Genomic DNA, 114848 nt, shown 5'->3' with positions numbered 1-114848 from the left:
CCGTCCGCCGTACGGCACTCCACGTACGCCGCGGCCTGCACATTGCTGCCCTGGCCGATCGCGTGCTCGCTATAATCGACGATGTCCATCAGCGGGCCGCCGCTCTCGGCGAGCGCGGCGATGACGCTGCTCATCAGGCCGTTGCCGCGGCCGCTGACGCTGCGTTCGGCGCCGTCGATGGTCAGCTTGCCGGCGAAGATGCGGTCGGCGCCGCTGTGTGTTTCGGACCAGTCGACGAGCTGGAAGCGTTTGCCTTCGGTGGCGAGATAGGCGCGTTCGAACGCCTGCCAGATGTCGTCGGCGGCGAGTTCGCGGCTCGTTTCGTCGGCGAGCGCCTGGACGACGTGGCTGAAGCTGGCCTGCATCTTTTTGGGCAGTTTCAGCCCCTTGTCCTGTTCGAGCACCCAGGCGACGCCGCCCTTGCCCGACTGGCTGTTGACGCGGATCACCGCTTCGTAGCTGCGCCCCAGGTCGGCGGGGTCGATGGGCAGATAGGGCACCTCCCACGCTTCGTCATTCTGGCGTTCGCGCGCGGCGAAGCCCTTCTTGATCGCGTCCTGATGGCTGCCCGAAAAGGCGGTGTAGACCAGATCGCCGCCATAGGGGTGGCGCGGGTGGACGGGGATATTGTTGCAATATTCGACCGTCTGGATGACCTGATCGATGTCCGAGAAATCGAGTTCGGGATCGACGCCCTGCGTATACATGTTGAGCGCGATGGTGACGAGGCAGGTGTTGCCGGTGCGCTCGCCATTGCCGAACAGGCAGCCTTCGACGCGGTCGGCGCCGGCGAGCAGGCCGAGCTCGGCCGCGGCGACGCCGGTGCCGCGGTCGTTGTGCGTGTGCAGGCTGATCAGCGCGGCGTCGCGGTTCGGCAGATGCTTGCCGAAATATTCGATCTGGTCGGCGTAGATATTGGGGGTCGCCGCCTCGACCGTCGCGGGCAGGTTGAGGATGATCGGCTTGTCGGCGGTGGGCTGGAGAATGTCCATCACCGCGGCGCAGACCTCGATCGAGAAATCGATCTCGGTCGTCGAGAAACATTCGGGGCTATATTCGAAGCGCCAGTCGGTATCGGGCAGGCGCGCCGCATTGTCGCGCAGCTGCTTCGCACCCTCGACCGCTATCGCCTTGATATCGGCCTTGTCCATGCCGAAGACGATCTTGCGCCACGCGGGCGCGACGGCGTTGTAGACGTGGACGATCGCGGTTTTCGCGCCCGCCAGGCTGTCGAAGCTGGTGCGGATGAGGTCGGCGCGGCTCTGCGTCAGCACCTGCGGCGTGACGTCATCGGGGATGCGGCCCGAGCGGACGAGGTTCTGGATATAGTCGAAATCGGTCGCGCCCGATGCGGGGAAGCCGACCTCTATCTCCTTCAGCCCGCAGCGCACGAGCAGGTCGAAGAAGCGCGTCTTTTTCTCGGCATCCATCGGATCGATCAGCGACTGGTTGCCGTCGCGCAGATCGGTCGACAGCCAGATCGGCGCGCGCGTGATCGTGCGCGACGGCCATTGGCGATCGGTCAGCGGAATCTGCGGAAAGGGGCGATATTTGACCGAAGGGTCGCGGAGCATGGTCATGGGAGGGAACTTCTTCTGCTGGGATTGGCTGGCTGTGTCGATCGGACCCTTGAGCGGGTGGCCGCGACTAGCGCGCAGCCAGTGTCACGCCCAAGGGCGTGTAAGTCGCAGAAGAAGAAGAGCGTTGCCGCGCATGGCGCCCCCATGATGCATAATGTCGCGCTTGGCAAGGGGAACGTGCGAAAATGTCGCCGAACCGCCATCCGGGAGGATGGGCGGCGGCCCGGCGCAGGGTGGGGTTAGGGGTGGGGGAGGGCGTTGCCCCCCTCAGGCGTCTTCGTTGTCGCGCACGTGGCCTTCGGCGGGATCGCGGGCGTCGTCGTCGTCGTCGTCGTCGAAATCATCGTCGAATTCGAAGACTTCCTCCTCGACCATATTGTCGGCGGCGTAGATGCGCACGCCGATGAGCCAGTCGGCGAGCGGGCCTTCCCAGCCCGCCTCGACCGGGGCGAGGGCGTCGGCGGCGCTGCCCGCCGGGCGATCGCCGACAAGGTCGAAGTCCTGCACCCCGTCGTCGGGCGGGGTGATGTAGACATGGGGTTCGAGCCGGACATGCGTCCATCCGGCGGTGGGGGCGAGGCCGTCGGCCTCGACAATCAGCAGCGGATCGTCCGCATCGCCGCCGACCATGGCGGCCACCTCGACTATTTCGCGTACCAGTTCGCTCATCGTGCCGACTCCTGCGAAAAGGGCGGGGCCCCAACCGGACCCCGCCCCCTGGCTAGCGGCACTGTGTGACAGATTGACGCGTCACTGTTTTTCGAAGGCGGCGTGGATGTCGAGCTTCACCTCGTCGCTGACGAAGGGGATGCCGTAGAGGACGCCGAAGTCGCTGCGCTTGATCGTCGTTTCGGCTTCGAAGCCGACGGTTTCCTTTTTGCTCATCCCCATGCCCGCGCCGTGAAATTCGACGTCGAGGGTGACGGGGCGGGTAACGCCATTGAGCGTAAGGTTGCCGGTGACCTTTGCCTCGGTCCCGTTGTCGTCGAGGACGACCGCGGTCGAGACGAAGCGGGCGTCGGCAGGGGCGGGGCCGAAGAAGTCGGGCTTGCCGCCGTCCTTGCCCGCGCGCAGCAGATGCCCGGTCAAGCCGGCGCTGGCGGTGGTGACCTTCGACACCGGGATGGTGACGTCGACCTTTGCGGCGGCGGGGTTGGCGGGATCGAGCAAGAGGGTGCCGGTCACGTCGCCGAAGATGCCGGTATAGTTGCTGAAGCCGAGGTGATCGACGCGCCACACGACCATCGTGTGCGCCGGATCGGCGGCGTAGGTGCCGGCGGTAACGCGGCTCTTGTCCGGCGCGCCGGGGGCGCTGGGCGCCTGCGCGACGACGACGGGAACGGCAACGACGGCGAGAGCGAAAAGCGTGGTGAGCGATGCGATACGGCGCATGAGCGGGAGCCTCCTGTTGGGGAGGCGTGATGCTAGGCGAGGGCGCGCGGCGCCGTCAATCGCGCTGCCCGGAAACGCAGCGTTTCGTCCGCTCAGTCGATCCCGTCGCCGATCAGCGAGAAGGGCGCCCACGCACTGGGGTGCGACCAGCTTTTGAGGAAATCGTCGGCGCGCGGATCGTTGCGGATATCGCGCATTGCGCGCTGCAACGCCTCGGCGCGCGAGAGGCCGGGATTCTTTTGCATCAGTTCGAACAAGCGCACGGTGAGCACCGAGGCGACGTCGTCGCGTACCGGCCAGTGCGAGGCGAGCAGGCTTTCGGCGCCGGCGAAGAAAAAGGCGCGCGCCAGTCCCGACAGCCCCGGCGCCCCTTCGCTGCCGTCGCCCGAGGCGGTGTTGCACGCCGACAGCACGACCCAGCGCGCGCCGAGGTGCAGCCCCGCGACTTCGGAGGCGGTGAGCAGCCCGTCGTCGAGCGGGGTCGCGGTGGCGGGCGGGGTGAAGACGAGCCCGGGTTCGGCAAGCCCCTTCACCTCGCCCGCGATCAGCCCGTGGGTGGCGAGGAACAGCACCGAGAGATGGTCTAGATCGCTGCGCTTGAGATTGGTTTCGGTCGCGGTGCCGGCGAGATAGAGGCGCGCGGCATCGGCGCCGAGCAGCGCCTGCATCGCCTTCAATTCGGCCTCGGTCCCCGGCAGCCGGGCGAGGCGGCGCAGCGCCGCGGGATCGGCGAGCGGCGGCGCATCGCCGATCGCGGGTTGCAGCCCGGCGGTGACGGGCAGTCCGCTGCTCCGCGTGCCGCGCGCGCGGGCGCCGGCGATGCCGCGCGCGGCCGCCTGACCCTCGAGCACCGGATCGCCGAAGCCGACCATGCGCGTGCCCGCCTGGCCATCGCCGCGCGCCGCGACCGCGCGCAGCAATTGCAGCGACTGGAGCGAAGGAAGCTGAAGCAGCGCGGGGCCGTCGGCGAGCCATTTGGTCGCGCGCAGTACCGCAGGATCGCCATCGGCGCCGGTAGGCTTTTCGGTGACGAGAATGCCGAGCGGCAGCGAGGAAAGCGACCCCGTGGCGGCGGTGAAAAGATGGCGCTTGCCCGCAAGATCGGCGGCGAAGGGCGCGAGCAGCCGGTCGTAGAGCAGCCAGGCGGTGCCACGATCGAAGGGAAAATCGCCTTCGCCCTCGGCCGACCATTTCGCATCCTCTTCGGGCGTCACGTCGATGCTGGCGCCGACGTCCCACAGCAGGCGGCGAACATGCGCGTTGACCTCTGACGCGGGCATGTCGGCGCGGTTCCAGCGCAGCTTGTCATGGGTGACGAGCAGGACATGGGTGCCAAATTCGGACGGCACGAGCATGACGAAGGCTTCGTCGGGCGCGAGCAGCGCCTGCGCCTCTGCCATGCCGAGCGGACGCGGCCGGATCAGCGCGAAATAGTCGGGGGTCGCCGCGGCGATCGCGGCATCGACCTGCGCCCGGCGATCGTCCTTGCGCGCGATTTCGGATTGCAGCGCCGAAAATTGACGCTGGCGTTCGGCCGGGTCGTCGGGGAGCGTTTCGAGCTTCGTGTTGAGCGCCGCGATCTCCGTGTCGATCTGGCGCCGTTCTTCGACGAGCGGCGAAACCGAGGCGCGGGCCGCGGCGCGTTCGGCGGCGGCGCGCGCGACGGCGCGGCTGGTCGTGCCCGCCATCGCATCCTGCAGCGCCGCAAATGCCTGTTCGGCGGCGGCGCCGTCGTGCGCGCCCTTTGCCCACAGAGCGTCGGCATAAAGCAGGAAATAGTCGGCGTAGCGCCGTTCGCCGAGCCATGCCCAAGGATCGGCGGTCACCCAGTCGAGCTTCATTTCGTCGAAACGGTCGAAGCCGAGCGCGTCGCGGAAACTGGTCATGCCCAGCGCGGCATGGCGCGCGGCGGCGAGCGCCAGCGCCGGGTCGCCGCCGGCGCGCAGCAGCAGTTCGGAAAGATCGGCCTTGAGCGCGTTGAGCGTGTCGTCGGGATCGCCGAAGCTGCCGCGCCGCGCCGAGCGCCGGTCGGGGTCGAGATAGAGGGCGACATGGTCGTTGGCGGGATCGCCCAGCACATCGGCCAGCACGGCGATCGCGGCGGCGCTGCGGTCGCGCTTCTTGAGGAAGGTGGTCAGATTGTCGAGCGCGTGAAGGGTACGGAAGTCGCCCGCGCCGAACGCCTTGCGCTCGACGGCCAGCGCCTCGCGGTAAACGGCTTCGGCTTCGGCGTCATTGGCGGGCAGGTCGTCGAGATCCCAGGCCAGATCGCGCAGCGCCTTGGCATATTCGTCGCTGTCCTTGCCATAATGACCGGCGAACAGCGCCACCTTGCGGCGGCTGTTGGCGATGCGTTCGGCCTCGTCGCCATAGCTCGACAGGGTGCGCCTCTCGGCCTCGATCGCCTTTTGCTCGGCGTCGAAATCGACCCCGGCGAGCTGGGTGCCGACGAGCGCGCCGAAACCGTAGCGGGCGAGCTGGTCGCGCGCGCGGTCGGCCTTGCCCGCGGCGACCGCCGCCTTGGCATAGGCTTCGGCGATGCCGGTCACATCATTGACCATATCCTTGTCGAAATATTCGCCGCTGCCCGCCTTGCCCTTCGTATAATGCGGGCTGGCGACCAGGATCGCGAGGATGCGTTCGTCGAGGGCGAGTGCGTCGTCGGGGCGGTGCGCGCCCGCAAGCGCGGCGCGATAGTCGTAATAGCGGCGCACGAGGCGGAAATCGGGGCCTTCGCAATCGTCGCCGGCACAGGCCTCGATCGCGGCGAGGCTGTCGTCGAAAAGCCGTTTGCGCAGCGCCCCGGCGTCGTCGGCGCGGCCGACGAGGGCAAGCAGCGCCGCATAGCTCGACAGCATGTCGGCGCGCTTGTCGCGCGCCTGGTCGCAGCGCGTGCCCCACGCCGGGCTCTCACACCCCGCCCAGCGCGGTTCGAAGCGCGCGATGACGGCATCGAATGCGGTGACGGCTTCGCTGGCGCGCCCGAAGTCATTGAGCATCTGTCCATATTCGAGCAGCGTATCGCCGAGGTCGGTATCGTCGCGCGCGCAGCCCATCACCATGCCGGGGACGCGGCGGCCGCAGCCATAGGCTTCCTCGGTCAGCGCATGGACATAATGGGAGAAGGGCTCGATCGCCTCTTCGCGGTAGCCGTTGATGCGCAGCGCGAGCGCATATTGGCGTTCGACGTCGGCTGTCGCATAGGTGCCCGCTCCGTACAGCGCGGTGGCGATTTCGACCGCGCGCACGAGCGCCTGCCGCGATTCGGGTGCCCGGTGCGCCCAGCTGAGATTGTTCGCGTGGACGAGCAGCTTGGCGAGATAGGGGGCGCTGTTTTCGCCGCGGTCAGCGGCGATCAGCTTGAGCGTGCGTTCGGAGATGGCGGCGCGGTCGGTGAGATCGGCCGCCAGTTCCTTGCGGTCGTTTTCGGCGACCTTTTCGGCGGTCGCGGGTGACAGGTCGGGGGCGATCTGCGCCGCGGTCGGAAGCGCGGCGACGAGCCAGAACGCCGCCCATATCCCCGCCAGCATCGCCCGCATCCGCCGCATATTCCGCCCCCCGCGAACGGCCGCGCCGGCAAGGCGGCGAAGCCGGAAGCCAAGGGGTTAGGCAAAATCGCGGCGCGGCGCAAATCGGGAGTCGGGCGCTATTGCCCCGCGGCGCGGCGCTCCGCAAACCATTGGCGCAGCATCGCCGCGGTGCAGCCGGTAAAGCCGTAGGAGCCGATGACCGAGCAACTGTCGGGGCGCGTCAGGCGGGCGATATTGTCATAATCCTCGACGCGGGCGCCCCACGCGCTGCCGCCGACCGACGTGTCGTCATCCTTTCCGCGCAACTCCTTCGGCACGCGGTAGCGGTCCGATTCGGGGCGCTGGGCGCAGACGACGATCTCCTCACCCTCGGCGACCGGACAATGGTCGTCGCCATAGGTGACGAGAAAGGAGATGCGTTCAGGCGGTTCGCTGTGCTGTACGAGGCTATCGTCCTGCGCGGCGGCGGGTAGCGGGGCCAGCAGCATGGCGGCGGCGAACAACAGCGACGGGGCGGCGGTTGAAATCGACATGGCGTTCCCTCTGACCATCCCCGTATCCGCAATAGGCGCGCGAAGATGAACGCCAGCCGAACCGGGCTCAGGCGATGTCGAGCGACGCGGCGATGGCGGCCCATATTTCAGCGAGTTCGTCGGCGCCGGTGCAATAGGGCGGCATGACATAGACGCTGTTGCCGAGCGGGCGCAGCAGCACGCCGCGATCGCGGTAGAAGGCGGTGAGGCGGGGAGCGAGCGCCGAAAGATAGCCCGCATCGGCAACCACGAGATCGAGCGCGGCGATGGTGCCGAGGCGGCGCGGATTGGCGATGCGCGGATCGGTGGCCAGCATCGCGAGATGCGCGGCCTGGGCATCGGCGAGCGCGTCGATGCGCTGCTGCACCGGTTCGTCGCGCCAGATAGCGAGATTGGCGTTGGCGGCGGCGCAGGCGATGGGGTTCGCCGTGTAGCTCGACGAATGATAGAAGGTCTTCGCGCGATCGGGCGAATAATGCGCCTGGAATATCGCTTCGCTGCACAGCGTCACCGCGAGCGGCATCGCACCGCCGGTGAGGCCTTTCGACAGGCAGACGATGTCGGGGATCACCCCCGCCTGGTCGCAGGCGAAGCGCGTGCCGGTGCGGCCCCAGCCGGTCATCACCTCGTCGGCGATGAAGAGCACGCCGTGCGCGGCGCAGATGGCGCGCATCTCGGCGAGCACCCATGCGGGATAGATCAGCATGCCGCCGGCGCCGAGGATCAGCGGTTCGACGATGAAGGCGGCGGGTTTTTGCAGGCAAGCGGCTTCGAGTGCGTCGAGCGTGACCTGCTCCTTGCCGTCATGGGGGAAGGGGATGGAGTCGACGTCGAACAGCAAAGGTTGCCACGCGCGGTTGTAGACGCCGCGCTCGCCGACCGACATCGTGCCGATGGTGTCGCCATGATAGCTGTGGTCGAGGACGAGAACGCGGCTGCGCGCCTCGCCGATGTTGAACCAGTAGCCGAGCGCCATCTTGAGCGCGACCTCGACGCTGGTCGACCCCGAGTCCGAAAAGAAGACGCGGGTGAGCGGGGCGGGGGTGATGCGGATCAGTTCGGCGGCGAGGCTTTCGGCGGGCTCGTGCGTCCAGCCCGCGAAGATGAGCTGGTCGAGCTTTTCGGTCTGGGCCCGGATCGCAGCCATGATTTGCGGGTGCGCATGGCCGTGCGTCGTCACCCACCAGCTCGAGATCGCGTCGATCCAGCTGTTGCCGTCGCTGTCATAGAGGCGCGCGCCGCGGGCGCGGTCGATCAGCGGGATCGGCTCGCCGAGGCCGTGCTGGGTGAAGGGGTGCCAGACGGGGGATCGATGGTCGAGGTTCATGGGGCCGCCCTACAGTATATCGTCATCCCGGCGAAGGCCGGGATCTCGTCGGTGCGTCACAATTCGAAGTCGGGATCCCGGCCTTCGCCGGGATGACGAATGTCTATTGGAAGTCCGTCAGGTCGAAATTGGCCGCGAATGCGGCTGCGAGCGCCTCGGGGGTCAGAGGGTCGAGGTGGGGGAGGCGGCCAAGGCGCTTTGCGCCCGATAGGGCCGCGATGATCGCTTCGCTGTCGGGGGCGGCCTCGCCGACGAAGGCGATGCCGTGGATGGGGACGTGGCGGGCCTTGAGGGCTTCGATCGTCAGCAGGCTGTGGTTGATCGTGCCGAGCGCGGTGCGCGCGCAGACGATCACCGGAATCTGCCAGCGCGCGAACAGGTCGGCGTAGAGCAACGTGCGGGTGACGGGGACGAGCGCGCCGCCCGCGCCTTCGATCAACAGGTCGCCGGGCGGCGGGACGAGCGCGTCGGCGTCGATGGTCACGCCGTCGATTTCGGCGGCAAGGTGCGGCGAGGCGGGGGTGACGAGACGCCAGGTTTCGGGATGGACGCGAACGCCGGCGAGGCGCGCGATGGCTTCGCTGTCGGTTTCCTCTTCAAGCCCCGACTGGATCGGCTTCCAGTAGGGCAGGCCGAGCGCGCCCGCGAGCGCCGCCGAAAAGACGGTCTTGCCGATGCCGGTATCGGTGCCGGTGACGACGAAGCGGGTCATGCCGCCGCCATCGCCGCCGACAGCGCATCGACCATCGCGTCGATGTCGCGGGTCGAGACGTTGAGGGTGATCGCGATGCGCAGCCGTGCGGTGCCTTGCGGCACCGTCGGCGGGCGGATGCCGCGGATGTCGAAACCCTCGGCCTGCAGCATGGCGGCGATCCGCATCGTGCGGGCGTTGTCGCCGATGACGACGGGGATGATCTGGCTCCCGCTCGGCGCGATGCTGAGCGCCGCGAGCCGCTTTTCGGCATGGCGGACGAGCCCCGCCAGCCGCGCCGCGCGCTCGGGCTGTTCGGCGACGATTTCGAGCGCCTGGCGGACGAGCCACGCCATGAGCGGCGAGGGCGCGGTCGAGAAGATGAAGGGGCGGCCGCGGTTGATAAGGAAATCGCGGACGATCGCGGGGCCGCAGAGCAGCGCGCCTTCGCAGCCCAGCGCCTTGCCGCAGGTGTGGAGCGTGATCAGATTGGCGCGCGGCGCGAGCGCGTGGGCAAGCCCCTGTCCTGCCGGGCCATAGACGCCCGTCGCATGCGCCTCGTCGACGATCAGCACCGCATCGTGACGGTCGGCGATAGCGGCGAGGTCGGCGAGCGGAGCCCTGTCGCCGTCCATCGAATAGAGGCTTTCGACCGCGATCCATGGCGTGCCGGTGCCGCCGCCTGCGCGCCAGCGGAGGATAGCGTCTTCAAAGGCTTGCGGGTCGTTATGCGCAGCCGCTGTGCGGTCGGCGCGGCCAAGTTTCATCCCGTCGTGCGCGCTCGCATGGATCAGCGCGTCGTGGACGATCAGGTCGCTGCGCTGCGGCAGTGTCGCGAACAGCGCGGCGTTGGCGGCGAAGCCGGTGGGGAAGAAGAGCGCCGCCTCGGTGCCATAGTGGCGCGCCGCATGCGCCTCGAGCGCTTCATGCTCGGCATGGTTGCCGCGCAGCAGCCGCGAGCCGCCCGAACCGGCCGGAATGCCGCGCGCGGCGCCCTGCGCCAGCGCTTCGGCGAGCGCGTAGGAACCCGCAAGCGCGAGATAGTCGTTCGAGGCGAAATCGATCCCGGCGCGCGGCGCGAGCGCGCGTCGGCGGCCGTCGGCGGCGAGCACGGCGAGATCGGCGCGGTGGGCGGCGAAAATTGGGCTATCCAATTCCGTTTGTCCTGAGGAGCCGCTGAGCTTGTCGAAGGGGCGTCTCGAAGGACCGGAAGCGTGCGGTGCTTCGAGACAGGCCTTCGCCGGTGCTCAGTCCCTCCTCAGCACGAACGGCATGAGGAGGGAGCAAGGTGCCTTAATTCTTTGCCTTGTCGACCAGCTTGTTCTTGGCGATCCACGGCATCATCGCGCGCAGCTGGGCGCCGGTCTGTTCGATCGGGTGCGCTGCAGCGGCCTTGCGGCTGGCCTTGAGTTCGGGCTGGCCGGCCTGGTTGTCGAGGACGAAATCCTTGACGAAGCGGCCCGAGGTGATGTCGGCGAGGACGCGCTTCATTTCGGCCTTGGTCTCTTCGGTGATGATACGCGGACCCGTCTTGATGTCGCCATATTCGGCGGTGTTCGAGATCGAATAGCGCATGTTCGCGATGCCGCCTTCATAGAGAAGATCGACGATCAGCTTGGTTTCGTGGAGACATTCGAAATAAGCCATTTCGGGGGCGTAGCCCGCCTCGACCAGCGTTTCAAAACCCGCCTGGATCAGATGGGTGATGCCGCCGCAGAGCACCGCCTGTTCGCCGAAAAGATCGGTTTCGCACTCTTCCTTGAAGGTCGTTTCGATGATGCCGCTGCGGCCGCCGCCGACGGCGGAGGCGTAGCTGAGGGCGAGCGCCTTGGCGTGGCCGTTACCGCTGTTGCCCGATGCTTCCTGTGCAACCGCGATCAGGCAGGGAACGCCGCCGCCCTTCTGATATTCGCTGCGCACCGTGTGGCCGGGGCCCTTGGGCGCTACCATGAAGACGTCGATGTCGGCGCGCGGTTCGATAAGGCCGAAATGGACGTTGAGGCCGTGCGCGAAGGCGAGCGCGGCACCGGGCTTCAGATTGTCGGCGAGATCGTCGTAATAAATCCTTGCCTGATGCTCGTCGGGCGCCGCGATCATGATGACGTCGGCCCAGGCGGCGGCTTCCTTGTTCGACAGGACGCGGAAGCCGGCGCCTTCGGCCTTCTTCGCGGTCGCCGAGCCGGGGCGCAGCGCGATCGCAACCTCCTTGACGCCGCTGTCGCGCAGGTTCTGCGCATGGGCGTGGCCCTGGCTGCCGTAGCCCAGGATGGCGACCTTCTTGTTCTTGATCAGATCTTGGTCGGCGTCGCGATCGTAGTAAACCTGCATTTTCTTCTTCCCTTATTTTCGTTCGTCATGCCGGACTTGATCCGGCATCCATTCGGCGCTCCGTTTCCGGCGAAGTTCTGAATGGACCCCGGATCAGGTCCGGGGTGACGATAGTTGAAACCCAACGCTTGAACTCTAGAGCGCCTCCGGCCCGCGGGCGATGGCGACGATGCCGGTGCGGCCGACCTCGACCAGACCGCATTCGCGCATCAGCGCGATGAAGCGGTCGACCTTGTCGCTGTTGCCGGTGATTTCGAAGATGAAGCTCGACAGCGTCGTATCGACGACCTTGGCGCGGAAGACGTCGGCAAGGCGCAGCGCCTCGATGCGCTTTTCGCCGGTGCCGGCGACCTTCACCAGCGCGATCTCGCGTTCGACATGCGCGCCCTGATCGGTGAGGTCGGTGACCTGATGCACCGGCACCAGCCGGTCGAGCTGCGCGATGATCTGGTCGATCACCGCGGGCGGGCCCGAGGTGACGATGGTGATCCGCGACAGCGCATGATCGGCGCTGATGTCGGCGACGGTCAGGCTTTCGATATTATAGCCGCGCGCCGAGAACAGCCCGGTGATCTTGGCCAGGATGCCCGCCTCGTTATCGACGGTGACGGCGAGGACATGGCGCTCGCCCGTTTCGGTTTTGATTTTCATCGTTATTCCTTCCCCTCCCGCTTGCGGGAGGGGATCGAGGGGTGGGTGCGAGCGCAGCGAGCAGGCGGCGTGGCTGTGCCCACCCCGCTGCGGCTAGCGAACAAGTTCGCAAGCCTCGCTGCCCCTCCCGCAGGCGGGAGGGGATGAAGAGTGTCTGCCATCATCACACCAGCGCTTTCGCTTCGTCGTCCATTTTGCCGGTGACGTCGCTCGGCTGGAGTATCATGTCGGTGTGCGCCGCGCCCGACGGGATCATCGGGAAGCAGTTGGCGAGCTTGGCGACGCGGCAGTCGACGATCACCGGACCCGGCGTTTCGATCATCTGCCGGATGCCGTCCTCAAGCTCGCCGAGCGTGTCGATCCTGAGGCCGGTCCAGCCATAGGCTGCGGCCAGTTTCACGAAATCGGGCAGGCTGTCCGAATAGCTGTTCGAATAACGGCTTTCGTAGGTCAGTTCCTGCCACTGGCGGACCATCCCCATCCATTCATTGTTGAGGATGAAGATTTTCACCGGCAGGCGGTACTGGCTGACCGTACCCATTTCCTGAATGTTCATCTGGAGCGAGGCTTCGCCCGCTATGCAGACGACCAAGCGGTTCGGGTGCGCGATTTGTGCGCCGACGGCGGCGGGGAATCCGTAGCCCATCGTGCCGAGCCCGCCCGAGGTGAGCCAGCGGTTGGGCGCGGCAAAGCCGAAATGCTGCGCCGCCCACATCTGGTGCTGGCCGACTTCGGTGGTGATGATCGGATCGCGGCCGCGGGTCGCGTCGAACAGCGCCTTGACCGCACGCTGCGGCATGATTTCGGCGCCCGCGTCCTTCTTTTCGGGAAAGTCGAGGCAGCGCGTCGCGCGCCACCCGTCAATGCGGCGCCACCATTCGCCAAGATCGCGCGCCTTGTGGCCCTTGTCGGCCCAAGCGGCGATGAGCGCATCGAGCGCGCGGCCGGCATCGCCGACGACCGCGATGTCGACCGGGACGATCTTGTTGATCGAGCTGCGGTCGATGTCGATGTGGATCTTCTTCGCCTCGGGCGCGAAGGCGTCGAGGCGGCCGGTGACGCGGTCGTCGAAGCGCGCGCCGACCGCGATGATGAGGTCGGCGCGGTTCATCGCCATGTTCGATTCATAGGTGCCGTGCATGCCGAGCATGCCGAGCCATTTGGGATCGTCCGACGGGAAGGCGCCGAGCCCCATCAGCGTCGAGGTGATCGGCGCGCCGGTCAGGCTGACGAGCTGGCGCAGCGCCGCGCTGGCGTCGGGGCCGGCGTTGATGACGCCGCCGCCGGTATAGAAGATCGGGCGTTCGGCCGCGGCGATCATGTCGATCGCCTGCGCGATGGCGCCGGCATCGGGTTCGACCTGCGGACGATAGCTTTGATGCTCAATCTTTTCGGGCACGCTGTAGCTGCCCGTTGCGACCTGAACATTCTTCGGAATGTCGATGACGACGGGGCCGGGGCGGCCGTGCGTCGCGATGTAGAAAGCCTCGTGAATCACGGCGCCCAGCCGGTCGGGGTCCATGACCAGATAATTATGCTTGGTGCAGTGGCGCGTGATGCCCACCGTGTCGCATTCCTGAAAGGCGTCGGTGCCGATCAGCGTCGTCGGCACCTGACCCGTCAGCACGACCATCGGGATCGAATCGAGCAGCGCGTCGGTGATGCCGGTGACGGCGTTGGTCGCGCCCGGCCCCGAGGTGACGAGCACGACGCCGGGCTTGCCGGTCGAGCGCGCATAGCCCTCTGCCGCGTGGGTCGCGGCCTGTTCGTGGCGAACGAGGACATGCTTGATCGAGGGATGATTGAAGAGGGCGTCGTAGATCGGAAGCACCGCGCCGCCCGGATAGCCGAACACCGTATCGACCCCGAGGTCGACCAGCGCCTGAACCACCATGTCGGCACCACTCATTTCCTTCACGACACGCGCTCCTTTCTTCGTGCGGCCCGATGCTGGGCGCAGCCTGCCCGCGGCCTTGTTGCGCCGCAGCAGGCAGCGGGCAATAGGTATATGATTCTATCCTGTCAACAGTCTATCACGTAATAATATTGCGATTTGATTGATTGAATCGACGGATAATGACTCTTCGTGGCGTGGCCATCCGGCGGGGGGCTGGTGGCGGAACCAGGTATATTGCCGCTTCGCATATTGGCGGGTCGCCGCCTGTGCCGCCGCAAGCGCCTCTGCGCGGCTCGTTTCGCCGCGGACATGCGCCGCGACCTGCGGCACGCCGATCGCGCGCATGACGGGGAGATCGGGGTCGAGCCGGCGCGCGAGCAGCGCGCTCACCTCTTCGATCGCGCCGCCGTCGAACATGCGCACAAGGCGGGTGTCGCAGCGCTCGCGCAGCCAGTCGCGCGGCGGCAACAGGATGAGCGGCACCAGCGTGATGTCCTCGGCGATGCCGCCGCTGCGGTCCTGTTGCCACGCGGCGAGCGTCCGGCCGGTCGCGCGCACCACCTCGAGCGCGCGCGCGATGCGGGTCGTGTCGGCCGGATTGAGCCGGGCGGCAGCGGCGGGATCGGCTTCGGCGAGCGCGGCATAAGCGTCGGCGACGGGCAGCGCGCGCACCGCTTCACGAATCTCCGGGTCGATTTCGGGCACCGGGGCGATGCCGTCGAGCAGCGTGCGCAGATAGAGGCCGGTGCCGCCGACGAGGATGGGAACCTTCCCCGCGGCGTGCGCGTGGGACAGGGTGCGGCGCGCTTCTTCGGCCCAACGCGCCGCATTGTGGGCGGACCCGCCATCGACATGACCGAAGAGGCGATGCGGGATGCCGGCCATCTCCGCCGCGTCCGGCCGTGCCGAGAGGAGGGGGATGTCCGCATAAACCTGACTCGCGTCGGCGTTGACGACCTCTGCGTCGCCGAGCGCCTGGGCGAGGGCGACCGCCAATGCGCTCTTGCCGCTGGCGGTGGGGCCAGCGATAAGCGCCACCGGTGGACGGTGCGTGAAGGAAGAAGAAGGAGATGCCATGTTCGTTGCAACGCTGATAGCAGCCGGGAAGCTGACGGGCGAGGTGGTGCGCGAAGCGATCGACCGCCTCGATGCGACAGGACATGAGGTGGGCGCGCCGCACTGGATCGATCAGGGCGACGCCGCCGACATCTTCTTTCAGGGCAGTCTGGTCAGCGCGCGCGCCGAACTGGCGAAAATGGACCATGGCGCGCTCGACGTCGTCGTCCAGCCGCTTGGCGACCGGACGAAGAAGCTGATCATCGCCGACATGGATTCGACGATGATCACCGTCGAATGCATCGACGAGCTGGCGGACTATGCCGGGATCAAGCCGCAGATCGCCGCGATCACCGAACGCGCGATGCGCGGCGAGCTCGATTTTCGCGCCGCGCTAATCGAGCGCGTCGGGCTGCTCGGCGGCATGGCCGAGGCGACGATCGCCGAATGCCGGGCGGAGCGGGTCAGACTGACCCGCGGCGCGCGCACGCTGGTCCAGACGATGAAGGCGCATGGCGCCTGGTCGGTGCTGGTGTCGGGCGGTTTCCTGCCCTTTGCCGCGCCGGTCGCCGAAGCGATCGGTTTCGACAAGGTGGTTGCGAACGAGTTGGAGATCGCCGGCGGCAAGCTGACCTGCAAGGTTGCCGAGCCGATCGTCGACAGCTCGGCCAAGCTCGAAACGCTGCGCGCCGAGGCCGCGGCGCGCGGGCTGGCGCTCGCCGATACGCTGGCGGTCGGCGACGGCGCGAACGATATTCCGATGATCACCTCGGCCGGGCTCGGGATCGGTTATCACCCGCATCCCGCCGCCGCCGCCGCCGCCGACGCGGCGATCCGCCACCACGACCTGACCGCGCTTTTGTGGGCGCAGGGCTATGCGCGGCGCCAGTGGGTGATGGGATAGGCGATGCTGCGCGCGGCGGGGGCGGGGCTTGCCATGCTGGCGCTGTCCGCCTGCGCGGGCGGCCAATATCGCCCGGTGGCCGATACGCCGGTGCGGATCGGCAAACCCTATGCGGTGCGCGGAACGACCTATGTCCCCGCCGCCGCGCCCGCCTATGACGCCGTCGGCTATGCGAGCTGGTACGGCAGCGAATCGGGAAACCGCACCGCGAATGGCGAGAAATTCCGTCCCGGCTGGATCACCGCCGCGCATACCACGCTGCCGCTGCCGACCTATGTCGAGGTGACGGCGCTCGACAGCGGGCGGCGGATCGTCGTGCGCGTCAACGACCGCGGGCCGTTCGCCGGCGGCGGGCGCATCATCGACCTGTCGAAAGGGGCCGCCGAAGCGCTCGGCGCGCATCGCCAGGGCGTGGTGCCGGTGCGCGTGCGGCGCGTCGAACCGTCCGACAAGGATCGCGCCCGGCTGCGCAAGGGCAAGCCCGCGGCTGCGCTCGCCCCCTTGCCACCGCGCGAGCTTGCGGCGCTGCGCACGCGGCTGGCGGCGGGGGAACGCTGAGGCGGAAGAGGACGGCGGGTGGCGGCCGTCAGTCGCAGGCGCGGTGGAGCTTGACCGCCAGCCACGCCGAGATCAGGCACATGACCGCGCTCATCAACAGCTGATCGACGACGCCGACGCCCGCGAAGCCGAGCCCGATGGCAAGCAGCGAGCCCGCGACCATCGCGCCCGAATTGACGATATTGTTCGCCGCGACGGTGCGTGCGGTCTGGTCCTTGGGCACGGTGGTGGTGAGGAAGGCATAGAGCGGCACGACGAACATGCCGCCGCTGATCGCGATGCCCATCAGGCTGGCGAGCAGCGGGATGACGTCGGCGTGATTCAGAAAGCCGCCGATGCCATAGAGCGTGCCCGCGGGATCCTGTTCCCAGTTGCGGCAGACGAAATAGAAGGCGACGACGAACGCGCCCATCACGACGACGCTCGCCGGGCTGTAGCGCGCCGACACCTCGCCCTTGAGCAACCGGTTGACCGCGACCGAGCCGATCGCGATGCCGATCGAGAAGACCGCGAGGAACAGGCTCGCGACGCTCTTGTCGGCGTGGAGGATATTCTTCACCAGCGGCGGGAACTGGATGAACAGCACCGCGCCGATCGTCCAGAAGAAGCTGATCGACAGGATCGCGAGATAGAGCCGCTTGATGTGCATCGTGCCGCGCACCAGCGCGATCGACGAGCGGACGATGTGCCAGTCGATCCCCGTCTCCTCGTGCTGCGGCGGCGCGGGCGGCACCTTGCGCCCGGTCCAATAGCCGACGAAGGCGACGAGCACGACGCCGAGCGCCGCCCATTCGACGTCGATGATGCCGGCGAGGATCGTCCCCGCAAGGATCGCGATATAGGTGCCGGCTTCGACCAGCCCGGTGCCGCCCAGCACCTCGTCGCTTTCCAGATGCTGCGGCAGGATCGCATATTTGATCGGGCCGAAGAAGGTCGAGTGGATGCCCATCGAAAACAGCGCCAGCATCATCAGCGGGATGGCGACCAGATGCACCGCCCAGCCCATCCATGCGAGGACCAGCCCGGCGCCGCCGACGGCCATGATGAGGATTTCGCAGAATTTGACGATGCGGATGATCATCGCCTTGTCGCGCGTGTCGGCAAGCTGCCCGGCGAGCGCCGACAGGAGGAAGAAAGGCAGGATGAACAGCCCCGTTGCGACCGCGCTGAACAGCGTTTCGGACGCTTCGTCGTTGAAGACGCCGTAGACGACGAACAGCACCATCGCATTCTTGAACAGATTGTCGTTGAACGCGCCGAGCAATTGCGTGACGAACAGGGGAAGGAACCGGCGTTGCTTCAAAAGCGCAAAGGATCCGGTCATTGAAATTCCATCATTGCAGTCCGACATAGCGACCCGGCCGCGCCAAAGGGGCAATTCGGTTGTCGCACGGGGGGCTTATCGGTTAGGGCTTGGTCGGTCAAAGCCCATTTTGGAACTTTCGCGCGATCAGGGGTCATGCTCAGCCTACCGAACATCTTGACGCTTTCGCGCATCCTGACGGTTCCGATCCTGCTGGCGCTGCTGTGGCCGGGCGCGCGCGAGGGGACGCACCAGCCGGCGCCGCTCTATTATGCGCTGGCCTTCGTCCTCTATTGCCTGATGGGCATCACCGATTATTTCGACGGCTATGTCGCGCGCGCGCGCGGCACCGTGTCGCGGCTCGGCGCCTTCCTCGATCCCATTGCCGACAAGATCATGATCGCGGCGGTGATCCTGCTGCTTGTCTTCACGCGCGACATCACCGGCGTTCACGTCATCGCCGCGCTCGTCATCCTGCTGCGCGAGATCATCGTGTCGGGGCTCCGCGAATTCCTCGCGACCTTGCAGGTGTCGATGCCGGTCACGCGGCTCGCCAAATGGAAGACGACCTTTCAGCTTGTCTCGTTCGGCGCGCTGATCCTGGCGGGCGCGCTGCCCGCGATGGAATGGGTCCGCAGCGTCGGCCTGGCGACCCTGTGGGGCGCGGCGGTGCTGACGATGATCACCGGCTGGGATTATCTGCGCGTCGGCCTGAAGCATATCGATTGACGCCGGTGGCGCTGCAGCTCGCCTATTTCGCCTGGGTTCGCGAACGCATGGGATGCGGCGAGGAGCAGGTCGAACCGCCCGCCGATGTCGCGACCGCGTCTGACCTGATCGCATGGCTCGCCGCGCGCGACGACCGCGGCGCCCGGGCCTTTGCCGAACCGGCGCGGATTCGCGTTGCGATCGACGGCCAGATGATGGGCAATGACGCGGCGCTCGCCGGCGCCCGCGACGTCGCGCTGTTCCCGCCGGTGACGGGCGGATGATCAGCGTCGTCGTCCAGGACGCGGCGATCGACTTTGCGACCGAGACCGACCGCCACGACGCGGGCGGGCACGGCGCGACCGCAAGCTTCGTCGGGCGGGTGCGCGGCGACGACGGCGTGACCCAATTGTTCCTCGAACATCACCCGCAAATGACCGAGCGCGGCCTCGCCGACCTGGCGCACGCCGCCGCCGACCGCTGGCGGCTGCCGGCGCTGACGCTGATCCACCGCGTCGGCGCGATGGCGCCGGGCGAGACGATCGTGCTCGTCCTCGCCAGCAGCCCGCACCGCGCCGAAGCGCTCGCCGCCTGCACCTTTCTGATCGACCGGCTGAAGACCGACGTCATGATGTGGAAGCGCGAGACGCTGAGCGACGGCACCGTCCGCTGGGTCGAACCGCGCGCGGCCGATCAAGAGCGCGCGGAGGGGTGGGATTAGGGAGCGGGCGGAAGGGCCGGTTTGGGGTGGGAAGGGGACGTTGTTCTAGCCTGACGTTTCCACTGATTCTGGCTTATCGGAAACTTTCTTGCTGCGAAGCCACCGAACGGGCTTTGCGACGACGGCGATTCCCATCCCCATGCCTATCGGAGCCCATAGCGGTGAAGAATAAAGTAGCCATTTCACCGAGAAATCAATCGAATGGCCCAAAGCTGTTCCGATAAAAACGATAGGCAGCATCATCACCGATCCGACGAACAGTAACCCAATCGAGCAGGAAATGAGCATTGCTGCCCCAACCGCCCACAAGATGCGAATGTCCTTCAGTTCTTTCATTTCTTGCTTATGCGGTGCAGCGGGAATGTCTGCAATCGGTCGTTTCCGGTCATTTCGATCCAGATCTGGCGAAGGTCGTGGTCCAGCTCTTTACACCGCCAACGGCGGCGTTCGAGGCTCTGGGGCCAAGCCTTCGCCGGGGAGCGCATTATCGACGCCGGACTGCAGCTCGTGCGTCATCCCGGCCCCCTCGATAAGCTCAGGGTAAGCGGTTGAGAAAGGCGGCAACGCGCGCTTCCCACCTCAAAACCGTCTTTCGCTTCCCGGCTATTGCCTATCCTCCGGCGCAGGCGCGTCAGGATACAGGCGGGGGCGCGACCCGAAAAGCTCGGCGCAAACCGGAACCCCGCCTGTGACCGAACCTTTGGTTCAGCCGCCGTCCCCCGCCGGTTTGCGATAGGGGACGAATTCGCCAAAAACGCATGTCGGACCGCGAATGCCGCTGCTGCGGTCGACGAGATAGAAGAAGTCGCCTTCGCAGGTCGACGATCCGAACTGGCGCACGACCATGATATCGCTGTCGCGCGCGAGGCCGGGGCAACTGCCTTTCAGCGTGTTGCGGTAAACCAGATTGCGCCCCGACCGATAGAGCAGGATGTCGTCCGACACGCGAATGCTGTCCATCGAACGGTAATTGGGCAGGCATCTGACCGGGGTGCCGGGCGTCTTGCCCGCGAGTTGCTTGTCGAGCGTCGCCGCCTGCTTGGGCGTCAGCGCTGCGGCGCCGGGGGCGCCGCTTCCCGACGGCGCACAGCCGGCAAGCGAGGCGGCGGCGCCGATCAGTACGGTGCAAAGAGCAAAACGGGGCATGGTCATCATAGGGATCCTGACGGGCGTTGTTTGGCGGACGGACGCTGAACGAGGGCTGAAGCAGCCCATGTCAGGCCGCATCCTTCAGCGCGCGGATGCGGCCGAGTTCCGCTGCGCTGGGCGCGCGCAGAAAGGGATTGGTCGCGCGCTCGTCGCCGATCGTCGTCGGCACCGTGGCTATGCCTTGCGCGCGCGCCGTTTCGACCGCGCTCAGGCGCTCGGCCAGCGCGCGGTTGTCGGGATCGACCGTCACCGCGAAGCGCGCGTTCGACAGTGTATATTCGTGCGCGCAATAGACGCGCGTCGTATCGTCGAGGGTGGCGAGGCGCTGCATGTTCGCGAACATCTGGTCGGCGGTGCCTTCGAACAGGCGCCCGCATCCCATCGCGAACAACGTGTCGCCGACGAAGATCACGCCGTCCTCGGCAAAATGATAGGCGATATGCCCGGCGGTGTGCGCGGGGACCGCCCAGACATCGGCGACATGCGCGCCGAGCATGACCCGGTCGCCATCGGCGACGAGGCGGTCGGCAGTCGGTATGCGCTCGCGCTCGGCCGCCGGCGCGATGATCTCGCACCCGGTCTTTGCCTTGATGTCGGCGTTGCCGCCCGTATGGTCGGGGTGCCAGTGGGTGTTCCAGATCGCGGTGATCGGCCAGCCGCGCGCGTCCGCCTCGGCCAGCACCGGCTCCGCCACGGCGGGGTCGACGACCATCGTTTCGAAGCTTGCTGGATCGTGGACCAGCCAGACATAATTGTCGCTGAGGACGGGGATGCGGACGATTTCCAGCGCGCTCACGCTCTTCTCCTATGTCTCGCCGGCCTCATGCCTTCCAAGACGGACACGCGCGCGCGCCGCCTTGGTTGCACGATCTACCAGCTTCCCGTGTTGGGCATGGAGGCCCAGGGTTCGGCAGGCTCCAGATGGCCGTCCTGCAACAGCTCGACCGAAATGCCGTCGGGTGATCGCACGAAGGCCATATGGCCGTCGCGCGGCGGGCGGTTGATCGTCACGCCGGCGTCCATCAGGCGCTGGCAGGTTTCGTAGATATTGTCGACGCGATAGGCGAGATGCCCGAAGTTGCGCCCGCCCGAATAGCTTTCGGGGGCGCTGCCATCCTCGGGCGGCCAATTATAGGTCAGTTCGACCTCGGCAACGCCGGCCTGTCCCGGCGGGGCCAGAAAGATCAGCGTGAACCGGCCCGCCTCGCTGTCGAAGCGGCGGACTTCCTCAAGGCCGATCAGCTTGAAGAAATCGATGGTGGCGTCCGGATCCGAAACGCGGATCATCGTGTGGAGATATTTGGTCATGCCCCCATATTAGGCACGAAGCGCGCGACCTTCAAACGCTTCGAACAGATTTACGAATTCATCGGGGACCGGGCTCGGCGCGCCTTGCGCTTCGGCGACATGGACGTTGACCAGAACACCCGTCGCGCGCAGATCGTCCGCGCCCCCGCCGTGCAGTTCGAAGTGAAAAACCATCGAACTGCGCCCGACCCGCGCCGCGCGCACGCAGATGTCGATTTCCTCGTCTAGGAGGATGGGCGCGCGATAGTCGATCTCGGCGCGCGCAACGTGGAATTCGGGGCTGTCATGGCCCGGCCAGCGGTCATACACCCCCGCCGCACGCCAATATTCAGTGATGCCGATGTCGAAATATTCGAGGTAGCGGCTGTTGAACACCACCCGCTGCGCGTCGATCTCGGCATAGCGGACGCGCTTGCGCACATGGAATTTATAGTCGCTGCGGGCCATGATTGTCCTTCAGATGGGTCGCGAGGCGCGCGACGGTATCGATCAACAGGGCGATGTCGCCATCGCGCGACAGGCGGTGGTCGCCGCCCTTGACCAGCGTCACCTGCACATCGTCGCTGGCAAGCGCCGCGGCAACGCGCAGGCTGATGTCGGGCGGCACGTCGCCATCCTCCTGGCCGTGGAGCAGTCGCACCGGACAGGCGAGGGGGATTTCACCGTCGAGCAGCAGATTCGCCTCTCCCGACTGGAAGAAGCCGCGCGTGGTCACATAGGGCTGATCGCCATAGGGCGTTTCTTCGATCAGCGCGCCTTCGGCGAGGATGATCGCCTTTTCCTCCGGCGTGAAGCCCCAGCGGGTGAAGTCGGGCGCCGCGGCGATGCCGACCAGTCCCGCGACCCGCGTCGGCCCGTCGCGCGCGACCAGCTCGCGCGCCGCAAGCAGCATCAGCCAGCCGCCCATCGACGATCCGACAAGGATCACGGGCCCCTCGATCTTTGCGTCGATCAGGTCGAGCACGTCGCCGCGCCAGTCGAGCAGCGTCTGGTCGGCAAACAGTCCGTCGGACAGGCCGCAGCCCGCATAATCGAGCAGCAGGCAGGCCTGCCCCTCGGCCGCCGCCCAGTCGAACAGCGCGGTCGCCTTGCCCCCGGTCATGTCGGACATATAACCGGGCAGGAATATGATCGTCGGCCCTGCGCCACTCGCATGGCGGTAGGCAAGCCGCGGGCGACCGGGACGGTCGAGGAAATCGGGTGTCGCCGTTTCGGTCACGCGAACGCGCTCAGATCACCCAATCGACCGTGTTCATCTGCGCCACGGCCTGGCCCTTGGCGCGGCGCTGTTCGACCATGATCTTGTTGAGCCGCTGGATGGTGTCGCTGCCGGTGGTGATGCACCAGCCGGGCACGACCGCGTGGACCAGCGCGCACAGACCGCCCCAGATCATCGTAAAGCCGAAGCGCGAGGCGACCCCGAAATGCTCGACGTAATTTTCGTCTACGCTTTTCGGATGATCGACAAACAGGCGCTTGAACATTTTGGCGGCTCCTTTCGGGTTGCCGCTGCTCTAGCGAGCGGCCGGGGCGCAGGCAAGGGCGGTATCCGGATCCTACCCGCGGGGGAACACTTACTTGCTCCCGCCAGATATATGCCGACCTTGTCCTGAGCCCCCACCAGGCAGCCGAAGTCCGCTGCCGCCTCCCCATGCCGGCAGCACAGGGTGGATCGCCTTAATTCGCCAGGAATTCGTCGACCGCCGCGGCAAAAGCCTCGGGTTGATCGAGCATGATGAAATGGCGGCTGTCGTCGATACGCTTCAGCGTCACGGTCTTGGCCGTTGTAAAGGCGCCCTTGTAGAGTCCATCGACCATCGCTTCGGGCATCGCGCTGGCATCGAGCGGATAGAGCATCGTGAACGGCGCAGCGATCGCGCTCAGCTCGGGTCGAAGATCGGTGGTCATGTCATCATACATCAACTGCGCCGCGACCTTCGCGTTCGCCGCCTGCGTCCACGCTTTGACCTGCGCGCGGCCGGCATCGGTCGCCGACATCATCTGCAGCGTCCGGTCGTCGGCTTCGGCGCTTTCCCGTGCGGCGAGCATCGTCTGCATCGCGGCGGCCTGCGGCTCGACGTCGGCGACGGTCGCGGTCGGACCGAACAGCATCCCGAAAAAGGGCAGGCTGTCGACGACCATCAGCCGGCCGACTTCCTGGGGGGCACGGGCGGCGATCATCATGGCGGTCAGCCCGCCGAGCGAATGGCCGATGACCGCCGGAGCGGGGCGGCCTTGGTCGACGATGCAATCGTCGATGTAGTCCGCAATCTCGCGCATCATCGGCTCGAGTATCGGGCCGTCGGCATTCAGGCCCGGCGCATCGCCGCCGAATCCGCGCACCTCGACAAGGTGCAGGCGATGCGTCGCTTTCAGCCGTTCGGCAGTGGGCGCCCAGACCGCGCGCGGCGAGGACAGGCCGGGGATCAGCACGACGTCGGGACCGTCGCCTTCGACCTCGACCGTGATCCGCTTGCCTTCGAGCAGGCCGGTGCCGCATCCGGCGGCGCCTTCCGCGGCATCGGCGCGCGGTGCGATGGTGGCGATCAGGAGGACGAACAGCGCGGCGATGGAAAGTCGTTTCATGGGTTCAGTCTTTCAGGAATATGGCTTCGATCGGCAGGCCGAACAGGTCGGAAATGCGGAAGGCGAGCGGCAGCGACGGATCATATTTTCCCGTCTCGATCGCGTTGACCGACTGGCGCGACACCTCGAGCCGGTCGGCGAGGTCCTGCTGGCTCCAGTCACGCTCGGCGCGCAGAACCCTCAGACGGTTCTTCACAGGCCGCGAACCTTGCCGATGACATGTCCCAGCCCCAGGCCAAGACACCACACCGGGACGGCGGTCCACATCGGCACCGCCGGCGCAACGCCGAAGGTCGTCAGGAAACCCCAGAAAGTCGCCACCGCAAGCAGCAGGCCAGTGGCGATCAGCGCCGCGTTCACCGTCCGCGCGCGCAAATACTCATCGCTCTCCTCGATAACATAGCGTGCCATCGCCCAGATCATTCCGAACACGGGGAGAGTCGGCAGCAGCGCGAGCAGCGCGGCGAACGGCTTGGCTGCCTCCTGCTGTCGAAACAGAAGCAGCGCGCCGCCCAGTCCGATCACATACGCGAAGGAAGCGACCAGCATCCGGCGATTGTAGCGCGTGGCAACGACCGATGCGCAGCCGGTTTCGCGCTGCATGCGCTCGGTCGCGCGCACCATCGGGATCAGCAGCAGCATCGGGAGAATCATGATCGCCAGCCCCCAGGGTGCCGCGATGACCTTGCTCGTTTTCAGCAGCCATGCGGTGCCGAACATGCCGATCAGAAAGGCGATCGCCCAAAATCCTGCGGCACGCCGGGCGGAGGTTTCGGTTGCGCTTGCCATGGTTCAGGCCGCCGTCCGCTTGGCGCAGGCGCGGCCGTCGCGCGGCGTCGTTGCGATCATGATCGCGGGCAGCACGATGATCAGCATCGTCGCGATATTCTCGGGAATGATGTCGAGGATCTGCGCAACGGCGACGCACATGATGGCGAGGGCCCAGCAAAGAGCACGGAAAATCGGCGGCATCGGTCAAGCTCCCTTGTTAAACAGTAAAGGGACATTGACACGGAGATTTGCGCTTGTCAAGCAACATTGACACAATGACAAGCGAGCCAATCGCGCTGGGGGCGTCAGCCTTTCGCGTGCCGCAATCGCCAGTTGACGATGTGTGCGCTGGCGAGGGCGAGCGCGCCGAGGGTGGTGAACAGACGGTCGCCGGTTTCGGGGGCGAGGCCGCCGATCCAGCCTTCGTGCGCGGCGAGTCCGGCGGCGAGGAGGGCAAGGCCGACCAGCGCCGCGGCGACGGGATAGCGATGGCCGTGGTGCCGCCGGCCGTCGGCCAGCGCCAGCGCCGCCGCGGGCGCGGCAAGCAGCAGGATCACCGCATGAAAGCTCTCGGGCAGCGAGAGCCAGGCGCTCAGCGCGGGCGCCGCGAGCAGGAGCAGCGGCAGTGCGAGGCAATGGACGAGGCAGGCGAGCGACAGCCCGACTCCGATAAGGTCGGCGGCGCGCGAACGCAGCGAGGGGCGGGCGGGGAGGCACATGGTTCGGGCTTTCGGCAGAGGGGGCGGCGGGCGTGACATAATGATACATTGTATCATTGCAAGCCCTCGCGGTGAAAACGGCCCTTGCCGCTGCTTTCGCGCGCTGGCAAAGGGGCGCAGTTTATTCCGCCAGAAAGGCCCGATTTCCAATGTCCGAGATGATCCGCGTCACCCTTCCCGACGGCTCTGCCCGAGAAGTCGCACGCGGCACTACTCCGGCGCAGATCGCGGCAGACATCGGCCCCGGCCTCGCCAAGGCGGCACTTGCCGCAAAGATCGACGGCGAACTGCGCGACATCATGCAGCCGCTGGAGGAAGACACCAACCTTGCGCTGGTCACGAGCCGCGACGAGGCCGATGCGCTCGAACTCGTGCGCCACGACTATGCGCATGTGCTGGCGGAGGCAGTGCAGAATCTGTTTCCCGGCACGCAGATCACCTTCGGTCCCTCGACGAACGACGGTTTCTATTATGATTTCGCGCCGACCGCCGACCGCGGCCCGTTTCGCGACGACGAACTGCCGCTGATCGAGGAGGAGATGCGCCGTATCATCGCCGCCGACCTTCCGCTGACGCGCGAGGTGTGGGAACGCGACAAGCTGATCGCCAAATGGCAGGCCGAGGGTGAGACGTTCAAGGCCGAATGGGCCGCCGAACTGCCCGAGGGCGAGGAACTGACCGTCTACCGCTCGGGAGACGGCTGGATGGACATGTGCCGCGGGCCGCATTTGGCTTCGACGGGCAAGCTTGACCCGGCGGCCTTCAAGCTGACGCGCGTCTCGGGCGCCTATTGGCGCGGCGACCAGAAAAATGCCCAGCTTTCGCGCATCTACGGCACCGGCTGGCTCAACAAGAAGCAGCTCGCCGAGCATCTCGTCCGGCTGGAGGAAGCCGCGAAACGCGACCATCGCAAGATCGGCCGCGAGATGGACCTCTTCCACCTCCAGGAAGAAGCGCACGGCAGCGTCTTCTGGCACCCCAAGGGCTATCGCATCTACCGCGAGCTTGAGGCCTATATGCGCCGGGCGATCGACGGCTCGGGCTACCAGGAGGTCAAGACGCCGCAGGTGATGGACGCGCGCCAGTGGGAACAGTCGGGCCACTGGGGCAAGTATCGCGAGAATATGTTCGTCATCCCCGACGAGGTGCCGAATATCGAGGACGACGGCCCGCTCGTCTCCGACGATGCCGAGTGGATGGCGCTCAAGCCGATGAACTGCCCCGCGCACGTGCTGATCTTCCGCCAGGGGATCAAGTCGTACCGCGACCTGCCGCTGCGCATGGCCGAAATGGGCTGCTGCCACCGCAACGAACCGCATGGTGCGCTGCACGGCATCATGCGCGTGCGCCAGTTCACGCAGGACGACGGCCATATTTTCTGCCGCGAGGATCAGATCGTCGAGGAAGTGCGCGCCTTCTGCGAACTGCTCGACCGCGTCTACAAGCAGCTCGGCTTCGAGAAATATGCCGTGAAGCTCGCGCTGCGGCCCGAGATGCGCTTCGGCACCGACGCGATGTGGGACAAGGCCGAGCAGGAACTGCGTGAGGCGGTCGCGCGCGCGGGCATGGCGAACGACGATTATGGCTGGGAAGAATTGCCGGGCGAGGGCGCCTTCTATGCTCCCAAGCTCGAATTCCACCTGACCGACGCGATCGGCCGGACGTGGCAGTGCGGCACGATCCAGTCCGACCGCGTGATGCCCGAACGCCTCGATGCGTCCTACGTCGGCGAAGATGGCGAGCGCCATCGCCCGGTGATGCTCCACCGCGCGATCCTCGGCACCTATGAACGCTTCATCGGCATTTTGATCGAGCATTTCGCCGGCCGCTTTCCGACCTGGCTCGCGCCGGTGCAGGCGGTCGTCGCGACGATCGTGTCCGATGCCGACGATTATGCGAAGGACGCCGCGGCGCAGCTCGAGGCGGCGGGCATTCGCGTCGAAACCGACCTGCGCAACGAAAAGATCAACTACAAGGTGCGCGAACACAGCCTGCAGAAGGTTCCCTATCTGCTCGTCGTCGGCAAGCGCGAGGCCGACGAAGGCACCGTCGCGATCCGCACCCTCGGCCAGGATGGCCAGCGCATCCTGCCGCTCGCCGAAGCGATCGCGATGCTGAAGGGCGAAGCGACCCCGCCGGACCTGCGCCCCGCTTGACCGGCATCAAGGCTCTCGTCGGCCTGGCGCCGCTCACCTTTGCGGGCGCTGCGGCGATGACGTTCGGCGCGGCCTATGTGCGCGGGCTGACCGGCTTCGGCATGGCGATCATCCTCGTGCCGCTGCTCGGGATGATCGTGCCGCCGGGGCAGGCGGTCGTCGTGGCGATCATCCTGCAATTGCTGATCGGTCCGGTCGGGCTGCGCGTCATCCTGGCCGATGCCGACCGCCATACGGCGGTGCCGATCGGGCTGATCGCGATGGCGACGACGCCGCTCGGCATGCTCGCGCTGAAAGCGATCACCCCCGATGTCGCGCGCCTGATGATCACGCTCGTCGCGGTCGGCGCCTTCTTGGCGATCCTGATGCCCAAACAGCCCGAGGGACATCGGCCCGGCCGCGTCGCCATCGGCGGAACGGGGGTTGCGTCGGGCCTGCTCACCGGCTTCGCCGCGATGCCGGGGCCGCCGGTGGTGCCTTTCTATCTGCGCCGCCGGCTCGATCCGCGGACCGCGCGCGCGTCGATGATGCTGATCTTCTTCGCCACCGCCATCGCAGGCACGCTCGCGGCGTTATGGACCGGGCTCGCGACGCACCGCCTGTTCATCCTCGCGCTGCTGCTGTTCGTGCCGATGTGGCTCGGCAATCATCTGGGCGGCCGCCACTTCGGCCGCGTCCCGGCGCATCTGTGGCAGGCGATGGTTGCGGTCGTCCTCGGCCTCTCGGCGATTTCGGCGGTGGTGCGGATCTTGAACTAGGGTCCTGACCCTAGAGGCTGCGCAGCGCCTGCGCGGGTTTCGCCGACAGCAAGGGCCAGCTTCCGGCGATGCCGATCAGGAAAGCGAGGCCCGCACCGCCGGCCAGCGTCGCGCCGACGACCAGCGGATCGGGGGCGAAGCGGAAGTCGAATAGTTCGACCACCACATAATGCGCCGCGACGAGCCCGAGGCCGAGCGCGAGCAGCGCGAGGATTGCGGCGAGCAGCGCATATTCCAGCCCCTGCGCCCCCAGAATCTGGCCGCGCGTCGCGCCGAGCAGTTTCAGGATCACGCTGTCATAGACGCGTCGCTCGCGGCTTGCGGCAATCGCGCCGATCAGCACGGCAATGCCGGCCAGGATCGCAATGCTCGCCGCCGCGGCAATCGCCTGGCTCATCTGCGTCAGCAGGCTCGTCACCTGGCTCACCACGTCGCGCACCTGAATCAGCGAGGCCGAGGGGAAGGCGCGGGGAATGCTGCGCGCCAGCGCGGTTTCGGCCTGCGGGCCGACGGCGACGGTCGCCACCATGTTATGCGGCGCCGCGTCGAAGGTGCCGGGCGAAAAGACGAGCGCATAGTTGAGCCCGAAATTGTCCCATTCGACGGAGCGGAAAGAGGCGACGCGCGCCTGCACCTCGACCCCCAGCACATTGACCGACAGCGTGTCGCCGATCTTCAGTGCCAGCGATTTGGCGACATCGGCCTCGACGCTGACCAACGGCGGGCCCTTGTAATCGGGCGCCCACCACTGGCCCTGGGTCAGGCTGCTGCCCTTGGGCAGCACGGGGCTGTAGGTCAGGCCGCGGTCGCCGCGCAGCACCCACGCGCCTTCGGGCAGTTCGGCGAGCTCGTCGACGCGCTTGCCGGCAAATTCGGTGACGCTGCCGCGCAGCGCGGGGATCATGTTGATCGCCGCCTTGTCGTCGGCGCCCGTCACCAGCGCGCGGAACGCCGCCGCCCGGTCGCGCGGAATGTCGAGCACGAAAAAGCTCGGCGCGCGTTCGGGTACGGTGCGCGCGATTTCGGCGGTGATGCTTGTCTGGATCGCGGCGAGGGTAACGAACAGCGTCAGCCCCAGGCCGAGCGCGACGACCAGCGCGCCGGTCGCGGCGCCGGGGCGATGCAGATTGGCGAGCGCAAGGCGCAGCAGCGGCCGCTTCGGGCGCGGCACCCGGCTCGCGATGCGGCGCACCAGCCAGCCGAGCGCGACGAGGATCAGGAGCAGCAGCACCGCCGCCCCGATGAAGCCCAGCGCAAACAGCGGTTCGCGCGCCGTCCCGACCGCGAGGCCGACGATGGCGGCGAAGGCGAGGGCAACGGCGGCCAGCACGCGCTTTTCGATCCGGCCCGCGCCGTCGACCGTCGCGCGGTAGAGGCCCGCGGCCGGAATATGGCGCGTCGCGGCGAGCGGTGGCAACGCAAAGGCAATCGCGATGAGCAGGCCGTAGGCGGCGCTGACCGCGAGCGGGAGCGGATAGACGGCCAGTCCCGGCTTGACCGGCAGGACGTCGCCCGCAATCGCGCCGATCGCCGCGGGGGCCAAGGCGCCCGCGATCAACCCTGCGGCAATCGCGGCGGCGGCCACCGCCAATATCTGCAAGCCATAGATGCGCAGCACCGCCGCGCTGTCGGCCCCGAGCACCTTCAATGTCGCAAGCCCGGGGCGCTTGCCGGCAAGATAGCTGGCGACCCCGTTGCCGACCCCGATCCCGGCGATCACCAGCGCGGCGAGGCCGACGAGCGACAGGAACTGCCCCATGCGTTCGATAAAGCGCCGCGTGCCCGGCGCGCCGTTGCTACGGTCGGTCACCTCCCAGCCTGCGTCGGGGAAGGCCGCGCTCAGCCGCTTGCCCACGGCCACCGGATCGGCACCGGCGGGCAGGCGGACGCGATATTTGCTTTCATAGAGGCTGCCGGGCTGGATCAACTGCGTTGCGGCAAGGTCGCCGAGGCCGATGATTGCCACCGGGCCCAGCGTAAAGCCTTCGCCTAGCCGGTCGGGCTCGTCGGCGATGATGCCGTCTATACGGAAGGATTTGTCGCCGAACTTCACCGCGCCGCCGACCGCCAGGTCAAGCCGTGACGCGAGATCCTTGCCGATCCAGATCGCCCCCGGCGGCGGCGGGCCGCGGCGCGCGCCGCTTTCGAGCCGCATCGTGCCGTAAAGCGGATAGGCAGCATCGACCGCCTTCAGTTCGGAGAGCAGCGCGCCGCCGCCCGGTGCGTTCGCCATCGCGCGCATCCGCACCGTCGCCGACGTCGCGCCGGCACCGCGCAGCCCGGCGAGCTCGGCCTCGCTCGCCTGCCGCTGTGGCAGGCCGAACTGCAGGTCGCCGCCCAGGATCGTCTGTCCCCGCGACGCCAATTCGGCGGTGATGCCGCTCGTCAGGCTACCGATGGCGGCCAGCGTCGCGACGCCGAGGAACAGGCACACCGCCAGCAGGCGCAGCCCGCGAATCCGCGCCGCCAGATCGCGCCGCGCGATACGCCACAGGGTGCTGATGGGAAGCATCAGATCCGGTGCTCCCCATTTCCGTTCGTGTCGAGCGAAGTCGAGACACCCATCGATGTTGCGCGTTCCTTCGCGGTGTCTCGACTTCGCTCGACACGAACGGGATTGAACTGCGGTTCCATCATCGTTCCTCGATCCGCCCGTCGTGCATCACGACGACGCGGTCGCAATGGTCTGCCAGTTCGGGATCGTGGGTGATGATCAGCAGCGTCGCGCCGAGCGCCGCGCGCCGCGCGAAGATCAATTCGATGATCGCATGTCCGGTCGCGGTGTCGAGATTGCCGGTGGGTTCGTCGGCGAAGATGATCTGCGGCTCGCTCGCCATCGCGCGGGCGATCGCGACGCGCTGCTGCTCGCCGCCCGAAAGCTGCGCGGGATAATGGGTCAGGCGGTGGCCCAGACCGACCGCCTCCAGCTCGCGCGCGGCGCGCCCGAACGGGTCGTCGATCCCCGCCAGTTCCAGCGGCACGGCGACATTTTCGAGCGCGGTCATCGTCGGCAGCAGGTGAAAGGCTTGCAGGACGATACCGATCCGCCCGCGCCGCGCGCGCGCTAGCGCATCCTCGTCCATCGTTGCAAAATCGAGCCCAGCGACCATGACCGTTCCGCCGCGGGCGCGTTCCAGTCCGGCGAGCACCGCCATCAGCGAACTCTTGCCCGATCCCGACGGGCCGAGCAGCGCGACAGAGGTGCCGGCGGCGACTTCCAGGTCGACGCCGCGTAAAATTTCCACCGGGGCCTTGTCGCTCCCCAGCGTCAGCGTCACATTATGGGCGGCAATCGCCATCGTCGGCGCGACGGGCGGTCGGGGGCTGTCGGTCAAGAAAGGACCCTTTGGAAATGAGAACGGCCGGATGGCGCTCTTTCGCTCTATATGGTTTTGCAATCGCGCTTTGCCAACCGCTTGCCGGGTGCGGCTCTGCAGAGGCGCCCGCGGCGGCCGTAGCGGGCAAGAATGATCGGGTCGAAGCGGCGCCGGTGGTGCCCGCCGACGCGCCGCTCGTCATCGCGTTCGGCGACAGCCTCTACGCCGGCTACCAGCTTGGCCCCAAGGAGGGCCTCGCGCCGCAGCTTCAGGCGGCGCTTGCGGCGGACGGCCGCATGGTGCGCGTCCAGAACGCCGGGGTATCGGGCGATACCACCGCGGCGGGGCGGCAGCGGCTGTCCTATGTTCTCGACAAGGCGAAGGCGAAACCCGCGCTCGTGCTGCTCGGCCTCGGCGGCAACGACATGCTGCGCGGCATCGGCCCCGACCAGACGCGCGCCAATCTCGACGCGATGCTCGCCGAGCTCAAGCGGCGCGGCATCCCCGTCCTGATGACCGGGATGATCGCCGCGCCCAATCTCGGCAGCGATTATGCCCGCAAGTTCAACCCGATATTTCCCGAACTTGCCGACAAATATGGCGCAAGCCTCTATCCCTTCATCCTCGACAATGTCGTCACCGACAAATCGCTGATGCTCGGCGACAATATGCATCCCAATGCCAAGGGCGTGAAAATCGTCGCCGCATCGCTGGCGCCGCTCGTCGAACAGGCGCTGCCGGCGCCGCGCTAACCCAACAGCTTTTCGGCGCGGGCGCGCCAGTTGGCGGCGAGCAGGTCCATCGCGGCGAGCGCGCGCAGCGCCGCCGGTTCGCGCTTGCCCGCCCCGCCGATCAGCAGGTGAAAGACGTGCTCGACGCTCCAGTCGGGCAGCGGACGCTCCATCAGATCCAATGCGTCGCCTGCGCCCACCGCGCCATCCTCGATGACACGGTAATACCAGCCGCCGCGGCGAGAGGTGACGACGGTGGCGGGCAGCGTCGCGATGCCGAACCGGTGGCCGAGCTTCCAGCACGGCTGACGGCCTTGGCTGATCTCGACCAGCGCGCTGCCGAGGCGATAGCGGTCGCCGATGCACGCCGCACTCTCGGTCAGGCCCGATGTCGAGATATTCTCGCCGAACGCGCCGGCGTCCTGCAACAGCGCATGGTCGCCGATCGTCTCGGCCCACCAGTCATAATGATCGCGCGGATAATGGTGGATCGCCTTGTCAGGGCCGCCGTGGACCGAAAGGTCGGCCTGCTCGTCGCCCGCGATACCCAGCGCGCCGACCGCGCGCCGTCCCTCGACCGCGCGCTTGTCGATCGCGCTCGCTTCGCCCTTCGCGCCGAAGCGGCGGGCCTTGCCGGTCAACAGGGCATCGATCGTGTAGCGCATCGCCCTGCTGTGGCGGCTTCCCGCGCAAAAGAAAAGGGGCGACCCCGCGGGGCCGCCCCTTTCCGTTCGTCTCGCTGACCGAAGGATCAGAAAGCGAAGCCGACGCCGACCGCGAACGCGTCGGTGTCGTCGAAGTTGTTGATGAACTGGTGGCGATATTCGACCTTGCCATAGACGTTCTGGGTCAGCTTGTGCTGATAACCGGCGCCAACATAGGGATCGTCGATCTGGCCGAAGGTGTAGCCGCCGGTCGCGTAGAGCTTGCCGTTCGTGCCGAGGTTGGCGCCCAGGCGCGCACCCGACGAGAACTGGACCTTGGCGCCGTCGATCAGCACCTTGTCGCCCGCGATTTCGACGCCGGCAAAAGCCTTGTCGCCCAGGTTGTAATCATAGCCGCCCGCAACGCCCAGGGTGGCGTCGTCCAGGCCGCTGCCGGTGATGTACCCGCCGCGCACTTCGACATGACCTTCGCCGTTCTGGGCGAGGGCAGGCGTGGCAACGACAGCCGAGAGGAGAGCGGCAGCAACTGCGAACTTCTTCATTGTCTTTTCCTTTTCTTTGACAGGGGGCGCCCTTTGGGTCGCGTCCCGTGTGCAAAGATGGCGTTCGCACCTGTCGTTTCAATGAACGCATCGTTCAGAAAATGACAATTTTATTACCTGTGTTGTTTTTGCAACACAGCATAGCTATGCAAGCCAGCCTCAGCCCAGCGCGGCCTGCTTCTCTTCGGCGATCCGGTCGAGTTCGGCGCGTGACGGTTTGGTCGCCGCGCTCTTGAGCTGGCCGCACGCCGCCATGATGTCGCGCCCGCGCGGGGTGCGAATCGGCGCCGAAATTCCGCTTTCGAAGATGATGTTGCTGAACGCGCGCACCCGCTCGGGCGACGAACATTCATAGATCGCGCCGGGCCAGGGGTTGAACGGGATCAGGTTGACCTTCGCCGGCAGCTTGTACTGCTTGATCAGCCGCACCAGCTCGCGCGCGTCGGCGTCGCTGTCATTCTTGTCCTTCAGCATCACATATTCGAAGGTGATGCGCCGCGCATTGTTCGCGCCGGGGTAGGCGGCGCAGGCGGCGAGCAGTTCCTCGATGCCGTATTTGCGGTTGAGCGGCACGATCTCGTCGCGGATTTCCTTGTTCACCGCGTGGAGCGAGACGGCGAGGTTGACGCCGATCTCCTCGCCCGCGCGCGCCATCATCGGCACAACGCCGCTCGTCGACAGGGTGATGCGCCGCTTCGACAGCGCCAGCCCGTCGCCGTCCATCACGATCTTCAGCGCGCCCTTGACCTCGTCGAAATTATAGAGCGGTTCGCCCATCCCCATCATCACGATATTGGTCAGCATACGGCCGTCCGCGGTATAATGGCCCGCGTCGTCATCCTCGTCGTCGATGTCGGCGCTTGATGCCATCGTGCCCTTCGGCCATTCGCCCAGCGCATCGCGCGCGAGCAGAACCTGGCCGACGATCTCGCCGGCAGATAGGTTGCGGACGAGCCGCATCGTGCCGGTGTGACAGAAACGGCAGTTCAGGGTGCAGCCGACCTGGCTGGAAACGCACAGCGTTCCCCGATCGGCGTCGGGAATGAACACCATTTCATATTCCTGGCCGTCCGCCGCCGCGAGCAGCCATTTGCGCGTGCCGTCGGTTGAAACCTGCGCGGTGACGACGGTCGGGCGGCCGACGATGAAGCGTTCGGTGAGCCAGGGGCGCATCGCCTTGGCGATGTCGGTCATCGCGTCGAATTCGGTGACGCCGCGATGATAGATCCAGTGCCAGATCTGCTTGGAGCGCAGCTTCGCCGCCTTGGCGTCGAGCCCCGCCTCCTCGAGCGCGGAACGGATGCCCTCGCGCGTCAGTCCGACAAGGTCGACGCGGTTGCCGCCGCGCAGGGGAACGGTGCCCGTCGTAACGGGATCGATGTGGCCGGGGATCTGCATGATGCGCGGCCCTATAGTCGCGATGCGCGCTTTGCGCAATTGCGCGCGTCAGCGCGGCCCTTCACGCGCCGTGATAGGGGTCCATCGCATCTTCGAAATCTTCGAGCGTCCCGACATGCTCCAGCGGCGGTTCGCCGGGGGCGACGGGAAAGATCGCGTCGATTCGGCGGCGCAGCGTGTCGTCGAACGCGGCATGGTTCGAAATGCGCGCGTTGCTGCTGACCGTCAGTTCGGTGCGGATCGCGCCCTTGATGCGCTCCAGCCCCTCGGGGCTCAGCACGCCGCTGTTCAGCAATTCCTCGCAAAGCTGGATCAACCCGACGGTCGTCGCATGGGCGCGCAGCCCGATGAAATCCAGCGCCCGGTGCCGCTCGCGTGCGGCGGCATCGCATCTGCCAATGGCATTCATTGGCCCATCTCCTCATCCCACTAACCTCGCCGTCGGGCGCGCCTCTGTCGGGCGTCGTCCTTTCGGGCCGGTCGATCATGCGCGCCGGACGCCGCCTCGGCAAGAGCCGATGTGGCGTCCGGCGCATCATTTCGGGATGAGCATGCTGCCGGTGATCAGAAGGCGGCGATCAGAGGGTGGCGAGGAACGCCAGCCGTTCGGCTACCGCGCCTTCGGCTTCGGCGTTCCGCAGCGGGAGGACATTGCGCACCAGAATCTCCGCCGGCGTCGGCGTTTCGGCGAACAGCGCCATGACCTCGTCGGCAAAGGCATCCAGCGGCATATAGGCGTCGCGCGTCGACTGGCCGGGGGTCAGTTCGGTCCGCACCGCGGGCGGCGCCAGTTCGATCACGTCGACGCGGCCGGCAAGCTGGACGCGCAGCGCCTGCGTATAGCTGTGCAGCGCCGCCTTGGTCGCCGAATAGGTCGGCGCCTTGGGCAGCGGAACGAAGGCCAGCCCCGAGGTTACGTTGACGATCGCGCCATCGCCGCGCGCGACGAGATGGTCGATCAGCGCATCGGTCAGCCGGATCGGGCCGAGCAGGTTGGTGACGACCGTCGCTTCGGCGTCGCTCAGATCGCGCTCGCCGTCCAGCGCTTCGTACATCATCACGCCGGCATTGTTCACCAGAACGTTGAGATCGGGGAAGCGCTGCACGACGTCGGCGGCAAAGGCGGCGATCGCGTCGGCATCGGTGACGTCGAGCGGCATCGCGTGCATGTTGGCCCGGCCGGCGATCGCGGCGTCCAGCTTGGCGCTATTGCGTCCGGTCACGATCACCACATTGCCGGCATCGTGCCAACGCTGTGCGAGTGCCAGACCGATGCCCGATCCGCCGCCGGTGATCAGGATGGTGTTGCCTGTCGTTTTCATCGTTTGTCCTTCGTTTCGGGGTTGGGGAGACGCTCAATTTATGCCAATACTCTCCAATGGAAAGTAGGCACCTGAAAGTGCTATACTTACTTGATGGAGACTATTGGGATTTCTGCCGTGCCCGCGATGCAAAATTATTCGGCCGCCGCCGATCCCGCGCCCGATCCGCGCGTCGAGATGCTGGTCAACGACCTGATCGGTCGAGTCGCCGACAAATGGACGCTGCTCGTGCTCGAGGAATTGGAAGAGCATGGCACCTGCCGCTTCACCCGGCTGGCGCAGCTTGTACCGGGGATCAGCCAGAAGATGCTGACCCAGACGCTGCGCGCCATGGAGCGCGACGGGCTCGTTCGCCGCACGGTCTATCCGGTGGTGCCGCCGAAGGTCGAATATGCGCTGACCGATCTCGGCCACAGCCTGGGCGAAGCCTTTTGCGGCGTGTGGCATTGGGCCGAAGCGCATCTCGCCGCGGTCGAGGCGGCGCGCAGCGCGTTCGACGCGCGCGCCTGACCGCGGCGGCGTTGCGCTGCGCGCTTATTTGGCGCCTATTTGGCGCTTATTTGGCGAGCGTCACCCGGATCGGTTCGCCGCGCGTTGCGGCGCTGGCGATGACGCGGTCGGCGTCGGCCGATGCCTGCCGCATCGTGTCGCGGCGGCAATGGCGAACGTCATTCTTGCCTTCCAGGTCGTATTCGGGCGCGCTGCCGCACACAGTGACGACCGCGCGCCAGATACGGCGTTCCAGCTTGTCGGCGCCGCGTGCGGTGCTGAGGTCGAGGTCCGAATGGACGACGGCGACGCTGCGTGGCGCGGGCGCCGGTTCGGCGTGGGCGGGCAGGGCGGGCGCGACCGCGGCGAGCGCGGCAAGGGTCAACATCATCTTCATCATATGTCTCCGTTGACCGGCGGGTTGTGGAGGGGAGGAAGCCGGTAAGACCTAGATAGGCCTGCGCGCGCCGCCGCAGGAGCAACGATGTTGCGCGATCATTCTGCATAATTGCAGAATGAAGCGTAGGCGATTATTCCCCACAAGACGCTATGTTCGATTGGAACGACCTCAAATATTTCCTCGCGGTCGCCGAAAGCGGCAGCACGCTCGCGGCGGCGCAGGCGCTGCGCGTCAGCCAGACGACGGTCGCGCGCCGCATCGCCGCGCTGGAGGCGGCTACCGGCGTCACGCTATTTGAACGGCGGCAGGCTGGCTATGCGTTGACGCCGACGGGCGAGGCGATGCTGGCGAGCGCGCTTGCGGTCCGCGACTCTGCGGACCGGTTCGGCGAAGCCGTGGGCGCCCAGTCGCGCGACGCGGGCGGGACCGTCAGCCTGACGACGATGGAGATTATTGCGATCACCGTTTTGCCGCCCATCCTGCGCGACCTGCGTGCGGCGCATCCCGGCATCCATATCGACCTCGACACCTCGGACGAGCCGCGCGACCTTGCAAGCGGCGCTGCCGATATCGCGATCCGCAGCAGCAAGCAGCCGACGGGGGCGGGTCTCGTCGGGCGCCGCGTCGCCGATAATCCGTGGACGGTCTATTGCAGCCGCGACTATGCCGGACGCCACGGCATTCCGCACAGCCGCGAGGAGTTGGCGACGCATCCCTTCATCGGCGGCGGCGGCCATATCTGGGAGCCGTATCGGGCGTGGCTGAAGCAATATCGGCTCGAGGATTCGGTGGTCATGCGTTACGATACCGCATCGGGGTTGCTCGCTGGCGTGCGTTCGGGAATGGGGCTGACGATCCTGCCGGCCTTCCTCGCCGACCGCGAACCCGACCTCGTCCGCTGCATCCCGGCGCGGGAGGATGATACGACCGGCCTGTGGCTGCTCACCCACGAACGCCTGCGCCACGTCCCCCGCATCCGCGTCGTCCTCGATTTTCTGGCCGGGGCGCTGACGCGGCTTGCGCGCAGTTGACCCGGCGGCGGCGCGGACCGGAAATGCCTTTCCTACAATCGTCGGCTGTGGTTCAAACTGGCCGATGACTACCGGCACCCCTCCACAACATGAAACGCGAGTGAAGTTGCGCGGTTTTCCGCGATTTTTCGATCGCACAAAATCTTCCACCTTCGTCACCCAGGACTTGATCCCGGGTCAATTCGCGCCGCGTCGAAGAAGTCCACCACGGATCAGGTCCAGTGCGGCGCGCTACCGTGAATCGCGAATGAAGTTCGGCAGTTTTCTGCCATTTTCCAAAACGGCATCAGCGGATGCTCGCGCACCCCAGCGCTGCCGCGTCGATCGCCGTCGCGGCGCCGCGCAGGCGATAGGTATCGGCGATCGCGCCGCCGGTCGTCGACCGGCTCTCGACGCTCATGCTCGGTGCCGCGCGCATGGCGGCGATGATCGCGGCGTCCATGCGGGCATCGCTGGCCCAGCCGTGGACGCCATTGCCCGTCAGCACGAAGCGGCGGCTGCCGACCGTCAGCCGCAATTCGCTCTGCGGTGCGCGCGGCTTCGACAGGCGGATATAGAATTGACCGCGGATGCGCGCCTTGGGCCAATATCCGATGCTGGCATACGCTTTTTCCTGCGCCCGCCCGATCATCGCGGCGGGGCTGGCGATTGCGTAGCAGCGGGGGGTTGCCGGATCGCGGAAGGCGCCCCAGCCATCGAAGATGCCGAGCGCGGTCGGTGCCGCCCAGGCGAACGCGGGCAGGCCGATGCACAGCAATAGAAGGAATAGCGCCCGCCGCATCGCGCTTCCGTTGCGCGAAAGCCGCCGCAATGCAAGCATGGCTTGCGCGGCGCGGTGCGCGCGTTAAGGAAGGAAGACATTTCCAGGGGCAGGGAATCGGGGCGTCGCTGCGTCCGCGGCGCCGGCTCCATCAGGGACTTCTCCCGCAGAACACAGGATGGCGGATAAGAATGAAAGCGACGATTGAACGCGCAGTGCTTCTGAAGAGCCTCGGCCACGTCCAGTCGGTGGTCGAACGGCGCAACACGATTCCGATCCTGTCGAACGTCCTGATCGAAGCCGATGCGAGCGGCCAGCTCAAGCTGATGGCGACCGACCTTGATCTGCAGGTCGTCGAAACCATCGCGGCAAAGGTCGAAACGCCGGGTACCACGACCGTCTCGGCGCACACCCTGTTCGAAATCGCGCGCAAGCTGCCCGAAGGCGCCGAGGTCAGCCTCGCCGCCGCCGAAGGCAAGATGCAGGTCAAGGCCGGCCGCGCGAACTTCAATCTGCCGACGCTGCCGCGCGACGACTTCCCGGTGATCGCCGAGGGCGATTTGCCGACCAGCTTCGAACTGCCGGTCGCCGAACTCATCCAGATCATCGACAAGACGCGCTTCGCCATCTCGACCGAGGAAACGCGCTATTATCTCAACGGCATCTTCCTGCACGTCGCCGAAGACTCGACGGGTCCGGTGCTCAAGGCCGCGGCGACCGACGGCCACCGTCTCGCGCGCTATACGGTAACGCGTCCCGAGGGCGCCGCGGGCATGCCCGACGTCATCGTGCCGCGTAAGTGCGTCGGCGAAATCCGCAAGCTGCTCGACGAAGCCGAAGGCAATGTCGAAATCAGCCTGTCGGCGTCGAAGATCCGCTTCCAGCTCGGCAATGCCGTGCTGACCTCGAAGCTGATCGACGGCACCTTCCCCGACTATAGCCGCGTTATTCCGACCGCGAACGACAAGCTCCTGAAGGTCGATCCCAAGAGCCTGTTCCAGGGCGTCGATCGCGTCTCGACCATCGCCAGCGAAAAGACGCGCGCGGTCAAGGTCGGGCTCGACAAGGATCGCATCACGCTCAGCGTTACCAGCCCCGAAAACGGTACCGCGGCCGAAGAACTTCCCGCCGGCTACGACGCCGACGCGATGGAGATCGGCTTCAACGCCCGCTATCTCAGTGATATCTTGGGACAGGTCGACGGCGACACCGTCGAACTCCATCTCGCCGACGCGAACGCGCCGACGCTGATCCGCGAAAGCGAAAAAAGCCCGGCGCTCTACGTGCTGATGCCGATGCGGGTGTAGGTCCGCGTCCGCTTGATCTGGCGGATCAGCCCGCCTTCGCGACCCGCCAGATAATCCCGCCGGTATCGTCGGCGACCAGCGCGCTGCCGTCCTTGGCGACCTTGACATCGGCCGGGCGGCCGCGGGTCGTCTTGCCGTCCTTGGCGACGAACTGGTCGAGCAGGGTGACGGGCAGGGCGTCGAGCGGCTTGCCATTGTCGCCGAACTTGACGAACACGACGTCATATCCCGACACCGGATCGCGGTTCCACGACCCGTGCAGCGCGATCAGCGCGCCGTTTGTCCAGCGGTCGCCAAGGTCCAGACCGTTGGTGAAGGTCATGCCCAGCGGCGCGACATGGGCGCCCAGCGCATATTGCGGCCGCTTGACATATTGCCGACGGTCCTCGGCTTCGGGGGCAACCCGCGGATCGGTGAAACCGCCCCAATAATACCAGGGCCAGCCGAAGAAATCGCCCTCGTCGACGTCGGTCAGATAGTCGGGAACGAGGTCCGACCCCAGCATGTCGCGTTCGTTGACCACGGTCCACAGCGTGTTGCTGCCCGGATAGAAGGCCAGGCCGACGGGATTGCGGATGCCGGCGGCATAGGTGCGCATATATTTATTCTCGGGCCGCACCTCCAGAATACGGGCGCGGCGGACCTCGTTGCCCATGCCCTTTTCGCCGATGTTCGAATCGGCGCCGACGCCGATGTAGAGCCAGCCATTGGGCGCCGCGACCAGGCTCTTCGTCCAGTGGCGGTTGGTGCCTTGGGCGGGCAGATCGACGATCTTGGTCGGCTTGCCAGCCATCGCGGTCGCGCCCTCGACAAACGGAAAGGCGAGCAGCGCGTCAGTGTCGGCGATGTAGAGCGTCTTGCCAATGAGCGCCATGCCGTAAGGCGAGTTGAGCCCGGTGATATATGCGGTCTTCACTTCCGCCTTGCCGTCGCCATTGGCGTCGCGGAGCAGGGTGATGCGATTGGCCGACGGCCCGCCGGCGCCCGCCTTGCCCATCAGTGACTTCATCACCTTGCCTTCGATGCCGCTGTCCTTGCGCGGGGGGCTCTGCGCCTCGGCGACCAGCACGTCGCCATTGGGCAGCACGAGCATCGAACGCGGATGGTCAAGCCCTTCGGCAAAGCGCGCGACGGTCAATCCCTCCGCGGCCCGAGGCGCTTCGCCGGCCGGCCAGCCCGTGGCTTCGAGCACCTTCATCGTCGGAAATTGTTCGGGGCGCTGCGATGCCATCACCGGCACCCGGCCGCTGAGTTCGGCGGTCGAAAAGCGCGCAATGTCGGGACGTGACGCGACGTAAAAGGCGATCCCGCCCGCGACGATCAACACGACAAGGGCGATGGCGACATATTTCAGGATCTTGCGCATGCCCCCTGCTTACACGCGCAGTGCCGCGCGGCAAAGAGGCGAAAGGCGAAGGCTATGGTTAAGCGCCAAGCCGCTTGCATTAACCTTACCCGATTGTTCATCACGGTTGGGAACGGCGCGGTCAGGCGTGCGCGCTAGGAGCGTGTTTCGAGGCAACGGACGGGGACTCCATGCAGCTTCCAGCACCATTTCTTGCCGACCGCGGTGCGGTCGACGATGCGTATGCGCTGATGACCGAGCATGGCGAGGAAGCCGGCTTCGCGGCGGCCGCGCGCGCCGAACAATATCGGGTGCTCGGCAACCACGTCCATTTCGCGCGCTGGCGGCAGATCGAGCGGCTGATCACCTATCTGTCGATCGATGCCGCACTCGATACGGTGCACTGACGCCTAAAGCCGCAACCCCGCCGTTTCGGGCAGGCCCGCCATGATGTTGAGGTTCTGTACGCAAGCGCCGCTCGCGCCCTTGCCCAGATTGTCGAGCCGCGCGACGAGCCGCGCCTGGCTGCCGTCGGCATCGCCGAAGACGAACAATGCAATGCGATCGTCGCCTTGGTCCGATGCGCGCAGCAGCATTTCGCCGTCCGCGGGGGCGTCGCCCATCACGACGATCGGGCTTGCCGCATAAAAGTCGGCGAGCGCCGCGCGGAGTTCATCGACCGGCGCGGCGCCGGACATCGCGCCAAGCGGCAAAGGCACCTCGACCACCATGCCGCGATGCGCCGGCACGACAGCGGGGGAGAATAGCGGGGCGACCGTCAGCCCGCAGCGCGCCTGCATTTCGGGTACATGCTTATGTCCCAGCGACAGCGCATAGCCGCGCCAGGCAATGTCGGGGTCGGCCTTGAAGCGCTCGATGAGGCTTTTACCGCCGCCCGAATAGCCGCTGACGGCGTGGCAGCTATAGGGCCAGTCGGCGGGGAGGAGGCCGTCGCGGACCAGCGGCGCGACGAGCGCGATGAAGCCGGTCGAATAGCAGCCGGGATTGCTGACGCGCATCGCTTCGGCCACCGTGCCATGGCCGACGACCTCCGGAAAGCCATAGACCCAGCCGGGCGTGACGCGGTGCGCGGTCGACGCGTCGATGACGCGCGTGCGGTCATTGTCGATCATCGCCACCGCTTCGCGCGCCGCATCGTCGGGCAGGCAGAGGATGACGAAATCGGCGGCGTTCAGAGCTTCGCGCCGCGCGCTCGCATCCTTGCGCCGCGCCTCGTCGAGCTGGAGCAGCGAAAATTCCTGGCGCCCGGCCAGCCGGTCGGCGATTTCAAGCCCGGTGGTGCCGGCGGCACCGTCAATAAACACGCTCGTCATGGCTCAGCGCGGCCGCTTGCAGCCGGTGACGGCCGGCTCATGCCCCTTGGCGGCCGACCGCGCCACGACATCGGCGAGCGGCTCGGCCTGGACCGCCATCCAGCGGCGGCTCGAGTGGATGATCGTGTCGGCGTCGGCCATGATCCCGACATGACCGGGGAAGAAGATGAGGTCGCCGCGCTGCAAATCGCCCTGGGCGACATCCTTGTCGGCACCGAGCGCAGCGAGTTGCAGATCGCTGTCGCGCGGAAGCTGCACCCCCGCCGCGGCCCAAGCGAGCTGGACGAGCCCAGAACAATCGATGCCCCGCTTCGTGCGGCCGCCGAACAGATAGGGCGCCCCGATCATCGCTTCGGCGACCACCGCGGCATCGGCAACCTGGCTGTCTGCATCGACCAGAGCGCCTAGCGGTAGGTAGCCGTGCGCGGTCGCGAGCCACTCGCCGGCAATTTCGCCCATTACGAGCGCGCCCATCGGCAGCACCGCCGAACCGCCGCTCGCGGCATCGGGGGCGGAGTGGAAGATGGCCTCGGTCGCGGCGACGCGGTGCGTCGGCGCAATCGGCGCGCCGAGCGCATCGGCGGCGAGATAGCCGACATAATGATCGGCCAGACTATAACCCCAGGCCCAGCCCCCGGTCAGGTCGAGCAGCGCGAAACCCTCGCCATAGAGAAGTTCGCTCGTCTGTTCGGCATCGGGCGACGGCGTGCCGCGCAACACGGCGGCCGGCAGGACGCTGCTCATCATCATCGGCGCCGCATAATGCGGTGCGAAATACTTGCCGGCGACCGCGATGTCGGCAAGGTCGGGACGGATCGCGACGATGCGCGGATCATAGCTTTGCGAGGTGCCTGCGAGCCCGAAGCGGTCGCGGCCCGCGCCCGCAACGCCGGGGCGCCCCATCCGCACGCGATTGGTCGCTAGATTGTCACCACTGTCAGCGTTCACTGGCTATCCTGTTTTCCGGTCGATCCGCCCACGGCGGACAATCGCGCGCCATTAGCGCAGCGCGCGGCGCTTTATCAAGGATGTTCAACCTTTGGCGCGCCGGTCGTAGCGCGCCTGCAACATCGCCCAGGCCGCGCGCAGCCCCAGCGCCGCGCCGCCCTTCGGCCGCCCGGGCTTCGCAGAAGGCCGCCACGCGAAGGTGTCGAAATGCGCCCAGGCGGCGCCGTCGGGCACGAAGCGCTTGAGAAACAAGGCCGCCGTGATCGAACCGGCAAACGACGAGGAACCGGCATTGCCAAGATCGGCGATATCGGTTTCGAGCAGATCGGCGTAGCCGTCCCACAGCGGCATGCGCCAGACGGGATCGTCGCGATCGATACCGCCGGCGAGCAGATCGTCGGCGAGCGCATCTTCATTGGCATAGAGCGCGGGCAGGTCGGGGCCGAGTGCGACCCGCGCCGCGCCGGTCAGCGTCGCAAAGTCGACAAGCAGTTCGGGCGCTTCCTCGCCCGCCTTGGTCAGCGCGTCGCCGAGGACAAGGCGGCCCTCCGCATCGGTGTTGCCGATTTCGACCGTCAGCCCCTTGCGGCTCTTCAGCACATCGCCGGGCCGGAAGGCATCGCCCGAGATGGCGTTTTCGGCCGCGGCAACCAGACAGTGAAGGCGCACCGGCAGGCCGCTTTCCATAATGAGCTGCGCCAGGGCGAGCGCATGCGCAGCGCCGCCCATATCCTTTTTCATCAACCGCATGCCCGATGCGGGTTTGATGTCGAGCCCGCCGCTGTCGAAGCTGATCCCCTTGCCTATCAGCGCAACGCGCGGGTGATCCGCCTTGCCCCAATGAATTTCAATCAGCCGCGGCGCATGATGCTTTGCTGCAGCGCGCCCGACCGCATGGATCATCGGATATCCCTGCTCGAGCGCTTCGCCCTTGGTTACGGTCAGCTTGCCGCCATGCGCTTTGGCGATCCGTTCGGCCACCTTTTCAAGCTCGGCGGGCCCCATGTCGGCACCGGGCGTGTTGACCAGATCGCGGACGAGCGCCGTTGCACGCATTTCGGCCACCATCGGCGCAATTGCGCCGACATCGGCGGTCAAAAGCACGCGCGGGCCGCTGCCTGCCTCTTCCTTGCTGCGATAGGCGTCGAAGCGATACTGACCGCTCATCCAGCCGAACAGCGCCTTGCCGGGCTGGCGTCCGTCGAGCCGGTAGCGCCCCTCGGGCAAGAGTGGCGCGATTTTGGCGAGACACCAGGCCGACAGATTGTCGACATTGGCGACCGCGGTGACGACCGACCAGCTTTCGGCGTCGTCGCCCGGAAGGATGGCGTGAGCATAGCCGTCAGGCTTGTAGCGCATGGCCGCAAGCGCGGCGCGTTCGCGCGCGCTGCGGCTCTTCAGCCAGTCGTCATAGCTCTTCTTGTCGACAAGGTGGATGGTGCGTGCATCCTGCCCCTTGTCGGGCTGGATCAGGTCGGAATAATCGGTCATGCAAATTCTGCTAGGCTTCCCCGGAAACTTTGTCGATTCCCCGCGTTGGAGCTGTCATGACAAGCAAAAGCCTTCCGATCGTCCTGATCGCCGCCACCCTGTGTTCCGCCTGCTCGAAAGAGCCCGAACCGACCCCGGCCGAAAAGGTCGCGGCGGCGTCGGTTCCGGGCGCGCCGCCAGGCGCCGCCGACGATGTGGCGACGAAGGCCGCGACTGCCTCGGACGTCAAGGAAAGCAGCGACCTCATCGAATTCGCCTACAGCTATCCGCGCGAGGCCGCCGCGATCCCGGACCTTGCGAAATGGCTCGACAATGATCGCGCCAAGAAGCGCGAGGCGCTGATCGCCGATGCGACGCGCGACCGCGACGCGGCGAAGAAGGAGGGTTTCCCCTATCACGCGCACAGCCATTTGCAGGCGTGGGAGCGGGTGACGAACACGCCGCGCTTCCTGAGCCTGTCGAGCGACATTTCAACCTATACCGGCGGCGCGCACGGCATGACGAGTTTCGACACGCTGATCTGGGACCGTAACCGCGCGATCCGGCTGAAGCCGCTCGACCTGTTTACCAGCGGCGAAGCGTTTGACGCCGCGATCCGCAAGCCTTTCTGCGATGCGATCGTGCGTGCCAAGGCCGCGCGCGGCATTGCGCCGTCGGACGATCCCGACGGCATCTTCGAAAAATGTCCCGCCGCGTCGACGCAGACCGTGTGGCTGGGATCGTCGGACGGCAAATATCTCGACCGGCTGACGATCGGCATCGCGCCCTATGAGATCGGCCCCTATGCCGAGGGCAACTACAAGATCAACGTCCCCGTAACCGGCGCGCTGGTGAAGGTGGTGAAGCCCGAATATCAGCGCGATTTCCTGCCGCTGAACTGAAGCAGCCGGTCACGCGTTGGTCGGACGAGGGGCAAGCAGGAGACATGTCATGCCAGCCAAGTCCAAGGCCCAGCAAAAGGCCGCCGGCGCCGCGCTGAGCGCGAAGCGCGGCGATACGCCGAAATCGGAGCTTCGGGGTGCATCGAAGGAGATGTACGAATCGATGAGCGAAAAGGAGCTCGAAGACTTTGCGTCGGGATCGACCAAGGGGAAGCCGGATCACGTCGATTAGAAGGCGCTCGGGGCGCAACGTGTAGCGACCGATGGCGGCTTTTGGGTGGGAAGCGGACGCTGCCACTTCCCCAGCCGCTCACCCTGAGCTTGTCGAAGGATGGTTCTGAGCACCCTTCGACAAGCTCAGGGTGAGCGGAAAGGTGGCGCTGAATAGTCCTTCTTTCGTCATCCCGGACTTGATCCGGGATCCATTCACGCAGCGTCGAAACAATGGATCCCGGATCAAGTCCGGGATGACGATACCAAGAAGGTCGGTTGCTGCCCGCAACCGGTCGCCACCAATCCTTTGGATATGGCGAAAACCGAACCCGCCGATTACTCCGCGGCTTCGAGGGCCGGGGCCGATGCCTCCTTCGATACCGACGCCGCCTTGCCGAACTTGAGCACGCCGTCGTCGACCGGGCCGGTGCGCATGTCGATGCGGTCCTGGACATAATTCTGGCTGAGCCGCCACGGCAGCTTGTCGGCATTTTTGGGCATGATGTGGAGCGCGCGCTGGATATAGCCTGACGAAAAGTCGAAGATATTCTCTTCGGTCAGGCTCGTCGGGTCTGCGAGCAGCGGCGTCGCGACCGTCGTGCCCGTATCGCGCATATGGTTGAGGACGCGGCAGACATATTCGGACACGATGTCGGCGCGCAGCGTCCAGCTGGCGTTAAGATAGCCGAAGACGACCGAAAAATTCGGCACGTTCGAGAACATGCACGCCTTGTAATAGAAATGCTCGTTCCACGCGACCGGCTCGCCATCGACGCGGACGGGGATTTTGCCCGCGACCGCGAGCTTGAGGCCGGTCGCCGTAATGATCACGTCGGCGTCGAGATGCTGGCCCGATTTGAGCTGGATGCCGGTCTTGTCGAAGCGTTCGATATGATCGGTGACGACCGAGGCCTTGCCCGCCTTCATCGCTTCGAAAAAGTCGGCATCGGGGACAAGGCAGAGCCGCTGGTCCCACGGATTATAGGGCGGGGTGAAAGCGACGGGATCGTAACGGTCGCCGAGCGCCTGCTTCAGCTTCTTGGTCAGGAAATCCGCAACCTTTTCCGGCTTTTCGCGCGCGCGGCGGAAAACGATGTCCTGAAGGCGGATATTCTTGAACCGCGTCAGCCGGTAGGCGGTCTTTTCGGGCAGGACCTTGCGCAGGAAATTGGCGAAGCCGTCCTTCGCCGGACGGATGGCATACCAGGTCGGCGTGCGTTGCAGCATCGTCACATGCGCGGCCTTGTCCGCCATCGACGGGACGATCGTCACCGCGGTAGCGCCCGATCCGATGACCACGACCTTCTTGCCCGAATAGTCGAAATCCTTCGGCCAGAATTGCGGGTGGATGATCTGCCCCGCAAAATCCTCGCGCCCCGTGAAATTGGCGTCGAACGGCTCGTCATAATCATAATAGCCCGAGCCGAGGTAGAGCCAGCGCGCGGTCGTCGTGCTGACCGCGCCCTTGTCGTCTTCCATCGTCACGGTCCAGCGCGCGGCGGCGCTGTCCCAGTCGGCGCCGACAACCTTGTTGTTGAAGCGGATATGCTCGCGGATGCCGCGCTCGTCGACGATGCGGTTGAGATATTCGAGGATCGAAGGGCCGTCGGCGATCGACTTTTCGTGCCGCCACGGTTCGAAGACGAAACCCAGCGTGTGCATGTCGCTGTCCGACCGGATGCCGGGGTAGCGGAACAGATCCCAGGTGCCGCCCAGATTGGCCCGCCGCTCTACCAGCGCGAAGCTGCGGTCGGGACTGTGCATCTGGAGATGCGCGGCCATGCCGATGCCCGAAAGGCCGGCGCCGACGATCAGAACGTCCTGATCCACGGGGCTGTCCATGCCTGCCATCATTTCGTCTCCCATTTGTCTTTAAGGTCGCAGCTTACGCACAGCGTTGCATTTTGCAATCGAATTGACGTTTACGGAAAGGGCATCGCGGCCAATGCGCCATTGCCGCTGTCACAATATTGTCATAGGGGCGTCACCGAATGGCAATGAAACACCGCGGCTCCGGCGGTAGTTTAGGATTTCGGCCGGTTTATGCGTCAAATTGCGGTGCTTCCTTATCGATTCGCGGGCGTGGGCAAGGATGGCCCCACCGAAATCATGCTCATCACCTCGCGCGGCACGGGCCGCTGGGTGATCCCGAAGGGCAATCCGCTGACCGGGATGGACCGCCACGCTTCGGCGGCGGTCGAGGCCGAGGAAGAGGCGGGGGTGATCGGCGCGGTCTGCCCGACCTCGATCGGTAGCTATGAATATCGCAAGCGCCGCGCGAACGGCGCCGCGATCATGTACAATGTCGAAGTGTTTCCGCTCGCCGTGACGCGGGAGCTTTCCGAATGGAAGGAAATGGACGAGCGCGAGCGGCGCTGGTTCACTTTCGACGAGGCCGCGGGGGCGGTCGACGAACCCGATCTTCAGGCCCTTATCCGGTCCTTCGGCGACAGCGGCTTTCGCGTCGCGGCGCAGCGATCGGGGGTCATGTTCAACGTTGCGGAAAAGACAGGGGTCAATCGCATGTTTGCCTGGTTCCAGCGCCTGCTCCCGAGGCAGGGCAATTTCTTCGACCTGTTCGAAGCGCATGCTGCGACGCTCGCCGCGGGATCGGAAGCGCTGGCGCGGCTGCTCCAGGGCGGCGAGGGCATGGCCGACCATATCCAGGAGATCGTCGAGCGCGAGCATGACGCCGACGCGATCACGCGCGAGGTGCTGCAGACCGTTCGTCGCACCTTCCTGACCCCCTTCGATCGCAGCGCGATCACCGACCTCATCGCCTCGATGGACGATGCGATCGACGAGATGCAGAAGACCGCGGGCGCGATCGACCTGTACGACGTCAAGGAATTCGACGCCGAAATGCGCGATATCGCGGCGATCATCGTCGATGCCGCGCGGCTGACGGTCGAGGCGCTGCCGCTGCTGCGCAATGTCGCCGCGAACGGTACCCGCCTGCACGAACTCACCGAGCGGCTGGTCCGCATGGAGGGGCATGCCGACGAGATTCACGCGGCGGGGCTGAAGCGATTGTTCAAGGAACATGGGGCGTCGAACACGATCCACTTCATGATCGCGCGCGAACTCTACAGCCACCTCGAGCGCGTCGTCGACCGGTTCGAGGATGTCGCGAACGAAATCGACGGTCTGGTTATCGACCACGCGTAAGCGGGGCGGGCGCTCATGCACGAACTGGCATTTCCTCTTCTCGTCGGGCTGGTCCTCCTCGCGCTGGCGTTCGACTTTCTGAACGGCCTGCACGACGCCGCAAACAGCATTGCGACGGTTGTCGCGACGCGGCTGCTGAAGCCTGTGCAGGCGGTGATGTTCGCCGCCTTCTTCAACTTCGCGGCCTATTTCCTGAGCCTCGCTTTTCCGCAATTGCACAAGGTGGCAGAAACGATCGGCGCCGGGCTGATCGACAAGGATCTGGTCACGCCAGCGGTGGTCTTCGGCGCGCTGGTCGGCGCGATGTTCTGGAATGTCGTGACCTGGCTGAAGGGCATCCCGTCCTCGTCGAGCCATGCGCTCGTCGGCGGCATCGTCGGCGCGGGCATCGCCCATGCGGGATTCGAGGGCATCCAGTGGTCGGGGCTCAACAAGACGGTCATCGCGATCTTCCTCTCGCCGCTGCTCGGCATGCTGCTTTCGATGCTCGTGATGCTGCTCAGCAGCTGGGCGTTCCGGCGCTCGACCGCGAAATTCGCCGAAGTGACGTTCCGCCGCCTGCATCTCGTTTCATCGGCCGCCTATTCGCTCAGCCACGGTCTTAACGACGCGCAGAAGACGATGGGCGTCATCACCGTGCTGCTGTATTCGACCGGCTATCTGACCGGTGATTTCCATGTGCCCCACTGGGTAGCGATCAGCTGCTATATCGCGATCGGTCTCGGCACCTTGTCGGGCGGGTGGAAGATTATCGAGACGATGGGCGGACGCATCACCAAATTGTCGCAGCATCAGGGTTTTGCCGCCTCGACCGGCGGGTCGATCATGGTGTTCACCGCCAGCCTGCTCGGCATTCCGGTGTCGACGACCCATACGATCACCGGCAGCATCATCGGCGCCGGTGTCGCGCGCCGCGCCAGTGCAGTGCGCTGGGGCGTGGCGAGCAACGTCGTCGTCGCCTGGTTCATCACCATCCCGGCGAGTGCGATCGTTGCAGCGCTCTTCTATTCGCTTACGCGCCTGTTCTGATCATTTCGCCGGGCGATAGTCGATGCTCGCCGCCCCGACCATGCGGACGGGGAGGTAGAGGCCATTGCCATACGCCTTGATCTCGCCGGTTTCGAAACTGTCGATGCGGGTCCTGATGACGAAGTCGCCTTCGCGTCGCTGGTCGATCGCGCGGCGGATCTTGGCTTCGAGTTCGGTGAGATCGCGGGTGAAATTCTGGGTCAGCGCGTCGGCGATCATCGGCGCGAAATCGGGTTGCTGTGCCAACAGCACGAAGATGTCGCCCTTGATCCCGTTGGTGTCGCCCTTGACGTGCAGATCGGTGAAGCGAACCTCGGCCGATCCGGGCTTGTTCACCGGACGCGCGGTCAGCCAGACGCGGCCGCGGGTGGGCGCACGCTTCGCGCCGACCGGCAGCACGTCCATGTCGACCCCTACCGCGATCTTGTGGTCGGGGGCGCCATAGACAGTGACCTTGCCGATGCGCGCATCGACCGGAGCGACGGCGGGCAGGTCGAACGGCCGCAGCGATCGTTTGGCGAGCGCGCGCGCGATCACGGGTTCGAGCTGCGCATAATCGGCGATCACCGGCACGCGCACGTCGAAATGCGGTTTGGGCATTTCGCGCACCAGCCGCGGCAGCGGCGTCGGCGCGGGATCCTGCGGCCGGTTCGACACGAAGCTTTCGGTCACCGCCTCGACCGCGAGATTGAGGTCGAGCCGCAGGCCATTGACGCGGAATCCGCCGAACAGGATACGCTGCGGCGTGACCCGCATCCACACGGGGGGATTTTCGCGGTTGAGCTCGATCGTCGTAAAGGCCTGGCGCCAGATGTCGGCCGCCTGGGCGCGGATGTTGATGCGGGCGATCTCGCGATTCACTTCGCGTTCGACATCGCGGATCACCGGGCGGAGCTTTTCATCCGCCTCGTCGGTGAAGGTGATGCGCTGGCCCAGAAAGTCGATGCCGGGGGGATTGGTCCAGCCATAGCTGATCCGCGCCTTACCCTGCATCCGCCAGTCGCTGGTCAGATCGACGCGCACGCGCGCATGCGCCATTGCCGATCCGGTCGCGGTTTCACCCTTCAGCACGCCGCCGACGTCGCGCGCGCTGATGCGCGCATGCAGCGGTACATCGACGACGATCTCGTTTCCTTCGCCGCGCATGCGCAGCGCCCCGCGCGCGACCTGCCCGACGATGGTGCAGGGGATCGCCGGCGTCACCTTTACCTTCTTGCCGAACAGCTTGACGCGTTGCGGTTCGACGCAGGCCCTTTCGCGCCGGTTGATCGTCCACAGCGTCTTTGGGATCGCCCGTTCGAGTTCGCGTTTCAGTGGGGCGATGTCGGCGTTGACCGGGATCGCGATCAGCGACGTTTGCGAGGGGGTGGGCGCCGTGTCGGTGGCATGCGGCGGAGCTTCGTCGCCGCCCTTCGCGGGATCGCAGCCGGCGAGCGTAGCCGCCAGACATGATGCAACAATCAGCCCCTTGATCGCGTGCATGGCCCTGTCCCCGATCGATATCTGTCAGATAACATCGATCGGCGAAAGCCGTTCCAACAATTTGCGCGCATCAGGAAGAGGGCGATCAGTCTGCGACGACCCCGAACAGGTCATGCTCGTCGGCATCTTCGACCACCACATCGACGATATCGCCGGCTTTCAGCGTCGCGGCGACATCGCGCAGATAGACATGCCCGTCGATTTCGGGCGCGTCGGCCTGGCTGCGCCCGGTGGCGCCGATGCTGCCGTCTTCGTCGGCTTCGCCCACTTCGTCGATGATGACGGCAAGTGTGCGGCCGACCTTGGCGTCAAGCTTGGCGGCGCTGATCGCTGCGGTCTTCGCCATGATCCGCTGATAGCGTTCTTCCTTGACCTCTTCGGGGACCGGATCGGGCAGGGCATTCGCCTGCGCGCCCGCGACGGGTTCGAAGCGGAAGGCGCCGACGCGGTCGAGCTGCGCCTCGTCGAGCCAGTCGAGGAGATACTGGAAATCCTCTTCAGTTTCGCCGGGGAAACCGACGACGAAGCTGGAGCGGATCGCGATGTCGGGTGCGATCGCGCGCCACGCCTTCAGCCGTTCGAGCACCTTTGCTTCGTTCGCCGGGCGCTTCATCGCCTTCAGAACCTTCGGGCTCGCGTGCTGGAAGGGGATGTCCAGATAAGGCGTCAACAGCCCCTCGGCCATCAGCGGGATCACCGCATCGACGTGCGGATAGGGATAGACATAGTGGAGCCGCACCCACGGCGCGCGACCGTCGCTAGTCTTTAACTGACCGAGCTCGCGCGCGAGCTCGGTCATGTGCGCACGCACCTCATGGCCTTTCCATTCGCGCGGCTGGTGCCGGATGTCGACGCCATAGGCCGAGGTGTCCTGGCTGATCACCAGCAACTCCTTCGTCCCTGCCGCGACGAGCTTTTCAGCCTCGCGCAGCACCGCGTCGATGCGGCGGCTGACGAGCTTGCCGCGCAGATCGGGGATGATGCAGAAGGCGCAGCTGTGATTGCAGCCTTCGCTGATCTTCAAATAGCTGTAGTGGCGCGGTGTGAGCTTCAGCCCGCCTTCGGGGATCAAATCAACGAACGGCCCCTGAGTCGGGGGCGCCGCCTCGTGGACCGCGTCGACAACCTGTTCATATTGATGCGCGCCGGTGACCGCGAGGACGTTGGGGAAACGCGCGCGGATGACCTCCGCCTCGTTGCCCATGCAGCCGGTGACGATGACGCGGCCATTCTCCGCCATCGCCTCGCCGATCGCCTCCAGGCTTTCCTCCTTCGCGCTGTCGAGGAAGCCGCAGGTGTTGACGAGCACCACGTCGGCGCCGGCATAGTCGGGCGACAGGCCATAGCCGTCGGCGCGCAATTTGGTCAGAATCCGTTCGCTGTCGACGAGTGCCTTCGGACAGCCGAGCGAAACCATGCCGACTTTCGGCTGGGCGGGGAGGGTCTTGATTGTCATGATCGGCCGCGCGCATAGGCGATTTTTGCGCCCTTGTCACGCGCCCGCTGCTTGGGCGTAAAGCCTAATCGGCTTCGCACGCCTCGCACGGGATGACTTCGACCAATATGTCGCCGCTCTGCAGGGATTTTGCACCCGCTTCCCAGAAACCGATCGGCTGACCGCCGCGATAGATGCGCAGGCCGCGGCCGCCGCTGGCAAGTTCGTCGATGCTCTTGCCGATTTCCTCGGGCCGCACCGGGCGTTCGTTGAGCTGCACCTTGCCCGATACCGAGGCAAGGTCGGCCATATAATCGGCGATATGCGCGCCCTGCGCCGATCCGGCGAGCAGTAGCCCGGTGAAGCTGACCGGGTTGATGACGTCGTTCGCACCCGCTTGCCGCGCGAGCAATTCATTGTCCTGAGTCCGGATGACGACGCTGATCGGTACCTGCGGCGCAAGATGCCGGACGGTCAGGACGATCAGGATCGACGTGTCGTCGCGTCCCGCCGATACCAGCACCGAGCGGGCCTGGGCGATCCGCACATCGAGCAAGGTTTCGTCGCTCGATGCATCGCCTTCCAGCACGTTGCAGCCCATCGCTTCGGCGGCATTGATGCGCTGGCGCGACGGATCGATGACGACAATGCAAGCGGGATCGGTGCCGCGCGCGATCAGTTCGTGAACCGCCTCGCCGCCGCTGACGCCGAAGCCCAGAACGACGATGTGATCGGTGAGTTTTGCCTGGATGCGAGCCATGCGCCATTTTTCCCATGTGCGTTTGATGACGAAACTATAGGCCGTGCCGACGAAGATGAAGAGCACGGCGATGCGGATCGGCGTCACGATCAGCGCCTCGATCAGGCGCGAGCGGTCCGATACCGGCGCAATATCGCCGAACCCGGTGGTCGTGACAGAAATCATCGTGAAATAGACGACGTCGAGGAAGCTGATGTGGCCGTCGTGGCTGTCCTTCAGTCCGGCGCGATCGATCCAGTGAACCAGAACAACGAAGGCGATCAGCAGGAAGGCAAGGCCGAGCCGCGCGGTGACATCCGCCCAGACGGGCCATTTGCTCGCGCGGCGCAGCGGTTGAAACCGGTGCTGGAGCTTCAGTCGGTCGGACGGACGACGGCTCATCGCGGCGGCAACTGCTTCATCGGATCGACGGGTATCCGATTCTTGCGGAGCTGGAAATGGAGTTGCGGCGATTGCACCTGCCCGGTGGCGCCGGCGAGGCCGATCACCTCGCCCGCCTTGACCGCCTGTCCGCGCTGGACGTTGATCTTGGCCGCATGGCCATAGGCGCTCATCCAGCCGCCGCCATGGTCGATCAGGATCAGGCCGCCATAGACCGCGATCTGATCGCCGGCATAGGCGACCACCCCGGCCGCCGCGGCATGGATCGGCGTCCCGCGCGCGGCGGCGATGTTGATCCCGTCATTGACCTTGCCGGGCGCAAGCGGCCCGAAACGTGCGATCAGTTTGCCCTGCAGCGGCCATTGGAAACGGCCCGAAAAGGCGGCGGGGCGCGTTCTGGCGGCGAGCGCGGGCTGGCTGCCGGTCATGATATCGTCGATGTCGAGACGGAAGGCGGCGGCGCGCGCGGCGACATCGACCTGCTCAGGGGTCAGCGGCCGGGCCGAAGCAGGCAGGCGCAAGCGCTGCCCGACGCGCAGGATATAGGGATCGGCAAGCGCGTTGATCGTCACCACCTCGCCCCAATCGACGCCATAGGCATGGGCGATGCCGATGCCGGTCTCGCCCGCGGCGACGCGGTGGTAGCGACCCGCCGGAATCCGCAGTTGTTGCCCAGGGCGCAGCGTATAGGGCGGCGCAAGGTCGTTCTCCATCGCGATGGCCTCGGACCCCGCACCGGTCATCGCACCGATCGCGCGCAGCGTGTCGCCGGGGCGCACGATATAGGTCGAGGCGGCAATATCGCGGGCGTTGGCTGCGACGGGCTGAAGCGTCCAGGTCGGTCGCGCGTCGCCGCCGACAACCTCCCCAAGCGAACCGCGCTCGAAATCGGAGGCCGGCGCATTATGCGCAACCGAAGGGGCGCGCGGAGCCGGAGCGGTGGTGGCCGGAATACAGGCCGACAGGAAGAGGGCGCCGGTCAACGCGCCGATATAATGATGAATTTTCCCCACTGCGTCCCTTTGGCAGAGCCGCGCGGGGAAAGCTACTATGGTTAATCCGAAGCCAGCCCGGCGGCATAGGCCCCGCGCAGCGCGGCGAGCGAGGCATCGTGGGTGAGGTCGAGCTGCAGCGGGGTCACGGCGATATAGCCATCGTCGATCGCCTCGAGGTCGGTGTCGTGGCCGGGCGAATGTTCGATCCCGTGCAGCCCGAACCAGTAATAACGATAGCCGCGCGGGTCGGTGCCCTCGACGATCGAGCCGCGGCTGTAATCGTGGAAACCCTGCCGCACGACGCGGATGCCCTTCACCGCCTCGGCAGGGATGGCGGGGAAGTTGACGTTGATCAGCGTTCGCGGCGTCATCGCCATGGCGACGAGCGGGCGCAGCACCTTGGCGCCCCATGCCTCGGCCGCCTCGAACGGCACGGCGTCACCCATGCCTTCGCGCGCATAGACCTGGCTCAGCGCGATGGCGGGGATGCCGGCCAGCGCCCCCTCGATCGCCGCCGAAACGGTCCCCGAATAGGTGATGTCGTCGCCAAGGTTCGCGCCGCGATTGACGCCCGAGAGGATCAGGTCGGGCTTGTCGGGCATCAGCTTGCCCATCGCGATCATCACCGAATCGGTCGGCGTGCCGGTGCACGACCAGCGCCGTTCGCCATGCTCGCGCACGCGCACCGGACGCGAGAGGGTGAGCGAGTGGCCGGCGCCTGACTGCTCCTCTGCCGGCGCGCAGATCCAGATGTCGTCGGAAAGCTGGCGCGCGATCGCTTCGAGCACCGCCATGCCGGGGGCGTGATAACCGTCGTCGTTGGTCAGAAGGATGCGCATGTCTTTTCCAGGCTTTGTGTCATTGCGAGGAGCGCAGCGACGAAGCAATCTCCAGGGGAATATCTGCGCTTGGTCGAAGGCTGGAGATTGCTTCGCTGCGCCCGCAATGACGGATCAGGGCACCAGCCGCGTTATCCCGCCCATATAGGGCAAGAGCGCGGGCGGAACATCGACGCTGCCGTCGGCTTGCTGATAATTTTCCAGGATGGCGACAAGCGTGCGCCCGACCGCAAGCCCCGACCCATTGAGCGTATGAACGAATTCATTCGCCTTGGCGCCGTCGCGGCGGAAGCGGGCGTTCATCCGGCGCGCCTGGAAATCGCCGCAGTTCGAGCAGCTCGAAATCTCGCGATAGGCGCCCTGGCCCGGCAGCCAGACTTCGAGGTCATAGGTCTTGCGCGCCGCAAAGCCCATGTCGCCCGCACATAGCAGCATCTTGCGATAGGGCAGGCCGAGCGCTTCGAGCACCGCTTCGGCGCAGCGGGTCTTGCGTTCGAGTTCGGCGTCCGCATCCTCGGGCCGGACGATCGAGACAAGCTCGACCTTCCAGAATTGGTGTTGGCGGATATATCCGCGCGTGTCGCGCCCCGCCGATCCCGCCTCCGACCGGAAGCAGGGCGTGAGCGCGGTCATGCGGATGGGAAGGTCGGCCTCGGGCAGGATCTCTTCGCGCACCGCATTGGTCAGGCTCATCTCGGAGGTCGAGATCAGCCAGCGACCGTCGGTGGTCTGGAACAGGTCTTCACGGAATTTGGGCAACTGCGTGGTGCCGAACGCCGCCTCGTCGCGCACCATCAGCGGGGTTGCGCATTCGACATAGCCCGGCTCGCCCGTTTGCATGTCGAGCATGAACTGGCCGAGCGCGCGTTCGAGTCGCGCCATCTGCCCTTTCAGAAACGCGAAGCGCGCGCCCGACATCTTGGCCGCGGTTTCGAAATCCAGCCCCAGCGCGGGACCGAAATCGGCATGTTCGAGCGGCTGGAAATCGAAGCTGCGCGGCGTTCCCCAGCGCGCGATTTCGACATTACCCTCTTCGTCGAGGCCATCAGGCACGTCGTCGGCCGGCAGGTTGGGCAGCGCCGCCAATATGTCCTGCAGTGCGGCGAGCCGGTCGCGTTCGGCCTGTTCCTCTGCCGGGAGCTTTTCCTTGAGCGCGGCGACCTCGCTCTTGAGCGATTCGGCACGATCCCTGTCACCCTGTGCCATCGCCTGGCCGATCAGCTTCGATGCTTCGTTGCGGCGCGCCAGTGATGCCTGGATCGCGGTCTGGAGCGCACGCAATTCGGCGTCGGCGGCGAGGATGGTCGCGGACATGGGTTCGAAGCCGCGGCGCGCGAGGCCGGCGTCGAAAGCTTGCGGGTTCTCCCGGATCAGGCGGATATCGTGCATTGCCGCGCTATGGCGTTGCTGCCTTCGCGGCGCAACCCTGCGCGGATATCATCGGGACGCAAAAAAGGGGGCCACCCCTAAGAGTGGCCCCCAGAAGGTGGTCTGGGTCTCCCCCCCCATGACCTCCAGTGGATCCGTTAGGCCGCGTCAGCTTCGTCGCCGTTGCGATTCGCGGCGCGGCGGCGCGCGACGAGCGCGACTGCTGCTGCACCGAACAATAGCATCATCGGAGGCGCAGGAACAGGGGTTGGATCGCCCGACGATCCGCTGCTCGTGCTGCCGCCGGAACTGGACGAGGAGGATGAGCTCGACGAGCTGCTGCTCGACGAGGATGAGGACGACGACGAGCTGCTGCTCGACCCACCGAAACTGCTGCTGCCGCCGGTCGCACCCGACGAGGTTGCGCCGCTCGACGAGCTGCTGGTCGACGAAGAGGAACTGCTGCTCGACGACGAGCTTGAAGAGCTGCTGCTGCCCGAACCGCCCGAGCTGCCCGAGCTTCCGCCGTGCGACGACGACCCGCCGTGCGACGAGCTTCCGCCTTTCGACGAGCTGCCCCAGCCAGAGCTGCCATGCGAGGAGCCGCCTTTCGACGAACTGCCCCAACCCGAGCTGCCGTGCGAGCTGCCACCGCCCGACGACGACGAGCTCGACGACGAGGAAGAAGAGGAGGACGAGGAACTCGACGACGAGCTGCTGCTCGACGAAGAGGAGCTGACATTGCCCGACGAGGTCGAAACGCCGCCGGTCGAGGTGCTCACGCCGCCTGTGGAGGTCGATACGCCGCCCGTCGAGGTGCTGACGCCACCGGTCGAGGTCGAAACGCCGCCGGTGGAGGTGCTGACGCCGCCCGTCGAGGTGGTCGAGCTGATGCCGCCCGTGGAGGTTGAAACGCCGCCCGAGGTGCTGCTGGTAGTCGAGCTGAGGCCGCCGGTGGTGGTTGAGGTAACAACCACGCTGCCGCTGCTGCCACCCGAGCTGCCGCCGAAGAAGCCACCGAAGAAACCGCCGCCGAAGCCGCCGCCAAAGCCGCCGCCGATAACGGTCACGCCGCCGCCGCTGCTGCCGCCGCCAAAGCCTTCGCCGCGCGGGGGGAAGGGGGCATAGGGGATCGGGGGCAGGGGGATCGTCTGCGTGACGACCTGCTGCTGCGGGGTGACGGTACGAATGACGCGCTTGGTCGTGACGACGCGGCGGACGCGCTTGACGGGCTTCTTCGCCACGTAACGCTTGCGCACGACCTTCTTGCAACAGGAGCCCGATTTCTGGACCTGTGCAGCCGCCGCCGGCACGTCGGCGATCTGCATCGCGCCGCTACCGATGATCGCGCCGCCGCAGGTGCAGGCACAAAGCTTGGCGAGGGCCATTCGGACAGACATAGGTTACTCTCTCTTTCCCGTTGCAGGTGCGCCCCTTGTCGTTGACCGACACCCGTGCGCGCCTTCGCTAGCGCCAAAAGGCCAAAGCTTTGTGAACGCGGCAATTGCGTTAACCGCGTTTGACTGTCCGACAGCGGGAATTGATACGCGAAATCAACCGAAATGCGCGTAACTGTCCCAAAACAATACGTGTTTCGGGCCAAATGGCCTCAACCGGTTAATTTGCAGCGGCGTGCGGCGGTCGAGCGAGCGGGCGCGGCTCATCGTGAGGGTGCCTCCGTCGGGCCGGTTCAGCACTGCTTCAGCCGCGCGCGGGCAAGCGGTCCGCTTCGCGCTTGTATCGCATCGGAGGGCTGGTTATAGGCCCGGCGCAATCCTTGGTTCGCCAAGCTCGGCGAGCCAGGCGATCAGGAAAGGACTTGGACGCTCCTCATGCCGACCAATGTTGCCGAAGTAGGCGCCGACGCTCTCCGCGAAGCCAAGTCCAATCTCGATTCGGATTATGTTCCCAGCGACGACGAGCCGTTCATGAACGAGCGGCAGCAGGAATATTTCCGAAACCTGCTGCTCGCCTGGAAGAAGTCGATCCTCACCGAATCCGAATCGACGCTGGCCCATTTGCAGGACGGTCCGCTGCGCGAACCCGATCTTGCCGACCGTGCATCGAGCGAGACCGACTGGGCGATCGAGCTGCGGACGCGCGACCGCCAGCGCAAGCTGATCGCGAAGATCGATTCGGCGCTGCGCCGCATCGACGAAGGCGAATATGGCTATTGCGCGGTGACCGGCGAACCGATTTCGCTCGCTCGCCTGCAAGCGCGTCCGATTGCGACGATGACGCTGGAAGCGCAGGAACGCCACGAACGCAACGAGCGGATTTCGCGCGAAGACTGATCCCAATCGGGACAGAAGCGCCGCTGTTTACGATTCGGTAAAGTACCGGGCCCTAGGGTTGCTCCGAACGCAATTCGGGGAACGGGTCGCCATGGAATCGCGCATACCATCAACGCTGGACGAAGAGGTCGCTTCGCTGTCGCGCAGCGCCGACCGCGACAGCCTGTTCATGCAGGCCAATCTTTTGTTTCCGGGTCAGTCCAGGCCCGTGACGGTGCGTGTGCGCAACCTGTCGGAGGGTGGCATGCTGGCCGAGGCTGTCGTGCCGGGGCTCGCGCAAGGCGCAACGGCCGAGATCGAACTGCGCAATATCGGCTTTGTGCCGGGGCATGTCGTCTGGGTGGGCGAAGGCAAATTCGGGGTGGCGTTCGAGCGACCGATCGATCCGCACGCGGTGCGGCGGCAGGTGGTTCAGAAGATGGACGTCCCGGCCTATATTTCGGCGCTGGACAAGAAGGCTTCGCTCTACCGCCGACGCTGATGCGTTTCGCGTCGAAAGGCATCAGCGGGCGATAGCGCTCTGCTCGCCTCAGGTTTCGGCGAGCAGCTCTTCCTTGATCTTGAGTTTCTGCTTCTTCATTTGCGCCAGCAAGGCCATGTCCGGTGCGGGGCGGCGCTCTTCATTCGCAATTTTCGCGTCGAGGTCCGCGTGGCGGGACTTCAGGGCGGAAAGGTGCGAGCTGCTCATAGGCCATTCTCCTTTTCGACTCGGTTGGCAGTTCCGAGTAGAACATGATTCGCCCCGCTTGTCCCGCCCGGATGGTCGCGTTTCGGCCAGATGGTCCCCGTTGCGGACGGGCCGTGATCGTGGCAGGGAAGCGGCGTGAACCCGGAAGAAATCGCCCAGCGCCTGGAACTGCTTCGGCTCGAGCATCGCGATCTCGACGCCGCGATCATCGCACTGGGCGACGCGACGGTTCCCGATCAGCTCCAGCTTGCCCGGATGAAGAAACGCAAGCTCAAGCTGCGCGACGAGATCAGCTGGTGCGAGGATCAGTTGCTGCCCGACATAATCGCCTGATTCAAAACGGGACGCTCCCTAAATTCATGGTTAGCGTCCTTGCGGCGGCGCTGCGTGGCGTGGCATTCGATGCCGATGTTCAGGGGACCGATCCGGAACGGCATGGCGACGCAGCAGGTGCAGCGCGCGCAGGTCGAAAATCTCTATGTCGAGGCGATGCTGCTCGCCGACGAGGCGCATGCCGCCTTCCGCGCGCATCGCGATTTCGAGGCGGTGGCGCGCGATCCGATCCTGCAGGTCGGGCTGGCGTGCGAATCGCTGAAGACGACAACGCGGCTGATGCACATCATCGCCTGGCTGCTCCACCGCCGCGCCATGTTCGCGGGCGACCCCGGCGCCGGTCCCGAGGACAGCGCAGCGCACATCGGCGCGCCAGTTCCTGCCGACCATGCGCTGTGCGCGCATTTTGACGATAATCTTCAGAGAATCGTCGCGGCGAGCGAGCGCCTGTTCGACCGTATCGCGCGGATCGAGGCGGGATGGACCGCCGACGAAGCGGCGCGGCCGGTGCAGGCGCTGCTGGCCCAACTCGAAGCAAGGCTTTGATCGAACTGGTCCCGACCAAGCATTGACGCGGCGTTAACCAATGTGCGCCAAGGTTCGCCCGGAGTCATAAGTGGGTGCGCCAATGAAATTCGAACCGATCAGTTCCGCCGCGCAGAATCTCGACCAGTCGGTTGCCAGCGACTGCGGCGAGCTTGCCGTCGGCTGCAGCGATGCCGCGGGCCAGATCCAGCGTGCCACCGACCAGATGCAGCGCCAGATTTCGGAGCTGGGCCGGCTGGAGGATTATGTCGTCAGCCTGGAGGCCGACCAGCGCCAGATTGCCGATTCGACCGACGAGGCGAAGCTGTTGTCGGCGCGCGCGTGCGAACAGCTCGACGCCGGGGCCGAGCGCGTGAACAGCGCGGTCACCGAATTCCGCTCGGTCATCGATCTGGTCGCGCGGCTGGGCACGCATGTCACCAATTTCGCGTCGGTGATGGAGCAGGTCCAGCAGGTCAGCCAGTCGATCGAGCAGATTGCCAAGACCACCAACATGCTCGCGCTCAACGCCGCCATCGAGGCCGAGCGTGCGGGCGATGCCGGCCGCACATTTGCCGTCGTCGCCGCCGAGGTGAAGAAGCTGGCGCAGAATACGCGCAGCGCCACCGATGAAATCCGCCGTTCGATCGGCAGCCTGTCGACCGAAGCCGCCGGTCTCGTCACCGAAATCCAGTCGGGGGTCGAGCAGTCGGGGCGCGCGGAGGCGCAGTTCGAGACGATCACCGATGCGCTGCACGATGCGACGCATCTCGTCGCTCTGCTCGATGATCAGAGCGACCGTATCGCGCAATCGAGCGCAATGGTGCACGCCAATGGCGCCAAGGTGCGCGAGGCGCTCGACCGTGTCGTCGGATCGGTACGCGACAATGGCGCGACGCTGAACACGACGCGCGATTCGATCCTGATGATGGAAAATGTGTCGAACCGCATGTTCAACGCGGTGATTTCGGCCGGCGTCAGCCCTCAGGACAGCGCCATCGTCGATCTGGCCGCGTCGGTCCGCGACGAATTCGTCGGCCTGGCCGAAGCAGCGCTGGCGCGCGGCGAGCTGACGATGGAGCAATTGTTCGATACCAATTATGTGCGCGTGCCGGGATCGAACCCCGAGCGCTTCCGCACCAGCCTTTGCGACTGGGCCGACGCCCATTGGCGGCCGCTGTTCGACCGCACCGTGGCGCAGCATCCCGAAATCAAGATGTCGTCGGCGGGCGACATGAACGGCTTCCTGCCGACGCATATCACCGAATGTTCGCGCGCGCCGACGGGCGATCTGGAACATGACACCGCGCATTGCCGCAACGGCCGCATCCTGTTCGACGATGTCGACGCGGCGGCAAAGCGCAGCAGCGCGCCCTTCTTCATGTCGGTGTACCGCCAGGAAGGCGATGGCACCAACTATGTGACGGTGCGCAACGTCTATATGCCCGCGATCATCAACGGTCGCCGCTGGGGCGACGTCGAGGTCGCCTACCAGCTGTAACGGCGGTCCTTGCGAGCGAGGCTGGCTCAGCTACCCTGCCGGCGCGCCATGAAGGCGAGCTTTTCGAACAGCATCACATCCTGCTCATTCTTGAGCAGCGCGCCGTGCAGCGGCGGGATCGCTTTGCCGACGTCGCGGTTCTGCAGCACCTCAAGCGGCATATCCTCGGCGAGCAGCAGCTTCAGCCAGTCGATGAGCTCGCTGGTTGAGGGCTTTTTCTTGAGCCCCGGCACGTCGCGCACGTCGTAGAAGATGTCCATCGCGCGGCTGACCAGCGTTTTCTGGATGCCGGGGAAGTGGACCTCGACGATTTCGGCCATCGTGTCGCGGTCGGGGAATTTGATATAATGGAAGAAACAGCGGCGCAGGAACGCGTCGGGCAGTTCCTTTTCATTGTTGGAGGTGATGACGACGATCGGGCGTTCGCGCGCGGTCACCGTTTCGTTGGTTTCATAGACGTGGAAAGCCATGCGATCGAGTTCCTGAAGCAGATCGTTCGGAAATTCGATATCGGCCTTGTCGATCTCGTCGATCAGCAGCACCGGCAGCTGCTCGGAGGTGAAGGCCTCCCACAGCTTGCCCTTTTTGATATAGTTGCGGATGTCGTGGACGCGCTCTTCGCCGAGCTGTCCGTCGCGCAGGCGCGCAACCGCGTCATATTCATAGAGGCCCTGCTGCGCCTTGGTCGTCGATTTGATGTTCCAGGTGATCAGCGGCGCACCGAACGCCTTGGCAACTTCTTCGGCCAGCACGGTCTTGCCGGTGCCGGGTTCGCCCTTCACGAGCAGCGGGCGGCGCAGCATTGTCGCGGCATTGACCGCGACCTTCAGGTCGTCGGTTGCAATATAGGCGCTGGTTCCTTCGAAGCGCATGGCGGCTCGCCCTTTCCCTTAACGTGAACGTCAACCGGGATGGGCATAGCGAGCGCGAGGGAAGGGTGCAAGCGGAGCGTCGCCACGACTGCCGCGGCGTGGACGTTCCCGGTCAGGCGTGCGTGCGGCTGGCGGCGCGGGCGGCCATCAGATCCCACAGGCCGCTGTGCTGTGCGATGAGCTGCTGCGCGCCAAAGGCCATCGCGCGCTCGACCGCCGGTGTTTCGGCGACGGCATTGGCAAGACGAGCGGTTTCGCGCAGGTCGGGCAGGGTGCAGCGTGGGACTTTCATTTCAAGCCGCTGGGCACTGATGTCGAGCAGGACGCGGATCGTCCGCCAATCGAGTGTCAGCGCGATCGCCGCGCCAATCGCGCAGCCATTGCGATCGGATTCGGCGAGCATGTCGAGCGCCTTGCGCTGCGCGGCGACTGCCGCCTCGCACTGGGCTTGGCCCTGCGTGCTCGGCACCGGACCGACCGCGGCCGCGATTTTCGACAGGAAGGCGCGTTCCTGCGCAAAGGCTTGCGCGGTTTCGTCCATCCATTTGCGCGAGGCCGCATCGACCGCCTTGCGCGCCGCGCTATCGACGATGCCGGGATAGCGGCCGTGGAGCAGGCAGAGAAAATGGACCGCGTCGGCAAGGTTGCGCATCGCGTCGGGGCCGCTCGACAGCGCACCCGATTTGACATGGCCGTGCGCGCCCGTTCCCTCGCTCGCGACGAGCGTGTCGAGCAGTTCGGCAATGCCGCGCGTCTGGGCCTGGGGCTGGGGCGACTGGCTCAAGGCTGCATCCTCGTCTGTTGCGGCGGCTCTTGCGACCGGCGCCGTTGCAAATCAGGGGATCAGCATTAGCCGAACGTCGTAAACGTCGCGTTTATGAGGGGCGAGCGATTTCAGGTGCTTCTGTCCCACTCCTGCACAGCGGGCCTCGGTTCGGCGCGCAAAGGGACCGGCAGCGGGTTGAGCTGCCGGTCCCTGCGCTGTTGCGGTCCAGTGGAGCGCCGCAACATGGGCGGGGCCGGTGCAAGGGAGAGGGAGAGCCGGCCCCGGTTCGAATCAGGCAGCGAGCGCTAGTTCCTCGGCCTTTTCGGTCTTGGCAGCCGGCGCCGCTTCGGCGAGCGCCGGGGCGTCGACCGTATCGGCAGCGCGCTGCGACGGGAAGAAGAAGCGCGACGCGAGCACGATCAGGCCGAGGCCGAAATAGGCCGCGAAGGTCTGCACCGGGAAGAAGAAGAGCGGTGCGACGAACGCGAGACGCAGATACAGGGGGTTGAAGCCGAAATCCTGGCCCACCGCTTCGCAGATGCCGAAGAAGGTGTCCTGGCGGGAGAAGATATTCTGGTTTTCGTTTGCCATCGTTCGGTCTTTCCTCTTGGCGGCGGTGGGGAGGCCGCTCCTGCCCATGACTAAGCAATGGGCGTGCCAATTGGTCATTCTCTCCATTTTCCGGGCTTTTTTGCATCCCTGCTTGAGGAATACGCCCGTGTTTGTTGAAATTATTCCCATCAATCGGGACAATGTGCCAATCGGCGTGATCGCCTGAACCGAGGCTGAAGCGATACGCCGACGGCGTCTCATCTGGTTGGGAAAGATGAAAATTTTAAGATGCTGCGCCAGATTTTTGTGCGGTGCAGCAAAAATGTCACGCCGGACCCGAAACAAAACACCCCGCCGGTTGGGGCGGGGTGTCTGATTTTTCGCTGCGGATCGCCCTATTGGTCGAGGAAGCTGCGCATCTTGCGGCTCCGGCTCGGATGCTTGAGCTTGCGCAGCGCCTTCGCCTCGATCTGGCGGATACGTTCGCGCGTCACGCTGAACTGCTGGCCGACCTCTTCGAGGGTATGGTCGGTGTTCATGCCGATGCCGAAGCGCATGCGGAGAACACGCTCTTCACGCGGCGTAAGCGAGGCCAAAACTCGCGTAACCGTTTCCTTGAGGTTCGACTGCACCGCGGCGTCGACCGGAATGACCGCATTCTTGTCCTCGATGAAATCGCCGAGGTGGCTGTCTTCCTCGTCGCCGATCGGCGTTTCGAGGCTGATCGGCTCCTTGGCGATCTTCATCACCTTGCGGACCTTTTCGAGCGGCATCGACAGACGCTCGGCCATTTCCTCCGGCGTCGGCTCGCGGCCGCTTTCGTGGAGGAACTGGCGGCTGCAGCGCACCAGCTTGTTGATCGTCTCGATCATATGGACCGGGATGCGGATCGTGCGCGCCTGGTCGGCGATCGAGCGGGTGATCGCCTGCCGGATCCACCAGGTCGCATAGGTGCTGAACTTGTAGCCGCGGCGATATTCGAATTTGTCGACCGCCTTCATCAGGCCGATATTGCCTTCCTGAATGAGGTCGAGGAACTGCAGGCCGCGGTTGGTATATTTCTTCGCGATCGAGATCACGAGACGCAGGTTCGCCTCGACCATTTCCTTCTTGGCGATGCGCGCTTCGCGCTCGCCCTTCTGGACCATGTTCACGACGCGGCGGAACTCGGGCAGGCTCATACCCGCCGCCTGGGCGATTTCCGAAATCTCGGTCCGGATGCGGTCGACCGCCGCGCCCTCATTCTCGGCGAACGCCGTCCACTTCTTGTCGAGCTTGCCGACTTCGTCGAGCCAGTTTTCTTCGAGCTCGCGCCCGACATAATGGTCGAGGAAGGCCTTGCGCGGTACCTTATGGCGTTCGGCAAGGCGCAGCATCTGGCCGCCGAGCGCAGTCAGGCGCCGGTTGTAGCTGTACAGCTGGTCGACCAGATATTCGATCTTGGTGCCGTGGAACTGCACGCTTTCGACCTGCGCGGTGAGTTCCTCGCGCAGCTTGTGATATTTCTTTTCCTGCGCGTCGGGGAAGTCGCCCGCCGTCGACAGCGCCTCGAGCCGGGCGTCCTGAAGCTTCTGGAACGCCTTGAAGCTCTTGGTGATATTGGCGAACTTCTCGAGCGCGTCGGGCTTGAGCAATTCTTCCATCGCGGCGAGGCTCAGCGTGTTGTCCTCGTCGTCTTCCTCAAAGCTTTCGCGCTTGCCCGACGAGCCTTCGCCATCCTCGTCATCGCCGTCGGCCGAAGGTTCTTCCTCGACCTCGTCCTCGTCCTTGAACGAGACGCCCGCGGTCTTTTCGCTGATTTCGCCGTCGTCGCCCTCGCCCTCGTCATCGAGGTTTTCGGGTGCCGGATCCTTCGACAGCATCGCTTCGAGATCGACGATCTCGCGCAGTTGCATGTCGCCGTTGTTGAGCGCGTTCGACCATTCGATGATCGCGTTGAAGGTCAGCGGGCTTTCGCACAGGCCGAGGATCATCGTGTCGCGGCCCGCCTCGATGCGCTTCGCGATCGCGATTTCGCCTTCGCGGCTCAAAAGCTCGACCGCGCCCATTTCGCGCAGATACATGCGCACCGGGTCGTCGGTGCGATCGACCGTTTCCTTCTTCTTTTCGATCGCGGGATTGGACACCGAACCCGTGTTGGCGCTGACGTCGATATCGTCATCGCTTTCCTGTTCGGCTTCTTCCTGCACATCCTCGTCGCTTTCGACGATGTTGATGCCCATGTCGGAGATCGCCGACATGATATCCTCGATCTGCTCCGAAGACATCTGATCCTGCGGCAGGGCTTCGTTGAGCTCGTCGTAGGTCAGGTAGCCGCGCTTCTTGCCGCGCGCGATCAGCTTTTTGACGTCGGCCTCGTTGAGGTCGATCAGCGGCGCGTCGGTGTCGGCTTCGGTGTTCTTAGTGGCCATATGCTTCAGTCGTTCCTGCCTTGGGGCAATATATGTCAGCTCTGGCTGCTGTCGGACAGCGCGGCCAAGCGGCGGGTCAGTTCCTCATCCATCGCGCGCAGCTTTTGCTGTCGGGCATGGCCCTCGTCGTCCATCGTGCGCATATAGTCCGCGGTCGCCTCGGCAAGCCGAGCGCGGATTTCAGGCTGCGTCACGAGCACGCCGATATATTCGTCAAGGTCACGCAGCGCGATTTCCCGAGCCGCTTCAACCTCTTCGCCTTCGAGCCTTCGATTGAATGAGAAGTGCATTCCGTCGGCTCTGAGCAATGTCGTCGCCCTATTATACACTTTCATTGGCTCCAATATGGCAAGCAACCCCTCGGTATCAAGCCCTTCTTGCGCTGCCGCGCTGTCAAGTATTGCGCGGAGCAGTTCGGCGTCGGCAGAATCGGGCACAGCGAGCCGTATGAGCGCCTCTTCATTGCGGGCGATCGCCTGCGGATAGCGGAGCAGTCCGCCGAGCAACGCCGCGGCGAGCGGCGCCGCGATTCCGGCCTTGCCGATGGAACGCGTCTCGTCGGCCGGAGGTTGCAGGCGCGGGTCCGGCGCGAAGCGGCGCCCGCCTCCGCGCGATGCCTGCGGCGCCCAGGGCACGCGCCCGCCACGCTCGGCGCGCGGGCGCGCGAACAGCGCGTCGAGCCGCTCGCGAAACGCCTCGCGATAATGGTGCCGCACGTCGGCATCCTGGATCGCGTCGGCATGGGCGAGCAGCCGCGTCTTGAGCGCCGCGCGCTCTTCGGGGGTGGTGAGCGGCCCCGCCGCAACCTCATGCGCCCACAGCCGTTCGACGAGCGGCTGCGCTTCGTCGAGGATGGCGGCAAAGCCTGCGGCGCCCTTGGCGCGGACAAGATCGTCCGGATCCTGCCCCGCAGGCAGGGTCGCGAAGGCAAGGCTGAAGCCCGGGCGGAGCAGTGGCAGTGCCCGCGTTGCCGCGCGCATCGCGGCCTTTTGCCCGGCATTGTCGCCGTCGAAGCAGAGCAGCGGCACCGGTACCATCCGCCACAGCATGCCTAGCTGGTTCTCGGTCAGCGCGGTGCCGAGCGGCGCGACGGCGTCGGCGATCCCCGCCTCGGCAAGCGCGATGACGTCCATATAGCCTTCGACGACGATCACCCGGTTCGTCTGCCGCGAGGCGGGGCTTGCCTTGTCGAGATTGAAGAGCGTGCGCCCCTTGTCGAAGAGCGGCGTATCGGGCGAGTTCAGATATTTGGGCTCGCCGTCGCCCAGGATCCGGCCGCCGAACGCGATCACGCGCCCGCGTGCATCGCGGATCGGGATCATCAGCCGGCCGCGGAACCGGTCATAGGGTTCCTTGTCGTCGACCGCGATGAGCATGCCGGACTCCACCAGCATCGCGGTGGGGAATTTCTTGAGCGCCTCTTTCAGCGCGCTGCGGCTGTCGGGGGCGAGGCCGAAGGCAAAGGCGCGGCGGGTGGCGTCCGAAATACCGCGCCTCGCCAGATAGTCGCGCGCCGGGGCGCCGTTGGTGCTTTCAAGCTGCTGCGCGAACCAGTCGGCCGCGCCCTGCACCACGTCGCGCAGACTCGCCTGCTCCTCGGCCTTTTTCGCGGCGCGCGGGTCGGGGGCGGGGACGTCCATGCCGGCCTCGGCAGCGAGTTCCTTGACCGCGTCCATGAACGACAGGCCGCGCTGATCGGTCATCCAGCGGATCGCATCGCCATGCGCCGAGCAGCCGAAGCAGTGGTAGAAGCCCTTTTCGTCGTTGATCGTGAAACTGGGGGTCTTTTCGTTATGGAAGGGGCAACAGGCCTTATACTCGCGCCCCGCACGGATGATCTTCACCGTGCGGCCGATGAGGGTCGACAGGGTGATCCGCGAGCGCAATTCGTCCAGCCATTGCGGGGTAAGGGTCATTCTTCTCCCCTCACTTGGCGAGCCATCATCCCAATCCCGTTCGTGTCGAGCGAAGTCGAGACACGTCTGCGCCCGGCCTCACGTCCCTCGACTTCGCTCGGGACGAACGGAGTGGGAGAGTGTGTCTCGGCAGAAGCCGGCAGGGGAGGACGTTCTTTAGGCGGTTTGGCGAAATGCCCCACCATGGCCCAGTCGCCGCGGATCAGCGCTTCCTTCTTGGCTCGCGACCAAGGCTTGATGCGCCGTTCTGCCTCCAGCGCTTCGACGCGCGTCGCAAAATCTTGCGACCAAGCCAGAGTCACGGGCTTCCGTCGCGAGGTAAAATCGCAAAATCCGCCATGTTGATGCTCAGCGATGCGGCGTTCCAAATTATCGGTGTGTCCCGTGTAATAGCGACCGTCGGAGCAGCGCAGCATGTAGGTCCAGAACGCCATCCCGCCACATAACCGTTCGTCCCGAGCGAAGTCGAGACACGTTGGCGTGGCGCAAGGTAGAACGTCCGTCGACTTCGCTCGGGAAGAACGGAGAAAAAGGCCGTGTTTGAGGTTTAACTCAGCGCCGCCTTCACCCATCCGCTTGCCTTGCTCATGTCGAGCTGGCTGCCGTGGCGGTCTTTCACCGCCGCCATCACCTTGCCCATGTCCTTGACGCTGGTCGCGCCGAGTTCGGCGACGATCGCGCGGATTGCGGCGGTGGCGTCGGCTTCGGAGAGCTGCGCGGGCAGGAAATCCTCGATCACCACGACCTCGGCGGCTTCGGCGTCGGCGAGTTCCTGGCGGCCGCCCTGTTCGTACATGGCGATCGATTCGCGGCGCTGCTTGACCATCTTCTGGAGGACGTCGGTGACGAGCACATTGTCATCGGCCGGCGCCGTCCCGGTGCGCAGTTCGATGTCGCGGTCCTTGATCTTGGCCAGCATCAGCCGGATGGTGCCCAAACGCGCCTTGTCGCCGGCCTTCATCGCGGCAACCTGCGCAGCCTTGATGTCATCGCGAATCATGCGTGTCCCCATGTGCTGCAAATTTCGGAAAGAGCCTCTCTAGCGGGAAGATTCCAAATCCGATAGCTTGTGAATCACTTTTTTGCCGCCTACTTGCTCGGCCGTTTAGCCCCCCGTCCGGAGCAGTTTAAATGGCACCAGCCAATCCATCCGCCGCGCCTTCTGGAGCGACCGGCGTCCTCGTTCTTGCCGATGGCACGGTCCTGTGGGGCGTGGGCTATGGCGCCGCCGGGGCGGGTGTCGGCGAAATCTGCTTCAACACCGCGATGACCGGATATCAGGAGATACTGACCGACCCGAGCTATGCCGGGCAGATCATCACCTTCACCTTTCCGCACATCGGCAATGTCGGCGCGAATCCCGAGGATATCGAACGCAGCGCACGGGCGGCCATCGGCTGCATCACCCGCGAACTGCCGACCGCGCCGAGCAATTTCCGCAGCGTCCAGACGCTGCCCGAATGGATGGCCGAACAGGGCCTGATCGGGCTGGCCGGCATCGACACGCGCGCGCTGACCCGCCGTATCCGCGATGCGGGCGCCCCCAATGGCGCGATCGCGCACAGCCCCGACGGCAAATTCGACATCGACGCGCTGCTGGCGATGGCGCGCGGTTGGCCGGGGCTGGAGGGCATGGACCTGGCGAAGGAAGTCAGCCGCACGGATACCGGCGATTGGGATGCGGGGACATGGACGCTGGGCAAGGGCTATGCTTCTCCCCTCCTGCATGCGGGAGGAGCCGGGGGTGGGTCGACGTCTGCACCGGCATCTGAGAACCTGCCCACCCCTAACCCCTCCCGCGCGCGGGAGGGGGATAGCAGACCCCATGTCGTCGCGATCGATTATGGCGCGAAGGACAATATCTTCCGTAACCTCGTGAAGGCCGGCGCGCGGGTCACAGTGGTCCCCGCGACTGCGACCCTCGACGAGGTGCTGAGCCACCAGCCCGCGGGCGTTTTCCTGTCGAACGGCCCCGGCGACCCCGCGGCGACCGGCGAATATGCGGTGCCGGTGATCCAGGGGCTGCTCGAGCGGAGTGTGCCGATCTTCGGCATCTGCCTCGGCCACCAGATGCTCGCCATCGCGGCGGGGGCCAAGACCATCAAGATGCATCAGGGTCACCGCGGCGCGAACCATCCGGTGCAGCGCGTCGGCGGCGATTTTGCCGACGGCGTGGTCGAGATCACCAGCATGAACCACGGCTTCGCGGTTGATGCGGCGACGTTGCCCGCGGGCGTGGTCGAAACGCATAAGAGCCTGTTCGACGGATCGAACTGCGGCATCGCGATCACGGGCAAAAAGGCGTTCAGCGTGCAATATCACCCCGAGGCGAGCCCGGGACCGCAGGACAGCTTCTATCTGTTCGAGAAATTTGTGGGTGGGCTGACTTCATCCGGAGCAATTAAATGAGTCTGTTCTTCTCACTTCTTTTAACCAGCGCGGCAGCGGCGACTGAACCATCGTCTTTTAGTCACGGCGCATGGAGCGGGACTTGTGGAGCGGACGAAACTGATAAACGAACAATTTGCCAAGCGAGTACGGCCGGGAAAATAAGGCTCTTTTTTACGCGCGACGCAAATGAATGGGCGGTATCCGCCTCGGTTGCGGGCTGCGATAAGCCACAGGAGAGGCAAACGATAGACGCATCTGCGACCAAAGGAATGCTTCGTATAGGTGATCGCGCTGCCGCTCAGATTCTTAAGTCGATGGCGCACACTCGGTTGCTCTCGGCCATGATGTCTTGTGAAATAAAGAAATACGATGATTCCGCCCTTAATGATCGCGATCTTATTGCGATAATTACGGCAACAAACGTTGTGGATATTATAGAATAATGCCCAAAAGAACCGACATCCAATCCATCCTCGTCATCGGCGCCGGCCCGATCGTTATCGGTCAGGCGTGCGAGTTCGACTATTCGGGGACGCAGGCGATCAAGGCGCTGAAGGAGGAGGGCTATCGCATCGTCCTCGTCAACTCCAACCCGGCGACGATCATGACCGATCCCGAGCTGGCGGACGCGACCTACGTCGAGCCGATCACGCCCGAGATCGTCGCGAAGATCATCGAGAAGGAGCGCCCTGACGCGGTGCTGCCGACGATGGGCGGGCAGACCGCGCTCAACACCGCGCTGGCTTTGTTCAACGACGGCACCTTGACCAAATATGGTGTCGAGATGATCGGCGCCGATGCCGAGGCGATCGACAAGGCCGAGGACCGGATCAAGTTCCGCGACGCGATGGACAAGATCGGGCTGGAAAGTGCGCGCTCGGGCATCGCGCACACGCTCGACGAGGCGTTTGCGGTGCTCGAACGCACCGGCCTGCCCTCGATCATCCGCCCCAGCTTCACCATGGGCGGCACCGGCGGCGGCATCGCGTACAACCGCGAGGAGTTCGAGCATATCGTTCGCGGCGGCCTGATCGCCTCGCCGACCACCGAAGTCCTGATCGAGGAATCGCTCCTCGGCTGGAAAGAATATGAGATGGAGGTGGTGCGCGACCGCAAGGACAATTGCATCATCATCTGCTCGATCGAAAATGTCGATCCGATGGGTGTGCATACCGGCGACAGCATCACCGTCGCCCCCGCGCTGACGCTGACCGACAAGGAATATCAGATCATGCGCAACGCGAGCATCGCGGTGCTGCGCGAGATCGGGGTAGAGACGGGCGGGTCGAACGTCCAGTTCGCGGTCAATCCGAAGGATGGCCGCCTGATCGTGATCGAGATGAATCCGCGCGTGTCGCGATCGTCGGCGCTCGCGTCGAAGGCGACGGGCTTCCCGATCGCCAAGGTCGCGGCGAAGCTCGCGGTCGGCTACACGCTCGACGAGATCATGAACGACATCACGGGCGTCACCCCCGCGTCGTTCGAGCCGACGATCGACTATGTCGTCACCAAGATCCCGCGCTTTGCCTTCGAAAAGTTCAAGGGCGCCGAGCCCTTGCTGTCGACGGCGATGAAGTCGGTCGGCGAGGTGATGGCGATCGGCCGCACGATCCATGAATCGATGCAGAAAGCGCTGCGTGGGCTGGAGACCGGATTGTCGGGCTTCAACTTCGTCGACCGGCTGGTCGGCGCGAGCCACGAACAATTGAAGAGCGAACTGGCGCAGCGCACCCCCGACCGGCTGCTGATCGCGGCGCAGGCGATCCGCGAGGGCGTATCGCTCGCCGAGATCAACCGCATCGCGGGTTACGACATGTGGTTCCTCGATCGCATCGCAGAGATTGTCGAGGCCGAGAACGGCGTGCTCGAAAACGGTCTGCCACGCGATGCCGAGGGGCTCCGCCGGCTGAAGGCGATGGGCTTTTCGGACAAAAGGCTCGCCTATCTGGCGCTGCAGTCGGCGCATCTGCGGCCCGGCACCGGCGCGGCAGCGGCGCGCGGCAGCGGGCTGATCCACGAGGCCGTGAAGGCGATGACCGGCGGCGTCACCGAAGGCGAGGTGCGTGCGCTGCGCCACAAGCTCGGCGTGCGGCCGGTGTTCAAGACCATTGACACTTGCGCCGCCGAATTCGCCGCCAAAACGCCCTATCTCTATTCGACCTATGAAGCGCCGACCTTCGGCGAGCCCGAGAATGAGGCGAACCCGTCGGACCGCAAGAAGATCGTCATTCTCGGCGGCGGGCCGAACCGGATCGGGCAGGGTATCGAGTTCGATTATTGCTGCTGCCACGCCTGCTTCGCGCTCGAGGATGCGGGCTATGAAACGATCATGGTCAACTGCAACCCCGAAACGGTGTCGACCGACTATGACACGTCGGACCGCCTCTATTTCGAACCTCTGACCGCCGAGGATGTGCTCGAAATCTTGCACGTCGAGCAGTCGAAGGGCGAGCTTGTGGGCGTGATCGTCCAGTTCGGCGGCCAGACGCCGCTCAAGCTTGCGCAGGCGCTCGAGGAAGCGGGCATCCCGATCCTCGGCACCTCGCCCGACGCGATCGACCTTGCGGAAGACCGGGAGCGCTTTGCGGCGCTGGTCAACAAGCTGGGCCTCAAGCAGCCCGAGAACGGCATCGCGCGCAGCCGCGAGGAAGCCGTCGCGGTCGCGGCGCGCATCGGTTACCCGGTGCTCACGCGCCCCTCCTATGTGCTCGGCGGCCGCGCGATGGAGATCGTCGACGATCAGGCGCAGCTCGAAAATTACATCGAGACCGCGGTGCAGGTGTCGGGCGATTCGCCTGTGCTGATCGACCGCTATCTGCGCGACGCGATCGAGGTCGATGTCGATGCGCTGTGCGACGGCACCGATGTCGTGGTGGCCGGGGTGCTCCAGCATATCGAGGAAGCGGGCGTCCATTCGGGCGACAGTGCCTGTTCGATCCCGCCGTACAGTCTGCCCGCCGACATCGTTGCCGAAATCGAGCGGCAGACCGACGCACTGGCGCGCGCCCTCAACGTCCGGGGGCTGATGAACGTGCAATATGCGGTGAAGGATGGTGAGGTCTACCTGATCGAGGTCAACCCGCGCGCGAGCCGCACCGTGCCGTTCGTCGCCAAGGCGGTGGGTTCGCCGATCGCCAAGATCGCGGCGCGGGTGATGGCGGGCGAGAAGCTGGCCGATCTGCCGAAGATCAACCGCGACATCGACCATGTCGCGGTCAAGGAAGCGGTTTTCCCCTTCGCGCGCTTCCCCGGCACCGATCCGGTATTGTCGCCTGAAATGAAGTCCACCGGCGAAGTCATGGGAATCGATAGCGATTTCAATCTCGCCTTTGCCAAGGCACAACTCGGCGCGGGCGACCGCCTGCCGACCGACGGGCGGCTGTTCGTGTCGGTGAAGGACAGCGACAAGCCGCGCATCGTCGCGTCGGTGAAGCAGCTCGCCGCCTGGGGATGGCAGGTGATCGCGACCGGCGGCACCGCCGACTATCTGGCGGGGCAGGGCATCGACGTCGAACGGGTGAACAAGGTCGCCGAAGGGCGCCCGCACATCGTCGACCGGATCAAGGACGGCGATGTGCAGCTGATCTTCAACACGACCGAGGGTTGGCAGTCGCTTCAGGACTCGCAGTCGATCCGGGCCTCGGCGCTCGCGGCCGACGTCGCCTATTACACGACGGCGGCGGGCAGCGATGCCGCAACCCATGCGATTGGCGCGCTGCGCTCGCACTCTCTTGAAGTAAAGCCGCTTCAGGACTATTATTGAGGGACCGCTTCATCTCCCTACATTGACGGAAACAGCGGCTCAGCCGCCCCGGCGAAGTTTCGCTGGCGGTGGATTATTGACGAAGGACAACAGGATAATGGCAAGCGTTGAAAAGGTTCCGATGCTGCAGGAAGGCTATGAGAAGCTGAGCGCACAGCTCGCCACTCTCAAAGCCGAACGCCCCCTCATCGTCGATGCGATCGAGGAAGCGCGCGCGCATGGCGACCTTTCGGAAAATGCCGAATATCACGCCGCGAAGGAACGCCAAGGCCAAGTCGAAGCGACCATCGGCGATCTGGAGGACAAGCTGTCGCGTGCGCAGGTCATCGACCCGACGACGCTGTCGGGCGACCGCATCGTATTCGGTGCGACGGTGACGCTCGCCGACGAGGACGACAAGCCGGTCAAATATCAGATCGTGGGTCAGGCCGAGGCCGACGCCAAGGTGGGCAAGATCAGCTATAATTCGCCGCTCGGGCGCGCGCTGATCGGCCGCAAGGTCGATGACGAGATCGAAGTCACCGTTCCGGCGGGCGACAAATATTATCTCGTCACGAAGATCGAATTCATCTGACGATCGCGCCGAAATGAAACCGCAGGACGCACCGCTGGTCACGGGAGTTTCCGTGCTATGCGCGGTGATCTTCATCCTGCTGTCGATCAGCGGCTATCAGGTCGAGGCGATCGTGCGCGCGGGTTTCATTCCCGCGCGCTTTGCGATGGAGCCGATTGCGGCGCCGGGCTTTTTCGTGCCCTTCGCGCTCACCCCGTTGACCTCCGCCCTTCTGCACGGCGGAATCCTCCACCTGGTGTTCAATCTGGTCGTCTTGCTGTTCATCGGCCGCCAGCTCGAAGCACCGCTGGGGTCGAAGGCGATGGCGATATTGCTCGTCGCCGGCGCCTATGCAGGGGCCTTCGCGCAATATCTGGCCGATCCGCAATCGCCGGTGCCGATGATCGGCGCCTCGGGCGCGATTTCGGCGCTGATCGCGGTGTTCGCGCTGATTTTCAGTCGCTCCGAGACGCAGGCGCTGGGACCGATTCCGGCGCATTGGGTGCGCGCACTGTGGCTGGCGGCAGCATGGATCGGGGTGCAGGTCCTGATCGGCTTTGCGGGCGGCGCAGGATTCGGCCTCGTCGCGATCTGGGCGCATGTCGGCGGCTTCCTAGCGGGGATATTGCTCGCACGGCCGTTGCTGCGCTGGCGCTTCGGCGCGCGCTGACCGTCAGGACAGCGCGAGCAGCCCGCCCGCGAGCAGCATCGCGACGCGCACGTCGATACCGCAGCCTTCGGCGCGCTTTGCGGCGATAAAGGCGGCGATTTCGGGCAGCGGGACGCGGTGGACCGCAATGTCCTCGCCATCGACGCCGCCGCCTTCGCCGACCTTGGTCAGCCCGGTCGCGCGGAGCAGGGTGAAGCTTTCGCTGACCATGCCGGGCGAACTGTAGAATTCGCCGACGGTCAGCCACTCGGCCGCGCGGTAGCCCGTTTCCTCTTCGAGTTCGCGCACCGCGGCAAGCTCGGGCGCCTCGCCCGCGCTGTCGTCCCCGACAAGCCCCGCGGGCAGTTCGAGGCAATATTTGCCGAGCGGGACGCGATATTGTTCGACCAACAGGATGTGCCGCCCGCCGGGGTCCTCGTCGATCGCCAGGATCACCGCGGCGTGAATGCCGCGCGACCGCGACACATATTCCCAATTGCCTTGCTGTTTCACCGTGATGAAGCGGCCTTCCCAACGCGTTTCGACGGGCGTGCCGGCTGCGGGGCGGGTCATATCGTCTCCGTCGGCGAAAGGGTAAGGATCAAAGCTCGATCAGCCGGTCGGGCAGCTCGTTGGGGTTGCCGTCGCTCTTCGGGAAATGTTCGGCCAGCACGATACCCATGCGGCGGACCGCCTCGGCCATGCCGTGGCCGGGGCGACCGGCGCGCACCTCGTCGATCAGCGCCTCCATCGCTTCGCCCCAAATCGAGGGCGCGACCTTGGCGGCGATCGCTTCGTCGGCGACGATGTCGGCGCGATGTTCGCGCAGGCTGACATAGAGCAGGATGCCCGTGCGGCCCATCGTTTTCGCCTCGGTCCCGACCTTGAACAGGTCGATGGCGCGGGCGCGGACGCGCGCGGCGCGGATCGCGCGCGGCGTCAGCCACAGGCGCAGCGGACGCCACAGCAGGACCAGCCAGACGCCGATCCATTTGAGCACCCCGACCGCGATGACGGTTCCGAGCCATTGATTGGCGGTCAGTTCATGCCCCCAGCCGCCGCTCAGCCGGTAGTAGAGACCCTGATAGAAATCGGGAAAAAGCGCGATCACCGACATGGCGATAAAGGCGATGACGCTCGCCCAGACGAGCGCAACATCGTCATAGTCGTTCGACTGCGCGGCGATCACCGTGACGATCTCGCCATCGGTGTGTCGTTCGGCCTCGGCGACCGCGGCGGTCACGATGTCGTGATCGGCTTCGCTGACATGGCTGACTTTCATTGCGCGTCCCCCTTACCAGCCGCCCGAGGCGCCGCCGCCGCCGAAGCTGCCGCCGCCGCCCGAAAAGCCGCCTCCGCCGCCGAAGCCGCCCCCGCCGCCCCAGGAACCACCGCCCCAGCCGCCACCCGAACCGCCGCCCCAGTCATTGTCGCCCCAGATGATGATCGGGGCGCCGCCCCATGGGCGATGCTTGCGATGCCGCCGTCCGCGACGCCCGAAGGCGCCGAGCATCGGCAGGATGAAAAAGAAGAAGATGATGAAGGCCACGAAGATCAGCCCGCCGATATTTCCATTGTCGGCGCGGTCGCGCTCGGCCTTCGCGGCCTTCGCGGCGCGCGCCGCGGCTTCCTCCGGCGGCAGCTGGATCTGCTCGGCGATCGCGTTCACGCCGTCCTGGATGCCGCCGGGCATGTCGCCGGCCTTGAATTTGGGCGTCACCACGTCGCGGATGATCCGGCCCGACAGCGCATCGGTCAGCACGGGTTCAAGCCCATAGCCGACCGAGATGTTCATTCGCCGTTCGTTGGGGGCGATCAGGAAGACGACGCCGTCGTTATTCTCCTTGCCGCCGATGCCCCACGCGCGGCCGAGCTTGTAGCCATAGTCGCTGATGTCATTGCCATCGAGGCTGTTCACCGTCGCGACGACGAGCTGGTGCCCCGTGGTCTTTTCCAGCTGTTCGAGCTGGACCGTCAGATTGGCTTCCTCGGCCGCCGGAATGATATCCGCCTGATCGACGACGCGCCCGCTGAGCTTGGGGAAATCCTGCGCCGCCGCGGGCGCGGCCGTCAGCAACAGCAGCCCGGAGAGGGCCGCCGTTGCTATGGAACGAAGCTGGGCGATCAGGCCCACCTTATTGACCGAAATCGACCTTGGGCGCGACGTTCGCGTTGGGATCGACCGCCTTATAGGGGGTCATCGGCTTGGCGCCGTGGACGATCTTGGCGCCGATGATGTCGGGGAAGGTGCGGATCGTCGTGTTATAGTCCTGCACCGCGGCGTTATAGTCCTGGATCGTGACGTTGATGCGGTTTTCGGTTCCCTCGAGCTGGGTCATCAGGTCGGCAAAGCGCGCCTGGCTCTTGAGCTCGGGATATTGTTCGACGGTAACGAGCAGGCGGCCGAGTGCGCTCGACACATTGCCCTGCGCTTGCTGGAAGGCCTGAACCTTCGCGGGGTCTTCCAAGTCGTCGGTGCTCAGCTTCACCTGCGTTGCCGATGCGCGCGCCTGGATAACGCCTTCGAGCGTCGATTGCTCGATCTTCGCGGCACCCTTGGCGGTTTCGACGAGGTTGGGGATCAGGTCGGCGCGGCGCTGATAGGCGGCTTCGACATTGGCCCATTTGGCCTTCGCGGCTTCTTCCTTGGTCGGAACGCTGTTGATGCCGCAGGCCGACAGGCTCATCGCGGCGGCCGGAACAATCAGCCAGCGGGCGGAACGATAGGACATGGTCATCAGGCTCCCTCAGGCGGCGTTTTGCCGCAACAATACACATAATAGGATGCCCCTTGCTTTTGCGCAATGACCGGCGCACCACCATGACGGCAGGATCAGCAGTTCGGGGAGCAATAAGATGCTGAACGAGTTCAAGGAATTTATCGCGCGCGGCAATGTCATCGATCTGGCGGTCGGCGTCATCATCGGCGGCGCGTTCGCGACGATCACCGGATCGCTGACCGAGGACGTCATCATGCCGCTCGTCGGCTGGCTGTTCGGCGGAGTCGATTTTTCGAGCAAGTTCATCCTGCTCGGCAGCATTCCCGACGGCATCGCCGCGACCGACTATGCCGCCTTGAAAAAGGCGGGCGTCGCGATGATCGGCTATGGTGCCTTCATCACCGCGGTGATCAACTTCCTGATTTTGGCATGGATCATCTTCCTGCTCGTGCGCGCGGTGAACAAGGTGGTGCGCAAGGAAGCGCCGGCCGAAGCGCCCGCGGGGCCGAGCGAGGTCGATCTGCTTACCGAAATCCGCGACGAACTGCGCAAGAAATAGCATTTCATCGCGCGTCGGCGTGGGTCCGGTGTCGATTCAGGACGAAAGGCCCGCCTGCGCTCTTCCAAAGTGCGGGCGGGCTTCCTATATGGGAAGGGCCGGTTTCGACCGGCTATGAGGATAAATGGTGTCGTGGAATAGACACAGCGGACCCGGGGGCAGTACCCGGCGGCTCCACCACAAGCCCGCGTCCTTTTCGAAGGGGTGCGCGGGCTTCTGACGGGGCCGAACCAGGATCGACGTGTGTTCAAAGACGATGTTTTCTTCCGGGCTGAGTAACCCGTTAAAGGCTCAAAACCAATAGGTGCTAACGATAACGAAGCACTCGCTCTTGCTGCCTAACCGATAAGCCTCACGGCCTAAGGTTAGACAAATAGAACGCGGTTCGGACCGAACCGGGCAACAGAATCGGATACCAGCGGCTGGGGACGAGCCGGGCAACAGAATCGTCCCACCTTTCCCTTTTTCAGCTGCCGCCTCTCGCGTCGCCCCTGCGACCGTGTCTTATCAATGCGCGCCGTCGCATTGACCATGATCGCCCAGCGCCTCGATCACCCGGCAATCGCCGGCCAAGCCGCCGCGGCAGCGGCCGACGATGCGGGTCAGCTCGTCGCGTAGCGCCGAAAGCTGTGCGATCTTCGCCTCGACCTGTTCCAGATGCGCGGACGCGATGCGGTCGGCGTCGGCGCAGTCGCGTTCGGGATGATCGGAGAGGTCGAGCAGCGAGCGGATTTCGTCGATCGTGAAGCCCAGTTCGCGCGAGTGGCGCACGAACCGCAGCCGCGCGCGATGCGCGTCGCCATAGCTGCGGTAATTGGCCTCGGTCCGCGCCGGGGCGGTGAGGAGGCCGATCCGCTCATAATAGCGGATGGTTTCGATGTTGGTGCCGGTGGCACGCGACAGTTCGCCGATCTTCATCACTTGACCCTGTAGTTGCTACAGGGTGCATATAGGATGCCGACTCGAAGAACCAAGCGGCCGCCCGGCAATTCCTGCGGCGGCCGAGACGGAAGGAGATGCAGGCGATGGCCGATCAATGCTGCGCCGGAAAAAGCGGAGCGACCGCGCTGAACGACCCCATGTGGCGGCGCATCCTGTGGATCGCTCTGCTGATCAACGGGGCGATGTTCCTCGTCGAAATCGTCGCGGGCGTCGCAGCCGATTCGCGCGCGCTGCAGGCCGATGCGCTCGATTTTCTGGGCGACAGCGCCAATTATGCGATCAGCCTGACGGTCGCCGGCATGGCGATCGCCTGGCGCGCACGCGCGGCGATGCTGAAGGCTGCGACGATGCTGGCGTTCGGGCTGTGGATATTGGGCTCGACGATCTGGGGCTTCATCGACGGCAGCGCACCGCATGCCGAAACGATGGGGATGATCGGCGTCGTCGCGCTCGCCGCCAATGTCGCGGTCGCGCTGATGCTCTATCGCTACCGGACCGGCGACGCCAATATGCGCTCGGTGTGGATATGCTCGCGCAACGATGCGATCGGCAATCTGGCGGTGATGGGGGCGGCGCTCGGCGTGTTCGGCACCGGGCAGGGCTGGCCCGACCTTCTGGTGGCCGCGATCATGGCGCTGCTTGCCATATGGGGCAGCGCGGAGGTCTTCCGCCACGCGCGCCGCGATCTCACCGCCGCCTGACGCGCGCCGCCCTATAGGTGCCATTCGTATGCGCCGCGCGGAACCGAACTGGCGGCAAAGCATTTCCCCGCTTTGCCTTCGCCGGTCAGGAGCATATTGTGGCGCACAGGATGCGGATCAGGGGCGCCTTGCACTTCGGCCCGGCGCGCGCGTGCCGACGGCCGCGCGCAGGATGGAGGCACGCGCGTGGCTGATCACGCAGCGCCCGCGGCAGCCGGCGGCGCCTATGTGTTCAAGCCGCACGAACGCCCGATCATGCCGGGGTCGCCCGCGTCGCCGGACCATCCCGTCGGGCGCAAGATCGGCTATTTCGTAATCGGCCTGTATCTCGCGATCGTCGGCGGTTTCCAGAATGGCCTGCTCATCGCCAATCTGACGGTGCTGCAGGGGCATCTCGACCTGACGCCCGCAGATGCGGGCTGGGTCACCGTTTCCTATAACATGACCAATGCGTGCATGAGCATCCTGCTCTACAAGTCGCGCCAGCAGTTCGGCATTCAGCGTTTCGTGCGCGCGACGATGATCGCGCTCCTGATTGCCAATTTCGTCCAGCTTTTCGATGCCGGTTACCGCATGGAACTGATCGCGCGCGGCGTGTCGGGGATCGCCGCGAGCGGGCTGTCGACTCTTGCTGCCTTCTACATGATGCAAGGCTTGCCGGCGAAGATGCGGATTGCGGGCTTCCTGCTCGGCATCGGGCTGGGACAGGTGGCGATTCCGCTCGCGCGCGCCATATCGCCGCTGTTGCTCGCCGACGGCGACATCGGCAATCTGTTCGTGCTGCAATTTGCGCTCTCGCTCGTCGCGGTCGGCGCGGTCAACATATTGCAGCTCCCGCCGGGCGAAACGATCCGTTCGTTCGAAAAGCTCGACCTTATCACCTTTCCGATCCTGGCGGTCGGCGTTGGGCTGCTCTGCGCCTTTCTGGTGCAGGGGCGCATCATCTGGTGGTCGACGCCGTGGCTCGGCGGCGCGCTGGCGGCGTCGGTGGTGCTGATCGGCACCGCCTTCCTGATCGAACATTACCGGCGAAATCCAATGCTCCACACGCGCTGGATCGGCAGCCGCAACCTCATTAAATTTGCGCTGACCGGCGCACTGGTCCGCGTGCTGACGTCCGAACAGAATTTCGGGGCGAGCGGGCTGCTGTCGGCTACCGGCCTCGTCAACGATCAGCTTGTCGCCTATTATGCGGTGCTGTCGTTCGCGACGCTGATGGGGGCGGTGCTGTCGATCGCGCGGCTCGATCCGACCGACCTGCGGCGGCCGATCCTCGTCGCGCTTGCCGTCATCACCGTCGGCGCGTTCCTCGACACCCATTCGGGTCTGCGCACCGGGCCGGTGAACCTGTATTTCTCGCAAGGCGCGATCGCCTTTGCCGCAGTCTATGTGATGGGTCCATTGCTACTCGAAGGGCTGCTGCGCGCCATTTCGCGTGGCCCGGCCTATATGGTCAGCTTTCTGGCGGTGTTCAGCCTGTCGCAGACGATCGGCGGGCTTGCCGGGGTCGCGGCGTTATCGGCCTTTCACACGCTGCGCACCAAGGCGCATCTGATGACGCTGGGGCAAAGCCTGTCGACGACCAACCCCGAACTGGCGCAGGGGATCAACGCGATCGCGGCGAGTCTGACCGGCAGCATCGCCGACCCGGCGCTGCGCAGCGCGACCGCCGCGGGGCAGGTGGTGCGCGAGGCGGCGCGCGAAGCGACGATCCTGGCATTCAACGACGTGTTCGTCGTGATCGGCAGCCTGTCGGCGATCGCCTTCGTCGCGATGTTCGCGCGCTGGGTTTATGATCGACGCCGCGGAATCAATCCATTGGCACGGGAACTTGAAGTCCTGCAGAAACTGAGGGCGCAAAATCAATGAGCGACGACAAACAGGAAGGCGCGCCGCCCGCGCCCGAAACGCCGGCACCGGCTCCGACGCCGGACCCGATGCCGACCCCGGCACCGGCTGCTGCCGATCCGACCCCGGCGGAACGGCCCGCCGACGCGCCGGCCGATGGCTGGGCGCCGCCGCGTTCGCGCGGACGGATCATCCTGTTCGGCGCGATCATCCTCGTCGGCGCGCTCGCCATTCTCTACGCCTGGGGACTACCGCCCTTCCGCGCGAACAGCCAGACGACCGACAATGCCTATGTGCGCGGCCAGACGACGATCATCGCGCCGCAGGTGGGCGGCTATGTGACCGCGGTGCTGGTGCAGGATTTCCAGACTGTCGCGGCGGGGCAGGAACTGGTGCGGATCGACGACCGCATCTACCGCCAGCGCGTTGCGCAGGGCAGCGCCAATATTGCCGCGCAGACCGCCTCGCTCGACAATAGCGCGCAGAGCAGGCGCTCGGCCGAAGCGCAGGTGAAGGCGCAGGAGGCGGCGGTCGCCAACGCCCGCGCGCAGCTCGCCCGTGCCCAGGCCGATATGCGCCGCGTCAACGATCTGGTCGGCGAAGGATCGGTGTCGATCCGCGAACGTGACCAGACGCTCGCGGGGCTCCGCCAGGCCGAAGCGGCGGTGCGGCAGGCCGAGGCGCAGCGCGCGATCGCCGAGGAGCAGGTGCGATCGGTGAGCGTCGGGCGCGGCGGTCTGGAGGCCGGGGTAGCCAATGCAAAGGCGGCGCGCGGGCTGGCCGACATCGATCTTCAGAACACGATCGTTCGCGCCCCGCGCGCGGGCAAGCTGAGCGAAGTGTCGGTCCGCGTCGGCCAGCTCGTCAGCCCGGGCACCCAGCTCATGTATCTCGTGCCCCAGAAACATTGGGTGGTCGCCAATTTCAAGGAAGCGCAGACCGCGAACATCCGCGTCGGCCAGCGCGCGACGCTGCGCGTCGATGCGCTGGGCGGCGCCGAGCTGAGGGGCGTGGTTGAAAATATCGCCCCCGCGGCGGGCAGCGAGTTCAGCATCATCAAACCCGACACCGGATCGGGCAATTTCGTCAAGGTGCCGCAGCGGATCGCCGTGCGTATCCGCATCGGTCCGAAGCAGAAGCTTGCCGAGCGGCTCGGCCCCGGCATGTCGGTGGTGGCGACGGTTCATACCGGACGCGGCGAATGAGGCGGCTCGCCTTGCCGCTTGCCGGTCTGGCGCTGGCATTGGCGGGCTGCGCGCCCGCGCTGACGCCGCCGCCCGCCGCGAGCGCGGTCGCACCGCCCGCCGACTGGCGCACTACGCTGCCGACGGACGGTGCGGCGATCGACGGCCGCTGGTGGTCGGCATTCGGCGACGCGCGGCTGACCGCGCTGGTCGAACAGGCGCGCGCGAATAACAGCGATCTTGCCATTGCAGCGGCGCGCGTTGCCGAAGCGCGCGCTCAGGAGCGCGTCGCGCGCGCGCTGCTGCTGCCGAATCTGTCGCTGAGCGGGCAGGGGGCCGAAGCGCGCAGCGTCAACGCCTTCGGCCAGCCAACCGAAAGCTTCACCGCGCAGCCGGTGTTCCAGGCAAGCTACGAGATCGACCTGTTCGGCCGTAACGCCGCGACGCGCGAGGCGGCGCGCGCCAATGCGGCGGCGGTTGCGGCGGCGCGCGAGGCGGCGACGCTGTCGGTCAGTGCGGCGGCGGCGAGCGGCTATATCACGCTGCTCGCGCTCGACGCGCGGCGGCAGTTGCTCGCCGAGACGCTGACCTCGCGGTCGGAGGCGCTACGGCTCGCGCGCAGCCGCGCCGAGGCCGGCTATACCTCGCAGCTCGAACTGCGACAGGCCGAGGCCGAATATCAGGCGACGGCGCAGCAGATCCCGGCGATCGAGGCGGCAATCGCGCGGCAGGAAAACGGCCTGTCGCTGCTCGTCGGCGATACGCCGCATGCAATCGCGCGCGGCGACGGTTTTGCCGCGCTTGCGGTGCCGCCGGTGCCTGCGGTGCTGCCGTCGGAACTGGTGCGGCGGCGGCCCGACATCGCGCAGGCCGAATATGCGCTGGCGGCGACCGACGCCAATCTGCGTGCCGCGCGGGCACAATTCCTGCCGCAAGTCCGGTTGGCCGCGTCGGCCGGGGCGGTGATTTCGTCGGCTTTGGGCGATCCGATCAGCATATGGTCGGTCGGCGGCAGTATATTGGCGCCGATCTTTTCGGGCGGGCGACTGCAAGGCCAGTTCGACGCCGCGACGGCGCAGCGCGATCAGGCGGCTTTCGCCTATCGCAAGACGGTGCTCACCGCCTTTCGCGAGGTCGAGGACCAGTTGGCGGTGATCGACCGGCTCAACGCGCAGGAACAGGCGCTGATGGCGCAGCGCGCGGCGGTGGCCGATGCGCTGCGGCACGCGACCAACCGCTATCGCGCGGGCTATTCGCCCTATCTGGAACAGCTCGACGCGCAGCGGTCGCTGCTCGGCGTCGATCTCGCGCTGATCCAGCTCCGCGCCGACCGCCTGAACGCATATGTCGCCCTCTATCAGGCGCTCGGCGGCGGCGCCCCGGCGGCTTAATCGCCAGCGAGGATCTTCTCGATCCCCGATGCCACCGCGGGGTGATAGGTGGCGCGCGAGCGGGCGAACAGGTCGCGCGCGATCGCATCGCCCCACGCGCCCTGACGCTTCAGCCCGGTGTAGAGCGGCCGGATCAGCAGACCGCGCCCGACGGTGCCGGCGAACTGGCGCAATGACGGTAGCGCGGGTTCGTAGCGGTTGGCGATGGCAAGCTCGAGCCAGGCGGAACGAACATAGGCGTTGGTTGACGCCGACAAACCCAGCGTTTCGTCGAGTTCCTTGAGCCGCGCCGCGCTCTGCGCCCGCGGGATCCCGTTCAGGAAACGCAGCCATTGCTGCGTCGTCCATCCTTCGGGCGCGATGGCGCGCGCCGGACCGCCGGCGTTGAAGGCGGCAAGCTTGGCATCGACCGCGGCCAGCGTCGCGCTCTTGTGGTGCACCGCATTGTCGGGCAGGCCCGCGGCATAGGACCAGCGGTCGAGTTGCAACGACAGTTCGAGCGCCGGGTCGCCCTTCAGCAGATTTTCGCGCAGATCGGTCAGGAAACCCGCGGTCGTCTGCGGCTGAAAGGCATGGCGGTCGAAATAGGATTTGAGATAGGCGTCCCAGCGCGCGCGGCCGACCGTCGTTTCGATCATGCGCAGGAAGTTGGATCCCTTGGTATAATCGAGCGTGCCGTCGCCGGGTGCACCGTGCAGCCGGGTCTTGGCGCCGGTCTGGCCGCCATTGGCGTCGATGTCGCGCATCATATTGTCCCAGTCGAGATCGGCATACATCGCCGCGCGCTCCTTGCCGTAGAGCGCCTCCATGATCCGGTTCTCGAAATAGGTAGTGAAGCCTTCGTTGAGCCAACTGTCGGACCAGGTCGCATTGGTGACGAGGTTGCCCGACCAGCTATGCGCTAGTTCGTGCGCGACGACGTCGGTGTTCGACCGGTCGCCGGTGATGATCGTCGGCGTGAGAAAGGTCAGCATCGGGTTTTCCATGCCGCCATAGGGAAAGGAGGGCGGCAGGACGAGCATGTCGTAGCGGCCCCAGCGATAAGGGCCATAGAGCGCCGAGGCCGCGTCGATCATCTTTTCGACATCGCCGAATTCGCGCGCCGCGGCGTCGAGCATCGTCGCTTCGGTCCACACGCCCGAGCGTGGGCCGAGCGAGCGGAATTTAAGGTCGCCGACCGCGAAGGCGATCAAATAGGGCGGCACCGGCTTGTCCATGCGGAAGCGGAAACGGCGGCGCCCGTCGGGCAGCGTCTCGCCCTTGTCGCCGCTCAGCTTCTCGCCGCTCATCACGGCGACGAGATCGCCCGGAACCGTCAGCGTCGCATCCCATGTCTGACGGATACCGGGGCTGTCCTGCGTCGGAATCCAGCTCCGGTTGAGAATCGCCTGGCCTTGACTGAACAGATAGGGCTTGGTCTTGCCCGCAGTCATTTCGGGCGGCAGCCATTGTAGCGCATTGGCGCCCGGCTGGCTGCGATAGGTGAGGACGATGCGCTGCGCGCCGCCGAGTTCGACCGTCAGCGCCGAACCGAGTTCGGGATCGGTATCGCCGACAGCCCATTTGAGCGGTTTGCCATTGGCGTCGGTGACCGAAGAAATCGCCAGATTGTCGATGTCGAGGACGATCGACTGCGCATCCTTGGCGGCGAGCAGATCGAGCGTCGCGGTGCCGCCCAGTGTGCGGGTCGCGAAATCGACATCGAGGTTCAGCGACACATGGGTGACGCGGGCGACCTCGGGATCGGCGTGGGTCCATACGTCCTTCGCCTCGGGCGTCGTCAATATGGGGGCAGGGGCGGTCGCCGTCTGTGCGGCGAGGGGCGAGGCGCCGGCGAGCAGCGCGGCGGCGAGCAGGATCATACGCATGGGAAGGCGGCGTAGGCGGCGACGCACGAAACTGCAACCGGCTGGTGGCACGAAGCAATCCTGGCGAACGCGAAATTGGCGGTGGCGATTGCGGCCGATCGGGCGCAAGGTGCGCGCCACCCCCGACGCGGGCGCTTCCCGCGCGGGATGTCGATGATTTCAAATGATGGATTTTGCCAATGACCCGATATCGCCCGATTTCGTTCACCGCGGCCGTGCTCGCCGGCGCCGCTCTTCTTGCTCCTCCCGCGCTCGCCGAAGAGGGCATGTGGACCTTTTACGCCTTTCCGGCGCAGCAGGTGAAACAGACCTACGGTTGGGCGCCCGACCAGGCGTGGCTGGGCAAGGTGCAGGCGGCGGCGGTGCGTCTGACCGGCGGCTGTTCGGCAAGCTTCGTATCGGCCGAAGGCCTGATCCTGACCAACCACCATTGTGTCGCAAGCTGCCTGTTCGACAATTCGAAGGCGGGCGCCGACTATCTCAACGACGGTTATGTCGCCGACCGCCGCGACATGGAACTCAAATGCCCCGGTCAGCAGGCCGAGGTCGTCACCAGCATCGGCGACGTCACCGGGGCCATCAAGGCGGCGATGGGATCGCTCGCGGGTGAAGCGCTGACGAAGGCGCGCGATGCGAAGATTGCCGAAATCGAAAAGAGCGGTTGTCCCGACACCGACAAGACGCGCTGTCAGGTCGTCACCCTGTTCGGCGGCGGTCAATACAAGCTCTACAAATATCGCAAATATTCCGATGTGCGGCTGGCATGGGCGCCCGAGGATCGCGCCGCGACCTTTGGCGGCGATCCCGACAATTTCAACTTCCCGCGCTATTCGCTCGATGCAAGCTTCCTGCGCGCGTACGAGAATGGCAAGCCGGTCGCGACGCCAGCGCACCTTCAATGGAACCCACGCGCGCCGCGTGAGGGCGAGATGACCTTCGTCGTCGGCAACCCCGGTTCGACCAGCCGGCTCTACACGACCAGCCAGCTTGCGTTCGAGCGCGAACTGCGCCTGCCGATCACGGTGACGACCTATTCCGAACTGCGCGGCCGCCTGCTGCGCGCAATGGAGGAAAGCAAGGATCATGAGCGCGAAGGGCTCGATCTGCTCAACGGGCTCGAAAACAGCCTGAAAGTCTATATCGGCCGCCAGAAGGCGCTGAACGACCCGGCCTTCACCGCGGCACTGGTCGCCAAGGAGGACGAGCTGAAGGAGAAGAGCGCGGGGAATGCCGCGATCGGCGATCCCTGGTCGTCGGTCGACAAGGCGGTCGGCGCCTATCGCTCGCTCTATTTGCCGGCGCGCTTCACCAATCCGATGAGCGATCTTTATGGCTATGCCGAAACGCTCGTCTATGCGGCGCAGGAGCGCTCGAAGCCCAATGGCGAGCGCCTGCCCGGCTACACCGACAGCGCGCTGCCGCTGACCAAGAAGAGCCTGCTCGATGCGAAGCCGGTCTATCCCTGGCTCGACGAGCTGACGCTCGAATGGAGCCTGTCGAAGGCGCGTGAATATCTGGGTGCCGACGATCCGGACACCAAATTGCTGCTCGGTCAGGAAAGCCCCGAGCAGCTTGCCAAGCGGCTGGTCGAAGGATCGAAGCTCGCCGATCCCGCCTATCGCCAGATATTGTGGGATGGCGGGCTTGCCGCGATCGAAGCCAGCGATGATCCGATGATCCGCTTTGCGCTGCGCCTCGCGCCGCGCCAGCGCGCGCTAAAAAACGCGGTCGACGAGGCCTATGGCGGTCCGCTCGCCGTCGCCGGCGGCAAGATCGCCGACGCGCGCTTCGCCGCCTATGGCGACACGCTCTATCCCGACGCGACCTTCACGCTGCGCATTTCCTATGGGCAGGTGAAGGGCTGGATGGAGCGCGGCAATGCGGTGCCGATCGCGACGACAATGGGTGGCACCTTCGACCGCGCGACGGGTAATCCGCCGTTCGACGTCGCTCCGGCCTTTGCGGCGAACAAGGCGGCCATCGATCCGGCGGTCACCTATGACTTCGTGACGACGAACGACATCATCGGCGGCAATTCGGGTTCACCGGTGATCGACAAGGCAGGCACCGTGATCGGCGCCGCCTTCGACGGCAATATCCACTCGCTCGGCGGCAATTACGGTTACGACGGCACGCTCAACCGCACCGTGGTCGTTTCGACCGCTGCCGTGCAGGAAGCGCTCGAAACCATCTATCCCGCGCCGGCGCTGGTGAAGGAGCTTGCGGGCAAATAGCCGCCCCGGCGTCCCGGTGCAGGGGATGCCGGCGATTGCGGCGAGCGGCGGACTGTGGACCGTCGCTCGCCGCATCACACGCTCTTCCATGGCCGGGCTGCGGTTCGCCTGTCGCTATTTCTTTTGAGCAAGGCATTGGGCGAGCGCGTCGCGCGCCTTCAATCCATCATGCCATTGCCCGGAGAAGATGGTCTTGCCATTGTCTGCCAGGCTGTAATCCTGAATATCCTCGATCGCGCCCACCAGAATGGCCCCGCTCGGCACGGCGAAACTCACCATGCCCATTGTTTTGCTCCGGAGACCGACTTTGGAGATCAGAGCCGTTACGGTTTGGATTTCCCCGGACTGCGTCAGCGAAAACGCCCTCGACTGGGATTTGTCCGGCGCCGGGATGCTGTAACCCATATACTGGATGACGGCGGGACCGTTCCTGCCTTCAAGGGCCGACATGATCACGGCGCCGGCAGGTGTCCAATAGCTGACGGTGCAATCCTTATCCGCTTTCCCTTTTTCGGTGGCACGCTGTGAACTGGAAGCTGGTTCGGGCGACCATCCGGCGAAGGGTTCCTCGCCAGGCAGAAACCACAGGCCTTCCTGAAGCTGACGATATCGTTGACCTATCAGTTTGCGTTGCTCTGAATTGGCGGCTTCAACCTCCGCCCCATGCTTGGCGAATGCCGCCCATTCTTCAGGCGAATAATATCGCATCGCCGCCGCGCCTTGGTTGCCGTCTGACCCCCATTCGCACCAATATTCGACGATGTTGCCGGTTTGATCATAGACTTCACTGATGGTGTATTCGTTGGACCTTCCGGCGCATAGATGCTCGGCATGAGCGATTTGCGGCCAGAAACAGAATGATAGAAGAGGCAGAAGAATCTGCGTCCATCTGCGCTTCAATCTCTTTGGAAATTTCATGGGCATTTCCGCTTGAAAATACAATGGCAGCATGTCCGTCCAAGCCGTGATCCGCGCAATTAAGATAAGTTGCGGCTAACACAGGGGCGGGCCGAGCGGTATAGTTCAAATGTACCGGTAGGTTCGTCCCGGCTTTTTTCGTCCGATGGCTCCGTCCGGGCTGTCAGTCCGCGACCGGCCAGATTAAGTCCGCAGCCGGTACCCCACCGCCAGTTCGTTGACGATCCGCTTCGGCTGCGACGGATCTTCTTCCAGTTTCTGGCGCAGTCCGCGGACGACGATCCGCAGATATTCCACGCGATCGGCCTGGGCCGGACCCCACACCGAGGTCAGCAATTGGGTGTGGCTCAGGACGCGGTCGGGGCGGCGCGCAAGTTCGGCCAGGACGCCATATTCCTTCGGGGTCAGATGAACCTCCTCGGCGCCGCGAAAGACGCGGCGGTGCGCAAGGTCTATTCGCAGCGCGCCTGCCTCCACGACCGTGGGTTCCTCGCCCGACGCGGCCGCGCGCTGGTGGCGCAGGGCCGTGCGGATGCGGGCGAGCAATTCCTCGGTATCGAAGGGCTTGGTGACATAGTCGTCGGCGCCCAGATCCAGCGCCGTCACCTTCTCGACACTGTTTTCGCGCGCCGATACGACGATCAGCGTGGCGTTCGAGCGCAGCCGCAGCGGCTCGATCAATTCCAGCCCGTCACGATCGGGCAGGCCGAGATCGAGCAGCACGACATCGGGCCGCTCGATGTCGAACAGGGCCATCGCCTGCCTGGCGCTGTCGGCTTCGATCACCTGATGACCGGCGCGCTGCAGCGTGGCCTGCAGCAGCCGCCGGATATGGGCATCGTCCTCGATGATCAGGATTTTTGCCGGTGGCACCATCCGGCCAGCCTATTTCGTCGGGAAGCGCGCGTCGAGTGCCCGATTGAGCATCAGCACGTTGACGCGCCTTTCGCCAAGGATGCCTGCGAGCGGGTGTTCGACAGATGCCTCGACCAGTGCCCGGAGGCTGGCGTCGTCGATGCCGCGTGCTTTCGCCACGCGCGCAATCTGGAAAAAAGCCGCCTCGGGGCTGATGTGGGGGTCCAGCCCCGAGGCGGAGGTCGTCACCAGGTCGGGCGGGACAGGGCGGCCCGGTGCCGTTGCAGTGAGCGCCTTGACGTCGGCGGCGACGCGATCGGCGAGCGCTTTGCTCGCCGGACCGAGGTTCGACCCCGAGGAAGCGGCGGCATCATAACCATCGGCGCCGGCGGCCGAGGGGCGCCCGTGGAAATAGGCGTCGGCCAGGAACCTCTGGCCGATCAGCTTCGACCCCACGATCTTTGAGCCGTCGCGGACGAGGCTGCCATTGGCTTGCTCCGGAAAGACGAGTTGGCCCATAGCCGTCAGCGCGAGCGGATAGACCAGACCGAGGAGGAGAGCGAAAAGCGCGGTCAGCACGAGCGCGGGACGAAGGGCGGATTTGAGTTCGGAAAACATGGAATTGTCCTTACGCAAGCTGGAGGCCGGACACGGCGAGGTCGATCAGCTTGATGCCGACAAATGGCGCGACCAGTCCGCCAAGGCCGAAGATCGAAAGATTGCGCGCGAGCAACGGGCCGGCGGGCATCGGCCGGTAGCGCACGCCCTTGAGCGCGAGCGGAACAAGGCACGGAATGATCAAGGCGTTGAAGATGATCGCCGACAGCACCGCGCTTTCGGGCGTGGCCAGGCGCATGACGTTGAGAACGCCGAGCTCGGGATAGAGAAAGACGAAGATCGCCGGGATGATCGCAAAATATTTGGCGACATCGTTAGCGACCGAAAAGGTCGTCAGCGCGCCGCGCGTCATCAGCAATTGCTTGCCCAGGCCCACGACCTCGATCAGCTTGGTCGGATCACTATCGAGATCGACCATATTGCCCGCCTCGCGCGCCGCCTGCGTGCCGGTGTTCATCGCGACGCCGACATCGGCCTGCGCCAGCGCGGGGGCGTCGTTGGTGCCGTCGCCGCACATGGCGACGAGCCGTCCCTCGGCCTGCTCGCGGCGAATGAGGGCAAGCTTGTCCTCGGGCGTCGCTTCGGCCAGGAAATCGTCCACCCCGGCTTCGGCGGCGATCGCCGCGGCCGTCAGCGGGTTGTCGCCCGTAATCATGACGGTGCGGATTCCCATTTTGCGCAATTCGCCGAAGCGTTCGCGAACGCCCGCCTTCACGACGTCCTTCAGGTGGATGGCGCCGAGCAGACGCCCGTCCCTGACCACCGCGAGCGGCGTGCCGCCGGCGCGCGCAACCTCGTCCGTTATGCGGCGCAACTCCTGCGCGGCAGGCGAGGATGCGGTGTCCGGGTGGGCCTTGAAGATCGAATCGACCGCGCCCTTGTGGATCGTCACCCCGGCGACCGTGACCCCCGAAAGGCGCGTCTGCGCGGTGAAGGGGATGACGTCGGACCCGGCCGGAAGCGCCGCCACGCGTATCGCATAGCGCTCGCGCGCAAGCGTCACGATCGAACGACCCTCGGGGGTTTCGTCGGCCAGGCTGGCGAGCAGTGCGGCCTCGGCCAGCGTTTCGTCATCGACGCCCGCCAGCGCGCGGAACTCGCTGGCCTGGCGGTCGCCGATCGTGATCGTGCCGGTCTTGTCGAGCAGGAGAACATCGACATCGCCCGCGGCTTCGACGGCCCGGCCCGACTTGGCCAGCACGTTGAAGCGCACGAGGCGGTCCATTCCGGCAATCCCGATGGCGGAAAGCAGCGCCGCAATGGTCGTCGGGATCAGCGTGATGAGCAGGGCCGCGAGCAATGCGACCGGGATCGATCCGCCGGCATAGGACGCGAAGCCCGGAATGGTCGCGACGGCGATCAGGAAGATGATGGTCAGCCCGACGAGCAGGATCGTCAGCGCAATCTCGTTGGGCGTCTTGCGCCGCTCAGCGCCTTCGACGAGTGCGATCATGCGGTCGAGAAAACCCTGGCCCGGCTCGGCAGTGACGCGCACCTTGACGCGGTCGGAGATGACGCGCGTGCCGGCTGTCACGGCGCTACGATCGCCGCCGGCCTCGCGGATCACGGGGGCGCTTTCGCCGGTGATCGCCGCTTCGTTGACCGATGCGACGCCTTCGATCACCTCGCCGTCGGCGGGGATGAGGTCGCCCGTCTCGACCAGCACGATCTCGCCCTTTTCGAGCTGGCTTGCGGCGACGATTTCATAAGTCTCGCCGACGCCGAGCATCAGCTTGGCGCGCAACTCGGCCTTCGTCGCGCGAAGCGAGGCCGCTTGGGCGCGCCCGCGTCCCTCGGCCAGGGCTTCGGCAAAGGTGCCGAAAAGCACGGTGAGCCAGAGCCAGGCGACGAGCTGGATTTCGAAACCCAGCGACAGGCCGGGGTCGCCGAGCGCGAGCAGCACCGTCAGGAGCAGGGCAACGCAGGCGGTGGTGAACATCACCGGGTTGCGCATCAACTCGCGCGGATTGAGCTTCCTTACCGCATCACGCATCGCCGGAACGACCAGTGCGGGGCTGAACATCGAGGTTGGAGTCGTCATGTCGCTGATCCCTCAGAAGCGCTGGCTGGCCATCATCGAGAGATGATCGGCGACGGGACCCAGCGCGAGGCTGGGAAGGAAGGTGAGGCCGCCCATGATCAGGATGATCCCGATCAGCAGGCCGATCCACAGCCCCCCGGTGGTGGGGAAAGAGCCGCTGGTAGCGGGGGTGTGGCGCTTTGCGGCGAGGCTACCGGCGATGGCGAGCACCGGCACGATCACGAAGAACCGGCCAAGCCACATCGCGATCCCGATCATGGCATTGTAGAAGGGAGTGCCCGCGCTCAGGCCCGCAAAGGCCGAGCCATTGTTACCGGCCCCCGAGCTGAATGCGTAGAGAATCTCCGAGAAGCCGTGCGGCCCCTTGTTGAGCGGTCCGGCAAGCCCCACGGGGAGCACGCTGGCAATGGCGGTGAAGCCGAGGATGACCAGCGGCAGGATCGCAATGGCTAGGACGGCGAGCTTGACCTCGCGCGCCTCGATCTTCTTGCCGACATATTCGGGTGTGCGCCCCACCATGAGGCCCGCGACGAACACCGCGAGGATGGCAAAAAGCAGAAAGCCATAGATGCCCGCGCCGACACCGCCGACCACGACCTCGCCGAGCTGGATGTTGAGTAGCGGGATCAGGCCGCCGATTGCGGTGAAACTGTCGTGCATGGCATTGACAGCCCCGCAGGACGCCGCCGTGGTGACAACGGCGAAGAGCGAAGAGGCGGCGATGCCGAAGCGAACTTCCTTCCCCTCCATGTTGCCGCCGCCAACGCCGAGGTGATGAAGTGCGGGGTTGCCGGCGGCCTCCTGCCAATAGGCAATGCTGGCGCCGGCGATGAAAATAAGTCCCATCGCCGCGAGGATTGCCCAGCCTTGGCGCGTGTCGCCAACCGCCTTGCCGAAGCACCACGTCAACCCGGCGCCGATCAGGAAGATCGAGAGCATCTGGATCAGATTGGTGAGCGCGGTCGGATTTTCGAAAGGGTGCGCGCTGTTGGCGTTGAAGAAGCCGCCGCCATTGGTCCCCAGCATCTTGATCGCTTCCTGGCTTGCGACCGGGCCGAGCGCGATCGTCTGCCGAACGCCTTCGAGCGTCGTTGCGTGAACCGATCCCGCCAGCGTCTGCGGCACGCCGCTCGCGATCAGGAACAGCGCGTAGACCGTGCAGATGGGAAGCAGCAGATAGAGCGTGATGCGCGTCGTATCGGCCCAGAAATTCCCGATCGTTCCCGTTTCGCGCCTTGCGAAACCGCGAAACAGCGCGAAGGCAATCGCGATACCGGTGGCGGCGGAGAGGAAGTTCTGGATCGTAAGCCCGAGCATCTGCGACAGGTTCGACAGCGTCGTCTCGCCCGAATACCATTGCCAGTTGGTATTGGTCGTGAAGCTGACCGCCGTATTGAAAGCGCCGTCGGCGCCGACCGCGCGGAAGCCTTGCGGATTAACGGGAAGTACCCCCTGCAATCGCAGCACCGCATAGGTGAAAAGCAGCAGCGCGAGGTTGAACAGCAGCATGTGAAGCGCGTAGCGCCGCCAGCCCTGCTCTTCGGTCGGGTCGATCCCGGCCATCCGGTAGAAGCCCCGCTCGACTGGCCCCAGGATGCGGTGAAGCGGGGTGGTGCGCCCTTCGTAAAGGGCAAAGAGCCAGAGGCCCATCGGTTTGGCAAGGACGGCAAGGATCGCGACGAAGGCGAAAATGAGCATCCATCCGGACAAGGTCATGGAATTGCCTCCGGTCAGAAACGTTCGGGGCGCAGCAGCGCCACCACGAGATAGACGAACAGCGCCGCAGCGACGGCGCCGGCGAGCATCGACGAAGCGCTCATGGTCAGGCCTTGTCGCAGATGCGCGCGTAGCCGAGCGTGGCTGCGAACAGCAGCGCGGTAAGGGCGAGCCACATCAGATCGGTCATCATAGGTCTCCGGCAACGGGCGACTCCCGAGGGAGCCGGACTGAATGCGACGCCGCTACGCCCCTTCGCCGTAAAATTTCGCGGTCGAATTTTGCCGGGCGCATAAGGATTCCATAAAGATCGCCGATTGTCGCTTGGCCCTGTGTCCGCGTCCGGGGTAAGCGGGCGCATGGTATCGGCCACCAAGAGACCCTCACCCGAAGCCCTGTTGCGGCAGGCAAAGCGCGAGGCGCGCGGGCGGCTGAAGATTTTTCTCGGTGCGGCGCCGGGCGTGGGCAAAACCTATGCGATGCTCAGCGAAGGCGCCGCGTTGCGGCGCGACGGACAGGACGTCGTCGTCGCCGTGGTGGAAACGCACGGTCGGGCGGAGACCGAGGCCTTGCTCGACGGGATGGAGGTCGTGCCGCGCCGCGAAGTCGCCTATCGCGGCCACCAACTGACCGAGATGGACATCGATGCCGTGCTCCGCCGCGCCCCGACACTCGCGCTGGTGGACGAATATGCCCATACCAATATCGACGGCAGCCGGCATCCCAAACGCTGGCAGGATGTCGAGGAACTGCTGAACGCCGGGATCGACGTCTATACGACGCTCAACGTCCAGCATGTCGAAAGCCTGAATGACGTCGTCGCAAGCTTTACCCGGGTGCGCGTTCGCGAGACGGTACCCGACAGCGTGTTCGAAGGGGCCGAAATCAAGCTCGTCGACCTGCCGCCCGACGAACTGATCGACCGGCTGCGCGATGGCAAGGTCTATGTGCCGCACGAGGCAAGCCGTGCCCTCGGCCATTTCTTTTCGAAGGCGAACCTTTCGGCGCTGCGCGAAATGGCGTTCCGGCGAGCTGCCTTGAGCGTCGACCGGCAAATGTTGCACGATCTCGATGCGAGCGGCGAAGCGGGCACCTTTGCCGCCGGCGAGCGGATTCTTGTCGCGATCAGCGAACAGCCAGGCAGCGATATGCTCGTGCGCACCGCGAAGCGCCTTGCCGACGGGCTGAACGCCCCATGGACGGCGGTGCATATCGAGACGGGACGAAGCGCCGCCTTCGACGACGACGCCCGGCGGCGGATAGCCGCGTCGCTCGCACTGGCCGCTACCCTCGGCGCGACGATTGCTACCGTTCCTGCGGAGAGCGTTATTGCCGGACTGCGCGGCCAGATAGAGGTGATGCGCGCGACCCAGCTCATCATCGGCAGGTCGCAGCGTAGCTGGTGGTTCGAACTGCGCCACGGTTCGGTGGTCGAGGCGCTGATCCACGACGCGGGCGATCTTGCCATCCACGTCATCCCGTCGCCCCGCGAATCTCCTGCCACGCGCCGGGGTCTCGACTGGACCCGCGGCTGGGGGCGCCCGTCGAGCTATGCGGTCGGACTGGGGCTCATCGCGCTAATGACGGGCGCCGCGCGGTTGGCCGAACCATGGATCGGGACCGGGGCCGTCGATCTACTGTATCTCGTTCCGGTGATTGTCGCCGCGACGCTTTACGGCTTGCGTCCGGGGCTGTTCGCGAGCCTCGTGGCGGCGCTGGCGTTCAACTTCTTCTTCCTCGAGCCGCGGCACACCTTCACGATCGCCGATCCGCAGAGCGTCCTCACCATGTTGATCCTTACCGGCGTCGCCGCGGTGGTGAGCAATCTTGCCGGCCGGCTGCGAACGCGCGCGCGGATCGGGGTTCGCAGCGCGCAGGAAAATGCGTCGCTTGCCGCCTTCGCGCAGATGCTTGCGCGCGCCTCCGATCGCGAAACCACCGCGGCGGTAACCTGCGAGGAAGTGGCGCGCTTGCTGGGCGTGCGCAGCATCATTCTGGCCGAGCAGGGCGGGCTGTTGCAACCGCTGGTCGCCCGGCCCGTCGATGCGGCGATCTCGCCGATCGATCAGGCGGCGGCCGAATGGGCCTGGACGAGCGGGGAGCCTGCGGGACGCGGGACGAATACGCTCGTTGCGTCCGACTGGCAGTTTCATCCGCTCAAGACCGGGCTCGGGGTTCTCGCGATCCTCGGCATCGCGAGCGAGGACGGCCGCGACCCGATCTCGCCCGACCGCGCCGCGCTGCTCGCCACGCTCGTCGGCCAGGCGGCGCTGGCGCACGAACGCTTGCATCTGGAGGACGAGATGCGCAGCCTGTCGGTCCTCGAGGAACGCGACCGCCTCCGCGCCGCGCTGCTCTCGTCGATTGGGCACGACCTGCGCACCCCGCTGACCGGCGTGACCGCCGCGATCGAGGCGCTGGCGAGCGAGCATCCCGGCGCGTCCGCGCTACCGCTCGCGCGCGCGGAGGTATCGCGATTGCGGCGTTTTCTCGACAATCTCGTCGAGTTGGTTCGCCTCGATTCAGGCGGTCTCAGCCTGGATGTGGCGCCGGTCGATCTGACCGACGCCGTGGCGGCTGTGGTCCACGATCTGAAAGATCTGCTGCGCGGACATCATGTCGATTTCCAGGTTCCCGCGGGTCTTCCGCTTGTCCGGGTCGATGAGCGGCTGCTCCATCACATTCTGCTCAACCTGCTCGCCAATGCGATCCAGCATGGCGGCAGCGCCGGGCCCATCGCCATCGTCGGCCGCCGGACGCCCGATGCCGTAGCCCTGACCGTGCGCGACCATGGCGGCGGTCTGGAACCGGGATCGGAAGGCACGATCTTCGACACATTCGAGCAAGGGAAGGGCGGTGACCGGCATGGCGGCAGCGGGCTCGGGCTTGCGATCGTCAAGGGCTTCGCCGACGCGCTCGGTATCTCGGTTTCGGCGAGCAATCATCCGGACGGGGGCGCAGCATTTACGCTGACATTCCCGTCCGCCTTGATCGCGACCGTTTCCGATGCCGAATGATTGCAGCGAACCCAACCTTCTGGTGATTTTGACCGCGATGAGAGGCGCGTTGGAAGTGAGCCCGATTCGCAACAGAAATCCATTGGCGTGGCTCGCTTTGGCCTTCTGGAGGCATGGCTCGATGAATTGCCCGTCTCGCCTTCCTCGTCGCTACCCGCCATAGCAAGACGGATCTCGAAATCGATTTGCTGATGGTTGATCCGGCATATCATGGTACCGGCATAGCGGATGCATTGACCAGTTGCGGCCTCCTGTGGATGGGACTGCCGCCGCGCCTCGGCGTTCGCGGGACCGGCGGGTCCGGATGAATTGGCGATTGCAATTGATCTTGTTTTCAAAAGGAAAATCGCGACAGTTGGGTTGATTCAAGATTCAGGGGCGACGCTTAGATTGAACTCGAACCCGGCATCCGACTGCATGGGCGCCCACGACAATGCGTCGCGCGTCAACGTGGCCCGAATATTCGCGCTTTCGCCGCGTCAGGCCGAACTATTGTGGAGTCTCGTCGATACCGGGGCGTTGCGCGACGCGGCGGTTTCAGCGGGCATTTCCTATGTTTCGGCGCGCAACATGCTCGCGGAGATCAAGGTCAAGCTGGGGCTGGACACGATCCCGCTGATCGTCGGACAGGTTCTTGCGATCAGCGATCATCATGCCGGAGCCACGCAGTTGCACGATCTGTTCGGGCTCAGTGATCGGCAGTTTGCAATTGCCCGTGCCGTCGCGATCCGCAAGAGCCGCGCCGAAATCGCTGGATCGCTGCACCTTTCGGAATCGGTGATCGATGCCGAGATGAAGAATATCCACCTGATCCTTGGTACCGGCAATGCGGCGGAGGTCGTCCGGATCGTTTCCGCGGCGCTTGAGCATCCTTCGGTCGATGCCGAGCCCGAGATAACGACGCTCGATGGCCATATGCTGCCCGCCGCTGCGATCGACCATGGGGGGCGCAGGATTGCCTATTCCGATTATGGCCCGGCGGGAGGCAAGCCGGTGTTGATCCTGCACAGCACGATAACCGCGCGCGCGCCGCCGACGCGGCTGGTGCGGGTGCTGGCGGCGCGCGGCTTCCGCGTATTGGCCATCGACCGGCCGGGGTTCGGGGGTACCGATCCGGCGGCCGACTGGTCGTCGCTCTATCGCCCCGCGTCGGACGATGTCGCGGCGGTCTGCGCCGCGCTGGGCATCGCGCATATCGATCTTGTCGCTCGGGGGAGCGGTCAGGCGGCGGTCTGCCTCGCGCACCGTCACCCCGATCTGGTGGCGCGCGCCGTCCTCGTCAATCCGACCCCGGCGATCGATCACACGCCGCACGACCGCGGGCCGCTCGGCATCGTCAAGCGGCGCTTTGCGGCGAACCCGGCGGTGATCGAACTGATGATCCGCACGCTCGCCCGCTTCGCCACCGCAACGCGCATGCGCGACGGCATGATCCGCTCCTATCGCGACAGCCCGCCCGATCTCGCGCTGGCCGAAGGCGATCCGCAGTTCGTGGCGGATTATCTGCGCGCGACGCGCGATTTCGCGCGCGGCCGGATTCGGGGCTATGTCGAGGAACAACGCGCCTGGGCGACCGGTTTCGACGTCGAACCGCTGCCCGGAAAGGCGCAGTGGCGCATCGTGCAGGGCGCCCATTATATCTTGCACGCACCCGACGCCGCGATCGCCTATTGGCAACCGCGACTGCCCGACACGCCGGTCAGGCGGATCGCCGATGCCGGCCAGATGCTCGCCTATTCGCACCCTGAAATCGTCGCCGAAGCACTTGCCGAGGCGTGATTTTTTGAAAGAACCATACATTCCGGGATGGACGCCGCCGCCGCCGCGCTTTTAGGTAGACGTCCCCACGGCGGACTTCGACGGTCGGCGCGCAGGGCAATGATATCCGTATAAGGCAGGGGTCGGTTTTGAGCATGGGCTGCGCGCAGCGCGGTCAACTCGGGGTGATGAGGGCAGGGCATGGGGCAGCGTATCCCGCCGGATTGGGACGACATATTTCTTGAAGCAGCACTGGAACCCGCAAATTGGCTGGGGGCGCTCGACCGCATGGCGAGGCATACCGGATCCAGCCACGGACAGTTGATCGGCGTCGGTGGCGCTCGCGAGCGGCCTTTCAATATCGTTACCAATTTCGGCCCCGACATGATCGCGAAGGCGCAGAGCAACGATTGGTACGGCGAGACGACGAATTTTCGCATCGCCGTGTCGAACCAGCATGTTGCCAAAGGCCATTATGATCCGATCCTGCACGAAGCGCATTATGATGCCGCGGTCGAGACGCTCGAATCACGCGACTATGTCGACTGGTGCGAAGAGATCGGCATTCCCTTCGGCTGCCAGACCAATCTCGTCATCGACAACTTCGGCATTGTCGGGCTAGCGACGCTCCGCAATCGCGGCGATGGCCGCACCACCGACGATCAGCGCGGTATATTTGCGCAAGCGGCCGCCGCAGCCCGCCGCGCGGTGCGCTTGCAGGAAAAGCTCGAAGGCCAGCAGGCCCAACTGCTTGCCGGTGCTTTCGACGCAATTTCGGCGACCGCCTTCATACTCGATGCCCGGGGCAATTTGCTCGCGCATACGCTGGCGGCGGAGGCCTTGCTGCAAGCGGGAACGGTCCGGCAGGTCGGGTTGTCGATCGATGCCGGCGGCGCCCCCCATACGCTCCGTGCCTTGATCCAGGCGCTGATTGCCGAAGAGGGCGCGCGGCATGGCCGCACGATGCTGGCGACCGGAGATGCGGCGCCGTCGCTGATGATCGAGGGCTTTCGCCTTCCCGAGCGCGACTGGTCGCTGGGCAAGCGACCGCACGCGATTTTGGTCGTCAACCCGCCCCGGCGCGACCGCGCGGGCGTTACGCCCTTCCTCTCGACGCTCTACCGGCTCAGCCCGGCAGAGGCCGACATTGCGCTGCGCCTGTTCGAAGGAAAGACCCGCGCACAGATCAGCGACGAACGCGGCGTGACGGCTGAAACGCTGCGCGGACAGATCAAGCAAATCTATCAGAAATGCGGTGTCGACGGGGAGGCGGCACTAATGCGTTTGCTTGCACCGATTTTTGCTTAGGCACCCCCCGCGCGGGGGGTGACGCCAGGGTGCCGGCTAAATTACGGCATCCAATCAGGGACTAAGGGGTCGTTCGCCGGGTGCCGATTGCTGCGAGGCAATCCGCCCCGCGGGAACGGGCACCGGTAACCGGCCACTCGATGCGACCCCGAGTGGCCGGTTGCTCCCAAGGACAGGGGATCGTGACGGACATTGCGGACAAGGTCATCCGGGGCGCGAGGCGCCTTTCGGAAACCCTGCCGCTCGGGCTTGAAACTGAAGGGGTTTTCACATCATGTCGACCATTGCCAAATCGCGTCTGCTGACGACCAGCGCGATCGCCGGAATTTCAATCCTGCAACTGGGCGCTGCCGCCCATGCGCAGGAGCAGACCCCCGCTTTCGGCGTGCATGTGGACCAACCCGGGACGGTCGAGATCAATGTCGGCGAGGACGAGGAAATCGTTGGCAACGACATCGGTATCTACGCGGATAATGGCACGGTCATCGTCGACAATGCCGGGACGATCCGCGGGGACGGCTTCTCGCCGGCGGGGCTGGACAGCCGGGCAGCCGGTGGCATCGTCATCGCTCAGCCGGGGGCGTCGATCACCAACAGCGGGACGATCAGCGGCGCGGCAAACGGGATCGCCACGTCCTATTTCTTCAGCGAGGATGAAAATGGCGACAATCTGCCGCCGGCGGCGCTCGCCGCCGACACGGTCGTCGTCAACAGCGGTCTGATCAGCGGGGAAGGCGGAGCGGGCGTATCGCTCGTCGGCGGCGGCAGCGTCACCAACGATGGCATCATCCGCGGCGCCAATGGCGCGCCGGGCAGCGGGATCAACGGCATCGGCGTCGCGATCGCCGAATTTCCCGACCGGATCGCCGAGGGGGTTGAAGGCGTCGGATCGATCGTCAACAGCGAAGACGGGCTGATCGAAGGCCAGGCTATCGGCGCCGTCCTGCAGGGCGGCGGCACGATCGAGAACCAGGGCACGATCCGTGCCTATGGACAGTTCAATCCGGCGACGCCGGCAGCGCAGACGCCGATCGGCGTTGTCATGACTGCCACACCCGACCAGCAGGGACGGAGCGCGACGCTGACCAACGACGGGCTCGTCCAAGGGTTCATCGGCGTGGTCGCAACCGGGTCACTGGAGACGGTGACGATCGAGAATGAAGGTGCGATCATCGGGCAGGGGGTCGGTATCACCGGTCAATCGACCGGCGACCTGATCGTCAACAATGGCGAAGACGCACAGATCGTGGCGAGCGGCAATGCGATCGCCGCCAATACGAGCACGCTCACCGTCGACAATGCCGGGCTGATCCAGAGCCAGGTCGGCATCAACATAGCCTCAGCGAATGCGGTCATCGTCAACAGCGGCGGGATCGTCGGCGGCACCAACGCGATCACGACCGCGGCGCTGCAGACCGCGCCGAACATTTTCGTCAATACGGCCGTCAACGCCAGCGTGGTCAACAGCGGCTATATCACGGCGCAGAACGGCACGGGCGTCAGGTTCCAGGGCGGCGGATCGGTCGCCAACAGCGGGTCGATCAGCGGCACCGTCGACGGCGTCTATATCGCGATGCTTCCCGATCAGGATGCCGAAGACTTTTCGGCGACGGTTGCCAACGAAGCCGACGGCGAAGTGTCGGGGGGGCGGTTCGGCGTCAACCTGATGGCTGGCGGTTCGGTCGAGAATGACGGCAGCATCAGCGGCGGCTTTACCGGCGTCGTCGTCCAGAATGCGCTCGGCCTTGCCGATGTCGCGGGCAGTGTGACGAACAGTGGTTCGATCACCGGCACCAACGCTTTCGGGGTCGCCTTCGATGGGCTGGCCAGCGCGACGCTGACGAACAGCGGCACGATCACCGGCGGCGGCAACGATGGCGTCAACGTCAGTTATATGGCCGGTGGCCATACGATGATCGATAATCAGGACGGCGCGACGATCACCGGCGCGGCTTCGGGCATCCGCATCGATGATGGTACGGCAGAGATCGTCAACGCGGGCACGATCCGGGGCAACGGCAGCAGCAACGACCTCTATTTCTATCCCGACGCGGGCATCACCGTTACCGGCGGGGTAGCGACCATTACCAACAGCGGCACCATTTCGGGCAATCGTCTGGGCATTACGACCGCTCCCTATATGGATCCCTTCACGGGCGAATATAGCGGCGTCGCGGTCGACACGGCGGTCGTCAACAGCGGTACGATCATCGGCGACAATGACGATGGCGTCCGCCTGATCGGCGGTGGCAGTGTGACCAACAGCGGTACGATCGAAGGTCGCACCGAAGCCTTTGCCGACGGCATTTCGATGTTTGCCTATACCGATCAGCCGAACGAGGATTATGCGGCCAGCGTGACCAATCAGGACGGCGGTTCGATCGCCGGGCAGCGCTTCGGTATCATCCTGTCGGGGGGCGGTTCGGTCGATAATGCCGGCGAGATCGTCGGCGTCGCTGGCGGCGTGTTCATCCAGGGCACCGCGCTCAACAGCGCACCGGGCGAGGATCGCAGCGGGCTGACCGCCAGCGTCGTCAACAGCGGCCTGATCCACGGCACGGGCGACCTAGGCGGCAGCGGCGGCGACGGCTATGGCGTCGGCTTCGGCAGCGACATGTCGAGCGCCACGCTCGAAAACAGCGGTACGATCCTGAGTGACTTCGGTGCCGCGGTTTCGCAAGGATCGCGTGCCGACGTCACCGTCACCAATCTGGAAGGCGGAACGATCGAGGGCGCAACATCGGGCATATATTCCTTTGCGACCGGGACGCTCACGGTGGACAATGCCGGGACGATCCGCGGCAACGGCAGCTACGACGGCTTCGCCGCCGCGCCCGACGCCGGGATCACGATCACGACCGCAACGTCGAGCGTGACGAACAGCGGCACCATCTCGGGCGCGGGCGCAGGGATCACCACCGCCTATCAATTCGATGACGATATCGGCGATCTGGTCGGCATCGCGATCGGAACCACGGTCGAGAACAGCGGCACGATCAGCGGCGAATCGAACGATGGCGTCCGCCTGATCGGCGGCGGCACCGTAACCAACAGCGGTACCATTACCGGTGCGGGGGCTTCCTTTGCCGATGGCGTGTCGATGTACGCCTATGACGGGCAGGATGGTGAGAGCTTTGCGGCCAATGTCGTCAACAGCGCGAGCGGAACGATCGGTGGCGACCGGTTCGGTATCATCCTGTCGGGCGGCGGCACCGTCGACAATGCGGGCACGATCGCCGGCACCACCGGCGGCATCCTCATTCAGAGCGACCTTGCCGACACGCCCGGCCTGCTCGGCAATTTCATCAACAGCGGGGCCATCACCAGCTCCGATGGCGCGGCGATCATCGCTCATGTCCAGTCGAACGTCACCAATGCGGGCACGCTGAGTGGAGGGAATGGGGTCGCAATCCAGCTCGATGCATATGACGATGTGGTGACGCTGAAGACCGGGAGCGCCGTCGATGGCCTGATCGACGCGGGGGCGGGCGAAGACAATCTGGTGCTCGATGGCGACATCCTTGAACTGACCGAGGCGCAGCAACTGACGGCGGTATCGGGTTTCGAAGCGCTGACGGTCGCCGCGGGCTATTGGTCGACCAGCGGCATGGTCGGCGAATTCGGCAACGTCGTGATCGACGAAGGTGCTGCGTTGCAGGTCAATGAAGTGGTTGGCGAAGACGGCGCGGAATCGCCCATCCTGACCCCGGCAGTGACGACCAACGGCTTGCTCGTGCTCAACTTCGGCGACGATGAGACCGTCTCGAACCTTGACGAACTGACGATCAGCGGCAGCGGCAAGCTGCAGTTGATCGGCGATGCGGTCTTCACCGTCGATACCGATACGGTGGCGTACACCGGCGGGACGATCGTGTCGGACGGCGGCCTTGTCCTCACCGGCCTGCTTCAGGGCGATGTGAAGACCGAGGGCGACGGCTATTTCGAACTCGGCGCGGGCGGCACCGAAGGCAGCTTCGCGGGCGACATCGTCAACGACGGGCGTTTCGTTTTCAACCGTTCGGACGATTACGACTTCCTCGGCGCCTTTTCGGGTAGCGGCACGCTCGACAAGCTGGGCGACGGCACGCTGACCTTCATGGGTGACTATGGCTTCCAGGGCGTGACCAACATCTTTGGGGGCGCCGTGCGGATCGGCGGGACGATCGACCCCGGTACCGACTTCAATCTGGGCGAAGGCGGGTCGCTCGACATCACCGGAAAGGACCAGACGATCGGTGGCCTTGCTGGCGAGAGCGGCGCCCAAGTCGTGCTCGGCGACAATCAACTGACCGTCGATCAGGACGACAATAGCGAATTTGCCGGCACCATTTCGGGAAGCGGCGGCTTCGTCAAATCGGGTGACGGTACGCTCAACCTGTCGGGCGACAGCGACTATACCGGCCCGACGACCGTCGATGGCGGCAAGCTTGCCGTCAACGGTTCGATCGTCTCCGACGTCACCGTCAATGCCGGCGGCGCGCTGGGCGGCAACGGCAGCGTCGGCACGACGACGATCAATGGCGACGGCAAGTTGACGCCGGGCAACTCGATCGGGCGCCTTACCGTCAACGGCGATCTCAATTTCGCGGCCGGTTCGGTCTATGAGGTGGAGGTCAACGCCGCGGGTGCGGGTGACCGCGTCGATGCGACGGGCCTCGTCACCATCGACAGCGATGCGAGCGTCGCGGTGCTGGCGGAGGACGGCGACTATAACGGCCGCACCGACTATGTGATCCTGACGGGTGCGGGCGGGATCGACGGCACCTTCGGTTCGGTGACCAGCGACCTGGCCTTCCTCGATCCGCTGCTGCGTTACGGCGCCAATTCGGTGACGCTGTCGCTCTATCGCAACGACGTCGATTTCGCCGACGTGGCGATCGGGTTCAACCAGGCCAGCGTTGCTGCGGCGGTCCAGTCGCGCGGCATCGACGATCCGCTGTTCGAAGCGGTGGTCAACCAGAATGCGACCGGCGCGCAGGCCGCTTTCGGTGATCTCTCAGGCGAAATTCTTGCCAGCACGCTCAGCGGGCTGACCGACGATAGCCGGCACCTGCGCAACGCGTTGTACAGCATGTCGGGTCCGGCCGAGGCCGGCCTCTTCCTCTGGGGTTCGGCCTTTGGCGGCTGGGGCGACTTCGATGCCAAGGGAGGACGCTTTGGCATGGATACCGACCACAAGGGCTTCGTCACCGGCATCGGCTATGGCGGCAACGGCTTCGCGGCGGCAATCTCGGCAGGGATCGGCGACAGCGATTTCCGTCTCGGCGGCCGCAACGACCATGCACAGGCCGACAGCAAATATCTGGCCGCACATGTCAGCTATGGCACGGGCGAGGGCGTTCGCGCCTCCGCCGGCCTTGCCTATGGTTGGCACGATATCGACACCAGTCGTTCGATCAGCGTCGCGACGCTGGCGCAGACGCTGACGTCGAAGCGCGATGCGGACACGATGCAGCTCTTCGGCGAACTTGGTTATGACGTGCGGACGAGCAACCTTGCACTGACGCCCTTCTTCCGTCTTGCCCATGTCCGCACCAAGAGCGACGCCTTTGCCGAAGCCGGCGGCAATGCGGCGCTTTCGATCGCGGCGGCAAAGCAGGAAACGACCTTCGTCAGCCTGGGCGGCCGCGCACGGTTCAACATCGGTGAGGGCTTCCAGCCCTATGTGTCCGCCGCGTGGAACCGGGCTTCGGGCGACCGCGGTGCGCCGGTGTCCGCGGCCTTCACCACCGGGGGCGGCAGCTTCGCCCTGATCGGCACGCCGATCCCGAAGAATTCGGCCGAGATCGAAGCGGGCTTCGATTATAGCGCGGGCAATTTCCGGATCGGCGCCGCCTATAGCGGTACGCTGGCCGGCGATCGCAACACCCATGGCGCACGCGTGACCGCGCGGATTGCCTTCTGATCATTCTACCCCGATCAAAGGCAACATGCGGCTGGGGCCGGAGCAGGGTCAAAATGCTCCGGCCCCTTCGCCGTTTCGGCACGGCGCGGGGTGCGTTCCGAACGTGGGGGCAGGCCCCTAGCGCAGCGCTTCGGCGGCGAGCGCGCGGCAGTTGACCGTTCCCGGCTTGGGAAGCGGCGCATCGCGCTGCGGATCCTTGCGCAGACCGAGCGCCGCGCCGATCGACCGTGTCACCGCCCCGAACACCCCGCCGCCCGATTTCTTTCCGGGTGGCGCGAAATCGATGGTGGGCTGCGACAGCGTTCCCTCGACCTTCACCGGATCGACGAGCTTGAGATCGGGCTTCTCGCTTCCCGCGCCATTCATGGCCAGCGCGATGCGCTCACCATCGAGGTTTATCTGGCCGCGCCCGCGCGCCCGGGCGATGGCGGTGTCGATGACCAGCGGGGCGGGCGTCAGCAGCCCGTCCTTGGCCGCAAAGGCGAGGATTGCGCACCGGATCGGCGTCATGGCCTCGTCGTCCCCCAGTTTCTGCCCGATCGCTCCGCCAAGATCCTGCGCCATGACATAAGCGGCTGCGCGGTTCATCGCGCCGCCGCTCGCGACGAAGGCGATCTTCCCGTTTCCTGAAGCGAAGGCCTGGCGGACGGTGTCGCCGCGTCCCGAAATCCGAACCAGCCCGCGCACGGGACCGCGGATCATGTCGGGCTGGCCGATGAAATCGTCGAAGCTGGCTCCCTCGACACGCAATTCGGTGGTCAAAAGGGGAATCTTGCCGCGCGAATCGACCCTGACCCGGCCGGTCATGGTGCCGCGCCCGAGCTGTGCGACGGCCTTGTCGAGCGTCAGTATCCGGTGGTCGAGCGACAGCTGACCCTTAAGGCTTTTGAACACCGACCCTCCCTTTACGAGCAGTTGATGGATCGTGATGCGAATGACGCCGTCGGTAGGCCCCATTTTCGCTAGATTGATCCGCGTGTCTGGAAAGATGCGCGGGCCGATGCGCGCTTGCTGCGCGCGTGCGGCCGCAAGTCCGGCGTCGTCGGCCAGATCGTCGAAGTCCAGCCGGGGCGCATCGATGCTGGCGTCGATTCTGGTGCGACCGTCACGCTTCAGTATCTTCGCGGTGGCGGCAATCGTCGAACGACCGATGCGCCCGTCGAGCTTGTCGATAAACCAGTCGCTCCCGTCGCGGCGCACCGTGCCGACAAGGTCGATCGCCTGGGTGCCGAACAGCCCCGCCTCGATGATATAGTCGAGTTGCTTGAGGCTGGTACCGCGCGCCGCCATCCGCATGGTCATATGCCCGGTGTCGAGGGGGGCGGCCATCGTGCCCGAGGCGCGTAGCCGGAGCAGGTCCGACGTCAATTCGGCGGAAAAGGGCCAGCGGCCATTGGCGTCTGGGGTCCCACGAGCCGCCGCGCCAAGCTTCGCGGCGGCTCCGTTGAATTGCCCTTCGGCGGCAAACGCGAGGCCCTTGGCATCCTTGGCTTCGATCGTTCCGGCGATGTCGAGGCGGCGTTTGGCATCCTTCAGCGTGAAGCGGCCATCATTTATCCGAACGGTGCCGATGGCAGGCGGCGGCGAACTGTCCGAACCGCCGGGCCGACGGCCACCCCAATTTGTCCATCCGTCGGCATCGCGGACCAGCGCCAGCGACAGCCCGTCGATATCGATCGAGCGCGGCGCAATCGTGCCGGTCAAAAGCTTCAGGATGGGCAAGCGGATGCGCAGGCGCCCTATCGTCGCCATGTCGCCGTGTCCCGCCCAGGCGGGCTGTCCGACGCGGACGCTGCGAGCTTCTATCTCGGGCGAGAAAGAGAAAACATCCCTTCTCTCCAGCGCTCCGATATGAACGGGCGCGCCGAACTTTTCGCTCAGGCGCGCCTCGGCCGTCCCGCGCAGCATTCCCACCGGAAAGGTCGCGAGCAGCACAGCGGCAAGAAGAACCACTCCTGCGGCGACGACAAGGGCCATGCGCGCTTTGCGCGACAGGTGCGGCAGGGCGGGGCGGTTCACGCGGTTCGCTCGCAAGCGCGAACGGTCGGGGAGGATATCGAAAACATGCGTCTTCGATATGCGGGAGCGCGCGCAAGGTTCCTTGCGTGCCATTGATGGTCGTTCGCGGGCGCCGGCGCTGTTCCCCGCGCGCCGCGGTGAGGCGAGGCGCGTGGGAGAGGTGCGACTATTGCTTGTGCACGGCGATGTAGCGCTCGACCTGTTCTTCCAGGATGTCGAGCGGCAGCGCGCCTTCGCCCAGAACGGCCTCGTGAAAGTCGCGAATGTCGAAACGCGGGCCGAGTTCGGTTTCGGCGCGTTTGCGGAGTTCGGCGATCTTGAGCTGGCCGACCATGTAGCTCGTCGCCTGGCCCGGCCAGTTGAAATAGCGATCGACTTCGCGCGCAATGTCGGTGTCCGATACCGAGCTGTTGGCCTTGAAATAGGCGATGGCCTGTTCGCGCGTCCAGCGCTTCGAATGGATGCCGGTGTCCAGAACCAGCCGGATCGCGCGCCACACCTGAAGCGACAACATGCCGAAGCGGTCATAAGGCGTCTTGTAAACGCCCATCTCGTCTGCAAGCCGCTCCGAATAGAGGCCCCAGCCTTCCATATAGGCGCCATAGCCGCCGAATTTCCGGAATTTCGGTATGCCGGTCAGTTCCTGCTGGCGCGCGATCTGGAAATGATGGCCGGGCGCCCCTTCATGTGCGGCAATCCCGGCGACTTGCACCTTCTGCGTCTGGTTCATGTCGACAAGATTGACATAATAGATGCCCGGCCGCGTCCCGTCCGCCGACGGCGGGTTGTAGAAGGCCGTCGACGCCGTGCCCTCACGCCATTTTTCGACCGCCCGCACTTCGAGTGGCGCCTTGGGCAGGACGCGGAAATAGCGCGGGGCAGCCTCCATTACCGAGGCGATGACGGCGCGCGCATCGGCCAGATAGGTTTCGCGGCCCGCATCGGTATTCGGATATTTGAACTTGGGGTCGGTGCGGATGCTGTCGAAAAATTCGGCGAGCGTGCCTTTGAAGCCGACCTCGCGCATCACGGCTTCCATCTCTTTGTGAATAGCCGCGACTTGTGCGAGGCCAAGCGCGTGAATCTCGTCCGCGGTAAGATTTGTCGTCGTCGAACTCTTGAGGCGGTCCGCATAATAGGCCGCGCCGTCAGGAAGGTGCCAGGCACCGAAATTGCCTGTCGATTTGGGTTCGATCTCGTCGATCGCGGCGATCAATGTCTCGTAGCCATGTTTGAAGGGGCCGGTGAGGGCCGCGCTGGCATCCGCGAGCAGCTTTTCCTTCGTCGCCTCCGGCGCATCGAGCGCGCTGACCTTTTTGCGGAAGTCGGCCATGAGCGTCGAATCGCCGCCGCCGTCGAACGGGGCACCGGCAAGGATTTTGAGCGCATCAGCGCGGGCGGGAGCGAAATTGACCTTGTTGGGGATGATCCCCGCCGCCGCCTGGTCGCGCATTCGCGCCGCGACTTCGCGCATGACGCGGTTGGTGTCGCGCAGCCGTGCGATATAGGCTTCGGCGTCGGCCACGCTGTCGATCTTGTGATTGTTGATCAGCAGAACGGGGATGTCGCCCGCGGGGCTGCCATTGGTCGACACGGGAAAACGCAGCTTACGGAAGCGAAGCGATTCGCGGCCGCGCTCGACTTCATATTCGAACAGTCGATAGCTCACCCGCGCGCTTTCGCCGAGCTGGTCGGGCTTGAAGCGGGCGTGCATGGCCTTGAGCTGCGTTTCGGCCAGCGCCTGCTCCCGCAACGCCGCCGCATCGCTATAGTCATCGAGCCGGTCGTAGCTCGTTTTCAGCCCAAGCTGCGTTTGCGATTCCGGGCTGAGCGCCAAGCGCGCGTCGAAAGCCTGATCGAGAAATTGCAACAGCGCGGCATCCTGCGCTTGGGTCTGTGACGCGGTTTGGGCAAATGCCGGGGCGTTGGCGGCGAGCGGGACGACGGGCAGCAGCATCAGGGCAACGGCAAGGCGCATCATATTCTCCTGTTGAATGAGGGGCCTTGTTGCCCAAGGTTAGAGAAGGCGCAATTATATTTCCGTTGGTGGTAAAGCGGTGCGGGTGCGGGCGTTCAAAAAGACCGGTGGAAGCTGAACAGGTCGGCGTCGGGATCGCGATCGCCGCAAAGGGCGCTGCGCAGTATCTGCGCCGCCATCATCGAGAAAGTGATCCCGTTGCCGCCATAACCCATCGCCGCATAGCAATTGGGCATGCGCGGTATGCGTCCCACCGTCGGAATACCGAGCGGGCTGTTACCGAAGCTTCCGGCCCAGGCATAAGCGGGCGTGGGGTCTATCGCGGGAAGCAGCGCCCCGAGCTTGCGGGCGAGCGTTTTCGCCTTGTCCGCAATCTTCGCGTCGCGCGCCGGCGCATCCGAAATATCCTCGTCTTCCCCGCCGCAGATGACGCAGCCGTCAGGGGTCGTGCGAATGTAGAGATAGGGGTCGGACGCCTCCCATATCATGGCCGCGTCGCGCCAGATCCGCTGCGGTTGCGGACGCGTTGCGATCGACCAGGTCGACATAATGTAATTTCCCTTTTTCGGGATGCCTTTCAGCATCTCGTAGCCGGTTGCGAAAATGGCGTGCGCCGCGGTGATCGTGGCCCCGCCGTCGATCTGCAGTCGGACGCCGCTGTCGTCGCTATCCACGCCGATCACCTCGGCAGGCGCGTAGAGGCGCATCCCGTGCTGTTGTGCGACTTGCAGATAGGCCGCCGCCAGGCGCCGCGGATCGGCCGAATAATTGCCGTAGCCGACGATCGCGTGGCGCCTGCTGATCCCGTAGCGTCGCTCGACCTCAGCGGGGCCGATATATTCGACCTCGAAACCCGCTTTGCGCCGGACATTCGCTTCGACGGCGAGCGCGGCCGGGTCGAGAATATTGCCGTCAAGATACAGCGTCGAGCGCGTGGCAGCGCTGACAACGAGGCCGAGGCGTTCGGTTCGTTCGCGCAAGGCGTCGACCGCCAGCCGCGAGCGGCGCCAGATCCGCGTTGCGCGTTCCGTGCCGATCCGCCCGGCCATTTGCGAGAGGGGGAGATCGATCTCATATTGCAGCATCGCGGTCGACGCGGCGGTCGATCCTGCGGCGGGGCCGCGACGATCCACGACCACCACGTCGAGCCCGGCGTCGCTGAGCGTCTCTGCAATCAGCGCGCCCGATATGCCCGCGCCGACGATCACCACGTCGCAGCGCAGCGATCGCGCAAGCTCTTTGATTGCGAGCGGGAGGCGACGGTGGCGGAGCCAGATCGGGCGCCCCGTTCGCAGATCGCGATGCTGGGTGACCGAAGGCTCGGACACGCGGGTCATCGCGCCGCCGTCCCGAGTGGCGGGCCCTTCATGGGGAAGGCGACTGCCGAACGGCGGTTGACCAAGAGTCCGACCAAGGGAAGCGAGGGGTGCATAACCGTCGCATACTCGCGGCGTCGCGCGCTGGTTCCCGCGGGCGGGGCAATAGCGCGCAGCTGCGGCGAGCGCTTTGCGATATGGTTTTGCGGTAAATTTGGTCGGGACGAGAGGATTCGAGCCTCCGACCCCCACACCCCCAGACCGTATTTTCGGATGCTCGCGTTGCACCCGGATGCGCCCAAATACTGTTGATTTTACGGCGGTTTTCTGCCATTTTTATGGTGTCATCGACGTTGCGTCTGGTGCCCTTTTGTTCCGTCCTAATTCAGCAAGTTGCACCACCAGTGCACCACCAGATCGAAATTTGGACATGCGCGAGCGGTAAATCATGCAAACAGCTTTAACCCAAATGTGGAGTGGG

The 114848-nt window shown here is 65.5% G+C and carries 105 protein-coding genes and 1 other RNA gene (1 of these 106 running past the window's edge); 38 read left to right on the top strand and 68 right to left on the bottom strand.

The window, feature by feature from the left end; all coding sequences use genetic code 11:
• The 12 genes from leuA to miaA all read right to left on the bottom strand — a co-directional run.
• Positions 1-1574 carry the 5' portion of a 2-isopropylmalate synthase gene (gene leuA / locus EBMC1_RS12945; RefSeq protein WP_040590327.1) on the bottom strand. The gene continues 85 nt to the left of window position 1, outside the view, so 1574 of the gene's 1659 nt are visible here — the first part of the coding sequence; the start codon lies at positions 1572-1574; its stop codon lies beyond the left edge, outside the window.
• A gap of 273 nt (positions 1575-1847) precedes the next feature.
• On the bottom strand, positions 1848-2249 hold the full coding sequence (locus EBMC1_RS12940) for a hypothetical protein (protein WP_003047557.1): 402 nt from the start codon (positions 2247-2249) through the stop codon (positions 1848-1850).
• Between the two features lie 81 nt (positions 2250-2330).
• Positions 2331-2972: a YceI family protein gene (locus EBMC1_RS12935; RefSeq protein WP_003047554.1), complete on the bottom strand. Its 642-nt coding sequence runs from the start codon at positions 2970-2972 to the stop codon at positions 2331-2333.
• 92 nt (positions 2973-3064) lie between these two features.
• Positions 3065-6520 (bottom strand): CHAT domain-containing protein, encoded by a 3456-nt coding sequence (locus EBMC1_RS17910; protein WP_081611202.1) that lies wholly within the window; start codon positions 6518-6520, stop codon positions 3065-3067.
• 98 nt (positions 6521-6618) lie between these two features.
• A complete protein-coding gene (locus EBMC1_RS12925) occupies positions 6619-7035 on the bottom strand; it encodes a hypothetical protein (RefSeq protein ID WP_003047547.1) in 417 nt (138 codons plus the stop codon).
• Between the two features lie 67 nt (positions 7036-7102).
• The gene (locus tag EBMC1_RS12920; RefSeq protein ID WP_003047539.1) at positions 7103-8362 is read right to left on the bottom strand and encodes an adenosylmethionine--8-amino-7-oxononanoate transaminase; all 1260 of its coding nucleotides are present in this window, start codon (positions 8360-8362) and stop codon (positions 7103-7105) included.
• A 103-nt stretch (positions 8363-8465) separates the two neighbouring features.
• Positions 8466-9074: a dethiobiotin synthase gene (gene bioD, locus EBMC1_RS12915; protein ID WP_003047537.1), complete on the bottom strand. Its 609-nt coding sequence runs from the start codon at positions 9072-9074 to the stop codon at positions 8466-8468.
• Positions 9071-10207 carry an 8-amino-7-oxononanoate synthase gene (locus EBMC1_RS12910; RefSeq protein WP_003047534.1) on the bottom strand — a complete coding sequence of 379 codons (1137 nt, stop codon included), beginning with the start codon at positions 10205-10207 and terminating at the stop codon, positions 9071-9073. The genes bioD and EBMC1_RS12910 overlap by 4 nt, the downstream gene beginning before the upstream one ends.
• Positions 10208-10346: 139 nt before the next feature.
• Positions 10347-11381 (bottom strand): ketol-acid reductoisomerase, encoded by a 1035-nt coding sequence (gene ilvC / locus EBMC1_RS12905; protein WP_003047531.1) that lies wholly within the window; start codon positions 11379-11381, stop codon positions 10347-10349.
• Between the two features lie 135 nt (positions 11382-11516).
• Positions 11517-12032, bottom strand: coding sequence for an acetolactate synthase small subunit (gene ilvN / locus EBMC1_RS12900; RefSeq protein WP_003047528.1), 516 nt, complete (start codon positions 12030-12032; stop codon positions 11517-11519).
• A 163-nt stretch (positions 12033-12195) separates the two neighbouring features.
• Positions 12196-13950, bottom strand: coding sequence for a biosynthetic-type acetolactate synthase large subunit (ilvB, locus tag EBMC1_RS12895; protein ID WP_040590295.1), 1755 nt, complete (start codon positions 13948-13950; stop codon positions 12196-12198).
• 96 nt (positions 13951-14046) lie between these two features.
• The gene (gene miaA, locus EBMC1_RS12890; protein WP_040590294.1) at positions 14047-15006 is read right to left on the bottom strand and encodes a tRNA (adenosine(37)-N6)-dimethylallyltransferase MiaA; all 960 of its coding nucleotides are present in this window, start codon (positions 15004-15006) and stop codon (positions 14047-14049) included.
• Here miaA and serB point away from each other — a divergent pair.
• Both serB and EBMC1_RS12880 read left to right on the top strand, forming a co-directional pair.
• A complete protein-coding gene (gene serB / locus EBMC1_RS12885) occupies positions 15005-15889 on the top strand; it encodes a phosphoserine phosphatase SerB (RefSeq protein ID WP_003047518.1) in 885 nt (294 codons plus the stop codon). The genes miaA and serB overlap by 2 nt on opposite strands.
• 3 nt (positions 15890-15892) lie before the next feature.
• Positions 15893-16447 (top strand): septal ring lytic transglycosylase RlpA family protein, encoded by a 555-nt coding sequence (locus EBMC1_RS12880; RefSeq protein WP_003047516.1) that lies wholly within the window; start codon positions 15893-15895, stop codon positions 16445-16447.
• A gap of 28 nt (positions 16448-16475) precedes the next feature.
• Here EBMC1_RS12880 and EBMC1_RS12875 read toward each other — a convergent pair whose 3' ends face one another.
• Positions 16476-17771, bottom strand: a complete 1296-nt coding sequence (locus EBMC1_RS12875) for an MFS transporter (RefSeq protein ID WP_003047514.1) — start codon at positions 17769-17771, stop codon at positions 16476-16478.
• 135 nt (positions 17772-17906) lie between these two features.
• Between EBMC1_RS12875 and pgsA the strand changes: the two genes are divergently transcribed.
• From pgsA to EBMC1_RS12860, 3 genes are read left to right on the top strand one after another with little or no spacing between them, the layout of a single operon-like run.
• Positions 17907-18479 (top strand): CDP-diacylglycerol--glycerol-3-phosphate 3-phosphatidyltransferase, encoded by a 573-nt coding sequence (gene pgsA / locus EBMC1_RS12870; protein WP_003047509.1) that lies wholly within the window; start codon positions 17907-17909, stop codon positions 18477-18479.
• Between the two features lie 5 nt (positions 18480-18484).
• Positions 18485-18742, top strand: coding sequence for a MoaD/ThiS family protein (locus EBMC1_RS12865; RefSeq protein WP_196795423.1), 258 nt, complete (start codon positions 18485-18487; stop codon positions 18740-18742).
• On the top strand, positions 18739-19179 hold the full coding sequence (locus EBMC1_RS12860; RefSeq protein ID WP_003047503.1) for a molybdenum cofactor biosynthesis protein MoaE: 441 nt from the start codon (positions 18739-18741) through the stop codon (positions 19177-19179). The genes EBMC1_RS12865 and EBMC1_RS12860 overlap by 4 nt, the downstream gene beginning before the upstream one ends.
• 45 nt (positions 19180-19224) lie before the next feature.
• Here the strand turns inward: EBMC1_RS12860 and EBMC1_RS12855 are convergent, their stop codons facing one another.
• The 12 genes from EBMC1_RS12855 to EBMC1_RS12805 form a co-directional block, all read right to left on the bottom strand.
• Positions 19225-19515: a hypothetical protein gene (locus tag EBMC1_RS12855; protein WP_003047500.1), complete on the bottom strand. Its 291-nt coding sequence runs from the start codon at positions 19513-19515 to the stop codon at positions 19225-19227.
• 369 nt (positions 19516-19884) lie between these two features.
• A complete protein-coding gene (locus tag EBMC1_RS12850; protein WP_196795422.1) occupies positions 19885-20331 on the bottom strand; it encodes a hypothetical protein in 447 nt (148 codons plus the stop codon).
• A 64-nt stretch (positions 20332-20395) separates the two neighbouring features.
• Positions 20396-21124 (bottom strand): hydroxyacylglutathione hydrolase, encoded by a 729-nt coding sequence (gene gloB / locus EBMC1_RS12845; RefSeq protein WP_003047495.1) that lies wholly within the window; start codon positions 21122-21124, stop codon positions 20396-20398.
• A 74-nt stretch (positions 21125-21198) separates the two neighbouring features.
• A complete protein-coding gene (locus EBMC1_RS12840; RefSeq protein ID WP_003047492.1) occupies positions 21199-21636 on the bottom strand; it encodes a VOC family protein in 438 nt (145 codons plus the stop codon).
• 9 nt (positions 21637-21645) lie between these two features.
• Positions 21646-22083: an acyl-CoA thioesterase gene (locus EBMC1_RS12835; RefSeq protein ID WP_003047488.1), complete on the bottom strand. Its 438-nt coding sequence runs from the start codon at positions 22081-22083 to the stop codon at positions 21646-21648.
• Positions 22064-22855 carry an alpha/beta fold hydrolase gene (locus tag EBMC1_RS12830; protein ID WP_003047487.1) on the bottom strand — a complete coding sequence of 264 codons (792 nt, stop codon included), beginning with the start codon at positions 22853-22855 and terminating at the stop codon, positions 22064-22066. The genes EBMC1_RS12835 and EBMC1_RS12830 overlap by 20 nt, the downstream gene beginning before the upstream one ends.
• A 10-nt stretch (positions 22856-22865) precedes the next feature.
• Positions 22866-23120 (bottom strand): DUF6356 family protein, encoded by a 255-nt coding sequence (locus EBMC1_RS12825; protein WP_003047483.1) that lies wholly within the window; start codon positions 23118-23120, stop codon positions 22866-22868.
• A gap of 193 nt (positions 23121-23313) precedes the next feature.
• Positions 23314-24222: an alpha/beta fold hydrolase gene (locus EBMC1_RS12820; RefSeq protein ID WP_003047480.1), complete on the bottom strand. Its 909-nt coding sequence runs from the start codon at positions 24220-24222 to the stop codon at positions 23314-23316.
• Positions 24223-24226: 4 nt separating this feature from the next.
• Positions 24227-24418, bottom strand: a complete 192-nt coding sequence (locus EBMC1_RS12815; RefSeq protein WP_003047477.1) for a helix-turn-helix transcriptional regulator — start codon at positions 24416-24418, stop codon at positions 24227-24229.
• On the bottom strand, positions 24415-25011 hold the full coding sequence (locus EBMC1_RS12810) for a hypothetical protein (RefSeq protein WP_003047474.1): 597 nt from the start codon (positions 25009-25011) through the stop codon (positions 24415-24417). The genes EBMC1_RS12815 and EBMC1_RS12810 overlap by 4 nt, the downstream gene beginning before the upstream one ends.
• A gap of 3 nt (positions 25012-25014) precedes the next feature.
• Complete coding sequence (locus tag EBMC1_RS18450) at positions 25015-25194, bottom strand: hypothetical protein (protein WP_156001228.1); 180 nt, start codon at positions 25192-25194, stop codon at positions 25015-25017.
• Between the two features lie 104 nt (positions 25195-25298).
• Complete coding sequence (locus EBMC1_RS12805; protein WP_003047473.1) at positions 25299-25712, bottom strand: MerC family mercury resistance protein; 414 nt, start codon at positions 25710-25712, stop codon at positions 25299-25301.
• Between the two features lie 149 nt (positions 25713-25861).
• On the opposite strand from EBMC1_RS12805, the gene thrS reads away from it, so the two are divergent.
• Entirely contained in the window at positions 25862-27868 is a 2007-nt protein-coding gene (thrS, locus tag EBMC1_RS12800) for a threonine--tRNA ligase (RefSeq protein WP_003047471.1), read from the top strand.
• Entirely contained in the window at positions 27865-28626 is a 762-nt protein-coding gene (locus tag EBMC1_RS12795; RefSeq protein WP_003047469.1) for a sulfite exporter TauE/SafE family protein, read from the top strand. The genes thrS and EBMC1_RS12795 overlap by 4 nt, the downstream gene beginning before the upstream one ends.
• A 10-nt stretch (positions 28627-28636) precedes the next feature.
• Here the strand turns inward: EBMC1_RS12795 and EBMC1_RS12790 are convergent, their stop codons facing one another.
• Together EBMC1_RS12790 and EBMC1_RS12785 are read right to left on the bottom strand one after the other, a co-directional pair.
• Entirely contained in the window at positions 28637-31138 is a 2502-nt protein-coding gene (locus EBMC1_RS12790; protein WP_003047466.1) for an ABC transporter permease, read from the bottom strand.
• Positions 31139-31259: 121 nt separating this feature from the next.
• Positions 31260-31925, bottom strand: coding sequence for an ABC transporter ATP-binding protein (locus EBMC1_RS12785; RefSeq protein ID WP_040590319.1), 666 nt, complete (start codon positions 31923-31925; stop codon positions 31260-31262).
• Positions 31926-31978: 53 nt separating this feature from the next.
• On the opposite strand from EBMC1_RS12785, the gene EBMC1_RS12780 reads away from it, so the two are divergent.
• Positions 31979-32695 (top strand): arylesterase, encoded by a 717-nt coding sequence (locus EBMC1_RS12780; RefSeq protein WP_003047462.1) that lies wholly within the window; start codon positions 31979-31981, stop codon positions 32693-32695.
• On the opposite strand, the gene EBMC1_RS12775 is transcribed toward EBMC1_RS12780, so the two are convergent.
• The 5 genes from EBMC1_RS12775 to EBMC1_RS12755 form a co-directional block, all read right to left on the bottom strand.
• Positions 32692-33339: an MOSC domain-containing protein gene (locus EBMC1_RS12775; protein WP_003047459.1), complete on the bottom strand. Its 648-nt coding sequence runs from the start codon at positions 33337-33339 to the stop codon at positions 32692-32694. The two genes, EBMC1_RS12780 and EBMC1_RS12775, sit on opposite strands and share 4 nt — an antisense overlap.
• 86 nt (positions 33340-33425) lie before the next feature.
• On the bottom strand, positions 33426-33881 hold the full coding sequence (locus tag EBMC1_RS12770; protein WP_003047453.1) for an outer membrane protein: 456 nt from the start codon (positions 33879-33881) through the stop codon (positions 33426-33428).
• Between the two features lie 159 nt (positions 33882-34040).
• Positions 34041-35279, bottom strand: a complete 1239-nt coding sequence (gene rlmN, locus EBMC1_RS12765; RefSeq protein WP_003047451.1) for a 23S rRNA (adenine(2503)-C(2))-methyltransferase RlmN — start codon at positions 35277-35279, stop codon at positions 34041-34043.
• 61 nt (positions 35280-35340) lie between these two features.
• Positions 35341-35688: a hypothetical protein gene (locus tag EBMC1_RS12760; protein WP_003047448.1), complete on the bottom strand. Its 348-nt coding sequence runs from the start codon at positions 35686-35688 to the stop codon at positions 35341-35343.
• Positions 35689-35857: 169 nt separating this feature from the next.
• A complete protein-coding gene (locus EBMC1_RS12755) occupies positions 35858-36601 on the bottom strand; it encodes an SDR family oxidoreductase (protein WP_003047446.1) in 744 nt (247 codons plus the stop codon).
• A gap of 126 nt (positions 36602-36727) precedes the next feature.
• On the opposite strand from EBMC1_RS12755, the gene EBMC1_RS12750 reads away from it, so the two are divergent.
• Complete coding sequence (locus EBMC1_RS12750) at positions 36728-37111, top strand: winged helix-turn-helix transcriptional regulator (protein ID WP_051066433.1); 384 nt, start codon at positions 36728-36730, stop codon at positions 37109-37111.
• Positions 37112-37157: 46 nt separating this feature from the next.
• On the opposite strand, the gene EBMC1_RS12745 is transcribed toward EBMC1_RS12750, so the two are convergent.
• Positions 37158-37490 (bottom strand): UrcA family protein, encoded by a 333-nt coding sequence (locus EBMC1_RS12745; protein ID WP_003047441.1) that lies wholly within the window; start codon positions 37488-37490, stop codon positions 37158-37160.
• A gap of 149 nt (positions 37491-37639) precedes the next feature.
• Here EBMC1_RS12745 and EBMC1_RS12740 point away from each other — a divergent pair, with 149 nt between their 5' ends.
• Entirely contained in the window at positions 37640-38521 is an 882-nt protein-coding gene (locus tag EBMC1_RS12740) for a LysR family transcriptional regulator (protein ID WP_003047438.1), read from the top strand.
• A 286-nt stretch (positions 38522-38807) separates the two neighbouring features.
• Here the strand turns inward: EBMC1_RS12740 and EBMC1_RS12735 are convergent, their stop codons facing one another.
• On the bottom strand, positions 38808-39302 hold the full coding sequence (locus tag EBMC1_RS12735) for a hypothetical protein (RefSeq protein ID WP_040590316.1): 495 nt from the start codon (positions 39300-39302) through the stop codon (positions 38808-38810).
• 170 nt (positions 39303-39472) lie between these two features.
• Between EBMC1_RS12735 and dnaN the strand changes: the two genes are divergently transcribed.
• The gene (gene dnaN, locus EBMC1_RS12730; RefSeq protein WP_003047432.1) at positions 39473-40588 is read left to right on the top strand and encodes a DNA polymerase III subunit beta; all 1116 of its coding nucleotides are present in this window, start codon (positions 39473-39475) and stop codon (positions 40586-40588) included.
• Between the two features lie 25 nt (positions 40589-40613).
• Here the strand turns inward: dnaN and EBMC1_RS12725 are convergent, their stop codons facing one another.
• Positions 40614-41954 carry a PQQ-dependent sugar dehydrogenase gene (locus EBMC1_RS12725; RefSeq protein ID WP_003047429.1) on the bottom strand — a complete coding sequence of 447 codons (1341 nt, stop codon included), beginning with the start codon at positions 41952-41954 and terminating at the stop codon, positions 40614-40616.
• A 170-nt stretch (positions 41955-42124) separates the two neighbouring features.
• On the opposite strand from EBMC1_RS12725, the gene EBMC1_RS12720 reads away from it, so the two are divergent.
• Positions 42125-42340, top strand: coding sequence for a hypothetical protein (locus EBMC1_RS12720; protein ID WP_003047427.1), 216 nt, complete (start codon positions 42125-42127; stop codon positions 42338-42340).
• Positions 42341-42343: 3 nt separating this feature from the next.
• Here the strand turns inward: EBMC1_RS12720 and argC are convergent, their stop codons facing one another.
• From argC to EBMC1_RS12705, 3 genes are all read right to left on the bottom strand, one after another.
• Positions 42344-43267: an N-acetyl-gamma-glutamyl-phosphate reductase gene (gene argC / locus EBMC1_RS12715; protein ID WP_003047424.1), complete on the bottom strand. Its 924-nt coding sequence runs from the start codon at positions 43265-43267 to the stop codon at positions 42344-42346.
• Positions 43268-43270: 3 nt separating this feature from the next.
• Complete coding sequence (locus EBMC1_RS12710) at positions 43271-44215, bottom strand: C40 family peptidase (RefSeq protein ID WP_231292924.1); 945 nt, start codon at positions 44213-44215, stop codon at positions 43271-43273.
• A gap of 84 nt (positions 44216-44299) precedes the next feature.
• Complete coding sequence (locus EBMC1_RS12705; RefSeq protein ID WP_003047417.1) at positions 44300-45706, bottom strand: leucyl aminopeptidase family protein; 1407 nt, start codon at positions 45704-45706, stop codon at positions 44300-44302.
• A 56-nt stretch (positions 45707-45762) separates the two neighbouring features.
• Here EBMC1_RS12705 and EBMC1_RS12700 point away from each other — a divergent pair, with 56 nt between their 5' ends.
• Positions 45763-46587, top strand: coding sequence for a DUF3298 and DUF4163 domain-containing protein (locus EBMC1_RS12700; protein ID WP_003047413.1), 825 nt, complete (start codon positions 45763-45765; stop codon positions 46585-46587).
• A gap of 49 nt (positions 46588-46636) precedes the next feature.
• On the top strand, positions 46637-46819 hold the full coding sequence (locus EBMC1_RS12695) for a DUF3008 family protein (RefSeq protein WP_003047410.1): 183 nt from the start codon (positions 46637-46639) through the stop codon (positions 46817-46819).
• Between the two features lie 317 nt (positions 46820-47136).
• Here EBMC1_RS12695 and EBMC1_RS12690 read toward each other — a convergent pair whose 3' ends face one another.
• Positions 47137-48642 (bottom strand): flavin-containing monooxygenase, encoded by a 1506-nt coding sequence (locus tag EBMC1_RS12690; RefSeq protein WP_003047406.1) that lies wholly within the window; start codon positions 48640-48642, stop codon positions 47137-47139.
• Between the two features lie 201 nt (positions 48643-48843).
• Between EBMC1_RS12690 and EBMC1_RS12685 the strand changes: the two genes are divergently transcribed.
• Both EBMC1_RS12685 and EBMC1_RS12680 read left to right on the top strand, forming a co-directional pair.
• The gene (locus EBMC1_RS12685; protein ID WP_003047402.1) at positions 48844-49968 is read left to right on the top strand and encodes a DUF47 family protein; all 1125 of its coding nucleotides are present in this window, start codon (positions 48844-48846) and stop codon (positions 49966-49968) included.
• Positions 49969-49983: 15 nt separating this feature from the next.
• Positions 49984-50997, top strand: a complete 1014-nt coding sequence (locus EBMC1_RS12680) for an inorganic phosphate transporter (protein ID WP_003047399.1) — start codon at positions 49984-49986, stop codon at positions 50995-50997.
• On the opposite strand, the gene EBMC1_RS12675 is transcribed toward EBMC1_RS12680, so the two are convergent.
• The 6 genes from EBMC1_RS12675 to serS form a co-directional block, all read right to left on the bottom strand.
• A complete protein-coding gene (locus EBMC1_RS12675) occupies positions 50998-52479 on the bottom strand; it encodes a DUF4403 family protein (RefSeq protein ID WP_003047396.1) in 1482 nt (493 codons plus the stop codon). It lies immediately after the preceding gene.
• An 85-nt stretch (positions 52480-52564) separates the two neighbouring features.
• A complete protein-coding gene (rimO, locus tag EBMC1_RS12670; protein WP_003047393.1) occupies positions 52565-53935 on the bottom strand; it encodes a 30S ribosomal protein S12 methylthiotransferase RimO in 1371 nt (456 codons plus the stop codon).
• A gap of 64 nt (positions 53936-53999) precedes the next feature.
• Positions 54000-55055, bottom strand: coding sequence for a potassium channel family protein (locus tag EBMC1_RS12665; RefSeq protein ID WP_003047390.1), 1056 nt, complete (start codon positions 55053-55055; stop codon positions 54000-54002).
• The gene (locus EBMC1_RS12660) at positions 55052-56068 is read right to left on the bottom strand and encodes a M23 family metallopeptidase (protein ID WP_003047387.1); all 1017 of its coding nucleotides are present in this window, start codon (positions 56066-56068) and stop codon (positions 55052-55054) included. The genes EBMC1_RS12665 and EBMC1_RS12660 overlap by 4 nt, the downstream gene beginning before the upstream one ends.
• A gap of 41 nt (positions 56069-56109) precedes the next feature.
• Complete coding sequence (surE, locus tag EBMC1_RS12655; RefSeq protein ID WP_003047385.1) at positions 56110-56889, bottom strand: 5'/3'-nucleotidase SurE; 780 nt, start codon at positions 56887-56889, stop codon at positions 56110-56112.
• 114 nt (positions 56890-57003) lie between these two features.
• On the bottom strand, positions 57004-58278 hold the full coding sequence (serS, locus tag EBMC1_RS12650; RefSeq protein WP_003047382.1) for a serine--tRNA ligase: 1275 nt from the start codon (positions 58276-58278) through the stop codon (positions 57004-57006).
• A gap of 273 nt (positions 58279-58551) precedes the next feature.
• Here serS and EBMC1_RS18830 point away from each other — a divergent pair, with 273 nt between their 5' ends.
• The 3 genes from EBMC1_RS18830 (at position 58552) to EBMC1_RS12630 (ending at position 61032) form a co-directional block, all read left to right on the top strand.
• On the top strand, positions 58552-59385 hold the full coding sequence (locus EBMC1_RS18830; RefSeq protein ID WP_003047379.1) for a hypothetical protein: 834 nt from the start codon (positions 58552-58554) through the stop codon (positions 59383-59385).
• Between the two features lie 704 nt (positions 59386-60089).
• Positions 60090-60551 carry an RNA polymerase-binding protein DksA gene (gene dksA / locus EBMC1_RS12635; RefSeq protein ID WP_003047377.1) on the top strand — a complete coding sequence of 154 codons (462 nt, stop codon included), beginning with the start codon at positions 60090-60092 and terminating at the stop codon, positions 60549-60551.
• A 91-nt stretch (positions 60552-60642) separates the two neighbouring features.
• Positions 60643-61032: a PilZ domain-containing protein gene (locus tag EBMC1_RS12630; protein WP_003047374.1), complete on the top strand. Its 390-nt coding sequence runs from the start codon at positions 60643-60645 to the stop codon at positions 61030-61032.
• A 48-nt stretch (positions 61033-61080) separates the two neighbouring features.
• Here EBMC1_RS12630 and EBMC1_RS18165 read toward each other — a convergent pair whose 3' ends face one another.
• Positions 61081-61239, bottom strand: coding sequence for a YdcH family protein (locus tag EBMC1_RS18165; RefSeq protein WP_003047371.1), 159 nt, complete (start codon positions 61237-61239; stop codon positions 61081-61083).
• Between the two features lie 135 nt (positions 61240-61374).
• On the opposite strand from EBMC1_RS18165, the gene EBMC1_RS12625 reads away from it, so the two are divergent.
• From EBMC1_RS12625 to EBMC1_RS12615, 3 genes are all read left to right on the top strand, one after another.
• Positions 61375-61572: a YdcH family protein gene (locus tag EBMC1_RS12625; RefSeq protein WP_003047369.1), complete on the top strand. Its 198-nt coding sequence runs from the start codon at positions 61375-61377 to the stop codon at positions 61570-61572.
• Positions 61573-61647: 75 nt separating this feature from the next.
• Complete coding sequence (locus tag EBMC1_RS12620; protein ID WP_231292923.1) at positions 61648-62118, top strand: DUF1465 family protein; 471 nt, start codon at positions 61648-61650, stop codon at positions 62116-62118.
• An 82-nt stretch (positions 62119-62200) separates the two neighbouring features.
• Positions 62201-63598 carry a methyl-accepting chemotaxis protein gene (locus EBMC1_RS12615; protein ID WP_003047364.1) on the top strand — a complete coding sequence of 466 codons (1398 nt, stop codon included), beginning with the start codon at positions 62201-62203 and terminating at the stop codon, positions 63596-63598.
• Between the two features lie 26 nt (positions 63599-63624).
• On the opposite strand, the gene EBMC1_RS12610 is transcribed toward EBMC1_RS12615, so the two are convergent.
• The 7 genes from EBMC1_RS12610 to EBMC1_RS12585 all read right to left on the bottom strand — a co-directional run bounded on the left by EBMC1_RS12610 (position 63625) and on the right by EBMC1_RS12585 (position 71115).
• Positions 63625-64470: an AAA family ATPase gene (locus EBMC1_RS12610; protein ID WP_003047362.1), complete on the bottom strand. Its 846-nt coding sequence runs from the start codon at positions 64468-64470 to the stop codon at positions 63625-63627.
• A gap of 112 nt (positions 64471-64582) precedes the next feature.
• On the bottom strand, positions 64583-65254 hold the full coding sequence (locus EBMC1_RS12605; protein ID WP_003047360.1) for a DUF6975 family protein: 672 nt from the start codon (positions 65252-65254) through the stop codon (positions 64583-64585).
• A 273-nt stretch (positions 65255-65527) separates the two neighbouring features.
• On the bottom strand, positions 65528-65827 hold the full coding sequence (locus EBMC1_RS18670) for a PspC domain-containing protein (protein WP_003047358.1): 300 nt from the start codon (positions 65825-65827) through the stop codon (positions 65528-65530).
• Between the two features lie 356 nt (positions 65828-66183).
• Positions 66184-68199 carry an RNA polymerase sigma factor RpoD gene (gene rpoD, locus EBMC1_RS12595; RefSeq protein ID WP_003047356.1) on the bottom strand — a complete coding sequence of 672 codons (2016 nt, stop codon included), beginning with the start codon at positions 68197-68199 and terminating at the stop codon, positions 66184-66186.
• A gap of 35 nt (positions 68200-68234) precedes the next feature.
• Complete coding sequence (gene dnaG, locus EBMC1_RS12590; protein ID WP_003047354.1) at positions 68235-70115, bottom strand: DNA primase; 1881 nt, start codon at positions 70113-70115, stop codon at positions 68235-68237.
• Positions 70112-70549, bottom strand: coding sequence for a GIY-YIG nuclease family protein (locus EBMC1_RS18160; RefSeq protein WP_003047351.1), 438 nt, complete (start codon positions 70547-70549; stop codon positions 70112-70114). Before EBMC1_RS18160 ends, dnaG begins: the two co-directional genes overlap by 4 nt.
• Before the next feature lie 113 nt (positions 70550-70662).
• On the bottom strand, positions 70663-71115 hold the full coding sequence (locus EBMC1_RS12585; protein WP_003047350.1) for a GatB/YqeY domain-containing protein: 453 nt from the start codon (positions 71113-71115) through the stop codon (positions 70663-70665).
• A gap of 131 nt (positions 71116-71246) precedes the next feature.
• Between EBMC1_RS12585 and carA the strand changes: the two genes are divergently transcribed.
• The 5 genes from carA (at position 71247) to EBMC1_RS12565 (ending at position 77492) form a co-directional block, all read left to right on the top strand.
• On the top strand, positions 71247-72524 hold the full coding sequence (gene carA, locus EBMC1_RS12580; RefSeq protein ID WP_003047348.1) for a glutamine-hydrolyzing carbamoyl-phosphate synthase small subunit: 1278 nt from the start codon (positions 71247-71249) through the stop codon (positions 72522-72524).
• Positions 72521-72949 (top strand): hypothetical protein, encoded by a 429-nt coding sequence (locus EBMC1_RS18435; protein ID WP_156001225.1) that lies wholly within the window; start codon positions 72521-72523, stop codon positions 72947-72949. Before carA ends, EBMC1_RS18435 begins: the two co-directional genes overlap by 4 nt.
• On the top strand, positions 72949-76269 hold the full coding sequence (gene carB / locus EBMC1_RS12575) for a carbamoyl-phosphate synthase large subunit (protein WP_003047345.1): 3321 nt from the start codon (positions 72949-72951) through the stop codon (positions 76267-76269). Before EBMC1_RS18435 ends, carB begins: the two co-directional genes overlap by 1 nt.
• 97 nt (positions 76270-76366) lie before the next feature.
• A complete protein-coding gene (gene greA, locus EBMC1_RS12570) occupies positions 76367-76843 on the top strand; it encodes a transcription elongation factor GreA (RefSeq protein ID WP_003047342.1) in 477 nt (158 codons plus the stop codon).
• A 13-nt stretch (positions 76844-76856) separates the two neighbouring features.
• The gene (locus tag EBMC1_RS12565; RefSeq protein ID WP_003047339.1) at positions 76857-77492 is read left to right on the top strand and encodes a rhomboid family intramembrane serine protease; all 636 of its coding nucleotides are present in this window, start codon (positions 76857-76859) and stop codon (positions 77490-77492) included.
• Positions 77493-77495: 3 nt separating this feature from the next.
• Here the strand turns inward: EBMC1_RS12565 and EBMC1_RS12560 are convergent, their stop codons facing one another.
• The 4 genes from EBMC1_RS12560 to EBMC1_RS12545 are packed head-to-tail and all read right to left on the bottom strand — an operon-like array spanning position 77496 to position 80209.
• Entirely contained in the window at positions 77496-78044 is a 549-nt protein-coding gene (locus EBMC1_RS12560; RefSeq protein ID WP_003047337.1) for an NUDIX hydrolase, read from the bottom strand.
• Positions 78045-78072: 28 nt separating this feature from the next.
• On the bottom strand, positions 78073-78753 hold the full coding sequence (locus EBMC1_RS12555) for a TPM domain-containing protein (RefSeq protein WP_003047334.1): 681 nt from the start codon (positions 78751-78753) through the stop codon (positions 78073-78075).
• A 12-nt stretch (positions 78754-78765) separates the two neighbouring features.
• Entirely contained in the window at positions 78766-79596 is an 831-nt protein-coding gene (locus EBMC1_RS12550) for a TPM domain-containing protein (RefSeq protein ID WP_442852387.1), read from the bottom strand.
• Positions 79597-79606: 10 nt separating this feature from the next.
• Positions 79607-80209 carry a LemA family protein gene (locus EBMC1_RS12545; protein ID WP_003047327.1) on the bottom strand — a complete coding sequence of 201 codons (603 nt, stop codon included), beginning with the start codon at positions 80207-80209 and terminating at the stop codon, positions 79607-79609.
• 118 nt (positions 80210-80327) lie between these two features.
• Between EBMC1_RS12545 and mscL the strand changes: the two genes are divergently transcribed.
• Positions 80328-80750: a large conductance mechanosensitive channel protein MscL gene (gene mscL, locus EBMC1_RS12540; RefSeq protein WP_003047324.1), complete on the top strand. Its 423-nt coding sequence runs from the start codon at positions 80328-80330 to the stop codon at positions 80748-80750.
• Positions 80751-80808: 58 nt separating this feature from the next.
• Positions 80809-81167: a transfer-messenger RNA gene (gene ssrA / locus EBMC1_RS18155) on the top strand.
• A 90-nt stretch (positions 81168-81257) separates the two neighbouring features.
• Here ssrA and EBMC1_RS12535 read toward each other — a convergent pair.
• Positions 81258-81668: a MerR family transcriptional regulator gene (locus EBMC1_RS12535; protein ID WP_003047323.1), complete on the bottom strand. Its 411-nt coding sequence runs from the start codon at positions 81666-81668 to the stop codon at positions 81258-81260.
• A 107-nt stretch (positions 81669-81775) separates the two neighbouring features.
• Here EBMC1_RS12535 and EBMC1_RS12530 point away from each other — a divergent pair, with 107 nt between their 5' ends.
• The 4 genes from EBMC1_RS12530 to EBMC1_RS12515 all read left to right on the top strand — a co-directional run bounded on the left by EBMC1_RS12530 (position 81776) and on the right by EBMC1_RS12515 (position 86816).
• Positions 81776-82393 carry a cation transporter gene (locus EBMC1_RS12530; protein WP_003047320.1) on the top strand — a complete coding sequence of 206 codons (618 nt, stop codon included), beginning with the start codon at positions 81776-81778 and terminating at the stop codon, positions 82391-82393.
• Between the two features lie 186 nt (positions 82394-82579).
• Entirely contained in the window at positions 82580-84262 is a 1683-nt protein-coding gene (locus tag EBMC1_RS12525; protein ID WP_003047317.1) for an MFS transporter, read from the top strand.
• Positions 84259-85446, top strand: coding sequence for an HlyD family secretion protein (locus EBMC1_RS12520; RefSeq protein WP_003047314.1), 1188 nt, complete (start codon positions 84259-84261; stop codon positions 85444-85446). The genes EBMC1_RS12525 and EBMC1_RS12520 overlap by 4 nt, the downstream gene beginning before the upstream one ends.
• Positions 85443-86816, top strand: coding sequence for an efflux transporter outer membrane subunit (locus EBMC1_RS12515; RefSeq protein ID WP_040590288.1), 1374 nt, complete (start codon positions 85443-85445; stop codon positions 86814-86816). Before EBMC1_RS12520 ends, EBMC1_RS12515 begins: the two co-directional genes overlap by 4 nt.
• Here the strand turns inward: EBMC1_RS12515 and EBMC1_RS12510 are convergent.
• On the bottom strand, positions 86813-88684 hold the full coding sequence (locus tag EBMC1_RS12510; protein ID WP_003047309.1) for a M1 family metallopeptidase: 1872 nt from the start codon (positions 88682-88684) through the stop codon (positions 86813-86815). The two genes, EBMC1_RS12515 and EBMC1_RS12510, sit on opposite strands and share 4 nt — an antisense overlap.
• Positions 88685-88863: 179 nt before the next feature.
• On the opposite strand from EBMC1_RS12510, the gene EBMC1_RS12505 reads away from it, so the two are divergent.
• Positions 88864-90918, top strand: coding sequence for a S46 family peptidase (locus EBMC1_RS12505; protein WP_003047307.1), 2055 nt, complete (start codon positions 88864-88866; stop codon positions 90916-90918).
• A 114-nt stretch (positions 90919-91032) separates the two neighbouring features.
• On the opposite strand, the gene EBMC1_RS18430 is transcribed toward EBMC1_RS12505, so the two are convergent.
• The 6 genes from EBMC1_RS18430 to kdpF form a co-directional block, all read right to left on the bottom strand.
• Positions 91033-91869: a hypothetical protein gene (locus tag EBMC1_RS18430; RefSeq protein WP_156001220.1), complete on the bottom strand. Its 837-nt coding sequence runs from the start codon at positions 91867-91869 to the stop codon at positions 91033-91035.
• 150 nt (positions 91870-92019) lie between these two features.
• Positions 92020-92712, bottom strand: coding sequence for a response regulator (locus tag EBMC1_RS12495; RefSeq protein WP_003047302.1), 693 nt, complete (start codon positions 92710-92712; stop codon positions 92020-92022).
• 9 nt (positions 92713-92721) lie between these two features.
• The gene (gene kdpC / locus EBMC1_RS12490; protein ID WP_003047299.1) at positions 92722-93309 is read right to left on the bottom strand and encodes a potassium-transporting ATPase subunit KdpC; all 588 of its coding nucleotides are present in this window, start codon (positions 93307-93309) and stop codon (positions 92722-92724) included.
• Between the two features lie 10 nt (positions 93310-93319).
• Positions 93320-95350, bottom strand: a complete 2031-nt coding sequence (gene kdpB / locus EBMC1_RS12485; RefSeq protein ID WP_003047296.1) for a potassium-transporting ATPase subunit KdpB — start codon at positions 95348-95350, stop codon at positions 93320-93322.
• A gap of 12 nt (positions 95351-95362) precedes the next feature.
• Positions 95363-97066, bottom strand: a complete 1704-nt coding sequence (gene kdpA, locus EBMC1_RS12480) for a potassium-transporting ATPase subunit KdpA (protein ID WP_003047294.1) — start codon at positions 97064-97066, stop codon at positions 95363-95365.
• Positions 97067-97080: 14 nt separating this feature from the next.
• Positions 97081-97170, bottom strand: a complete 90-nt coding sequence (gene kdpF / locus EBMC1_RS12475; RefSeq protein WP_040590286.1) for a K(+)-transporting ATPase subunit F — start codon at positions 97168-97170, stop codon at positions 97081-97083.
• A gap of 255 nt (positions 97171-97425) precedes the next feature.
• Between kdpF and EBMC1_RS12470 the strand changes: the two genes are divergently transcribed.
• From EBMC1_RS12470 to EBMC1_RS12455, 4 genes are all read left to right on the top strand, one after another.
• A complete protein-coding gene (locus EBMC1_RS12470; protein WP_040590285.1) occupies positions 97426-100083 on the top strand; it encodes a sensor histidine kinase in 2658 nt (885 codons plus the stop codon).
• A 450-nt stretch (positions 100084-100533) separates the two neighbouring features.
• Positions 100534-101862: an alpha/beta fold hydrolase gene (locus tag EBMC1_RS12465; protein ID WP_196795421.1), complete on the top strand. Its 1329-nt coding sequence runs from the start codon at positions 100534-100536 to the stop codon at positions 101860-101862.
• Between the two features lie 267 nt (positions 101863-102129).
• The gene (locus EBMC1_RS12460; RefSeq protein ID WP_196795420.1) at positions 102130-103149 is read left to right on the top strand and encodes a helix-turn-helix transcriptional regulator; all 1020 of its coding nucleotides are present in this window, start codon (positions 102130-102132) and stop codon (positions 103147-103149) included.
• A gap of 274 nt (positions 103150-103423) precedes the next feature.
• Positions 103424-109054, top strand: coding sequence for an autotransporter domain-containing protein (locus EBMC1_RS12455; RefSeq protein ID WP_003047282.1), 5631 nt, complete (start codon positions 103424-103426; stop codon positions 109052-109054).
• A 117-nt stretch (positions 109055-109171) separates the two neighbouring features.
• On the opposite strand, the gene EBMC1_RS12450 is transcribed toward EBMC1_RS12455, so the two are convergent.
• The 3 genes from EBMC1_RS12450 to EBMC1_RS12440 form a co-directional block, all read right to left on the bottom strand.
• A complete protein-coding gene (locus tag EBMC1_RS12450) occupies positions 109172-111073 on the bottom strand; it encodes an AsmA family protein (RefSeq protein WP_196795419.1) in 1902 nt (633 codons plus the stop codon).
• 166 nt (positions 111074-111239) lie between these two features.
• Complete coding sequence (locus EBMC1_RS12445; RefSeq protein ID WP_003047277.1) at positions 111240-113054, bottom strand: DUF885 domain-containing protein; 1815 nt, start codon at positions 113052-113054, stop codon at positions 111240-111242.
• A 92-nt stretch (positions 113055-113146) separates the two neighbouring features.
• Entirely contained in the window at positions 113147-114388 is a 1242-nt protein-coding gene (locus EBMC1_RS12440) for an NAD(P)/FAD-dependent oxidoreductase (RefSeq protein WP_003047274.1), read from the bottom strand.
• Positions 114389-114848 lie beyond the last annotated feature (460 nt).

It is taken from the genome of Sphingopyxis sp. MC1 (genome assembly GCF_000371385.1).
Classification (GTDB): domain Bacteria; phylum Pseudomonadota; class Alphaproteobacteria; order Sphingomonadales; family Sphingomonadaceae; genus Sphingopyxis; species Sphingopyxis terrae.
Note: the sequence above shows the minus strand (reverse complement) of the source record. Positions and strands in the feature narration are given on the sequence as shown.

Coding starts and splice junctions, on each gene's coding strand:
- EBMC1_RS12940 (WP_003047557.1), bottom strand. CDS start 2,249: ATGAGCGAACTGGTACGCGAAATAGTCGAGGTGGCCGCCATGGTCGGC.
- EBMC1_RS12935 (WP_003047554.1), bottom strand. CDS start 2,972: ATGCGCCGTATCGCATCGCTCACCACGCTTTTCGCTCTCGCCGTCGTT.
- EBMC1_RS17910 (WP_081611202.1), bottom strand. CDS start 6,520: ATGCGGCGGATGCGGGCGATGCTGGCGGGGATATGGGCGGCGTTCTGG.
- EBMC1_RS12925 (WP_003047547.1), bottom strand. CDS start 7,035: ATGTCGATTTCAACCGCCGCCCCGTCGCTGTTGTTCGCCGCCGCCATG.
- EBMC1_RS12920 (WP_003047539.1), bottom strand. CDS start 8,362: ATGAACCTCGACCATCGATCCCCCGTCTGGCACCCCTTCACCCAGCAC.
- bioD (WP_003047537.1), bottom strand. CDS start 9,074: ATGACCCGCTTCGTCGTCACCGGCACCGATACCGGCATCGGCAAGACC.
- ilvC (WP_003047531.1), bottom strand. CDS start 11,381: ATGCAGGTTTACTACGATCGCGACGCCGACCAAGATCTGATCAAGAAC.
- ilvN (WP_003047528.1), bottom strand. CDS start 12,032: ATGAAAATCAAAACCGAAACGGGCGAGCGCCATGTCCTCGCCGTCACC.
- serB (WP_003047518.1), top strand. CDS start 15,005: ATGTTCGTTGCAACGCTGATAGCAGCCGGGAAGCTGACGGGCGAGGTG.
- miaA (WP_040590294.1), bottom strand. CDS start 15,006: ATGGCATCTCCTTCTTCTTCCTTCACGCACCGTCCACCGGTGGCGCTT.
- EBMC1_RS12880 (WP_003047516.1), top strand. CDS start 15,893: ATGCTGCGCGCGGCGGGGGCGGGGCTTGCCATGCTGGCGCTGTCCGCC.
- EBMC1_RS12875 (WP_003047514.1), bottom strand. CDS start 17,771: ATGACCGGATCCTTTGCGCTTTTGAAGCAACGCCGGTTCCTTCCCCTG.
- pgsA (WP_003047509.1), top strand. CDS start 17,907: ATGCTCAGCCTACCGAACATCTTGACGCTTTCGCGCATCCTGACGGTT.
- EBMC1_RS12860 (WP_003047503.1), top strand. CDS start 18,739: ATGATCAGCGTCGTCGTCCAGGACGCGGCGATCGACTTTGCGACCGAG.
- EBMC1_RS12855 (WP_003047500.1), bottom strand. CDS start 19,515: ATGAAAGAACTGAAGGACATTCGCATCTTGTGGGCGGTTGGGGCAGCA.
- EBMC1_RS12850 (WP_196795422.1), bottom strand. CDS start 20,331: ATGACCATGCCCCGTTTTGCTCTTTGCACCGTACTGATCGGCGCCGCC.
- EBMC1_RS12840 (WP_003047492.1), bottom strand. CDS start 21,636: ATGACCAAATATCTCCACACGATGATCCGCGTTTCGGATCCGGACGCC.
- EBMC1_RS12835 (WP_003047488.1), bottom strand. CDS start 22,083: ATGGCCCGCAGCGACTATAAATTCCATGTGCGCAAGCGCGTCCGCTAT.
- EBMC1_RS12825 (WP_003047483.1), bottom strand. CDS start 23,120: ATGTTCAAGCGCCTGTTTGTCGATCATCCGAAAAGCGTAGACGAAAAT.
- EBMC1_RS12820 (WP_003047480.1), bottom strand. CDS start 24,222: ATGAAACGACTTTCCATCGCCGCGCTGTTCGTCCTCCTGATCGCCACC.
- EBMC1_RS12810 (WP_003047474.1), bottom strand. CDS start 25,011: ATGGCAAGCGCAACCGAAACCTCCGCCCGGCGTGCCGCAGGATTTTGG.
- EBMC1_RS18450 (WP_156001228.1), bottom strand. CDS start 25,194: ATGCCGCCGATTTTCCGTGCTCTTTGCTGGGCCCTCGCCATCATGTGC.
- EBMC1_RS12805 (WP_003047473.1), bottom strand. CDS start 25,712: ATGTGCCTCCCCGCCCGCCCCTCGCTGCGTTCGCGCGCCGCCGACCTT.
- thrS (WP_003047471.1), top strand. CDS start 25,862: ATGTCCGAGATGATCCGCGTCACCCTTCCCGACGGCTCTGCCCGAGAA.
- EBMC1_RS12790 (WP_003047466.1), bottom strand. CDS start 31,138: ATGCTTCCCATCAGCACCCTGTGGCGTATCGCGCGGCGCGATCTGGCG.
- EBMC1_RS12785 (WP_040590319.1), bottom strand. CDS start 31,925: ATGGCGATTGCCGCCCATAATGTGACGCTGACGCTGGGGAGCGACAAG.
- EBMC1_RS12780 (WP_003047462.1), top strand. CDS start 31,979: ATGAGAACGGCCGGATGGCGCTCTTTCGCTCTATATGGTTTTGCAATC.
- EBMC1_RS12775 (WP_003047459.1), bottom strand. CDS start 33,339: ATGCGCTACACGATCGATGCCCTGTTGACCGGCAAGGCCCGCCGCTTC.
- EBMC1_RS12770 (WP_003047453.1), bottom strand. CDS start 33,881: ATGAAGAAGTTCGCAGTTGCTGCCGCTCTCCTCTCGGCTGTCGTTGCC.
- rlmN (WP_003047451.1), bottom strand. CDS start 35,279: ATGCAGATCCCCGGCCACATCGATCCCGTTACGACGGGCACCGTTCCC.
- EBMC1_RS12760 (WP_003047448.1), bottom strand. CDS start 35,688: ATGAATGCCATTGGCAGATGCGATGCCGCCGCACGCGAGCGGCACCGG.
- EBMC1_RS12755 (WP_003047446.1), bottom strand. CDS start 36,601: ATGAAAACGACAGGCAACACCATCCTGATCACCGGCGGCGGATCGGGC.
- EBMC1_RS12750 (WP_051066433.1), top strand. CDS start 36,728: ATGCAAAATTATTCGGCCGCCGCCGATCCCGCGCCCGATCCGCGCGTC.
- EBMC1_RS12745 (WP_003047441.1), bottom strand. CDS start 37,490: ATGATGAAGATGATGTTGACCCTTGCCGCGCTCGCCGCGGTCGCGCCC.
- EBMC1_RS12740 (WP_003047438.1), top strand. CDS start 37,640: ATGTTCGATTGGAACGACCTCAAATATTTCCTCGCGGTCGCCGAAAGC.
- EBMC1_RS12735 (WP_040590316.1), bottom strand. CDS start 39,302: ATGCGGCGGGCGCTATTCCTTCTATTGCTGTGCATCGGCCTGCCCGCG.
- dnaN (WP_003047432.1), top strand. CDS start 39,473: ATGAAAGCGACGATTGAACGCGCAGTGCTTCTGAAGAGCCTCGGCCAC.
- EBMC1_RS12725 (WP_003047429.1), bottom strand. CDS start 41,954: ATGCGCAAGATCCTGAAATATGTCGCCATCGCCCTTGTCGTGTTGATC.
- EBMC1_RS12720 (WP_003047427.1), top strand. CDS start 42,125: ATGCAGCTTCCAGCACCATTTCTTGCCGACCGCGGTGCGGTCGACGAT.
- argC (WP_003047424.1), bottom strand. CDS start 43,267: ATGACGAGCGTGTTTATTGACGGTGCCGCCGGCACCACCGGGCTTGAA.
- EBMC1_RS12705 (WP_003047417.1), bottom strand. CDS start 45,706: ATGACCGATTATTCCGACCTGATCCAGCCCGACAAGGGGCAGGATGCA.
- EBMC1_RS12700 (WP_003047413.1), top strand. CDS start 45,763: ATGACAAGCAAAAGCCTTCCGATCGTCCTGATCGCCGCCACCCTGTGT.
- EBMC1_RS12695 (WP_003047410.1), top strand. CDS start 46,637: ATGCCAGCCAAGTCCAAGGCCCAGCAAAAGGCCGCCGGCGCCGCGCTG.
- EBMC1_RS12690 (WP_003047406.1), bottom strand. CDS start 48,642: ATGGACAGCCCCGTGGATCAGGACGTTCTGATCGTCGGCGCCGGCCTT.
- EBMC1_RS12685 (WP_003047402.1), top strand. CDS start 48,844: ATGCGTCAAATTGCGGTGCTTCCTTATCGATTCGCGGGCGTGGGCAAG.
- EBMC1_RS12680 (WP_003047399.1), top strand. CDS start 49,984: ATGCACGAACTGGCATTTCCTCTTCTCGTCGGGCTGGTCCTCCTCGCG.
- EBMC1_RS12675 (WP_003047396.1), bottom strand. CDS start 52,479: ATGCACGCGATCAAGGGGCTGATTGTTGCATCATGTCTGGCGGCTACG.
- rimO (WP_003047393.1), bottom strand. CDS start 53,935: ATGACAATCAAGACCCTCCCCGCCCAGCCGAAAGTCGGCATGGTTTCG.
- EBMC1_RS12665 (WP_003047390.1), bottom strand. CDS start 55,055: ATGAGCCGTCGTCCGTCCGACCGACTGAAGCTCCAGCACCGGTTTCAA.
- surE (WP_003047385.1), bottom strand. CDS start 56,889: ATGCGCATCCTTCTGACCAACGACGACGGTTATCACGCCCCCGGCATG.
- serS (WP_003047382.1), bottom strand. CDS start 58,278: ATGCACGATATCCGCCTGATCCGGGAGAACCCGCAAGCTTTCGACGCC.
- dksA (WP_003047377.1), top strand. CDS start 60,090: ATGCCGACCAATGTTGCCGAAGTAGGCGCCGACGCTCTCCGCGAAGCC.
- EBMC1_RS12630 (WP_003047374.1), top strand. CDS start 60,643: ATGGAATCGCGCATACCATCAACGCTGGACGAAGAGGTCGCTTCGCTG.
- EBMC1_RS18165 (WP_003047371.1), bottom strand. CDS start 61,239: ATGAGCAGCTCGCACCTTTCCGCCCTGAAGTCCCGCCACGCGGACCTC.
- EBMC1_RS12620 (WP_231292923.1), top strand. CDS start 61,648: ATGTTCAGGGGACCGATCCGGAACGGCATGGCGACGCAGCAGGTGCAG.
- EBMC1_RS12615 (WP_003047364.1), top strand. CDS start 62,201: ATGAAATTCGAACCGATCAGTTCCGCCGCGCAGAATCTCGACCAGTCG.
- EBMC1_RS12610 (WP_003047362.1), bottom strand. CDS start 64,470: ATGCGCTTCGAAGGAACCAGCGCCTATATTGCAACCGACGACCTGAAG.
- EBMC1_RS18670 (WP_003047358.1), bottom strand. CDS start 65,827: ATGGCAAACGAAAACCAGAATATCTTCTCCCGCCAGGACACCTTCTTC.
- rpoD (WP_003047356.1), bottom strand. CDS start 68,199: ATGGCCACTAAGAACACCGAAGCCGACACCGACGCGCCGCTGATCGAC.
- dnaG (WP_003047354.1), bottom strand. CDS start 70,115: ATGACCCTTACCCCGCAATGGCTGGACGAATTGCGCTCGCGGATCACC.
- EBMC1_RS18160 (WP_003047351.1), bottom strand. CDS start 70,549: ATGGCGTTCTGGACCTACATGCTGCGCTGCTCCGACGGTCGCTATTAC.
- EBMC1_RS12585 (WP_003047350.1), bottom strand. CDS start 71,115: ATGATTCGCGATGACATCAAGGCTGCGCAGGTTGCCGCGATGAAGGCC.
- carA (WP_003047348.1), top strand. CDS start 71,247: ATGGCACCAGCCAATCCATCCGCCGCGCCTTCTGGAGCGACCGGCGTC.
- EBMC1_RS18435 (WP_156001225.1), top strand. CDS start 72,521: ATGAGTCTGTTCTTCTCACTTCTTTTAACCAGCGCGGCAGCGGCGACT.
- carB (WP_003047345.1), top strand. CDS start 72,949: ATGCCCAAAAGAACCGACATCCAATCCATCCTCGTCATCGGCGCCGGC.
- greA (WP_003047342.1), top strand. CDS start 76,367: ATGGCAAGCGTTGAAAAGGTTCCGATGCTGCAGGAAGGCTATGAGAAG.
- EBMC1_RS12565 (WP_003047339.1), top strand. CDS start 76,857: ATGAAACCGCAGGACGCACCGCTGGTCACGGGAGTTTCCGTGCTATGC.
- EBMC1_RS12560 (WP_003047337.1), bottom strand. CDS start 78,044: ATGACCCGCCCCGCAGCCGGCACGCCCGTCGAAACGCGTTGGGAAGGC.
- EBMC1_RS12555 (WP_003047334.1), bottom strand. CDS start 78,753: ATGAAAGTCAGCCATGTCAGCGAAGCCGATCACGACATCGTGACCGCC.
- EBMC1_RS12545 (WP_003047327.1), bottom strand. CDS start 80,209: ATGACCATGTCCTATCGTTCCGCCCGCTGGCTGATTGTTCCGGCCGCC.
- mscL (WP_003047324.1), top strand. CDS start 80,328: ATGCTGAACGAGTTCAAGGAATTTATCGCGCGCGGCAATGTCATCGAT.
- EBMC1_RS12535 (WP_003047323.1), bottom strand. CDS start 81,668: ATGAAGATCGGCGAACTGTCGCGTGCCACCGGCACCAACATCGAAACC.
- EBMC1_RS12530 (WP_003047320.1), top strand. CDS start 81,776: ATGGCCGATCAATGCTGCGCCGGAAAAAGCGGAGCGACCGCGCTGAAC.
- EBMC1_RS12520 (WP_003047314.1), top strand. CDS start 84,259: ATGAGCGACGACAAACAGGAAGGCGCGCCGCCCGCGCCCGAAACGCCG.
- EBMC1_RS12515 (WP_040590288.1), top strand. CDS start 85,443: ATGAGGCGGCTCGCCTTGCCGCTTGCCGGTCTGGCGCTGGCATTGGCG.
- EBMC1_RS12510 (WP_003047309.1), bottom strand. CDS start 88,684: ATGCGTATGATCCTGCTCGCCGCCGCGCTGCTCGCCGGCGCCTCGCCC.
- EBMC1_RS12505 (WP_003047307.1), top strand. CDS start 88,864: ATGACCCGATATCGCCCGATTTCGTTCACCGCGGCCGTGCTCGCCGGC.
- EBMC1_RS18430 (WP_156001220.1), bottom strand. CDS start 91,869: ATGCTGCCATTGTATTTTCAAGCGGAAATGCCCATGAAATTTCCAAAG.
- EBMC1_RS12495 (WP_003047302.1), bottom strand. CDS start 92,712: ATGGTGCCACCGGCAAAAATCCTGATCATCGAGGACGATGCCCATATC.
- kdpC (WP_003047299.1), bottom strand. CDS start 93,309: ATGTTTTCCGAACTCAAATCCGCCCTTCGTCCCGCGCTCGTGCTGACC.
- kdpB (WP_003047296.1), bottom strand. CDS start 95,350: ATGACGACTCCAACCTCGATGTTCAGCCCCGCACTGGTCGTTCCGGCG.
- kdpA (WP_003047294.1), bottom strand. CDS start 97,066: ATGACCTTGTCCGGATGGATGCTCATTTTCGCCTTCGTCGCGATCCTT.
- kdpF (WP_040590286.1), bottom strand. CDS start 97,170: ATGAGCGCTTCGTCGATGCTCGCCGGCGCCGTCGCTGCGGCGCTGTTC.
- EBMC1_RS12470 (WP_040590285.1), top strand. CDS start 97,426: ATGGTATCGGCCACCAAGAGACCCTCACCCGAAGCCCTGTTGCGGCAG.
- EBMC1_RS12460 (WP_196795420.1), top strand. CDS start 102,130: ATGGCGAGGCATACCGGATCCAGCCACGGACAGTTGATCGGCGTCGGT.
- EBMC1_RS12455 (WP_003047282.1), top strand. CDS start 103,424: ATGTCGACCATTGCCAAATCGCGTCTGCTGACGACCAGCGCGATCGCC.
- EBMC1_RS12445 (WP_003047277.1), bottom strand. CDS start 113,054: ATGATGCGCCTTGCCGTTGCCCTGATGCTGCTGCCCGTCGTCCCGCTC.
- EBMC1_RS12440 (WP_003047274.1), bottom strand. CDS start 114,388: ATGACCCGCGTGTCCGAGCCTTCGGTCACCCAGCATCGCGATCTGCGA.